Raw genomic sequence first — 115,343 nt, forward strand, 5'->3', positions numbered from 1 at the left:
TTGGTTTCGGTGAAACCGCAAACCAAATCAACCAGGCCAGCTTTGCTGCCCGGCTGCGTTGCGGCGACAAGGGATTACATTACGCCGAACCCCGGGTGAACGCAAACCAGAACAGAAACACGGGCGTGTTCCGAGACAGGCCCTCACGGAATCACTTATTCACCGGGTAGTGCAGCGAACTGACACGGCACTTCCCGCAGGGCGATGCCCCCACACATGTTGCTCCTAGAACGCAGGCGGGTGCCTGAACCATGCCAAACTCACAGTTCAGGCATCCGCGCCGTCGCATTAACGCTGCGTAGCCAGACTCCGGTCAAGATCAATCTCGACCTGCTCAACATCAGTTCCACCTCGTGCACGTCGTACGGCTTCAGCCACGACCAACACTATGAGGTTTGGGGCGAGCGCAATGAGACCAGAGTCCCAACTTCCGAGCGGCACCTTTGCAAACGTGAGCACCGCCACGGTGACGGACCCAGTCAAGATACTGAGTGCGATGGGAACCGCACCCACGCGCACTCGATCTGCGAGCGCAATCGCGATCGCTGGTGCGAATTGCGTGGTGCAGCCGTAGGTAAGCAGAAGCAGTGCCCCAATATCTGAGCGAACCAGGCCAAACGCGAGCGCAAGCCCGATCGCGAGGACAATGACGAGATAGTTGAGCGTCATCTGCTTGCCAACGCTCATCGCGCCAGCCACGTTTCTCGTTACCAGCGTTGAGATTCCCATCACCACACCAGAAGCAGGCACCATTGCTGCTGACGCACCCGCAATCGCGACCACTCCCACCAGCCACTCGGGGAGAATCTCGCCCGACATCGTGAGCAACACAGCATTGCCTGTTGTGTCCTCCGGCAGCACGAGCACGGCCGCAAGCCCCACGGTGATCGGCAGGAACAGCACGAGTTGGTAAATGGGCAGCCACTTCGCGTTGCTTCGCAGCACCTCGCCGCTCTTTGCCGCCAGTACTGGTGGCCACAGGTGAGGCAGCGTATTGAAGCTGGAGCCAATGACCGTGACGAGCGTTGCAGTAACGAAGAAGACCGGATCATAGCCGTCTACCTGCATCGTGAGGAGAACCGGCGCTTCACGCGCAATCTGCCCGAAGATCTCCGGGATACCGCCAAACGAGATGAGCAGGCCCGCCGCGATCACTGCCATCGCAACAACCATCATGATGTCTTTGAAGATCGCAACGCGAGCGATGCCCTTCAGACCAGACCAAGCGACGAAGATCGCCACCAAGATGCTGGCAATCACCATGCTCAGACCGCGCGCACGCTCACTCCCCGTCGCAAGCTCGACGATCATGCCCAGGCCCGTGATCTGCAGCTGCAAATACGGTATGAGCGCAAGCGCACCGATCACGGCGACCGTGCGTCCAAGTGCCTGACTGCGGAACCGATCGGCAAAGAAGTCGCCAAGCGTCAGATACCCACGGCGCTGACCAAACTCACGGATCCGCGGCGCCACAAAGTAGAGACCAAGCCACGAGATTGTGAGGTAAGCCACAGCGAAGCTCGCACTCACACCACCGCCGAACGCAATGCCTGCAAGCCCCAAGAAGCTGAAGGTTGTGAGCGATTCTCCGGCTTGCAGGAACCACGAGGTCCACTTGGGATTACTGCGCTCCCCCACAGTCCAATTGCTGATGTTTGACTGACGGCGGCGGCTCGCGAGCCCGAGTGCACCAATACAGATAATGCCAACCACGATCATGATTGAGAGAGTCATCGCGTGCCCTCCTCAGCCTCGACCTCAGCGGCGATCCGCGCACTTCGAATGAGCTCGATCTGCCGCGTCTCGAACCGCTCTGCCTCACGCTGGTCGGCTTCTCGCCCACCAGCTCGCAAGTAGAGCATGTCAACGATCTGCAGTGCGACCACAGAGAGAATCACCATTGCTGCGCTCCAGACCAGCACCGCGGGAAATCCAAACCACAGCGTCGGTTGTTGTGCGAATGGCAGAAACGGAATCGCGAAAAATCCCAGTGCCGGGATGCACACTATGGCGAATCTTCCCGGAGTGAATAGGCGGGGTTTCATGGTTGTTGCTCCTTTGCAATGCACCGAAGTGCGTCTTTAGATTTCAGGGACGCGATCGGCGAATCGCGTGGCCTGCTCATACGCACGGGCGACGTCGAGTAGGCGGTAATCGGTGCCATGTGCTGACACCATTTGCAAGCCAATTGGCAGGCCAGACGCGGTAAATCCAGCCGGAACTGACAGCGCGGGGACACCGAGCATCGTGATAGTCGTCGCGGCACGCATCCAGTCGAGGTAGTGCTGTTGCTGTTCGCCAGCAACCTCTCGCGGGTAATCCCACTCAATAGGGAATGGGGCAACCGAGACGGCTGGCGCAACCAGCACGTCGTATTCACTGAAGAACCGCGCACCCTCACGCAGCAGCGACGTCTGCTGTTCCTGTGCACGCAGGACGTCGTGTCCGCTCAAGGTTCGGCCAAGTTCGATGTTCCAGCGCATGCGCTCATTGAAGTCTTCTGGGAATACGTCAAGCTCGTGCCCCCACTCAGCTTCAAATTCCGCGGCACGCAAGCGGACGAACGTTTCAGCTGCCCCGGCAAGATTCGGGCTTGTCTCGATGATGTCAGCGCCAAGATCCGCGCACTGGCGCACTGCTTTCGCAAGCACTTCGGTGACTTCACGTTCGACGGGGGTCGCGCCGCCCAGATCGGGCGCCCAAGCCATGCGAATCCCTCGCAAGGGCTGGGACTCAGTGCCGCCTGCCCAACGGTGTCCCCGCGCATCAGGGGCAACTGGTGCCGGCGTGTGCGGATCAGGACGCCCAATCACGCTCAGCAGCAATGCAACGTCATCGACGTAGCGTCCCATCGGCCCCGCAGTTGTCAACGGCGTCAGAATGTTGCCTGATTCTGCAAGTGGCACGAGACCGGGCGACGGACGCAGGCCGACAATGTTGCAGAACGATGCTGGGTTGCGGAGGGATCCTCCCATGTCGCTGCCGTCAGCGAGCGCAATCTGACGTGCGGCGAGCGCTGCCGCTGCTCCCCCGCTACTGCCACCCGCAGACCGGTCAAGCGCATATGGGTTGGCCGTAGCACCAAACACCCGGTTCACTGAGTGTGAGCCGGCGGCATACTCTGGCACATTTGTCTTTCCGAGCACGACTGCGCCTGCGCCTCGCATCCGCTGCACATGCAATGCATCACGGGTGGGCACGTGCGCCGCGTGACGCACTGAGCCGTATGTGGTGCGCAGGTGGGCGGTGTCGTGAGTGTCCTTGATCCCAACTGGTAGCCCGAAGAGCGGCTGGTCTGGCTGTGGGCCTTGCGCATCAAGTGCGTCTGCTTGGCGTCGCGCGCCCTCCGCATCGATCGTCACCATCGCGTTGACGGCCTCGCCATGCGCGATCGAGTCGAGATGTGCTTCGACAACCTCGCGCACGCTGACTTCGCGTGAGCTCAGGTGGGCACGCAACGCTGTTGCGCTCAGCCGGGTCAACTGCTCCACGGCAGACCTCCATCATCATTGATTTACCGTAATGGTCATTAAGTAAATCATGATTTTAGGATTTTGCCAATTGAAGCAGCTTCTACTTTTGTTATACGCCTTTCGCGAGGGGTAATGTGCGCCCACTTCGCTTCGCCACAGCGGTGATCAACGAGGGATGCAGACTGCCAGCACGCCGCGTCCAATCGCCATCAAGCAGTTCACGCACGTGCGGCAGGTCGCGTGCCGCAAAATGCACAACCAACGCGTGCTCGCCGAGGAGCTGTGCAACATAACGACTCTCAGGCAATGCGGCAATCAAAGAACCGAGTTCGGTTACTTGGCCAGGAGCGCAGGTGATCCGCACGCACGTCTCAACAGCGAATCCGAGGCGGGCAGCATCAACCAACACGCGAGTGGTGAATGCGCCACGCTCTTGCAAGTCGCCAAGTCGTTTGCGTGCGGTGGGCTCAGTGACGCCAGCTAGCTGCGCAAGTTCAGCCACTCCAGTTCGCCCGTCGCGCTCAAGCGCTTCAATGATCATGCGGTCTGGCCCTTCAAGCGCGACCGGGGTGGCCGTTGACTCCTCACGCTTGTGAGGTTCACCCATGCGCTTTGCGGCCTCTGGTTCAAGCACCGGTGGCCGCCAATCTGCATTGGTTTTGAAATACCGAAGCACAGGCGTTGCAGAAACCTCAAGCACTCCCGCATACCCCGGAATCACTGACAACGTCATCGTTGCAAGGTCGAAGGTTTGCTCGTGCACTTCAATCAACAGGCTTGAAGGGTTCGCAAGCACCAACACGTACACGACGCCCGGATGCTGAGCCAGCTCCTCGGCCAACGAGACCAACCTTGCAGGTTTGCATGTGATCTCGATCACGCAGGTCGGGCCAAGGTTCTGCAGCCCAATCACTGAGATCAGTCCTGACTCAATGAGTTCTTTGCCTCGTCGAGACACCGTACGCAACGGCTCGTCAAGAGCCCGGGCGACCGTGCTCCACGAGGCACGCCCATCGGCCTGTAACGCACTGACAATACGGCGATCGAGGTCAGAAAGCAGTTCAGTCACACGCAGCCTCCTTCAGGTCATCTGTGTGAATCGTAACGAATACCCGCGCACGACTCACTCGCGAATTTGGCCGTTAGCCCTCGTCGATTGCGCGCTCGAGCCGCTCAAGCTTCCCGTCGAGCTCCCCCTCGTAGCCCGGGCGGATGTCTGCTTTGATCACGAGCGAAACTCGCGCACCAAACGGCATCACTGCCTCGGTCGCTCGCTTCACCACGTCAAAGCACTCGTCCCACGTGCCCTCAATCTCGGTAAACATTGACGAAGTCCGGTGAGGCAGGCCCGATTCACGCACGACCTTCACCGCCTGCGCGACTGCTGGTGATACTGAGCCGTCAGCGGCCCCTTCCGGTCCGCCACTTGGTGCTACGGAGAACGCGACGATCATTTCTTCACCCTTCGTGTCTGCAGGCGCGTGTGTGCCATCTGCTTCTGCCACCCTAGCGAGACGCACGCGGCCCTGCTCAGTGATTCACCGAGCGTACATATGTCGTAGTCATTTTGCGGTTTGAAGGTCTGGTTAGATGTGTTCGGTATCCATGTCACATGCTGTGCGCGGATCCGCTGCGCGCACAGCATCCCTGCGCGAACTGTCTCTCCATTTTTCGCAAAGGGTGTCCCATGCACTGGCTACTACTCAGCTTCGCCATCATGCTCGAAGTGTTCGCAACGTCGATGTTGAAGCTCTCTGAGGGGTTCACCAAACTGTGGCCAACCGTTGGGGTCATCGGTGGATACGCGCTGTCGTTCTACCTGCTCTCACACGTGCTGAAAACGATGCCGGTTGGAATGGCATACGCGATCTGGTCGGCAGCAGGAACGGTACTCGTCGTCGGCATCGGCTTCGTCGCGTACCACGAGCGTTTGACTCCGGTGCAGCTCATCGGCGTTGTGCTCACCATCGCCGATGTGGTGATGCTGAATCTTGGTGGATCCGCCCATGCCGCGCCAGAGCCTGCAGAACCCACGGTAGGTAGCGAGATCTACTGAGTAACGGTTGGTGCAGATTCGGGCTCAGGGTCTGGTGATTCAGCAGCGCTGAAGAACAGCCGGTCAACGATGAGGCCACCGCCCACTCCAGCAAGCAGTGGCAGCACAGTGACACCTTCGACCACGAGTATGAGCAGCAGGAACGCCGCGAGCGGCCTACGCCAGCCCACCGTCACCGTTGCGGCCATCGCGGCGAGCACCGCGGCGGCAGGATCCGCCTCAGGAAGCAGTACTGCACAGGCCGCACCAGCTGCTGCACCGATGAAGATCAACGGGAAGATCTCACCACCTCGCCAACCGGCACCAAGACAGATCAGTAGGGCAGTAAGTTTCGCGAGGGCAAGTACCCAGAGGAAGCTTCCTTCGCCCGCGGAATAGAGGTCGTTCACGACGGCAAGGTCGTGGTGCCCAGAGAAACGCACGAGGGGAAGCAGCGCAGCAAGCGCCGCGAAGAGCGCCGTTCCGATCACGGTGAGTAGCCACGGGCGCCGCACTGCTGCGGCAAACGATTCGAGCCGTCCATGCAGCACCCGGAAGGCCGCACCAAACACTGCGCCAACGATCACCGGCACCAGCAGAAGCCAGGCAACACCGTCTGTCGCTTCGGGCAACGGGACCCGCGTGACGCCCTCGCCGCCGAAGATGTTGCGCGCAACAAAGATGAACACGAAGAAGCCTGATACGCCCGCAATAAACGCAGCGAGTTTGCTCGGCGCAAGCAGGTCGCCTTCGAGCGCCGCCGCCGCAGGAGGCGAGCCGTAGAGGCCACCGAGCGACCCCGCAGCGCTGGCTTCTGAGATGGCGCGCGCCTGCGCCTCGTCGCGCGCAATCAATCGCGAGACGATCGCAGAGCACTGAGCCACCACCGCAAGTAGACCAGCCTCTGGGCCGATTGCGCCGCCGAACGCGACCGAAACGATCGCGACCAGCGCAGTCACGGTAATGGTTCGGCGCGATTGCAGCCACGGATGACGAGTATCGCGGATCAGTTCGTCAACGGTCTCTGCCGGAGAGAATCGTGCGAGCACCAACAGCAATGCGCCACCAGACAGGATCGTGAGCACGATCCGCAAGGGTCCAACGGGAGTGGTACCCCAGATGACGTGTTGTAGCCACATCATTCCCTGGAACGTGAGGATCGTGATGAGACCGGCAAACCCACCCATGCCGACTGCCGTCAGGACGGGGCGAACGCGAGCTCGAAGGCGCGTCCATGCCGTTGGCTTCGGTGCTGCGTCGGTCATGCGACAGTCCCATCAGTTTCGGGCTGGGGTGCGGGCTGTCCCGCCGGTGGCCTTGCCGCGGGGTCCACTTCGACGGCTGCTTCAGGGTGCGCAGCAGACATTTCTGTGGGTGCATCTTCGGGTGCTGCCAGCTCATCTTCCGTGTGAGAGACCGCAGAGTTGTGCGGATCCGCGCTCACTGGATCAGGTGCCTCAGAATCATCTTGCTTCCGCTGCGCAATGCGCGAGAGTTCAACACCGACGAGGCCCAGGAAGACCAGGTCGAAGAGGAAGATGAACGAAACGATGATCCGCGCCAGCTGACCGACCGCGTGAATGTCGCCGTAACCGGTCGTCGTCATCGTGGTGAGCGTAAAGTACAACGCGTCGATGCGCGTCTCAATCCCGGCAAACTGACCAGGAAGCTCAGTCGCGACCGTATAGATCCCGAGCGCACACACCACTGCCACGATGAGCAGCAGTGCCAGCAATCGGAAGAGGTTGCCGCTTCGCCGGAACATTCTCACGACGACACCGGTGAGGAGCAGCGAGGAGCCGATCGCCAGTGCGATCAGCCACCACGCAGCCCCAGCATCATCATCGTGGGTCGCAAGTGGCACGGTTGCGAAAAACGTCCCTAACGCGATAACCAATCCAACGGTGTTGAGGGTATCGCTCGCAAGGCCTGCCGGCTTTCGAGGTAACGTCTGCTGCTTACTCACTTCACCATGTTTACACGTCGCCGGGCGGCCAGCACCGGATTAGTCGGCGGATGTTGGAATCGGACCGGTCTTCACCGGACGCGGCTTGAATGCGAGCGTGACCACGGCGCCAACGAGGATGATGACCGCAGGAAGGATCATCGACTCCGCCATTGCCCGCGCAAAGCCTTCACGCGCCGCCTCAGGAAGGATCTCAACGTGTGCGCCGGATCCGCCAGCAGCAGCACCAGCACCGAGGTGCGCAGCGAGGCGTTCTGCCATGAGCACAGCCATCGCTGCCGAGCCAAGCACTGCGCCGATCTGACGGGTGGTGTTGTAGACGCCGGATCCGGCGCCAGCGAGCTCTGGCTTCAGGCTGAACGTGGTGATGGCCGCGAGCGGGCCCCACATAATCGCATTTGCGAGACCAAGGACGGCACTCGGTACGAGCAGCAGCCAAATCGATGCATCGGGCGTCAACCACAGCATGTAGAGACCAAGTCCCACCGCGACGAGGATCAGGGCAATCGGCGCGAGCCGGCGCGGATCGTGGTTATCGATGAAGCTACCAACAGGCTTTGCGAGCGCTGCCGAGAGCACGGCCATTGGAACGAGCATAAGCGCCGACTGCGTCGGGGTCAGACCGCGCACCAGCTGGTAGTAGAACATGAGCGGCAAGCTCATGCCGGTGACGGTGAAGCCAACGGTGGTGATTGCGAGTGAACCTATCGAGAAGTTGCGGTCGCGGAAGAGCTCGAGCGGGAGCAGCGGTTCACCCTTCTGCACCTTCTGCCACCAAACGAAAACAGCGAGCACAACGACACCGGCGATAATGACGCCCCAGACCGTAACCGGGCCCCAGATCTGACCCCAGTCAAAGGACTCGCCCTCCTGCACACCGAACACGACCAGGAAGAGTCCGACCGCGCTCAACACGACACCAAGCCAGTCGAAACGACGCTGATGCTTCTCGAGCACCGGCACATTGCGCATCGCGAGAATGAAGGCGAGCACACCGACCGGAACGTTGATGAAGAAGATCCACTCCCAGCCCGCAGCGTCAAGCAAGAAGCCACCGAGAATCGGACCGACGAGCGTCGCAACGCCAGCGGTGATACCCCAGACAGCCATTGCTGCGCCACGCTCGCGAGGCGCAAAGATGCGGGTGATTACAGCCATCGTCTGCGGTGTCATCAGCGCGGCACCGAGGCCTTGGAAGACGCGAGCAACAATCAGTAGCTCAATCGAAGGCGCAAGACCGCACGCGAGTGACGCGAGGGTGAAGACAGTCAGACCGATGAGGTACACACGGCGCGGACCGAAGCGGTCGCCAAGGCGGCCCGTGATGAGCAGCGGCACCGCGTATGCGAGCAGATACGCACTTGTCGCCCACAGCGTGAGCGTCATGGTGGTGTCAAGACCAGCCATGATCGTCGGATTCGCGACCGACACGATCGTGGTATCCACCAAGATCATGAAGAAGCCGAGAACGAGCGACCAGAGTGCTGGCCATGGGCGTATTGCGTTGCCGCGGGAATCCAAAGTCACCGAGCAAGCATACGCAGGATTGCTGGGAGGGGTCTAGAGCGGCCGCAATACGAGCGCGCCCCCCTGCACCCTCAGAGATATCACGCGCAGCATGCAAAAGGCCCCTCCGCCGCGAACGACGAAGGGGCCTTCACAAGGAAGTGAAATTACTTCACAGCAGCCTTGAGCTTCGAGCCAACCGAAACCTTGACGCGCTTGCCAGCGGGGATCTCGATGGTCTCGCCGGTGCGGGGGTTGCGTCCGGTGCGAGCAGCAGTGGTCGCAGTCTCGAACGAAATCCAACCGGGGATCGAAACCTTCTCGCCTGCAGCGACGGTCTCCGAAACAGCCGAGAAGAGGCCATCGAGGACGCTCGAAACTGCAGCCTGGCTCTGGCCAGTCTCAGCAGCGATCTTTGCGACGAGCTCGGTCTTGTTGAGTGCCATGTTGTGTCCTTCCAGGGCCCCTCGAGAGCTGGCCACTGTTTGAGGTTTAAGAGACCTCTTCGCCGAGAATCGCGAAGGGTCCGATCATGTGATCGCGTACGAATCTACCTCAGTTTGGCGTGATTTCGCGGGTTTCATGAAGAAATTTTCGTCTTTCCAGGTGTTTTTTCGCCGATTTTTCGCCGACAGCGTTCGAAAACGCTCAGATGCGAGTAAATAGCCCCTCGAATGCCAGTCGAGCCGAGCACCGGGAAAACCGCACAGGCTGGGGTCTGATCCGCGCCCTTGAGTGCCAAAACACCCTGAAACAGACACTTTCTCCCGAAAACACCCGCTTCTGCCGCATGTAAGGGGGCATCTCGAGAGAAAGGCCGGGTTTCGCGGGGGCGCGGGGCGGTGCGGGCGCAGCGAGGGGCGGGGGCGCCTTGAGGCGCGAGAGGAGCCGGGCGCAGCCGGGCGCACCCGCCCCGCAGACTTGCCCCCAACACAAAAGGTGGGTGCGGCCCCGAAGGACCACACCCACCTTTTCAGCGTGACGCTAGAGAATTACCAAGAAGACTTGGTGATGCCCGGGAGCTCACCGCGGTGAGCCATGTCACGGAAGCGAACACGGCTGATGCCGTACTTCGACAGAACGCCACGGGGGCGGCCGTCGATGACGTCGCGGTTACGAACGCGGACCGGCGAAGCGTTACGGGGAAGCTTCTGCAGGCCTACGCGAGCAGCCTCGCGGCTCTCATCGGTACCGTTGGGGTCGATGAGGGCAGCCTTGAGCTCGAGACGCTTTGCAGCGTAGCGCTCAACGATAGCCTGACGCTGCTTGTTCTTTGCAATCATGCTCTTCTTAGCCATGTTTAGCGCTCCTCTCGGAATTCAACGTGCTTACGGATAACCGGATCGTACTTCTTGAGCACGAGGCGGTCGGGGGTGTTACGACGGTTCTTCTTGGTCACGTAAGTGAAACCAGTACCTGCCGTCGAACGCAGCTTGATGATCGGACGTACGTCCTTGTCCTTAGCCATTAGAACTTCACCCCACGCTTCTTCAGATCAGCAACGACTGCCTCGATGCCACGAGCGTCGATCACCTTGATGCCCTTGACCGAGAGGGTCAGGGTCACCTTGCGGCCGAGCGAAGGCACGAAGTAGGTCTTCTTCTGGATGTTCGGATCGAACCGACGCTTGGTGCGACGGTGCGAGTGCGAAATGTTGTGACCAAAGCCGGGAACGGCGCCGGTCACCTGGCACACTGCTGCCATGGTGATTTCCTCTCTACCGTGAGACCGGACGGCCTCACCCAAGATTGCTTGTCTGCAGAACCCGAACTGCACTCGCGCACGTTGCCAGGTTCCACGGTCCATTCGCTGGAACTGCGAACGGCCAGTCGCCTACTTTACGGCAATCCCGGGCGATTCACAAATTGGTTTTGCTCGAATTTGTGGGGCGGATCCGCTCCCCCAACCACGGTTGTCAGCCGCGCGGATTACCATGGGTATCGTGAGCGAGCCCAAGATTCTGCTGTATTACGCATTTGCCCCCATCGCCGACCCAGAAGCTGTCCGCCTGTGGCAGACGGAGCTGTGTCGGTCGCTCGGCCTGCGCGGCCGCATCATCATCTCGAAGCACGGCATTAACGGCACCGTCGGTGGTGAGCTTGATGCGTGCAAGCAGTACATCCGCCGTACGCGTGAGTTTGGTCCGTTCAACGGCCTCGAGGTGAAGTGGAGCGAAGGTACCGGCTTCGCGCCGGAAGAGCCAGAGCTGTTGCATGGCAAAGACCGCCGTGCACCGTGGCGTCGCATCATTGATTTCCCGAAGCTCAGCGTGAAGGCACGTGACGAGCTCGTGGCATTCGGTATCCCTGAGGAGACCGTGGTTGACGCGGCTGGTGTTGTCGGTGGCGGCGAGCATCTCTCCCCCGCCGGCGTGAATGAACTCGTCGCTGAGCGCGGCGATGACGTCGTGTTCTTCGATGGTCGCAATGCGTGGGAGGCCGAGGTCGGCAAGTTCAAAGGCGCGATTGTGCCTGACGTACGCACGACCCACGACTTCATCAAGCAAATTGAAAGCGGCGACTTCGACCACATCAAGGACCGCCCAGTCGTGACCTACTGCACCGGCGGCATTCGGTGCGAGATTCTCTCGGTTGCGATGAAGAACCGCGGCTTCAATGAGGTGTACCAGATCGACGGTGGCATCGTGAAGTACGGCGAGGCATTCGGCAACGACGGTCTCTGGGAAGGCTCGCTTGCCGTCTTCGATGGCCGCGAGGTCATGGACTTCGCACCTGGCGCCGAGGTCATTGGCCGCTGCCGCGTGTGTGAGGCACCGTCCAACCGTGTCTCAGACTGCACGCTTCCCAGCTGCAAGACCCGCTTCGTCGTCTGCGAAACGCACGCAGGCATTTCGTGTGAGGCCCACGAGGGCGCACTCGCCTAACGCATCCCGCACACGCGCAAGGGGCGCGGATCACCAACACCTGGTGATCCGCGCCCCTTGCGCGTGTGCGCCCTACTTCTTGTGGGCAGCGCGTGCGCGCATGACGCCAAACGCGGTAAGGACCAAGCCTCCGAGGCCCCACAAGATGAGGAGGAAGGCCGCGAGCCCTGCTCCACCGGTATCTGCTGCGACGGCCTGGAACCCGCTAAACGCAGCGCCAATCGGGCTCGCGTCGCCGACGGCGGCGAGGCCCGCCGGGACGGTCGACACGACGCCGACGACGAAGCCGACGACGAGCAGGCCGAACGCAAGGAACCGGCCGAGTCCGCCGAGCAGCGCAGAGAGTCCCTGCACGATGAGCGCGAAGGCAACACCTGCGAGCACGGCGAGGCAGAAGAACGCGGTTCCCTGCTGGAAGTCATACTGCAGCGCAGCAGGAAGCACGATGCCGGCAATGGCGCCCTGTGCGGCGCCAATTGCCGCAGCTGGCCCCGCACTGCGAAGCGTGATCCAGCCGACGCTACGGGCGGCGTCACGGGTGCGGCTCCAGAGCGGTGCAAGAACGAGGAAGCTCGCGAGCGCACCAGCCCACAGCGCGATGCCGGCGAAGAACGGCAGGCCAGCGCCCGAGAAGATTTCGTCGCTTCCGCCCTCAGCCTTCACCGGCGTGACCGCGGTCTTTGCCAGGTTCTCAGCCTGCTCATCGGTGTAACTCGGGATGCCGTCTGCTGCTTCGCGCAGGCCACCAGCAAGCTCGCGGGTACCCTTGGCCGCAGCGTCACTGCCTTCTGCGAGCTTTGAGGTGCCGGCAGCAAGCTCATTCGTGCCAGCAGCGAGTTCGTTGGTGCCAGACGCCAACTCGTTCGTGCCGGACGCGAGAGCCGAAGCACCCGCAGAGAGCCCGCCGACACCAGATGAGAGCTGCTCAGCACCCTGTGTGAGCTGTTCTGAACCTGCAGCAAGTTGGTTGGCACCATCTGCAATGCCTGGGAGCGCGCCAGCGTACTGCTTCGCGCCTCCAGCAACTGCATAGCTGCCTGCCGTCAGATCGTCAAAGCCGTCGAGCGCTTCGTCGAGGCCACCGTTTTCGATGGCCTGAATCGCAGTGTTCAGTGCGGTCACCAGCTGATCTTTGTCGATCTCTGGCGGCAGCGGAAGTAGACCGCTCTCGATCGCGGCGAGGGTTGCCTTCAGCGCATCCACGTTTCCTTCAAGCCCAGCAAACAGTTGTGCCAGCGGATCGCGGACAGCGCTCAAGGTGTCTCCCACCCCGGTCGCGTATGCGTCTACACCTTGAAGATAGGTCACCATGCCGGGATTGTCTCCGCCGTTGCCGTGCACAAGCGTGCCAAGGCCTGCCGCATAGCCGTTCAAACCCGGATTCTCGGCGGTACCATCGCCCGAGGTGAAGGCACGCATGCCCTGCGCGAGGCCTGAGGCTCCTGTCGCGAGCTGGGCCGTGCCATCAGCGAGTTCGCCAGCGCCGCTGGCAAGCTCTGACGTGCCGGATGCAAGCTCTGACGTACCTGATGCGAGCTCAGTCGTGCCGTCAGCTACGCCCTTTACTCCGGTAGCGAGCTGCGTGTTGCCATCGGCGAGCTTCTTCGCCCCGTCGGCCGCCCCACCGATACCTTCGCTCAGCTCAGTCATTCCGCCAAAGAGCGCGCTGACGGACTGCGTACCAAGCTGCTCGTTGAGCACGCGCGTCGCAGTTTGCGTCACGATTCCCGAAAGCGCGGTATCGATCAAACGACCGCGATCGCTCTCGGTAATGTCGATGCGCGCCTGGCGCACCTCATCCGCGTCGCCTGACATAGAGGTCGCTGCGGCCGAGAACGTCTCGGGAATCGTCACGATTGTCGCGTACTTCCCGTCTTTCAGCCCGGCCTCGGCCTCCTCCTCGTCGGTCAGGATCCAGGTGAAGTTCGCCTGGTCGCTCGCCTGCTTCGGGCCGCCAATGAGTTCACCAGCGAGCACGCGACCGAGCGGTACCAGTTGGCCATCAAGCTCAACGGGCTCATCAAGGTTCACGACCGCCGCAGTGACGTCTTGCAGTCGCTCCGTCGGGTTCCAGAGACCCCAAATGAAGAGTCCAGCAATCACGAACGGCACGAGCACCAATCCGAGAATCGTGGTCGCGTTTACTGGCTTGCGCCCGCGCAGTCGTGGCAGCGTCGCACGTGTCGTGTTCTGCGTGCTGGTCATCGGGTGACTCCCTCAGTGAACTGGGTCAGAGAAACAATGTCGGTCCCCGTTGGAACCGTTTGTGCGGCGACTTCAGCCGAACCGATCACAATGAAGATGGGGGCGTTCCTGGTCTGAGCGTCGACGACGCCAGCACCGAGAGCGGATCGTAGATCGCGCTGTTCGTCGAGCGAAAGACCGACGAGCATCGCATCGCTGAGATCAAGCACGAGGACGGCAGGGCGGTCGCTCAGCGCGGCCCGTACCGTCCCCTGTGTTGCCCAGGCGGATCGGGTTCGCAGCGTTCCCGCGCGTTCTGGCATGAGTAAACCGTCAACCTTGAGCGTGCCGAAACGCACCGCACGACGGCCAGTGCACGCCTCAGCGAGCGCAACCGCACGCGGATCCGCTGGCGAGAGCACAAGCGCTTGGCCTGGAGCAACGCGCAGATGCTCGATCCGCGCCCCGCCTTCGAGGCTGAGGTCTTCAGCTGCGATGACTGCGTCTGGGAGGTCGACCGGCCAGGACTCGTGCTTGATCTCGCGTGCGAGTCCCTCGCCCTCAACATCGAACGAAGGGAGCGCCTTCGCGAGCCACTTCGGCATGCGCCAAGCGCGGTCGCCGAGCAGGGCGAGGACTGCTGGGACGAGGGTCATGCGAACAACAAAGGCATCAACGGCGACACCGACTGCGAGGCCGAGCGCGATGACCTTAATCGACGGGTCTCCCTCTGGAACGAAGGCGGCAAAGACCGCAAACATGATGAGCGCTGCTGCGGTGACGACCTTGGCACTGCCTGCGAAGCCGCGCCGAATAGCCGACTGAGCGTCTGCACCGTGCACGTATTCCTCGCGAATTCGGGCGACGAGGAACACCTCGTAGTCCATCGCGAGGCCAAACAGCACACCCATCAGGATGATCGGCATGAAGCTCAGCACGGGTCCCGCCGACGGCACATTCAGGAGATCTGCGAACCATCCCCATTGGAAGACTGCGACAACCGCACCGAAGCTCACGCCGACCGACAGCACGAAGCCAAGCGTCGCCTTGATCGGCACCCACACCGAGCGGAACACCATCGCAAGCAACACGAGCGAGAGACCAACCACGAGAATGCCGAACGGTACGAGCGCGAGCATGAGCTTCTCAGAAACGTCGATCGCGACTGCCGTGAAGCCCGTCACGGCGAAGCTCACGTCATACTTTTCGACCCAGTCATCGTGCTTGTCACGCAGATCATGCACGAGTTTCGTCGTGCTCTCGGCATGCGGGCCGTCTTCAGGCACGATCTGAATGATCGCGGTATCTGCGCCCTGATTCGGGGTGGCAAGCGGCACATCCGCGACACCTGGCATCGCGAGGAGCTCTGCCTTCATGTCATCCATGAGGCCGAGCGGATCAGTGCTCGAGATGATCGATCCGGTGAGCAGCAACGGACCGTTGCTGCCATCACCAAAGTGCTCACCGGTCAGTTCAAAAGTCACTCGTGCCGGGTCATCAGCCTCAAGCGATGTTGCGTTGGGGAGCGCGAGGCGAAGATCCGCGGCAGGGATTGCTGCAACGCCGAGCACCGCAAGCACCGCAACAATGGTGAGGATCGGGCGACGCGTGGCACCCCGAACCCAGCCAGCAAAGAAGCGATCGGCACGGGTGGGCTGTGGCTCGGGCGGGCCTGCGGGGCCAGCTTCGGCGAGCGCTTTACGCTGTTTCTTCGGCAGAATCTTCAACCCGGCCATTGCAAGGATCGCTGGTGTGAGGGTGATCGAGATTGCGACGGCAATCGCGACAGCAACTGCCGCAGCAACACCGAGCGCGGTGAGGAACGGAATCCTGGCGACTGACAGTCCGACGAGCGCGATGATCACCGTGAGACCGGCGAAGACAACAGCAGAGCCAGAAGTCGCAGTTGCGCGTGCAATAGATTCCTTCACTGGCAGTCCCGCGCGAAGCTGCTCCTGATGCCTACTCACGATGAACAAGGTGTAGTCGATGCCGACAGCAAGACCGAGCATCAGCGCGAGCATTGGGGTGGTCGATGTGAGCTCAACGAAGGCGGTCACGAAGAACACGCCAGCCACTGAAATGCCGACGCCAAGTATCGCGATGATGAGCGGCATTCCGGCAGCGATGAGCGAACCCAGCGTAAGAATCAGCACGATGAACGCGATAATCACACCGATCGCTTCTGAAGCGGTCACACCTGGAATCGCGGCTGAGAAGATCTCGCCACCGTATGAGACTTGAGCCCCCTGCGGCAGCGCGTCACGAATGTCTTCCGTCACCTGCTCAATGCCTGACACCGTTTCATCTGCGACCGTCGACATGTCTGACTCGATCTGCACCGTGAGCAACGCTGCCTGACCGTCATCGGACAGGCCACTACTCATCAGCTCCGAGAATGGCGTCTGCACACCACTGACATCGGGGAGCGATTCAAGCTCAGCCGTCGCGTCGATGATCACATCGCGGTACGGAGCATCTTCAACCGACTTGCCCTCTGGAGCGACCACGATGACTGTCGCGCTCGTACCACTCACCTCAGGGAAGGTGTGGCTGAGCGACGTGATCGCGTCTTGCGACTCGGTGCCGGGGATTGCAATCGGTCCATTCGCACCCTTGCCAAAGACCGCTGCGCCTGCACCCAAGAGCAGGAGCAACGCGATCCACAGTGCAAGTACGAGCGCTTTGTACCGGCTGGCCCAGCGGCCAAGCGCGTAGAGAGCTGTCGACATTCTGACCTTTCGGTGCGGCCGATACAGTTGCGTATCGACTATTCGATACACAAGTGTATCCGTTTCGATACACTGGTGTATCCGACAATTCTCAGGAACTTCCGAGGGCGGAAGAGATGGGAGAATGGTGCAAATGCTCTCCGAGATACCCGACACCACGCACCTCACCGATGCCGTGCCAAGCGCACGCCGGCAAGAGACTCGCTCACGCCTGCTCGATGCCGCCTTCGAGGTGTTTACCGAAACCGGGTTCCAAGCAGCATCAGTCGAACTCATCACGAGTCGCGCAGGCTTCACCCGTGGTGCGTTCTATTCGAACTTCTCCAGCAAAGAAGAACTGTTCGTCGAGCTGTTCAATCGCGCATACGCAAGACGAGCAGCTGATCTGCGCGCTCGTACGACTGCACTCATGCCCCACCTTGCCGAGCAAGCATGCCCCATCAGCACCGAGGAAGCAGCTGGATATGTCGCAGACTTCTTCTTCGAAACCGGCGATGAAGCAAAATGGTTCGCACTTGAGACCGAGTTCTTGCTGCTCGTCATGCGTGAGCCAAACGGCTCCCTGAACTACATCGACTTTGTGAGCAAGTTCCGCGCCGAGCTTGCCGATCTTGTCGACGAGATTCTGCACGTCGCTGGGCGCCGCTTCTCGCTCCCCAGCGAAAACGCAATGATCGTGCTCGGCTCTGTATACGAACGCTCATTCCGTATCTCCGCCGTGTCAGGCTATGACGCCCCAGAAGGGCTCAATGAGCTTGGCGAACGCATTGCTGAGCTGCTCTTTGCCATCACCGAAGAAATTCCAACGTAGGATAAAACCGTGCTGCTCTCAGATCGTGATATTAACGCCGAACTCGCTTCCGGACGCATTGGGCTCAGCCCAAGCGAACCAGAAATGGTGCAGCCGTCAAGCGTTGACGTGCGTCTTGACCGTTACTTCCGGCTCTTTGATAACCACAAGTACGCGGTCATCGACCCGTCGCAGGACCAACCAGAGCTCACCCGTCTGATCGAGGTGGACCCCGAAGAAGGCTTCATTCTTCACCCGGGTGAATTCGTACTCGGATCAACCTATGAGCAGGTCAGCCTGCCGGACAACATTGCGGCACGTCTAGAAGGCAAAAGCTCACTCGGCCGCCTCGGCCTGCTGACCCACTCGACTGCTGGCTTCATTGACCCCGGCTTCGAGGGCCACATCACCCTCGAGCTGTCAAATGTCGCAACCCTGCCGATCCGCCTCTGGCCAGGCATGAAGATCGGCCAGCTCTGCTTCTTCCAGCTGACCTCACCGGCAGAACGACCCTACGGTTCAGGTGCAACATTCTCGCGCTACCGCGGCCAGCGCGGTCCGACCGCATCTCGTTCACACATGAATTTCCACCGCGCCGATGTGACCGGCACGGTTGCTGGCGCGCCGGGCAACTAGACCTGCGTCAACGCCACGAGGGAGGCTCCCGAACCCACTTGGTTCAGGAGCCTCCCTCGTTATTTGCGCCGCCTGTTAGCGGCGAGCGCGGTTCGCAGCCCGCTCGTCACGTGCAGCCTGCTGTGCCAGCATCGCGTTGTATGCTTCGAGATCGACGTCGCCGAGGCGATCCGCCGCCCGGTCTCGACGCTTCTGCTCTTTGCGGTCGTTGCGCGACCACTGCACAGCAACGACAAGCGCGAGTGCAAGCGTTGGCAGCTCACCAATGCCCCAGGCGATACCGCCGCCAAGCGCCTGGTCCTCAAGCGGAGTGCCGCCCCACGGTCGAGCCATTGCGCCGAACCAATCAGCTCCGAGCAGGTTGTCACCAGTCATGAGCGTCACGCCGAAGAACGCGTGCGAGGCCATCGTTGCGAACAGCACAACGAGGCGCAGCGGGTACGGGAAGCGATACGGGATCGGGTCGGTACCAATCATCGTGAGGCTGAAGAGGTAACCGGAAATCAGGAAGTGGATAATCATCCACTGATGACCGAGGTGTGCCTCCATCGACCAACGCATGATGGGCGTGAAGTAGAAGATCCACAGTGAACCAACGAAAATTACCGCAGCAACAATCGGATTCGTAATGAACTTCGAGTAGGGAGTCTGCACCATCCACATGATCCACTCACGGCCACCCCATGAGCCATCGTCACGCTTGTGAACCGCTCGCAACGCAAGCGTCACCGGGGCGCCCAAGACCAACATCAACGGGATCAACATCGTCAGCAACATGTGCATGAGCATGTGGGTGCTGAAGAGGTACTGCTCGTACGCGTTCAGGGCGCCATTAGTTGAGTAGAAGAGCACCAGCAGGCCAAGCAGCCATACGACCAGACGAGGAATCGGCCACTTGTCACCACGCTTGCGCAGGCGGATCACGCCAGCAATGTAGAAGGCAGCAGCGAAGACGCACACCAGCGTCCAAGCAATGTCGAACCGCCATTGGGTGAAGTACTGCTCGAAACCGAGTTCAGGCGGTAGCGGATCGCCAGTCAGCCACTCAGCTGGTGTGATCTTGCCACCCTGGTCACGAGCCGGATCAAGATTCACGGGCGTTGCGGTACGACCAAGTGAACCCGCAAAACCGCTCACGATGCCCATAACCGCGATCTCGCTGACGACGAGCCAGCCAAAGATCTTGCCACCGTTTGGCGAGGTGGCGATCCGCGGAATCATCCACTGGCGCTGGACCGCGCCAAACGCACCAAGCACCAGCAGTGTCACGGTCTTGCCGATGATGAGCTGGCCGTAGCCCGTGTTGAACAGCGCATCAAACGAGCCGAGACGCTGCATCGCAGCGACAACGCCAGAAGCAGCAACTCCGATGAATGCCAGCAGCGCAATCGGTGAATACCGCGCAGTGAGTGTTGAAAGCCGTTCGCGGTCAACCGTGCGCGAGACGAAGACGAGTACAGCGAGCCCGCCGATCCACGCAGCAGCACCAATGACGTGCACAAGCAGCGCATTCACCGCCTGCATGTGACCCGATGCGCCAGCGGCATGGCCCTGCGACGCAATCGGCACAAAGGCCACAAGCGCAAGGAACAGCACGATGAGGGTGCTCCGGCGACCACGGAATGCAAAAGCAGCCACCGTCGTCACCGCAGAAAGAATGAGCGAGAACAGCCACAGCTGGCCAAGCTCAACCTCGGTGAGGAACTGCGCGAGACCGGCACTAAAAAGCGGGCCAGCCGACAGCTCGAGGCCACCAAAGTCCAGGTACGCAAAGAGAATGACCGCACCAGACGCTGCTGTCGACAACGCCGCCGAGGCAGCCGCAACGTCCATCGCGACCCGGTACTCATCGCGATCCGTTGCGAATGCCCAGACTGCCATGAGAGTTGAGCCCAGCAGCCCAGAGAGCGCAATGTTCAGGATCGTGCGTGAGATCGGCGTTCCGTAGCGAACGAAGGCTCCGGGGTCGACAAGTGCCCGTGGGTCCGCAGCACCGCCGATTGCAAGACCAATGAAGGTTGCGGCGATGGCCACTGCGAGCAGCACGGCCGGGGCAAGAACGCGAAATAGACGTGGCACGGTAACTAGCCTACGGTGTACCTCTGCATGCTTCCTCTGTGTCAGCAGCATCGCGCGTTACTCGTCGCCACGAACCGTCCACAGGCACGCTTGGCAGGGAGCGCGCGCCTCCCATCAGTGCCCAGCGTCGGCGGCGAGCAAGTGTTCCCGAATGTCTTGCCTGCGTGTGACGCCCAGTTTCTTCATGAGCCTGGTCACGTGCGATTCGACGGTGCGGATCGAGACCACCAAGGCCTCCGCAATGCGTGGGTTCGAGAGTCCAGCTGCGACGAGCTCAGCGACCTCGCGTTCGCGGGCACTCAGTCTGCCCGATCCGCTATTTGGTGTGATCAGTTCTTCGAACTCGCCAGCTCGCTTCTGTAGCACCCGGGTGAGTTCTTCGTCTGCGTCATGGCCCGCCGCGCGCAGTACTCCAAGCACACTTTGCACGAAGCGTTTCGTAGAAGCAGCGTCGCCCTCGCGCTCAAGACGCTCAAGCTCCTGGGTCACGGTGTGCACATCGGTTGCGATGAGCGCCTCAACGAAGCCAGCTGAGGACTGAATCGACGGACTCTTGACCTGTGCAATTCGCTCACGCGCATGCTCCCATGCCTCACGATCAGGAACAAAGCGCATGCCGTCAAGGTAGGTCCACGCCGCCATGAAGCGAGCCCCGCGCTCCCACATCTCATCCCCTGTTTCACGTGCAACACGTGCCGCTGCTGCGACGTCGTAGTCGGCAGTGAGCCGCACCGAAAGGAAGGCGTGGTGCAGGAGTGGGAGCGCCCCATCGGTCGGGCCGGCCTTCGCGAGATCAGCTTGAAGGTCACGAGCCAAAGCCGTGTGCCCCCTGCGGTTTGCGAAGTACGCGCTGAGCAGGGTGAGGCCCACCCGGCTCAGCGGGTTTTCTCCCGCAAGCAGACCAAAGCCCACCGCGTCAGCAACCGTCTGCTCGGCTTCTTCATATCGACGAAGGGTGAGCAACGTTGTGGCTTTGAGGAAGGAATACATCCGGATCCGCCGAGAGTCCAGCTCCCCCTGCGCGAGTTCAAGCCCACAGTTGGTGACGGCGAGCGCGCGATCTCGCTCACCAAGTGCGAGTGCGATATAGGTATCCAGCGCATCGCGACGCGGATCATTCCCCTCCGAAGTCGAGTACAGTTCGAGTTCAGTCGCAGCACGTTGCGCGTCTCCGCGCACGAGGAACCAGAGCGCACGTGCAAGCGTCACCATGTCATTGGTGTGAGCACTCAGAACCAACCGGTCGATCTCGGCAAAAGGCTCATCTTCTGGCACCTGACCAAAGCAGGTGGTGAGCAACACAGCCTGGACCTCAAGACGTACACGCTTGGGCTCGTTGCGGTCTGCTTCTTCTCGGAGCAACCGAGCCGCGGCCGCGAAGTCGCCCAGGTCGTAAGCAACATGAGCAGAGTGCGCGAGCGCCCACTCGGCCCGCTCCTCAGGCGATCCGCCAAGTGCCGCCGCCTCAGTGATGATCTGGGCCGCGTCATCGGGCGAACAGCCAGGATCTGTTTGCATGACTGACATGAGCCGTGCCGCATTCGTGAGCGTTGGGTGCAGATCCCACTGTTCGCGCGCTCGTAAGGTGCGCATCGCGGTACGTTCTTGCACGAGTCGCAGGTATGCCGCACGCTCTTGCGTGTGTCGGCTCCCTGTGAGCAACGGTCGTTCTGCACCGTCAAGCTGGTGACCACCAGCAGCACCCGATCTGCCGCCTGCGCGCGCTGGATCAGAACCGAGCTGGGCAAGAAGAATCTCTTGCTGCGCTGAGCTCGCTCCGTGCCTGAAGTAGTCCTCAACAATCGGTGGATTCAGCGTGACCAACTGGCGCTCATACACCTCAACGATTGAGATAAACGCTCGCTCTTCAAGCGCAGCCAGGTGTTCTCGTGGGACGACCCGGGCCACACTCGATACGTCTGTTGCACCAAGCATGGCGATCGCTTGCAAAGCTGCAAGGTCATCGTCGTCGAGGTCATGCAGGATCGACTGCACGACCGCTCGCAGCGATGGAGACCACAATGAACCAGTTGCGTGCGCAAGCCCATCGGTCACGCTGAGCTGACCAGAACGCATTCCTGCATCCACAACAGCAGATGCGAGCCCGACATTGCCACCAGACATCGCGAACACACGACTCATCGTTGGCTCATCGAATCGCAGGCCAAAGTTCAAACCGAGCGTCTCTTCAAGTTCGGCATACGACATCGGCGAAAGGTCGAGCGAATACACCGCAGCGAAGCCGTTTGTCACAAGCGGCCCATTGTGCCGCAGCGCATTACGTACCCGGGTCGCTACAAACGGGACACTGAGCTTTGCACTCACGGCGCTCAGTACACCCCAGGAAGCCTCGTCGAGAGCGTCGGCATCGTCCACAATGAAGATCGTCCGGTCTGGCGTTACTCGCGCACTCAGCGAGTCGAAGGCCAGGATCATAGGCGGCAGACGATTCTCCATGCCTTTCAGGTCAGCGGATCCGCCAAACCCAGCAATGTTCAACGCGCCAAGTGGCACTCGCGAGAAGGAGGCAATTCCACCGACTTCAATAGTCCGCCACCCCAATGTCGTGAAGTGATCTCGGATCCTTCTGAGCATCTGTGAGCGCCCGTTGCCGTGCTCACCAATAACCTCAACGCTGCGTCCACTCTGCAGAATGTCGATGGCGTTCAAGTACATTTCGCCACGCTTCATTGCTGTGCCTCCCCCGCCAACATGTTCATTGCGGCGCTTCGCTCTTCCACTGACGCCAATGCCAATAACACTGACATCATGTCCAGGAGCACGGAGTGTACGCAATGTTTGTACTGACTTTTGGTCTTTCCGTGTCTTCACAAGCACACCCCTGATTAATGTGGTTTACACCGAGATCGAGACGATGTCGGGCCAGGAGATGCCTTGAAATTCTCCTCAGTTGATTTGCTAGTCCGTACTTGTACGGAGCGGGAGCGCCCCCCCTTCATATACTCCCGCGGCTGGGTCCACCCCTCCCCCCTGTGGCCCCAGCCACTAGCCTTCCTCTGCTCTGAGTGGTTCGCGTCGTGTTGATCTTTTGTGATCTGGTGATTGCGTCCAGACGTTCAGGCGCCATGCATCAGAAGCCCAAAAGCTCTGTCTGACCCGTTACCCACACGGGCACGTATCCGTGCTGATCATCTGTCGCACCAGATTCCCACGTTGCGCCCATGAGTACGAGATTTCGCCGAAAACTGACCGGGAACCGACGAAGTTTGCACATTTCAGCAGAGTTATCCACAGGTTTTCCACCCCCTATCCCCAAGTTATCCACACAGTTATTCACACTGTTCACAACGTGTAATTACACGAGTGTAAGTATCGAACATATATTCGTAAGCGTGGAAACATGCGGGTTCTGTGCACAGAAATCACGGACTTCTACACACCCACCCACAGATTTGTGCACAGAGTTATCCACAGGCGTGATTTCGGTGGATAACTCTGTCGGTATAGGAGCTGAGCCAGGTGTTTATCGGGTGTGACACGGTTCCGCAGGTTTCGCAGTTCTATTCGACAGCCCAAAGTCACCGTGCTTATATATGCGCGCCTCTATATAAGAGGAATGATGAGCCGCACGGCAGCTCCCTCATCTTGCTCCTTACCCATCCAAATTCACTCAGGTCAGTTCCCCATTGCCAAGGTTGTCGAGATCCGCGTCCATACCTACTCTCCCGAGGCGTGAACCAAGCGAAACGGGGCGCTCCCGCCGAAATAGGGCGATTCATGCGCATGAAAGGGGGCGTTTCGGCGGGAAGGGCCTCTTTCGCCGGGTTGAAGCACTCGGGAAAGCGCCGAGTTGAAGCGACCGGGAAAACCAACGGAGCGCGAGCGCGAAGCTCGGGGAAACAAAAAGAAGGACCAGATCATTGATCTGGTCCTTCTTTACTCGTGCGCGAGGGGGGACTTGAACCCCCACGCCCTTGCGGGCACTGGCACCTGAAGCCAGCGCGTCTGCCATTCCGCCACTCGCGCGAGTGTGCTGTTCTGATGAACAAGCTGTGTGCCGATCTAGTGGCAAATCTGACCCGGGGAAAGATTCGCCGCCTGTTCAGGCAACTTGATTACTGTACCAGCTGAGTGCCCTTGACGCCAAAGCGGGTAAGCTTGTGACCCAACAAGATGTCAGTGCATCAGCATTGAGCAGCAAACGGAAAGGCAGAGCAATGGGCTTTCTCGACAATGTCGAACGCTCGCTCGAGCGCGCCGTAAATGGCGCTTTTGCGCGGACTTTTCGCTCTGGCGTCCAGCCAGTTGAGGTTGCATCAGCACTCAAACGAGAGCTCGACATCGGCGCCGTCATCATCGACCGCGACCGCACACTTGCCCCGAATCGCTTCGTTGTCCGCGTGTCGCAGCAGGACGCCCAGCGCCTCCTGAACCTGGGTGAAACCCTAGAGACCGAGCTGCGTGAGATCGTCGTCTCATACGCACAGCGACAGAACTACCAGCTACTCGGCGACCCCGACGTTGAGATCCGCGCAGATGACTCGATTACCTCAGGTGTGGTTGAGATCGACGCGAAGCGCGTCACGGGATCCATTGATTGGATCGCGGCAATGGACGTCAATGGCGTACGCCACAAGCTCCAGCGCGGCACCACGGTGGTTGGCCGCGGGAGCGATTGCGCGATCCGCATCACAGACAATGCTGCCTCGCGCCGTCACCTCGAGATCATCTGGGATGGCAAACAGGGGCTTGCGCGAGATCTTGGATCGACCAACGGCTCGAAGATTGATGGCCAACGATTCCGCGAGGCAAAACTGCAAGCAGGAACAACGATCACAATCGGCCAGACTGCGCTACGCTTCCAAATGGTGCCCGGTCGGGCTAACGCGCAACCTGGAAGCGCGGCCAGTGACTTCTGGAGGGATCAGTGAGCGAACTCACGCTGCTCGTCCTACGCATCGGGTTTCTCCTGCTGCTGTGGTTCTTTATTTTCTCAATCGTCTACGCGCTGCGCAGTGACCTGTTTGGTACGCCAGTTCGACGCATGAAACAGAATGATTCAGGCGGCTCCCCCGCTCCAGTCGTTCACCAGCCGGCGCCGACGCCCGCCCCGGCCCCCGCGCCGGTCGCTGCGGCAGCCCCCGTCTCACGCCCCACCCAGCCACAGCCACCTGTGTTTGATCCGATCACAGACGCATTCCCCTCTGCTGGCAATGCTCCTCAGACAGCTGCAGCGACGCAGCTAGTCATCACCTCCGGCGTCGCTGCCGGAACGTCGATTCCCCTCGACGTCGCAGTTTTCACCATCGGACGTAGCTCCGATTCAACGCTCGTCATCGTCGATGAGTACACCTCAACCCGTCATGCAAGCCTGGCCAAGACCGGCAGCGAGTGGCGCCTCACTGACCTTGATTCCACGAACGGCACCAAACTTGACGGTGTGCGGGTGCGTGGCACCGTCACAGTTCCGCCGTTCACACCGGTCACGATCGGTACGACGACGTTTGAGTTGAGGCCATAACGTGAGCTACGGCTACAACAGCGCCATCGGCTCTCACGTCGGCATGGTGCGCTCGAATAACCAAGATTCAGGTTTTGCGGGCGACTATCTCTACCTCGTTGCTGATGGCATGGGCGGTCACGCCGGTGGTGACGTTGCATCAGCACTCGTCGCCAAAGAAATTTCGAGTCAGGACGTTCGCCCTGAAAGTTCCCCCGAGATGGCGGGACTCACGCTTCGCAACGCGCTCCTCGAAGCGAACAAGAAGCTGCGCGGAACCGTCAAAGATCACCCAGAACTCGCTGGTCTTGGCACCACGTTCTGTGGCTTCCTGACCGTTGGCAAGCAGCTCGCACTCGCGCACATTGGCGATTCACGGCTGTACCGTTTGCGCGATGGCAAGCTCGAGCAGATCACGAAAGATCACACCTTCGTCCAGCGCCTGGTCGACAGTGGGCGGATCACCGAAGAAGAGGCCAAGTTCCACCCTCGTCGCTCGGTACTCATGCGCGTGCTTGGCGATGTGGAATCGGCACCAGAGATCGATGTTTCAGTTCTCGATACCCAGCCTGGCGATATCTGGCTGCTCTGTTCCGATGGCCTCTGCGGCTATGTCGAAGACCCTGACATCGAGAAGATTCTGCGCCGCAGCCATACGCTCCAGGGCGCAGTAGACGCCCTTATTGACAAGAGCCTCGCGCACGGTGCTCCCGACAACGTCACCGTTGTATTGGTTGAGACCGAAGCTGAAGAGATTCCGGTTGAGGAGCCCAACCCTCGATTTGTTGGATCCGCGGCCAACGCCCCCGTGCTTCGCGACGGTGAAATCACGACCGCACGCATGCGTCTGCTCAGCCGTCGCCGTGTTCGCCGCGTGCCAGTTGTTGAAGAATCACACTTCGAGCCACGCGTTGATGAGTATCTGACAGAGCTGCTCGCTGAAACAAAGCGTCGGAACGCACGTCGTCGCCTCATGTGGCTGCTCGGCGTTGTCGCCGTGTTGTGCGCAATCGGTGGCGCGCTGCTTTTCAGCTACCAGTGGACGCAGTCGCGTTACTTCGTCGGCACCGACGGTGACACCGTCATCATCTACCAAGGCGTGCAGCAGTCCATCGGCTCGCTGTCGCTGTACTCGGTGGCAGAAGACACCGGGATTCCGCTTGAAGCTCTCGACGGCATGGAACGTCGCCAGATTCAGCGGAGTCTCTCCGCTGGCTCCTTGTCAGAGGCTCGCGATATTGTGCTGAGACTGGGAGGTGACGAGCAATGAGTAAGCCTGAAGCAGCTCAGCCGCGCACGTTCGAGCAGAACCGCACGAGTGAGAACATTCTGCAACGCATCACTGCGATCCGCGCGCCCAGATTGCTGCGCAGCATGGAGCTTGCTCTCCTCGTCTTCGCGCTGCTCGTCGGTCTCGCTGCAGTCGTCATCATTGACCTCACGATCTCGGGCAAGGTGCAGACTGATCTGCTCGCCCCCGGCATCCTGTTCGTGGTCATGGTCACCGCGCTGCACCTCGTCGTACGCAAGGTTGCTCCAGACGCGGATCCGCTCATCATGCCGATTGCGGTCTTCTTGAACAGCGTCGGAATCGCCATGATCTACCGGCTTGATCTTGCGGAAGAGCTCACTGGCTGGAGCTCCGGCTCGGTGCGCCAGCTCGTCTGGTCCTCGATCGCCATCGCCGCCTGCATCGTGCTGCTGTTCGTCGTGAAGAACCACATGGTGCTGTTCCGTTTCACCTATCTCAGCGGTCTCGGCGCACTCGTGCTGCTCCTGCTGCCGATGCTGCCCGGCATCGGACGTGAAATGTACGGCGCACGCGTGTGGATCATGATCGGCGGGTTCTCTTTCCAACCTGGCGAGATTGCAAAGCTCCTGCTGGCGATCTTCTTCGCGGGGTACCTCGTGCGTAACCGCGACGCGCTCTCCATGGTGGGCAAGAAGTTCGCAGGCATTCGCTTCCCACGCGGCCGCGACCTTGGCCCGCTACTCGCCTTCTGGCTTGTTGCGATGTGCGTGCTCGTGTTCCAGCGTGACCTCGGCACCTCCCTCCTGTACTTCGGGTTGTTCCTTTCCATGTTGTACGTCGCGACCGGCCGTATCGGCTGGATCATTCTCGGCGTCGGCCTGTTCCTCATCGGTGGTATCACCGCGAGCCAGACGCTGGAGTATGTGAACCTTCGTTTCGCGAACTGGCTCGACCCGTTCGCGGACCCGTACAACGCAAGTTTCCAGATGCTGCAGGGTCTCTTTGGCATGGCCAACGGAGGTCTGACTGGCACGGGTCTTGGCCAGGGCTTCCCGCAAGATACCCCGCTTGCCGACAGCGACTACATCATCCCGTCGCTCGGTGAAGAGCTCGGCCTCGTTGGCCTGTTTGTCATCCTCGCCGCGTACCTCTTGTTGGTCGGTCGTGGCCTGCGCATTGGCTTCGCTGGTCAGGACGACTTCGGCAAGCTCCTCGCGACCGGTCTCGCGTTCTCGATTGCGTTCCAGGTCTTCATTGTTGTCGGCGGCGTGACGCGAGTTATCCCGCTGACAGGTCTCACCGCACCGTTCCTCGCGGCGGGCGGATCGTCCCTTGTCTCGAACTGGCTCATCGTAGCCATGCTGGTTCTTCTCTCGAACTCGATCAGAAACAAACCGAAGTTGGTGATTCGCTCATGAATAAACCGCTGAAGTTTCTCACCCGAACCATCTTTTTGATGTTCCTCACGCTGTTCTTCGCGGTCACGATGATCCAGTTCGTGAACGCTGATGAGTTGCGCGCCAACGAGCTCAATTCTCGTACCCTCAAGAACAGCTACAAGATCGAGCGCGGATCGATCCTGGTCGACGGCGAGCCGATTGCATATTCGGTTCCGACCGACGACTCGTATCACTTCGCTCGCCAGTACTCTGACGGTGAGCTCTACGCACCAATCACGGGCTACTACTCACATTTGCAGGGTATGTCTGGTCTCGAGTCTGCGATGAACAAGGAGCTCTCGGGCACAGGCGACGCACAGTTCTTCAGCCGGCTGCTGAACACCCTGAACGGCGTTGCTCCGCAGGGCAGCTCCATTGAGACGACGATCAACCCTGCAGCACAGCGTGCGGCATATGACGCACTCATGGAGTACGACTTCACCGGTGCCGTCGTCGCAATCGAGCCTGCCACCGGCAAGATTCTTGCGCTCGCTTCGACACCGACCTACGATCCGAATCTGCTGTCGTCAAACAGCGATGCACAGATCATCGAGAACTACCAGAAGCTCGAGGACGATCCCTCGAACCCGCTCGATAATCGCGCAGTCGCCGGTGACCTCTACCCGCCAGGATCGGTCTACAAGCTGGTCTCAGCCTCAGCGATCCTCGAAGCAGGCAAGGTCACGCCAACGACTCAGCTGCCGAACCCCTCGGCCTACACGCTGCCAGGCTCTTCGTTCCAGATGAAGAACACGACAAACGCGGCCTGCGGCCCCGGCGATAAGACAACGCTGACCGAAGCGATCCGCATCTCGTGCAACTTGCCGTTTGCACAGCTGGCAGCTGGCATGGATCTGAACGCCATTCCTGACATGGCAGCGGCCTATGGCTTTGGCGATGAGATCGAAATTCCCTTCGATACCACTGCAAGTCAGGCTCCGAAGCCGGAGGATGCCGCACAGGCGGCGCTCTCGTCGATCGGCCAGTTTGACGTTCGCGCGACGCCCCTGCAGATCGCGATGGTTTCGGCGGGTATCGCAAATGCCGGCACGGTCATGCAGCCGCAGTTGGTTGAATCAGTCATCTCGCCTGATCTCAAGGTCGAGCAGTCATTTAGTGAAAAAGAATATTCCACACCCATTTCATCCCAGACGGCGAATGAGATCGCTGCGATGATGGAACTTGGAGTTTCTTCTGCAGACGGCTACGCACACTCCTCGGGGATCGACGGGGTACGTGTAGCTGGCAAGACGGGCACTGCAGAAATGGGCAACGACGAGGACGGCACTGTCCGTCCATACACCCTCTGGTACACCGGTTTTGCACCGGTAGATGACCCGAAGGTGGCTGTAGCTGTAGTGGTCGCCGATGGTGGCGGAGCTGCATTTAACTACGACGCAATGTCATCAGAGACCACAACAATCATTGGAAAACGAGTAATGGAAGCGGTGTTGAGCGAATGAGGCCAGCAGAAGGGATCACGTTCGGCGGTCGCTATGAGCTGAGCTCACGGGTCGCCGTCGGCGGCATGGGCGAAGTTTGGCGGGCAACCGACAACATCATTGGCCGTACAGTCGCGATCAAGATCCTCAAAGACGAGTACATGGGGGACCCTGGGTTCCTTGAGCGTTTCCGCGCTGAGGCGCGTCACGCCGCACTCGTGAATCATGAGGGTATTGCGAACGTCTTTGACTACGGCGAAGAGCAGGGGTCTGCATACATCGTCATGGAGTTGGTTCCTGGTGAGCCGCTTTCGACGATCATTGAGCGCGAAGGTCGCCTGCCCGCGAACCGTGTGCTCGGCATCGTTGCACAGACCGCGACTTCGCTGCAGGCGGCACATGATGCGGGTCTCGTGCACCGTGATGTGAAGCCGGGCAACCTCCTCATTACGCCAGAGGGCCGCGTCAAGATCACCGACTTCGGCATCGCTCGCATTGCCGACCAGGTACCGCTCACCGCGACCGGTCAGGTCATGGGTACTGTGCAGTACCTTGCACCTGAGCAGGCAAGTGGTCACTCGGCGACTGCAGCGACTGACATCTACTCGCTTGGCATCGTCGCATACGAGTGCCTTGCAGGCAAGCGTCCGTTCACGGGTGAGTCACAGGTCGCTATCGCTATGGCTCAGATCAATGACGAGCCGCCCGCGTTGCCTGACGACATTCCCGAGGCCGTTCGTAACCTCGTGTACGCATGCCTCGACAAGGACGCAGCCGGCCGACCTGAAACCGCTGCAAAGCTTGCATCGGCAGCAGCTGCCCTGCACCGCGGCGACGTCCAGCTTGCAGCAAGCTACGTTCCGCAGGTACTCGGTGCACCTGACACGAGCGCAGCAACCACCGTGATGCCGCAGATGGACGAAGCTGCAACCACGATGATGCCGCAGACCGGCGTGCTTCCTGAGTCTGCTGAAGGCGATGTCGAAGGCATCACGACCGATCTTGAAGAGACGCCGAAGAAAAAGAAGAGCCGCTGGACCTGGCCGCTCATCTCGCTGCTCGCGTTGCTCCTCCTGATCGGTGGTGGCACCGTGTACGCGCTTGTCAACGCCAACGCTGATCAGAACACGACTACTGAGACGACCAAGCCGAAGCCCAAGCCGAAGCCCACGGTCGAGAAGCCAGAGCCGGAAGAGCCCACGACGGCAACGATCGATGGTGGCCAGGTCACTGGCAAGACCTATGACGAGGCTGTTGGATATTTGAATGGTCTTGGCTTCGACAACATCGTGAAGCAGGACGGCAGCCCCGTGCCTGATTCCGAGGTTGGACTCGTTTCAAGCATCAATCCGACCGGCACTGTCGCATTCGATCAGCAGATCACCTTGACCGTGAACATCGCATACGGCACGATCGGCACTCCGAGCACGCCCCGCAGCGATGTCACCGAGGTCACCGTCGGCGACACCTTCACGGTGTTTGGCTTTGATTCAGGCTGCCCATCAGGCCTGCAGAACCCGCAGTACGAAGTCATGACCGGAACCAACGGCGTCGTCTCCTTGCAGAACACGCCTTCTGGCAGCGGCGCAACGTTCAAGGCCATCGGTGCAGGCACGACGACGATCTCGTACAAGTACACCTGTTCTGGCCCGCAGTCACGCACCTCAGAGCAGTCGGGTGCCCTCACGATCACTGTGAAAGAAGCAGTTACCCCTCCTGAGGAGAATGGCGACGCGAACGGCACCAAGCCGCAGGGGTAACGCACCCCGTCACTCCCAATGATTGAGCAGCGAGGGCATCCGAATCGGGTGCCCTCGCTGCTGTGTTACAAGGCGACAGTAGTTCTCGAAAGTGTGCCCGGACCTGCAGGAACCCGACAACGAACGCCACACGTTTGGCCATTCACGCATCACTTTTTATGCACGTACTTCAATCGTTATGCATCACCGCCGTGGCGCTCAGTTCAGCCCCCTAGACTGGAAGCTACTTTGTCTCTACGGAAGGGGTGTGCATGTCTGAGGCCGCAGGCGTTGGTGAACAGCGTATCCTCGCAGGGCGTTATGCGCTGGGCGAGTTTATCGGCCAAGGCGGTATGGCTACGGTCTACCGCGGGACAGACACCAAGTTGGGGCGTCAAGTCGCGATCAAGGTGATGAAGGCAGAGCTGGCGCACGACGACCAGTTCCGTTCACGCTTCCGGCAAGAGGCACAGTCGGCAGCGCGCATGGCGCATCCGACCATCGTGCGAGTCTTTGACGCTGGCGATGACCTCATCCAGACAGCAGACGGCGCAAAGCGCCTCCCCTTCATCGTTATGGAGTACGTCGAAGGCACCAACTTGCGTCAGCTGACGCAAGAAAAGCCCCTTTCGATTCAAGAAGCTTCTCGCGTCACTGAATCAGTACTCACCGCACTTGAGTACTCGCATCGCGCAGGCATCGTCCACCGCGATATCAAGCCCGCGAACGTCATGATCACCAAGACCGGCCAGGTCAAGGTCATGGACTTCGGAATTAGCCGCGCGGTGTCAGACACATCGTCAACGCTGCAGCAGACCACCGCGATCCTCGGTACCGCCGCTTACTTCTCGCCTGAGCAGGCGAAGGGCGAGGCAATCGATCCGCGCACCGACCTCTATTCAACTGCGGTCTTGCTCTTCGAACTCCTCACTGGTTCCGTGCCATTCGTTGGCGAGTCAGCGGTGTCGGTTGCTTACCAGCACGTGAGCGAGCGCCCGAAGGCTCCGAGCACTCGTAACCCCGAGGTCACCGCAGAGCTCGATGCCGTTGTGCTCCACGGACTGGTGAAGGACCGCACGCGTCGCTTCCAGACAGCAGCCGAGTTCCGTACCGCGCTGCGTGAGGCCTCAATCGGCCAGATGCCTGACCTACCGCAGCCAGACACCGACAGCGCTGTCCTCTTCACGAGCAGTGACGACGTTTCTGAGTCTGATCTCGCATTGCGTCAGCTTTCAGAAAGCGGCGGATCCCGTTCGCAGAGCCGTCCGCCGGTGATGTGGACTTGGGCGGCGATCCTAACCGTTGCGGCAATCGTCGTCGCAGTGATCTTCTGGTTGGTGACGCTGCCGTCGCCGAACATCGAGTCCGCGCCTCGCGTCCCTGACCTCACGAACTACACGCGAGCAGAGGCCATCGATGCGCTCTCGAAGCAGAACCTCAACCCGCTGATCTCTGAGGAGAACAGCGAGGAGATTCCCGGCGGCTACGTGATCTCAACGAACCCTGAGGCTGGGACAACCCTGTCTTCGGGTGATGAGGTCAGCGTCGTGATCTCGCTCGGCCCAGAGTCGGCTGAGGTGCCAGATATCGGGAGTTCGACACTCGACGCGTACACCAAGAAGCTTCAGGAGCTCGGCCTGCGCGTCGGGCAGATCAACCAGAGCGATGATCCGTTGCCAGCAAACCGAGTGCTCGAGGTCTCCCCGGAGCCCAAGACGGAATTGCGTTCCGGCTCAACCGTTGACATTACGGTGTCGAGCGGCCTCGTCGAGATCCCTGATCTGACTGGACAGTCACTTGAGGTTGCGCGTGCCCTCACCTCGTCTTTGAACGTCAAGTTGCAGCTGCGCCCGCTCACGACCGCCGAGACCGGCTGTGAAGCTGCAGAGAGCTTGCCCATCATGGAGCAGTCGCTCATTGGCCGCCAGCCGCAGGGCTCGGCGCTTGAGCTCACTTACTGCACCGGCTAAGTTGTCGGCTGGCGGGTGGTGAATCACCCCGCCACCGCAGGCTAGCCCTGCGAGAAGGCCCCGTTCCTGCGAGATGATCCGTTTCATGCGCAAGAACGGGGCCTTCTCGCAGGAACGGGGTCTTTTCACCGGGTTGCCCAGATGGCGCGAGCAACAGCACTGACACCAGCAACAGCACTACACCAGGGCTGACACCAGCACCGACACCAGCACCGACAGCGACACCGCCACCGCCACCGAGTGGCTGAGCTTTCGTGGGGCAAGCACAGCAAACGGCCCCGGTCACGTATGAAATACGCAACCGGGGCCGTTCCGGGGTCTGGCTATCAGCCAGACCCCGTGAGACTATGCTCGCTGTCGGCGGCGGATCATGACCGCCACTCCAGCTGCGAGCAGCAGCGCACCAGCCACTCCAAGCGGAAGCAAGCCAGCCGCACCAGTGTTCGCCAGTCCTGCTTCAGCCTTGGCTGTGCCGTGAGTATTCGCGGTGTTCGCGGTTCCCTTGCCATCTGCGGATGCCGAGCTGTTCGCCGAGGATGCTCCGCTGCTGCCAGCTGCTCCATTTGCACCGCTGCCTGCACTCCCGCCGTTCGAGCCCGCGTCAGAGCCACCCTCAGCACCGCCGTTTGCACCAGCGTCCGACTCACCACCCGGATCAACGTCAGCAGCCGTGACCGTCAACGGAGTCGATACAGACTTGCCATTGGGCAGCACCACGACCATCTCGTGAGAGGTATCGGTCGCGGTATCCGCAGGAATGGTCACCGTCGTTGAGAATGCGCCGTCGGCATCAACGGTCACCGCACCAAGCTCAACCGGGTCCGAGTGCAACTCAACCTTCAGCTCACTCTCGGGGGTGAAGCCCGAACCTGAAACGGTGAGATCCGCGCCCTGCTTCACCTCGGTCGCACCGAGCTTCAGCTCAGGGCCAGCAGGCACCTCGACACCGGGCTCCGTGACCCACTTCGTGTCGGTCGCGTACTTGGTGACGGTGAACTCGTCGAAGAGCTCTCCGACCTGCGGAACGGCCTTCTCGGTGTAGACCGGGCGCTCGCCCGTTGCGTCAGCGAGCGTGAAGCTCTTCGCGCCGCTGGGACGCTCAGCAACGTACGAACGGTAGGTCAGCTGATCTTCGGTGACGTCGATCACCTGGTAGGTGGTGACGTCCTGGGCGCGGATCCGCTGAATCGCACCGTTGTTCGTCCACACGTTCTTCGCCTCAGTCTCGAGATCGTAGTGCTTTGCACCCGAGTTGGACACTGCGTACACGGGACCGGTCGTCAGGCCTGAGGTGTCGGTGAGGTCGTCGGTGTTGTATCCGCGGCCGTAGGTGTGATCGTGCCCCATGAGTACGAGGTCGATGTTGTTCTCCTCGAACACGGGCACCCAATGCTTGCGCAGTACTGCTTCGTCACGTCCTGACGAGGTCGAGTAGACCGGCTGGTGGAAGGTGACAACGTTCCACTTCGATACGCTGTTCTTCAAGACGTAGTCGAGCCAAGCTGCCTGGTACTCGGTCCAGAGTTCCTGCACCTTGCCGCTCGGGCAGTCAGCGCCGGTGCACGCTGGGAGGTTGTCTGGCTTCAGGAACGTGGTATCGCGGGTCGCATTTAGGGTGATGAATCGGACACCCTGGTAGTCGGTGAAGTACACGGTCTCTGCCGCGAACTCTGCCCACCGCTCGAAGTACGCTGCGTACTGCTTTGCCGCATCAGAATCGCCCTGTGCGAGCGCGGCGAGATCACCGATGGTCTCGGTGCCCGGCTGGTTCAGCGGGTATTCGAAGTGTGCCTTCCACGACTGGAGCAGCTTGTCGCCCGAGTACTCGTGGTTACCAGGCGCCGCCATAACGTTGGTGCTCGTTGCCGAGCGTTCCATGCCCTTGAACCAGTTCTGCCACTCGAGGTCGTTACTACCCGTGTTGATGAGGTCGCCTGCGTGCACCGAACCGATCGAGTCGGTTGCCTTTGCTTCAGCCTGCTGCACAACCGACGGCCACGTGGTGTCGAGGCCGATCTGTGCGTCGCCGTAGTACACGAACTGGAAGTCGGTGTCGTTCGGGTCGGCGGTCTTGAAGTCGAACCACTCGCTCCAAGCACCGGGCAGACCCACGCGGTAGCGGTAGTCGGTCGCCGGTTCGAGTTCGGCAACGGTCGCCGAGAAGTGTGGGTTGAGGTTGCCGTTGACCTTGCCCGCTTCGTACCCATCGATGACGCGTGTCTGTTCAGGCGCGGATCCCGCTGCCGCACCGCCCACCGCGCCAATTTCAACCTGGCCGACAGTGTGACTTGCATCGCCTGCGAGCCATGAGAAGGACTGCGAGGTCGCGGGAGTCTCGGTTGGCGTCAGGATCACACGTGTCGGAGCGGCAGCGACAGGATCGACGCCGCCTTCGTCATTCTTCGGCTGGATCGTCAGGCTCGTCATGTCGAAGTACGCATCCGACGAGGAGTCGCGATCCTGGTACAGCGCGACCGCAATCGTATTCGTGCCGTCCTGCAGCAGCGCAGGATCGATCGAGAAGGCGCTCTTCGCCGGATCGCCGGCGGAGGAACCTGCGTACTGCAGATTCGAGGGGTTGTTGTCATCAACTCGGTCATCGACGAAGTTCGCGACCTTCTCACCGTTCACGTACACGCGCAACGCGTCGTCGTAGATGACCTCTGATTTCACAGCACCGATCTGCTCGGTGATGCCGTCAGCAAGCTCAAAACTCGTGCGGAAGAAGTATGTCGGCACCGTCGGTTTTGCGGTGTCATCAATGTAGTGCTTCAGCTTTGTCTGGGGCATATAGGGCCCGACAGCAGCCAGCTTGTTGCCCTTGACGCCGAAGCCGCTCGGAGCGACGGCCCAATCAGCGTCGGCAAACTCTGGCTTGGTCCAGCTGTTGCGATCCGCGTCCCCAGCGGAGGGGTCGACGGCGGTATCGAGATAATGCCACTCGGTACCTGAGCTCACGAGCGGCTCGGTCGGCAGTTCAGTGGTTGTCGCGGCAGCCATTGGTGCGGCGAAAGCGGAGCTTGCTACGGGCAGCGCAAGGCCACCGCCAACAAGCGCAGCGAGGGTGACCAGCGTCACGCCTCGCGTCACCCGCGGAGCACGGGCAGAGATCATCATCATTCCTTTGGTCGGATGCACATCTTGCACCGGCTTCTGCCGGTCATGTCCATCCCACCTGAGGCGAGTAGCTCGTGGGTCTCCCGTTGCTGTCGTGCAGGTTACGACGCAGTGAACTCGGAACTTACGAGCGGATCAGCGGAGACAAAGCACGTGCAGTCTCCGCTGCATTCGCGAGGCCAGCGATGCGCAACCAGTTGCCGAGCTGCTGATAGCCGCCCTCGGTAAGCACCGATTCTGGGTGGTACTGCACACCGAAGATCGGGCGCTCGCGATGACGTACCGCCATGACCACCCCATCAGCGGTCTCAGCCGTAATGGTGAGCGTCTCTGGGACGGTACTGCGCACAATCGCAAGGGAGTGGTAGCGGGTCGCGGCGAACTCAGGGGCAACGTGCGCAAAGAACTCATCGCCAGAATGCTGAACTCGTGACACCTTGCCGTGCATGAGCTGTTCTGCGTGCGTGACAACCCCACCAAGCGCTTCCGCGATCGCCTGATGCCCGAGACAGACACCCAAGAGTGGAATGCCCTCGCGGACCGCAAGATTCACCATCGGGATCGAGATGCCGGCCTCTGCCGGGGTACCCGGGCCAGGCGAGACCAGCACTCCGTCGAACTCGCGCACGAGCTCCTCGAGCTCACCCACGGTGACGTCATCGTTGCGGATGACATGAGTCTCAGCACCAAGCTGTTGCAGGTAGCCGTTAATCGTGTAGACGAAGCTGTCGTAGTTATCGATGACAAGGATTCGGGTCATGAGGATTCCTTTTGGTTATTCGACAGTGACTTCGGGCTCGGGAAGCAGCGTCGCTACCCACGGGTAAATGTAAAAGATGAGTGCGTACACGAGCGCTGCTGCTGCAAGGAGCAAGATGATCACGCGCAGCCAGGCCGGACCTGGGAAGAAGCGCCAGAGAATGGAGAACATTTACGCGTCCTTAACTTTTCAGCTCGGGGTTCGCCTCAAGCAACTCAGCCGGTGGGCCTTCGTTACGAGGCTGGAAATCTTCAAGCACGGAATACGCAATGACACGTTCATATGCTCCCCAGTGCTTCGGGTGGCAACTCGTGAGCGTCAAGATCTGGTCATCACCTGCCGCGCCTTCAAGACGTGGGAACGGGTTCAGCACGTCGACCTCGCTCGGGTCGACATACTCTGCCGAGCGATACCGGTAGGTGTACCAACCGTCTTGAGTTTCAAGGAACAGCGGATCGCCGATCCGCAAATTCATGATCTCGCGGAACGGCTGCGTGTGGCTTCCTGAGCGATGCGCCGCGTATGCGGTGTTGCCCGGTTCGCCTGGCATCGTCGTTGAGTCGTAGCGGCCGATGCCCTTCTCATCGAGATCAAGGACGAGGTCACGGTTGGTGCCTTCGGCAACTCGGTTGGTATAGGTCTTTCCGAACGCAGGGACGTGCAGAATTCCGAAGACTTCGCCTTCAGCAGGCTTCGCCACAACCGGCATGCCCTCGGTGCTCGGCGCCTCAAAGTTTTGTTCCCACTGCGCTGAGTCAGAAGCCGTCAGAGAGCTCTGTTTTGCGCCAACCGTAAGGTTCACATACCAGGGCTGCCAGACGATAAATCCGAGCACACCGATGCCTGCGACGAGCAGCAGCTCGCCAATCACTGTCAGGGGGCTCAGACTGCGACGCTTGGCCCTACTGGGTGCGACCCTATTCATAGTCCCCCATCTTACGGGTGACGCATCGAATTTTACCGGACTCTCGCTGTAGACTCAGGGACATGGTTGCATCAGGAAAGCAAGTGCAGAAGAACGGCAAGGCAGAGGTCGCTAGCGCTGAGGCGCGCCGTGCTGCACGCAGTGAGGCTCCGAACCCCGTGTGGTTCAAGCCCGTCATGTTCGGTTTCATGTTGATCGGACTCCTGTGGATCGTCACGTTCTACATCACTAGCTCAACGATCGCTCTTCCCATTCCTTCGCTTGGGAACGGCAACATCTTCGTTGGTTTCGGTTTCATCCTGATCGGCTTCCTCATGACCCCGTGGTGGAAGTAATCACAAGAATTACACGCATGTAGTTTCTCCCCAGACTGGGGAGAAACCTGTGGATAACTACGAAGGCCCCCGGAGTCATTCCCGGGGGCCTTCGTAGTTATTTCTGCAGCTGCAGACGGCGGATCAACGTCGTCTACGGCACCAACACCGCTGGCGCGACGACGAAGTAGGCAAAGCTCAACGCAACGAGCGCGAGTCCCTCAATGATGAGGAAGGTGATCCGCGCACCGCGCTTGCGGGGGCCCTGCGTGCGAACAATGATGAACATCGTCAACGCACCGACAAGCAAGCCACCGAGATGCGCTTGCCACGAGATACGTGCGCCAGGCAAGAAGCCAATACCAACGTTGATCGCAAGCATCACCAAGAGCGACTTCGTATCAGCCTGTACTGCTTTCAACCCGACAAGCACGGCGCCCATGACACCGAAGATTGCACCGGAGGCACCAACTGTCGGTGTGAGCAGTGTCTCAGGCTGGACGTAGCCCCAGAGCATGACTCCGAGGGATCCGCCGAGGCCTGCAAAGAGGTACAGCACGGCAAATACAGTGCGACCGATACGCAGCTCGAGCTCGCGGCCGAAGAGCCACAGTGCATACATGTTGAACAAGATGTGCAACAAGAAGCCAGTCGAGTGAGTAAACATCACCGTTGCCATGCGCCACGGTTCAAATGCCTCAGGCATTGAATACAGCGGGGCATACCACAGCGCAAGCGTGACCTGGTCAGATGCAAAGTAGTGGGTGAGCAACTGCAGCACGAAGACGACCGCGCTGATCGCGATGATCGCCGTCGTCACTGGTGCCTGGAGCATGCCAATACGACGGCCAAGCACACGGGTTGCACGCCCAGCTCGCTTCGCACCGCTCGGCGTTGCCTCGCGAACGCACTCAGGGCACAGGAGGCCAACCGCAGAAGCTACCTGGCATTCGCCACACACCGTGCGGCCACATCGCTGGCACAGCGTGAAGCTCGGCCGCTGCTTGTGACGGTAGCAAACGTCATCGGCCCCGTACTCAGCACGTTCGCCGAATACGGGGCCGGAGCCATGAGATGACAACGGAATTAGACCGCAGCGATGTCAACGCCAGTGATGACGACGTCCTCAATGGGACGGTCCATCGCGCCGGTAGCGACAGCCTCAATCGCGTCAACAACAGCCTTCGATGCATCGTCAGCGAGCTCACCGAAGATGGTGTGCTTGCCGGTGAGCCATGCGGGCTCGGTGGTGGTGATGAAGAACTGCGAACCGTTGGTGCCCGAAAGGCGACCGGTCATGTCGGGGCGCTTGCCAGCGTTTGCCATAGCGAGCTGGTACTTGCGGTCGAAGACGAGCTCGGGGTGGATCTCATCGTCGAAGTTGTAGCCGGGGCCGCCGGTGCCGGTGCCGGTGGGGTCGCCACCCTGGATCATGAAGTCCTTGATGATGCGGTGGAAGATCACACCGTCGTAGAAGCCCTTGTTTGCAAGGTCTTCGAAGTTCTTCACGGTCTTCGGTGCGTGGTCGCCGAAGAGGTTGATCACGATATCACCGTGGTTGGTGTGGATGGTCGCAACAGAAGTATGAATGGTCATGTGTTCAGTCTACGGGGCGGTCTGGAGAGTTCAGAGGGAAAAACCAGGTTTCAGGTCGGGTTTAGATTTCGGCACGATCTCTCCCCCAAATATCGAGGTGAATACCAGGACGCGCGCGCCGATTCGGTGTAGCGTTGGAGCAACTGAAGTGTTCCGCATGGCGCTGACCACGCGAACTGGAGGAGGATTCGAATGAAGCTCTCACGTAAACGTCGCCGCGAACTCCGCCGTCTGCGCGCCGAAGCACAGGAGCTGCTCGATCAGCAGCGCGTCGTGCTCGGTCAGGCAGGCGAGGTTCTTAACCACGCTGGCCGCCAGGCCCGCCACCTCAGCGATGAGCACCTCGCTCCCCGCGTTGAGAAGACGTGGAACCGCGTGCGCCCCAGCGTTGAATGTGGTGTCGAGAGCGCCCGTCGCACTGCAGACCAGGTTCGCATCGCGACCGCGCCTATGGTGACGAACGCGCTCAACGGCACGATCCGCGCCCTCGATCGCTTCGAGAACGCGAATGCTGCCAAGCAGGTTCGCAACTTTGGTGAGCGCGCCGGTTACATTGCGCCCGCAAAGAAGCGTTCGGGTGCTGGCAAGTGGATCGCACTCACGCTTGGCGTTGCTGCCGCTGCGACGGTTGCCGCCTTCCTTACGCGTGCGTTCAGCACCGACGAAGACCTGTGGGTCAGCGCAGAGGGTTAATACTTTGCTGTAGCGCTGATGCGCTGCAGACATGAGCGGTCAGGGGTTCGCCTCTGGCCGCTCTGTTGTTTGTGTGGGTGTGGGTGTGCAAGGTCCCGATGAGAGTGTGGGCGTGGGTGTGGATGCTCAGCCCGGTCACACCCTCGAAACGAGCAGTTGCCTGCGAAACCGATAGTTATTGACGCCAGAAAGTGCCAGTTTCGACGGAAACAGGTGTTTTCACGGGGTTAGCCCGGGTGCCTCGCAGGGAGTAGCTCCCCCACGAGTCACATTGCGAAGTCGGTGTGTTTGCCAGCCGTCCATCCGGCTAGCCAGACAGCTAGTAGCCTCGCGTGATCTTAGCTCGATCGGCCAGAACCAGAACCAGCGCCAGATCCAGAATTACCGCCAGATCCAGATCCAGATCCAGAACCGCCGCCCGAACCAGAACCACCATTTGAGCCCTGGCCAGAACCTGATCCTTGGCCGCCGTTCTTCCCACCGCGCTTGCCCGACCGCTTCCGACGCGGGTTCCGTGCAGCCGTGGGACGATGCTGAATTCCGGCCATTCGCATACCGGTTCGCACAAGTGAGAGAGTCTTCAATGACTTAATCTCGCGGATGGGTACCCAGCGGGCCTCATCAGAGGAGCCATCGATCTCGTGCACGAGCGGACCGTCTTGCACTGACGCGCGATAGACAATTCGGATCGTATGCAGTTCGGGAGTCTCGCCCTCTTCGACGTCTTCGCGCACCATTACGCGTGAGTCGACCCCGAGCAGTCGACCAGCCTTGGCAGTCAGGCCAGTCTCTTCAAACACCTCGCGCACCACGGCGTCGCGCGGATCTTCTCCGTCTTCTAGCCCGCCACCGGGCAGCGTCCAACCGTGCAGGTGCCCTCGACGCCAGTGCGTCAGCAGGATCTTGCCGCGCCGCTCGATGACCGCGTATGCAGCAACTCGTAGATCCATACATAAGAGCTTAGCTTGCTCGCCACCCCGTGACCCAGGAGTTTAGGCGCGCGTACGCTTCTGCGCGCGCGTCTGCACGCGACAAGAACACATCGTGGAGTGCGTTCGGAATTCGCTCGATCGTGACGGTCCGTCCGAGTCGAGTCGCCGCTGAAGCAACCGCCTTCACCGAAAGTACGGTATCTGCCGTGGTCAGTGCATCACTCCACCTCAGAGGTGCCTCATCATGATCTGACATGAGCACACAGACCGGGATAGTGAGCTGCAACCCCTTCTCCACACGCTCGTGACCGGCAAGTACCGCTCGGAGCCAGCCGCTGTACACCGCATGGGATTTGTCAGGCCGCCACTCATGGTTCAGCCGGTCAAGTACTTCAGCGGGGCCGACCTCGCGTTGCGCACGACTGTAGTAGCCGAAATCGAACTGTGGGCTTGCCTCCCGTGGGGCGATCCAGGCACTCATGTTCATGATCGGCATCATGAGCTTCCGCGCGAGCGCCGAGAGCTGGAATTCTAGCCAGGGGCTATTCAGGATGAGTGCGCTTGCGACGCCCGGATGATCCGCCGCCCACAGGCTCAGCACCAAGCCGCCAGTTGAGTGACCAAGCAGAACGAGTTCGCGGTCTGACTCCCCCGCAGCTTCCGCGCGCATGATCTCTGTCGCGCGACTGATCTCGGCGTCGTATTCGCTGAGGGACTCAACGTACCCGGGTGTCTGGCCGGGTCGCAGGCTCCGCCCGTACTTGCGCAGATCGAGTGCGTAGAATCGCGCGCCGCGGGCCGTCCAATACCTGGCGAGCGGAGTCTGGAAGAAGTAGTCCGACCAGCCATGCACGTAGAGGATGTCTACGTGTGACAGATCTGGCTGTTTCGGGGGCGCGGATCGCAGCAGCCGCTGCCACCAGCTTCGTGGTTCAGGTAGCGCACGCACGAGTGTGGCCACAAGTGGACCTTCCGCATCTGCACCCAAATCAATATCGGTGCACTCAAACTCGTCACCGAGAATGTCGGGTCTCCACTGTACGGTCATGGCTTCAGACTAGTCCCGACGTGAAAGCTCGGCCAGGAAAACTCTCCTGGCCGAGCTTTGGCCGAAAGGACATCGACTGCTCGATGACACGCTCTCGAGACGCCGAATCACAGGGTGCTGCACCCGAGGTGGAACGTCACCAGGTGCAGCGTCACCCCGCGGCTAGCGCAACACGATCTCACCGACGCTCGCACGGGCTGTCACGAGGTGCGTCGAAGCTGGGTCGTGTACAAGAGCGCTTGAGATGTCGCCTAGATCCGCTCGAGTGTCGAGACGGTACGCCCCCTGGGGCAGAGTGACGTTGACGCTACCAATTTCTGTCGAGACTTCAACGCTCTGTGGCTGCTTGCCGGCAACCGCGATGGTTGCCTGACCGACGCTGACAGAGACATCGAGCGCGCGCACGTTCGAGACGTCGACCGTCGCGTCTCCAACACCGACCTCAAGATCGAGGGTCGCGGCGGTACCGGTGTAATTGATGAGACCGGCATCGACGTTCAAGTCGAGTTCTGCGAAATCTCCGTTGATCGAGAGATCGCCTGCACCGACAGTGACGTCGGAATTGAGTTTTCCGTTATACATCTCAGGCAATAGGAGCGTGACAGTCTCGGCTGTACGCGCCTGGAGCGGGTTGACATTGCCGCGACGCTCAATCTGGAGCTCGTCCTCGTCCACGTACATCATCCACCGGTTGCCATAGTCGCCCTCTACAGAGAGCGTCGCAACATCCACGTCGGCGAACTGCACCGTCATCACCGACGCGGCTGCATCCACGTCAACGGAACGTACCCCGGTCATATCTGTCGTCACAGACCAGCTTCCTGGCCCGTCTTCTTGGGCATACTGCGGACCGGTGTACTCACCGCCACCTTCCGCACTCGACTGCGACTGATTGAACGTAGATGCATCGATGGCGAGGCCTGCCATCCAGAATGCTGCCGTACCGAGAGCACCGAGCACGATCACGCCGCCAGCGATCGCGGTGCCAATCGCGATGCCACGCTTACGTTTCTTTGGCTGGGCTGCCTGATATTGCTGGCCAGGTGCCTGCGGCTGCGGCTGCGGCTGCGGCTGCGGCTGCGGCTGCGAGAGATTCTGCTGGTCGGTCATGCGCCCGTTCCATTCTGTGGTCGGTGTGTGAAGGCGGATCCGCCCACATTTTCAATGTGCGCAATCGCAGCGAGGACGCGGCGATTGCCGTCCTCGGCTTCGAGACCCAACTTCTGGAAAATCGAGGTGATGTTCTTCTCGACGCTCGCCTCGGAGATGAAGAGGAGTTCGGCGATCGCCTGGTTTGAGCGGCCCTCCGCGAGCGCTGACAACACCGTGCGCTCTCGTGGAGTGAGCTGTTGCATGCGCTCATCCTTGCCGCGGCGGGCAAGAAGCTGAGCGACGACTTCGGGGTCAAGCACCGTGGCGCCCTGCCGGATCCGCTCAATCGAACCGATGAACTCCCCCACGTCGGCGACACGATCTTTCAGCAAATAGCCGAATGCTCCGGTCGGTACGCCGCTCGGCCCAGCGCCGATGAGCTCGCTCGCGTAGCGTTCTTCAACATACTGCGAGAGGACAAGAAGCGGGAGCTCCGGACGAACTTGGCGCAGTTCAAGCGCCGCCCGAATTCCCTCATCAGTGAACGTCGGCGGAAGCCGAACATCCAGAATGCAGAGGTCAGGATCGGTTTCTTCGACGCGTTCCATGAGGTCAGCAGTGTCCGGCAGTGCCGCGATGACTTCATGTCCACCGTGCTCCAGCAAGCGCACGAGTCCTTCACGCAGCAGGACAGAATCTTCACACATTACGATGCGCATGGCACGCTCACCTCCAGAGCTGTGGGTCCGCCCTGCGGACTGGAAAGGGTACTCGTGCCGCCGGCAGCGAGAATTCTATTTTGCACACCGTCGAGGCCACCGCCTGGCACGATCTGCGCGCCACCGATACCGTCGTCCTCGATCCGCGCCCACAGCGTGCCATCCTCACGGAGTCGCACCAGCACTCGGCATTCACTCGCACGTGAGTGCTTCGCGGCGTTCGTGAGCGATTCAGCAATGACGAAGTAGACAGCGGCCTCTGCAGTGCGGCTACACCGACCAGTGAGTTGCACGTCGAGCGTCACCGGAATGTGTGAGCGGGCAGCAAGTGCCGAGAGCGCCGCGTCGAGGCCGCGATCGTCCAAGACAGATGCGTAGATTCCGCGGGCAAGCTGTCGCAACTCGGTAATTGCAGCCTTCGTCGAGGTGTGTGCTTCCGAGACGAGCTGCTTCGCTGCTTCAGGGTCGGTATCGATCATTTCCTTCGCGAGGCCCAGCGTCATCGCAGTCGAAACGAGCCGCGGCTGAACGCCGTCGTGCAGATCACGCTCGACTCGCGTGCGCTCCAGATCTGCTGCGCGAACCGCGCCTTCGCGCTGAACCTGCGAAACGGCCGCTTGTTCTTCAAGTGCCGCCTCACGATCGACGGCGCTGATGAGCGCGATCGACGTGATTCGGTGCAACATCGCTGCCCCGTAGACCGCTGCTACCCAGAAGATCACTCCGATGATCGCAACTGCGATCCGCCACCCAAACGAGGCGAGGGAGCTATTCCACAGGAGCGACTGCATTGCATCGAACACAGCGCTGAGGATCCACTGCAGCAGCACAATGAGCGCGAAGCCCATTGCGGTAGTGAGGAGGAAGTTCGCGAGCGCACGCCACATACGACCATCGATCGCCTGCCTCAGAACCGCTTTGAGCCACCCGCCGAACGTGCGCTGAGCCATCGGCACAAGACGGAGATCAGGGATGCTGAGGTCGTACAGTTCTGAGACGCGCCTGGTCTCGAACCAACCGACGCCGAACAGTGCGTAGATCACGCCGACGAGCATGACCGCACCAACGCCAGCGATCGGGATGAGGCCAATCGAGACAGCAGTAAACACCAGGAATCCGATCGAAATCCCGAATCCAATTGCACCATATGCAAGCAGATGCAGGACGGTCAGTCCGATGCTCAGTGGCGGCTTCCGCCGACTCGAAGTCTCTGTGTTCATACCTCTAACGTACGGTGCGCGCAGGCAGCGTTGTAGCCCACTACCCAGAAACCATAATTCGGGGTTTCCCTACCTTTTGTGGCCCCTTCCAATCTCTCGCAGCATTCCTTACGATGTTTCCCGTGAAACAATGGGGCGGATCCGCGCCCATGCGCATCGGCCCTACCGGTCGCGCATTGCCCTGACCGCCTGCGAGAATTGGGCAATGTCGACGAAGCCAAGATTCAGTTCAACCTTCATCTTTGAGGTCGGCAACCTCACCGATGAATTTCATCACATCGATAGCGAGATTGCTCAGCGTGCACGGGAGATTCCGGGTTTCCTCGGTCTCGATCATGCCCCGGTAGAGGAGGCATAATGTCGCTCTTCACCGGCCTGAGTGGTTTCCCGCTCACTCCCCTTCGCGCGGATCGAGTTGATGAGGTCGCATTCGCCAACATCATTCACCGGCTCGTTGCTTCTCGGATCGACTCGATCACTGCACTTGGCTCTACCGGGTCGTACGCATATTTCTCTGCCCAGGAACGCGAGCGAGTCACTCAGCTTGCCGTTGAGAACGCGGGCGATACACCGGTCTTCATCGGTGTCGGAGCGCTACGCACGAGCCACATGCTCGAGAACATACGAGTGGCTGAACGCGCCGGAGCATCGGCAGTACTCGTCGCCCCGGTGAGCTATCAACCGCTCACCGCGGACGAGGTTTTCGACCTGTTTCGAGCAGCAACTGAGTGTTCGCCACTTCCGGTCATCGTCTACGACAACCCTCGCACGACTCACTTCACCTTCGATCTTGACCTCTATGCGCGGATCGCAGCACTCCCAGGAATTGCCTCCATCAAGATTCCCGGTGCTCCCGCAGATGTGAAGCTTGCGCGTGATCACATTGCGCGGATTCGCGCGGTGATTCCGGCACACGTCACTATCGGTGTCTCTGGCGACCAAGTCGCTGCAACCGGGCTCAGCGCCGGATGCGATGCTTGGTACTCGGTGCTCGGCGGCACACTCCCCCAGCAGGCACTCTCCCTTACACATGCGGCACAGGCGGTCTTCGCAGGTGCCGCCGGGAGCGCGGATCTGCTGAGCTCAGCGTCTGAACGACTCACGCCGCTCTTTGAGCTGTTCACAGAGTTCGGTGGGAGTCTTCGTGTGATTGCCGCGGTTGCAGAGCAACTCGGGTACGCAGAACAGCGATGTCTACCACTCCCGGTGCAAGGGTTGAGTGAGGCGGATCGAGTTCGCGTCGCCCAGGCGCTTCGGGTGCTTGGCTACGAGCACTAGCTGAGGTCGAGTGGGTTTCTGGGCAAGTAGTCACGAACCACATAACGAAAGAACCCCACCTCGATGAGGTGGGGTTCAACTGTGGATCCTGCGAGAATCGAACTCGCGACCTCCTGCTTGCAAAGCAGGCGCTCTACCAATTGAGCTAAGGACCCGTTGTCTGCTCGGAATCTCTCCGTGCGAACCAGTTAACTATATCCCAGAAATTTGGAGAGTAAAAATCGTACTTCCGCGGGCGTTTCGCTGGCACTCGCCATCTCCTCAACACAACGAAAGAACCCCACCTCGATGAGGTGGGGTTCAACTGTGGATCCTGCGAGAATCGAACTCGCGACCTCCTGCTTGCAAAGCAGGCGCTCTACCAATTGAGCTAAGGACCCGTTATCTGAGCGAGTATGACCCGTTCCGACTCATGAAACTATAGCCGCTTTTGGTACGTGTATGCAAAACCGCGACACGCCGGGAGCCATTTCAGGCTCCCGGCTGTGCAGTTTTACTCAGTCGAAAGAACCGCGGTAACGTCCTCGACACGAAGCTCAGCAGGAAGCTCCGGTGAATCATGATCGAGTTTTGTGAAACGGCCAGTTGCCTCCTGTTCGTATGCCCCTGCGTACACGCCGGTAACGACATACTTTCCGGTCGAGTCCCCTGGTTGGACCTCATACTCACTCAGGAAAAGCAGATTCGTCGCACCAGGAACAAGTGCCCCCTCTGCTTTGGGAGTCCCGATTCCAGACACTACGACGCTCTGAACTTCGCTTCCTTTGAGCGTTGCGCTCGGATGCACGACTCGTTCAGTAAATGAGAACCCATTGAGCTCTGTAACCGTGAACTCTTCGCTCACATCAGCGACGACAATTAGATCGCTCGCGACAACGAGCTCCTCGACAGTTTCGTAGCTCTCGACTCGACTGACCTCATAGCTCTCGTTGACATCCTCGTCCTGAGAGCTAGAATCCGGTGTGCTGCAACTTGCAAGTCCGGTGAATACCAGTGCTGCCGCGCTCAGGACGGCGATTTTCTTTACGAACATTCGTCCCTCACTTAGTAGAGTTTGTTGATCCCAGCAATATCGTCCGCACGTGGTGTGGAGATCTTGCATTCCGCGAATCGCGCCTGGCTCGAGCCGTGCATCACAGACATGCTCGCACAAGGGCCCGTATTTCTGTGGGCGAGGCCGAGTGCATGCCCAATCTCGTGCGAGAACACCGATGTCTTCGCTGCGGTCACGTAGCTGTCGGTGTAGCTCGTATTGACCCAGGCATACGCTGTTGATGCCCAAGCTCCGCTCTTGCATCCTGGCGCACTCAACGACGTTGCCGATTTCATGATCCCGTCAAAGCCGGTCTTCCCAAAGTTTCCGCTCGCTAGTGTGAGATTCGCCCCTGAACTCACCTTCTTGAAGGTGACCTTCGTGCTGGCGTTCCACGCGGCTACCGCGCTCGTCGCGCTTGATCGATATGTGGCGTTCGACGTCGCGTCACTCCACAACACTGTGGTGTTTTTCATCTTGCAGCCTATGAGGTTGGCTGCTTCAGCCTCCGTCCCATTCACCAATGGAAACGAGAGCGCGAGTACGACCGCAAGAGCACCAATCAGAACTTTCTTCATGCTTTCCCCCCTTCGGTAAGCACACGACTTTGCGTACTTGAAAGCAACCTATGGGAGTTCACAAAGGTTCCGCAATGGACTTTATGTACAAGGCATTGTTTCACTATTGGTGCACCCGATGAACCGCGCCACCTATTGCAGGGTGTATCGGATGCAACGCGTCACGAGTGAACGTGCGAAATCGCTTTGTGGCCCGTAAAGGAACGGATCCCACTCTCAATGAGGGTCAGGCTAGAAACTCCGTCAGATGCGCCGCTCAGTCTCGGCATGCGTGTGGTTCGAGCCTAAGGTTCACTTCCCGCATTGCCAACTAGCCCCGTCGCGGGAGCAAGTACCGCACACTCCGCAAAGCTCGCAGACATGTAATGCCTGCAGAAACCACAAAAGGCAGTTGATTTCTCAACTGCCTTTTGTCTTTGGTGGGGCTACCAGGACTTGAACCTGGGACCTCTTCATTATCAGTGAAGCGCTCTAACCACCTGAGCTATAGCCCCGCAACCAAGAGTTAACTTTATACGGTCAATCCTTGGCCGGCAAAATCGACGACGCCGTTTCGGCGTGTCTTAGTTGCTAGTGAAACCGAGCTGGAAGCCGCCCACAACACGAACGATGAGGTTGTACAGCAGGGCCGCAATGGCGCCGAGAACCGTGCCAACAATGATGTTCAGCACACCAACGATGACCGAGAAGCCGAATACCTGCGCAAAGCCGAGGATGTTCAGCAGGCTGTACTCACCACCGGTGATGTCCATAAAGAGCTGGTTGATCTGCTCAAGAACGCCGGTCTGTACAAGCACGAAGTACACGAGAATCGTTGCGACGATGCTGACGACAGCAAGACATACCGAAACGAGGAACGAGAACTTCACTGCCGACCAGAAATCGACGTAAACGAGCTTCAGGCGAACCTGCTTGGTCGGGGCCTTCTTACGGCTCTTACTCGCGAGCTTGTCTGCGACTGTATTACTCATTCACGTTTTCCTTGTTCTCTGGGGTCTCAGATTCAGAATCTTCAGAGGTGCCCTCGTCGAGACCGCGCTCCGAATTCCGCGCGATCCCAATAATACGATCCTGTTCTGGGAACCGTGCAAACACGACGCCCATGGTGTTACGACCCTTAGCTGGTACTTCGTTCACATTTGAACGAACAACCTTACCGCTCGCGAGGACGACAAGTACTTCGTCGTCCTCCCCTACGATGAAGCCGCCAACGAGATCTCCACGGTCTTCATCAAGCTTTGCAACCTTAATGCCGTAGCCACCTCGCTGTTGCACTCGGTACTCATCTGATGCGGTCCGCTTCGCGTATCCACCTTCAGTGACGACAAAGACAAATCCCTGATCATCGGCCAAACGCGACGCAGCAAGCAACGAATCACCGTCACGGAAATTCATGCCCCGAACGCCACTCGTTGAACGGCCCATCGGGCGAAGCGCTTCATCTGTCGCAGTGAAGCGGATCGACATTCCATGCTTCGAGATCATCAGAATGTCATCTTCAGACTCTGCAATGAGAGCCGAAATGAGTTCGTCGCCCTCACGCAGCTTGATCGCAATGATGCCACCGGTACGGTTGGTGTCGTACTCAGCAAGGGCTGTCTTCTTTACCAGACCGTTACGGGTTGCAAGCAGCAGGTAGCCTGCGTCGCTGTAGTCCCGGATATCCAGAATCTGCGTGACCGTCTCATCGGGTGCAAGCGCAAGCAGGTTTGCAAGGTGCTGTCCCTTTGCGTCACGGCCGCCCTCTGCAAGCTCATAGGCCTTTGCACGATAGACACGGCCAGTGTTGGTGAAGAACAGCAGCCAATGATGCGTCGTCGTGACAAAGAAGTGCTCAACAATGTCGTCAGCGCGTAGCTGCGCGCCCTTCACACCCTTGCCGCCACGGTGCTGTGACCGATAGTTGTCGATGCGCGTACGCTTCACATAACCGCCACGGGTAACGGTAACGACCATCTCCTCTTCGGGGATAAGGTCTTCCATCGACATGTCACCGTCATAGCCGTGCAAGATTGTCGTACGGCGATCGTCGCCAAACTTCTGCACAACTTCGTCAAGCTCTGCAGCGATGATTGAGCGCTGCTCCTCGGGTGAAGCAAGGATGCCTTCGTAGTCCTTGATGAGTGCTTCAAGCTTCGCCGCAAGATCAAGAATCTTTTGACGTTCAAGAGCAGCCAGTCGTCGCAGCTGCAGTGCAAGAATTGCATCTGCCTGAATTTGATCAACATCGAGAAGGGCCATCAGGCCTTCTCGTGCTTCGTCTACCGTCGGTGAGCGACGAATCAGAGCAATGACCTCGTCCAAAGCGTCGAGGGCCTTGAGGTAGCCACGCTGAATGTGGGCTTCCGCTTCTGCCTTCTTCAGACGGTACTCGGTACGGCGAACAATGACCTCTACCTGGTGACGCACCCAGTAGGTAATAAATCCGTCAAGCGGCAGTGTGCGAGGCACACCGTCGACGATCGCCAGCATGTTTGCGCCGAAGTTCTCTTGCAGCTGCGTGTGCTTGTACAGGTTGTTGAGTACAACCTTCGCGATTGCATCGCGCTTGAGCACAATGACCAGACGCTGACCGGTGCGACCACTCGTCTCATCACGGATATCCGCAATGCCCTGGATCTTGCCTTCCTTCACAAGATCAGCGATTTTAATCGCGAGATTGTCGGGGTTTACCTGGTACGGAAGTTCAGTCACCACCAGGCACGTACGACCGTGAATTTCTTCGATTTCCACGACAGCGCGCATCGTGATGGATCCGCGTCCCGTCGTGTAGGCGTCACGAATGCCGCGAGTGCCGAGGATACGCGCGCCGGTCGGGAAATCGGGTCCCGACACACGTTCCATGAGCGCCTCGAGGAGCTCCTCCTTGGAAGCATCGGGGTTCTCGAGGTGCCATTTGGCCGCAGCAGCAACCTCACGCAGGTTATGCGGAGGAATGTTTGTTGCCATGCCGACCGCAATACCCACTGAGCCGTTAACCAGCAGATTTGGGAAGCGCGCGGTCAGAACTGTTGGTTCCTGGGTGCGACCATCGTAGTTGTCCTGGAAGTCGACGGTATCTTCGTCAATATCGCGCACCATTTCCATGGCGAGCGGAGACATTTTGGTCTCGGTGTAACGGTGAGCAGCTGCTCCATCGTTACCAGGCGAACCAAAGTTACCCTGACCGAGTGCGAGTGGGTACCGCATTGCCCACGGCTGTACGAGACGAACGAGCGAGTCGTATACGGCTGAGTCACCGTGTGGGTGGAACTGGCCCATGACGTCACCGATGACACGGGTACACTTCGAGAATGCCTTGTCTGGGCGGTAACCACCGTCATACATCGTGTAAATCACACGACGGTGAACAGGCTTCAAGCCATCCCGAACGTCGGGCAGTGCGCGGCCCACGATAACGCTCATCGCGTAATCGAGGTACGAGCGCTGCATCTCGACCTTTAGCTCGATCTGCTCGATGCGTCCCTTAGGCGAATTAGAGCCAACATTCTCGGTGCCCACGCTCTCGACCTCCGGGGTCTCGTTGTTAGATGTCAAGGAAACGCACATCCTTCGCGTTCTGCTGAATAAATCCACGACGTGCTTCAACGTCTTCGCCCATCAATGTGGCAAAGACTTCATCGGCAACTGCAGCGTCTTCCATGGTGACTTGGAGCAACGTACGAGTTTCTGGGTTCATGGTGGTTTCCCAGAGCTCTTCGTAGTTCATCTCGCCAAGACCCTTGTATCGCTGAACGCCACTCTCCTTCTGAAGACGCTTACCTGAGGCAGCACCAGCTTGCAGAGCTTCATCACGGGCTTCGTCACTGAAGACGTACTCGTGATCTGCGTTCGTCCACTTAATGCGGTACAGCGGCGGCTGCGCCAAGTACACGTAACCCATGTCAATGAGTGGCCGCATATAGCGGAAGAGCAACGTCAGCAGCAGGGTAGTGATGTGCTGACCATCGACATCAGCATCAGCCATCAGAACGATCTTGTGGTAGCGCGCCTTCTCTGCGTCGAAGTCCTCACCGATACCCGCTCCGAAAGCGGTGATCATCGCCTGGACTTCAGCGTTGTTGAGCGCACGGTCAAGACGTGCCTTCTCAACGTTCAGAATCTTGCCGCGGAGCGGAAGAATCGCCTGAGTTTCTGGGTTACGTCCGGTTTTCGCGGATCCACCTGCCGAGTCGCCCTCGACGATGAAAATTTCAGAAACGACAGGGTCTTTACTTGTGCAGTCGGACAGCTTACCCGGCATGCCGCCGGATTCAAGCAGTCCCTTGCGTCGCGCAGTCTCACGTGCCTTACGCGCAGCTATACGTGCTGTTGCTGCCTGGATTGCCTTGCGGATGATGTCCTTCGCAGGACCCGGATTTCGCTCAAACCAGTCACCAAGCTCAGTCGAAACAACCTTTTGTACGTAGGCCTTCGCTTCGGTATTACCAAGCTTTGTCTTCGTTTGTCCCTCAAACTGTGGCTCCCCCAGTTTGACTGAGATCACCGCGGTGAGTCCTTCTCGGACGTCATCGCCCGAGAGGTTGTCATCTTTCTCGCGGAGAATGTTCTTTTCGCGAGCATACTTATTGACGAGGGTGGTCAGTGCGGCGCGGAACCCCTCTTCGTGCGTGCCACCCTCATGCGTATTGATGGTGTTTGCGTAGGTGTAGACACTCTCCGAGTATGAGGTAGTCCACTGCATCGAAATCTCTGCGGCGATCTGTCGCTCAGCGTCTTCGGATTCGAAGGAAATGATGTCGTCATGTACCACCTCCGCACGCTTTGACGCGTTGAGGTGGCGCACGTAGTCTTCAATGCCGCGCTCATACATGAAACTGTCATGCTGGGGTGCTGGAGCAACAAGCTCACCAGCTTCGTTCTCAACAAGCTCTTGCGGTCGAAGGTCGGTCAGTTCGATACGCAGTCCCTTATTGAGGAACGCCATCTGCTGGAAACGGGTACGGAGCGTGTCATAGTCGAACTCGACCGTCTCAAAAATCTCTGAACTGGGCCAGAAACTGATTGTTGTACCGGTCTCTTCCGTCGCAACACCCTGTGCCAGCGGCGCATCGGGCACACTGTTGGTGAATGACATGTTCCACGTGAAACCCTGCCGTTTGACTGCGACGTCGAACCGAGTGGACAGCGCATTTACAACGGATGAACCCACGCCATGCAAGCCGCCGGAAACAGCGTAGCCACCTCCACCAAACTTGCCGCCGGCGTGCAACACGGTCAGAACGACTTCAACAGTAGAACGGCCCTCAGTGGGATGTTCGTCAACAGGAATGCCTCGACCATTGTCAATGACACGAACGCCACCGTCTTCAAGGATGGTGACAGAAATCGTGTCGCAGTATCCCGCAAGCGCTTCATCGACGGAATTATCTACGATCTCGTAGACCAGGTGATGCAAGCCGCGAGGACCGGTTGAGCCAATGTACATACCGGGCCGCTTACGAACTGCTTCAAGACCCTCGAGTACTTGGATGTTATCCGCGCCGTACTCTTGGGTTTGCTGTTCTGAACTCATGTTGCGTTACACACTCTCTGTGGATCGCCAGGCGACAGAATTGTCGCGGCACACTTCTGCACCCAAGTCTACCAATTTCCGGGCGAAACACGGCCATTTGCGTGCGTTCTGGAGGGTGTTTTACCGCATGGGTCCGCCACAATTCCAAGTTCCAAAGACCGGCACGCTCCGAAATGGTGCTGTACGCCGATTTGACGCTCAACAAATTCAGTGCGAATTCTCTTCTTGACGCACCACATCAGATGAAGACATGATCTGTTTCACGTGAAACAGATCATGGGAGCCTTCTGAACCGCTTCTCCGGAAACATGGAGGTCTTCCCCACTGAAAACAACAGAATCAATCTGGAAGAACTATCCGTAGGTGTCCCTAGGCCCACGACCGGGAACCACGCGACGTCCATGTCGCCAGGTAGGTGCGCCAGGCGCCATGAACTTAATGTCCCGAATTTCTGAATCAGGATAGTCAATCAAGATTCGAGTAACCAGTTCCGAACGAAGACGCCTCAACTCTGTAGCCCATGTAGTGGAATCGCATTGAACAAGAAGTACGCCATTCTCGATCCCCGTAACGGTGGTATGCGCAGCGGTTGACTCTCCTGCAAAATCAGGCCACTCGCTCACCAAACGCGCTTGATCCAGCTCGCCGCGCCAGCCCATGTCCTGAGAGATGTGTTCCAGTACATCACCTAGCGCTCGAGGATCACGCCCTTTGGAGAATGGGCGTGTGATTCCCTCCCCTTCTTGGGCCTTGAGCCGACGTCGGCGCATCGGGCGCCCTTTCCATACGGACTTCGCACGTAAGTATGCCTCGGCGGAGAAACCTGGGCTGCCTCCCCCGAGCACCATCAACGCTCCTCGATCAAGGAGCCGGAAACCACGCGAACCTCATTCCATTCAAGTCCTGAAGGAATGTCTTCACGAACAGCCGAAGTGACGATTACCTGCTCAAAATCACTCACTGCCAGCATGAGTCGCTCTCGTCGGCCTGCGTCTAGTTCCGCGAAGACATCGTCGAGAAGGATAACTGGATCCCCGGCGGAGGATTCCCTGCGAAGAACGTTTGCCAAACCTACTTTCAAGGCAAGAGCGAACGACCATGACTCACCATGGCTCGCGTATCCCTTCACTGGCAAGGAATTCAGCGACAGCAGAATGTCATCTCGATGCGGCCCAACCAAGGTCACTCCCCGATCAAGCTCACGTTGACGAACTATGGCAAGGGCTTCACGAAACTGTTGAGTGAGTGTTTCACGTGAAACAAGGCTGGCATCCGCACTCAGCAGATCGCTCGAGAGCGGCCGTTCTGTTTCACGTGAAACAGAACGGCTTTGTGCGAATTCCAGGACCTCGCCTACTGACTCGAACATGTGCATCGTTGGTGCATGATCATCGCCCACCAGCGAAGTATAAGCATCACGCATGGGTTCCAAGAGGTCAGTAACCAGATCGCGTCGTGCGAGCATGATACGCACCCCATGCTCGATCAACTGGTCATCCCAGACCGAGAGTGTGGATTCAACTGATGAAAGCGACTGGTGACGAGCAGATTTCAAGAGCGCCGTGCGCTGCTTCACGATCTTTTCATAGTCATTCAGGGCCCCACCAGCAATTGGTAAGCGAGCCGAGAGAGCATCATCTAAGAATCTGCGCCGTACGGATGGTTCTCCACGAACGATCGTAAGATCTTCAGGGGCGAATAGCACTGAGGAAAACCATCGAGTCAATTCTCGTGGACGTACGGAATTCCCGTTTAACTGTGCGCGATTTGCGCCCACTCGGTTGATCTGCGCTTCTAGAACGACGTCGCGATCCCCCGAGCTGACTTTCATGCGAGCAACTGCTGCTGGAAGGTCACCACGAACCATGGCAGCGTCGGAACTCACGCGATGGGAACGAAGCGTCGAGAAATAACCGACTGCTTCAACGAGATTCGTTTTGCCTTGACCGTTTTGGCCAAAGAGCAAGTTCGGTCCTGGCTTGAGCGGAAGCTCCGCAGAAGCATAGTTTCGAAAGTCCTTCAGCGACAGATGCGCAACGCGCAACGAAATCTCCTATCGAAGGAGCAGGTTCGGCTGCAACAGGTAACGGAAACTCTCGTCGTCAGCGTCATCCTTGCTTCGCTGACTGGTGATCAGAACGGGTCCGGGCTTGCCTGGATTATCTGTGCGAGTGAAGCCAATCCGCGCGAACTCGGCGTGCGTCGATCGCAGACCGTCAAGCAAGAATTGAGGCTTCAATGACACAATCATCTCGTCCCCGACCAAGTGTGCATCAACCGTTTCCTGAGCCTGTGCAGACTCGGTGCCGGCTGCTTCAAGTACGACAGTTCCTTCACTAAACGAAAAACGAAGAGCTGCTTCGCGTTCGAGAACAAGCCCAACGCGTCCGACAGCTTCGATCAGTTCGCTGGTGCTCATTACCGCGTAATTTGTGACCTGATCAGGGAAAAGACGCCCGACTGGTGGGTAGTTGCCCTTGATGAGTAGCGAAGTAACAGTCTTGTTTCCACCACTAAAGGCGATGAGCTCTCGTTCGCCGTCCTTGATGATGGAAAGACGGACCTGTCCTTCGCTTGAGAATGTCTTACCGACTTCGGTAACGATCTTCGCAGGGACGAGCGCCTGGTTCGGAACACTGTCGCTCTGCTGTTCCCAGTCAATTCCGCGAGTGGCCACACGATAGCGATCGGTCGCAGTCAGGGTGAGCACATTCTCGGTGATATCGAACAGCACACCAGTAATCACCGGAGTGACATCGTCCTTTGAGGCTGCGAGAGCTACTTGCGAGATAGCCTTGGCAAATTCATCTGCTGGAACTACGCCAGAAACAGTGTCCACAGAAGGAACCTGCGGGTATTCCTCGACCGGCATCGCAGGAAGACTAAACGAGGAAGATCCACACCGTACCTCAACGCGGCTCTCTACCAATGAGATTTCAACATCTGAATGTGGAAGTCGATTGGCAATCTCGCCGAGAAGACGTCCTGAGACCAGTGCTCGACCAGCCGAATTTACCTCAGCTGCGATTTCGGTTCGTGATGAGACTTCATAGTCAAAAGACGAGATCGTAAGGGACTGATTCTCAGCTTCCAAAAGAACACCGCTCAAGAGCGGTTGGGTTGGACGCTGTGGTAGTAGCTTCGCTGCAAACGAAACGGCATCGCTGAATACATCCCGATGGACCGTAAAACGCATGTTGCATCCCTTTCGAAGCTGAGGTGAAGGGCGTTCGCCCAGACTCACATATCTTTGCACATTCCTAGATTCTTGGCATTCGTGTCGAGCAGATCCGGACCGGTAAAGAGTGATGGAGTCTCGATGGAAGTTAACAAGATTCTGTAATCGTAATAGGCCTTGTGGAAACTGTGGATAACTTTCACGAAGCCAATCCACACAAGGGAACTACACGTTTGTGAGTTGTTCAATGATGTTGAATACCTGGACTTCCTTGTGATTCTGCGGAAGTCACAAAATTTCAGCAATCCACAAGATTGTCGCCAGAGTGCACAATTTTGTGAACTTGTCCACAGTTATCCACAGGCCCCGTGTTGAGAATTACAAGTTTTTTGTAAAAAGGCCGGGTGGCAGACGGATTATGAAGCGTTTTGCTTGATGCGTGTTGTGAGTTCTGTGACCTGGTTGTAGACCGACCGCCGCTCCGCGATGAGCTGTGTGATCTTCTTATGTGCGTACATCACAGTGGTGTGATCGCGGCCACCGAAAAGCTGGCCAATTTTTGGCAGGGAAAGTGGTGTCAGCTCCCGGCAGAGATACATGGCAATCTGTCGGGCGAGAGCGATCTGTTGAGCACGGGATGGCCCATACAAGTCGTCGACCGCGAGATCAAAGTAGTCTGCGGTTTGACTAATGATCGAAGAAGGTTGAACTTCGTTATCGGTATCGAGGGTGATCAAATCCTTGAGTACCGTGTGGACAAGGGCCATGTCGATGCGCTGTTGATTCAAACTTGCATAGGCAGTTACTCGGATGAGAGTGCCCTCGAGCTCACGAATGTTTGAGGAGAACTTGCTCGCGATGAATTCGAGGATGTTGTCGTCGACTTCAAGTCGTTCACGCTGAGCCTTCTTCCGCAAAATCGCGATTCGAGTCTCGAGATCCGGAACCTGAATGTCTGTGAGCAGTCCCCACTCGAATCGCGAAAGCATTCGCTCTTCAAATCCGCGAAGCTGTTTAGGCTGCACGTCACTGGTAATGACGACCTGCTTGTTGTGGTCATGCAGGGTATTGAACGTGTGGAAAAACGCTTCTTGAGTTTCAACTTTGTCTGCCAAGAACTGGATGTCATCAATCAGCAAGACATCAACGCTTCGGTAACGAGCGTGGAAAGCGGAGCCCTGGTTATTCGCGATGGAATTGATGAAGTCGTTCGTGAAGTCTTCGGAACTCACGTACTTCACCTGGATGTCAGGGAACAACTCGATTGCGTAATGACCGATCGCGTGGAGAAGGTGCGTCTTACCCAGCCCCGAATCGCCGTAGATGAACAGTGGGTTGTACGCGCGTGCGGGTGCTTCAGCGACGGCAACTGCTGCTGCATGTGCGAAGCGGTTCGACTGGCCGATAACGAAACTATCGAAACGATACTTCTCATTGAGACGAGGCGGCTCAGCCTGAGAACGGCTCTGTACGCGAACTGTGGGGGTTTCAACGGGCCTGTTGGATTCAGCAGGCCGCGCAGAATCGTTTCTGGAGGACGAAAACTCGGGAAAATCACTCGAAGAGGTGCCAGAAGTGGCGAAAGCGTTCTCCTGAATTGATTCTGGCTCAAGTACAGGCTGGGCATCTGCGTCAACGATGACGATGAAGCTCTGAATAGGTTCTGCGCCAGGAACCTCAGCGAGCGCCTCCATAATTGCGGGACGCAATCGGTTTTCAAGGAGCTTCAGGGTGAACTCGAGCTGTACTGCGAGATACAACGTTCCAGCCGCGAGTCCGCGGGGGAAGGCGAGAGCGAGCTGAGCTCCGACCGCGGGGCCAACCGCCGGGTTCGACATCACAATACGAGTGACTTCTTCCCAGATTTCGCTGAGTTCCGCGTCGTTCAATGCACACCTCTAGAAATCTGTGGACAAAAGTTATACCCAAGCATGCAGAGATATGTGAATAACTCAAAAAATCGCGCGGATATGCGGCAAAGTGCCGCTTTTTCCACGTTACCCACAGATTTGTCCACAGGCAAGTCCACAAAGGCGGGTTTACCTGAGAGACCGACTGAATGCACTCACATTGACGCAAGTTCAATTCCCGCGTAAAGTTAATACCTTGTATGGGCGCCCGCTCGCCTGATGTGCTGCGTAAGCGTGCGTCAGAACGACTGCTGAGCGCCTAGCATCCGACTTCCTCTTCGCCTGGAGCGCTAGGGGATCTGTTCCAAAAGTCACGGAGTTTGCATCATGACCAAGCGTACGTTCCAGCCCAACAACCGCCGCCGCGCAAAGAACCACGGTTTCCGTGCTCGCATGCGCACCCGCGCAGGCCGCGCAATCCTCGCGGCACGCCGCGGCAAGGGCCGCACGAAGCTCAGCGCGTAATTCTCGGAACCGGGGTGCGTCATGCCGTCACGGCAGCATCGCATTACTCGGGGAGATGAATATCGCCAGACCGTCAGGTCTGGACGCCGCGTGGGAGGTGCATTGTGCATCACCCACGCGGTTTGTCATTCTCAGGGGGCCGACCTGGAGCCCGAGAATTCAACTCCCGCGAGGTTTGGCTACATCGTTTCAAAGGCGGTGGGCAATTCTGTCATGCGTAATCGCATCCGGCGTCGCATGAAAACGATTTCTGAGCGTCTTATTCACGCAGGCCTCAGCGACGTTGACATCGTCTTCCGTGCGCTACCAGCAAGTGCTGAGGCCTCATTCGAAGAACTCGAAGAAGAGCTTCGTCGCGGCGTACAGAAGGCTATGCAACTCAAACCACGAAGCAGGCGATGATGATCCGCCGAATCGCGATGGAGTGCTGGTTACTCCCCCGGAATCTCGCGATCGCGATCATGAAGGTCTACCGAAAGGTGGTATCTCCACTCTATGGAGATGTCTGCAGGTATTACCCGTCCTGTTCCCGGTACTCTGTAGAGGCATACCAACAGCGTGGTTTCGTTTTTGGAATCATGCTGACGCTGTGGCGTCTGCTTAGGTGCAACCCCTGGAGCCCAGGCGGCATCGATGATGTTCGCCCACCCCGCCGCGTAACAACTGAACTTAATTCCAGCGGATTCGTCCGCCCGCTTGACCGAAAGGCCTGATCAGGTGCAATTCTTCGAGACAATTCTGTGGCCACTCCGGTGGCTCGTCGAGCTTGTGCTGGCGGTTTGGCACCGCGCATTCACCTTTATTGGTATGGATGCGGATTCGGGTCTGACCTGGGTGCTCTCGATCATTGGCCTGGTGATCGTTGTGCGATCCGCGCTGGTACCCGTGACGGTTCGCCAGATTAAGTCACAGCGACGCATGATGGATCTTGCTCCTGAGATGAAGAAGATCCAGGCAAAGTACAAGGGCAAGAAAGACCAGTACTCTCGCGAGGCAATGAGTCGCGAGACTATGGCTCTCTACAAGAAGCATGGCACCAACCCATTTGCTTCTTGCCTTCCGATCCTCATTCAGATGCCGATCTTCTTCTCGCTGTTCTACGTGCTTCGACAGGCGTCGGGCGCGATGGGATCTGGCGCAAGCAATGGCAAGGGCCAAGCCGGTATCGGCGCGATGACGCAAGAGCTGACCGATAGCTTCAACAGCGCGACGCTGTTCGGCGCTCCGCTGAAGATGACCTTCACCCAGGGTTGGGAAGCTCAGAACTGGGTTGTTGTCGTATTGCTTGGCCTGATCGTGATTCTGATGATCGCTTCGCAGTTCTTCACGCAGCTGCAGATCATGTCGAAGAACGTTTCAGACGAAACGAAGAACTCTCCGATGTACCGCCAGCAGAAGATGTTCCTCTACATCATTCCGTTCGCGTTCTTGTTCTCGGGTGTCACGTTCCCGCTCGCCCTCAACATCTACTGGTTCACGTCGAACATCTGGACGATGGGCCAGCAGGCAATCGTCATCAACAAGATGCCCACACCTGGCAGTGATGCTTGGCGTGCACGCCAGGCTCGCCTCAAGGCGAAGGGCAAGCTTACCGACGAAGAGCGCGGTGAACTTGATAAGGCCGAGAACCCGCAGGTAGCTCAAGGGCAGCGTCAGCAGCCGGTCAGCTCGAAGCGCGCCAAGAAGAAGAAGTAAGTAGGCGACATTGACGAACGAAACTTCCCAAGACCAGTTCGAGGAGCTCTCGCTTGAGGCCCTCGAAGCTGACGGCGATCTCGCGGCTGACTATCTTGAAGGGCTGCTGGATATCGCGGACCTTGATGGCGACCTTGACATCGAAGTCCGCAACCAGCGCGCCTATGTTTCAGTGAACGGCGGCGATACCGGCTTGGATGCGCTTGCGAACCCTGACGCAGTACAAGCACTGCAGGATCTCACCCGACTCGCGGTACAAGCGAAGACGGGGCGTTTCACCCGGTTGATCGTTGACATCGGTGGATCGCGTGATGCGCGTGCACAGCAGCTCACTTCGCTTGTTGACGCTGCGGTGGCACAGATCGCAGCAGGCAAAGATGAGGTCACCCTCGAAGCCATGTCGTCGTACGAGCGCAAGCTCGTCCACGACGAGGTCGCCGAACGCGGCTATGTCTCAGAATCGATTGGTGAGGGCCGCGGCCGTCGCCTCGTTATTCGACCCGCCTAACGAACGTAGAGAGTTTCACGTGAAACGCGAAGATAACGTACCTGATGTCCCCGATGTGCCTGCAAACGCTGCTGTAGCAGCTGCTGTAGAGCCCGAGCCGGCAGCTGCCGTCCAGATCGCGGGCGACCAGATCGACAAGCTTCGTGCTTTCACGGCGGACCTCGCAGAGCGCGGGGAGACACTCGGACTCATTGGTCCGCTCGAGCTCCCCCGCCTCTGGACTCGACACATTCTCAACTCGGCAGTTCTTGCGCCCCTCCTGAAATCAGGTGGTCGTGTTGGAGACATCGGCACCGGCGGAGGCATGCCCGGTTTGGTGCTTGCGATCGTTCGGCCAGATGTTGAGTTCTTCCTCATTGAGCCCATGGAGCGTCGTTGCGCCTGGCTGAATGAGCAGGTCGAACTGCTTGGTCTTGAGAACGTGCAGGTAAAGCGTGGCCGAGCTGAAGAGTTCCACGATGCCTTCGAGGTGGATCAGGTGACTGCTCGCGCAGTCACTGCACTTCGCAAGCTCGTACCGCTTACCGCACCACTGGTAAAGGCCGGTGGTGAGATGCTCTTCCTGAAGGGTGCGGCCATTTCTGAGGAGATGGACGCTGCAGCGAAGATCATGAAGAAGTTCAAGGTTCGTGACCCACAGGTGGAAATCCTCGGTGAAGGACAATTGGCTGAAACGACTCGCGTATTTCGGGCTAGGGTAGATTTCCATGGCTGAGAAATCGGTGGTCGGTGACCACATCGTAGACAAAGTTCGACGCCGTCGCCGTCTTGCAGAGATCAATTCTCCGCTGCCACAGAAGACACGCGTCATCACCGTTTCGAACCAGAAGGGCGGCGTCGGTAAGACGACGACGACTGTCAACCTAGCTTCGGCGCTTGCTCGCCGCGGTGCGAACGTCTTGGTGATTGATCTTGATCCACAGGGCAACGCGTCCACTGCGCTTGGTGTTATGCACCGTCCTGAAGTGACCAGCGTCTACGATGTGCTCCTCGGTGATGCCGAGATTGCTGACGCAGTCCAGCCGAGTACAGACCACGAGAACCTCATCTGTGTCCCGTCAACGATTAACCTCGCTGGCGCCGAGATTGAGCTTGTTTCTCTCGTGGCTCGCGAACAACGTCTGCGGACCGCGGTTGAAGACTTCCTCCGCACTACGGATCGTGAAATCCACTATGTCTTTATTGACTGCCCGCCCTCGCTTGGTCTGCTGACCGTCAATGCGTTCGTCGCTGCGAATGAGGTGCTGATTCCTATTCAGTGTGAGTACTACGCGCTTGAGGGCTTGAGCCAGTTGCTCGGTAACATTCAGCTCATTCAGAAACACTTGAATCCCACGCTGAAGGTGTCGACGATCCTGTTGACCATGTATGACTCGCGCACGAATCTTTCGCAGGAGGTCGCGAGTGAGGTGCGCACGCACTTCCCGAACGAAGTCTTGTCGGCAGTCGTCCCACGCTCTGTGCGTATCTCCGAGGCGCCGAGCTACGGGCAGACTGTCCATGCATATGATGGCGGATCGATTGGCGCCCTTGCCTACCTCGAGGCTGCTGTAGAAATTGCCGAGCAGAAGGCCTTCAACGGTCAGGGCTCGCAGAGTGAAGGAGCGTAACTGTGGCAGCTAAGAAGCGAACCGGTCTTGGCCGTGGCATTGGCGCGCTTATCCCTCAACCTACTTCGTCAGGTGAACGACCAGTAGATGTGTTCTTCCCAGCGAACACTGACAGCGGAGATTCAGACACGACTCCGGTCGTCGCAAAGAGTGAGCAGGACATGGCCGCAGAGACCCAGGAGCTTGACGCTCACCTCCGCGAGGTACCCGGCGCGCAGCTGCGTCGCCTGAATCTCACGGAGATTGTTCCAAACCGTGTACAGCCGCGTACGGAATTCGACGAAGAGGCACTTGAGGAACTCACGCACTCGATCCGTGAGTTCGGTGTCTTCCAGCCCGTCGTGGTGCGTGAGATCGAAGGCGTTGAGCCCGGTACCGAGCCACGCTACGAGCTCATCATGGGTGAGCGTCGCTTCCGCGCTTCGAAGCGCGCTGGCATGGAGACGATTCCTGCGATCGTGCGCTCCACCTCGGACGAGCACATGTTGCGTGACGCGCTCCTTGAGAACCTCCATCGCGCGCAGCTCAATCCGCTTGAAGAAGCTTCTGCCTACCAGCAGCTTCTCGCTGACTTCGGGATTACGCAGGAGCAGCTTGCCGAGCGCATTGGCCGTTCGCGCCCGCAGATCTCAAACACGATCCGCCTCCTGAAGCTCCCAGAGCAGGTGCAGTCACGCGTCGCAGCTGGTGTACTCACTGCGGGCCATGCGCGAGCAATTCTGTCACTTGATGGTGATGCTGACGCGATGCAGAAGCTCTCGGACAAGATCGTCAACGAAGGGCTCTCGGTACGTGCAGCCGAAGCTGTTGCGAGCGAAGCGCCGAAGAAGAAGATGCCAAAGCCGCGCGCCGGTGGCGTACAGGCGCAGTTGGGTGAGATCTCTGAGCGCCTGGGTGATCGGTTTGACACTCGCGTCGCCGTAAAGCTCGGGGCGAAGAAGGGTCAGATCATTATTGACTTCGCGACCGTTGCAGACCTGAAGCGGATCCTGCACGAGCTTGGCGATCCGGGCTTCGGGGCGTAACTGAGCTAGACACCTGAGCGTCTGAGTACGCAACAGCAGGTGCAGCGCGGAGCGATCCGCGCACATATAGCGAGAGGGTGGACACCAAACGGTGTCCACCCTCTCGCTATTGCTAGCTGGGACGTGTTAGATGACGCCCTCGAGGTTGTCGAGGATCGCCTTCTTTGGCATCGCGCCGATGATCTCACGGATCTCTTCGCCGTCCTTGAAGACCTTCATCGCCGGGATCGAAGTGATGCGGTACTGAGCCGCAAGGTTCGGGTTCTCATCGACGTTGAGCTTGACGATGCGAATCTTGTCACCCTGCTCGGCCGCGATCTCACTGAGAACGGGAGCAACCGCGCGGCAAGGGCCGCACCAGGCTGCCCAGAAATCCACGAGTACGGGGATGGGGCTCTGCAGAACGACGCGCTCGAAGCTCTGCTCGTCTACGTTGATCGGTTCAGTCATGATGCTCTCCTAAAAAATTACTTGTCTGCGAGTGCCGCGAGGTAGTGCTCTGCATCGAGTGCAGCGACGGTACCTGATGCTGCGGCGGTGATTGCCTGACGGTAGCTCGGATCGATGACGTCGCCTGCTGCGAAGACGCCCTCGACCGAGGTACGCGAGCTACGGCCATCCACTGCGATGGTGCCTTCAGGGGTGAGGTCGAGCTGGTTATGTACCAGGTGGGTACGCGGATCGTTGCCGATAGCCACAAAGACGCCAGTGACGTCGAGTTCGCTCTCGGTTCCGTCAACCGTGTTGCGGAGGGTCACCCCGGTGAGGCCAGATGAGCCGTGGAGCTCCTTGATCTCGGTGTTCCAAATGAACTCGATCTTCTCGTTATCGAAGGCACGCTGCTGCATGATCTTCGAAGCCTTGAGTTCGTCGCGACGGTGGATGAGGTACACCTTTGAAGCGAAACGGGTGAGGAACGTCGCCTCTTCCATCGCGGAATCGCCACCGCCAACAACAGCGATGGTCTGATCGCGGAAGAAGAAGCCGTCGCAAGTAGCGCACGAAGAGACGCCGTGGCCGGTGAGCGCTTCTTCGCCGGGGACGCCGAGCTTTCGGTATGCCGAGCCCGTTGCAAAGATCACCGTCTTTGCCTCGTGGACCTTGCCATCACTTGAGGTCACGCGCTTCACGTCACCCTCGAGTTCGACGGAGGTGACGTCGTCGTAGACGACCTCGGTACCGAACTTTTCTGCCTGGTCTTGCATGTGCTGCATGAGCTCTGGGCCCTGGATGCCCTCTGGGAAGCCAGGGAAGTTCTCAACCTCGGTCGTGTTCATGAGTTCGCCGCCGAGTGCGACTGAGCTCGCAAACAGCAGGGGCTTCAACCCAGCGCGCGCTGCGTAGATGCCCGCGGTGAAGCCGGCGGGACCGGAGCCGATGATGATGATCTCGTGCATGTTTCTCCTTGTGCGGGTGGTCGCTAGTGGCGCGATCACTGGGTACAACCCATCCTAGAGTCGTGGTATTCCGAACGTCAGCTGATTACGCTGTGGGTGATGCCGGGTTGACGTCTGTAGGTTCGTCGGGGGCAGTTTCTGCAGTGTCCTCAGCGCTCGCTTCGGTGGGGCCGTCGGCGCTGTCGTCGGTACCGCGCGATTCGGAGTCAGGATCCGCGCCCCGACGTTCGCGCCTGCCGCGGATACTTCGGTAGATGCCGAAGCCAACGAGCAAGACCGCGAGCGTGCCGAGCGTAATGAGTGCGATGCTCTCGATGGTTGCCGTGACGGAGACCTCAATCTCCCCGGTGTGGGCGGTGACCTCACCCGTGACGTCTTGGAGCGTGACGACGAGCGATGATTCGCCGGTCGAAACGCGGCTCTTCACCGGCACGAGAATGGTCTGTGTTGACTTGGCCTCGACGACGACACTGGAGAAGGTCTCCTCCTCGACCGCGAGCACCGCAGAAGACGGGCGTACTTCGAGGCGCACGAGCGCGTTGAACGGAAGCATGTTCTGCACCTGAATGGGCACGCGTGTGGAACTTCCGACGAGCTGGGTATGGCGTGTGTCGATGATCCGCACACCGTGTTCGATCTCGCTGTCCCGTTCGGCATAGGCATCGGCGATCTCGGTGAAATCTACGTCAGGGCTCGCAAGATGCGTCGCGAAGAGGTCGAGCATGCGTGCGCGTTGGTACCCGGTGACGTATTCAGGGTGCACGTAGAGAGCGCGGATCGCAGTGACTTCAGGTTCACGTTCCTGCGCAAGGGCGAGCGCGTCCAGTCGAGCCGGATCCGCATCCGCAGGATTCGGGGTGACCCGCGTCAAGGTTGCATTGCCAGCTGCCTGATCGGCGAGCGGGGTCGGGGTAAGCCAGGCGTCTTGGGTGAGCGCGGTGAGCTGCTCCCATGGGGAGACCCCCGCGGCGATGATTGCGCGATCGACGGTGAAGAGCACACCGGTTGGTTTGACATCTGCAAGTGCCGTGAGCTTCGCCTGGAACTGCGCGTTCCCGAGCGCGCGTTCAGCAGGGGTGAGACCTTGCACGGCGAGACGAGCACCCGCCGTGAGGTCGGCATCAGACACGAAAGCGTCAGACACGCCAGAGCCTGAGGCGCGCAGCGTCACTCGCGGCGAGGTCGCACTCTCGACGTTGGCGGAGTCGAGAACGGTGGTCGAAAGATCAGCGCTCCGCAACAGATTGAGTGTTGCGGAGTCGACGGCACCGGTGGCAGGCCACGCCGCTGGGAGACCCTGCGGCCAGGCCATGAGCGCCTCAAGCGAGGTTGGGTCAACGGGAGTCTCGCTGTTGGCATCGGTGGCAGTCTCCCCCGACGGTGGAGCTGCAGCCGCCAGATCTGCCGGGATGCCCTTGGAAGAGTCCTTTGTTGCGCCGGTGGGCTCGGTCGTGCCTGTTGCTGGCGCGTCAGGGTCCGCGGGTACTGCTGTCTCGAACGAGCCGAGACGAGTCAGGAAACCGAAGGACGTCGGTGCCAGGAGAGCATCGGCGCCGAGGGCAGCCTGTGCCGCCGGATCAGCATCGGCATATTGCAATAGGAAGCTCGGCAGCGGTGACGCTTCAAGGGTTGCGAGGAACGTGCGTGCGTTCTCGCCAGCTTCGAGCCCGTAGCCGCGAATGGCCACAATAATGCGCGGATCAATTGCGAGCGTTGCCTGCTGCTTGAGCGCGTAGGCGTATGCCGCCTCAAGCTCTGGAATTGCGCGTGAGAGCTGTCGCGGTGTCGGAATCGACTGGACGACGTCGGGAAGTACCAGTGGGACGATCGTGCTGAGCTTGACGCTTTCGCCTGTCGCAATGCCACGCCACACCACAGGTGACGTCGCGGTGGTGAGCACCGGCGGGAGGGCTTCGTCAGCCGCGGCGGAGGCGGTGAAACGCTCACCTGGCTCTGGCGTGAAGGCTGCTTGCAGCGCGAATACCCCTGGCTGTTCTGTCGCTGGCAGCGGCCAGTTCTCGCGGGGAATCTCGACGGTCAGTGACTGGTCGCTGCCAGCGGGAGTGTCGCGCAGTGCCTGCGATACGAGCACCTGGGCTGCGTCGTTGAACGCCGGTGCTGCGGTGCTGTGTGCGTCAGCGATCCGCGCCCCGAGAGCGAGATCGAGTGTGCCAGCAGGAAGCGTGTCTTCACCGGAGTTGCGGAGTGTGACATCCACCGAGATTGCTGCACTGCCCGGGCGCACCACTGCATCAGTCGGAGCGATGAAAAGCGAGACCGTATCAATGTCAGTGGCCTCATCTACCGTTGGGTGTGTGGTGCCGCTGATCGTCGGAGTTGCGTGTGCAGTGGGCGCCGGGGACGCCATGGCGCCCACGCCCAGAATGCTGAGCGCTGCAACTGTGAGCCCGCCGATCATGCGCGCACAGTATCGGCTCCCGCGAGAAACTCCCATGCAGACAGTTTAGAGATAGGAGCACCGAGTACCCTTAGTGGGTGACATCCTTCGCTGATTCAATGGCCGCAATGCGTGAGCGCGCGTCGCTTCCGCCCGTGTCGATCCTTGCAACCGCCTTCGAACAGGCCGGTCATGAGCTTGCGCTCGTGGGTGGTCCCGTTCGTGACGCACTGCTCGGCCGACCGGTACATGACCTCGACTTTACGACCTCTGCAAGTCCCGACGAGACGCGCAAGATTCTTGAGGGACTGACGAAGCAAATCTGGGATGTCGGCCGTGACTTCGGCACAATCGCAGCAAAGGTCGCTGGAGAAGACGTTGAGATCACGACGTATCGCGCCGATACGTACCGAGAAGACTCGCGCAAACCGGTCGTCGAGTTCGGCGACAACATTCAGGGCGATCTCGTGCGTCGTGACTTCACCATCAATGCGCTCGCGCTGATGGTGCCGTCGATGGAGCTTGTCGACGTATCCGGTGGGCTCGAAGACCTCGCGGCAGGTCGTATCAAGACCCCCGGTTCGCCAGAAGTATCGTTCACCGATGACCCCCTGCGCATGCTGCGCGCTGCCCGCTTTGCCTCGCAACTCGGTTTCGAGGTCGAGGCCGAAACTGAAGCTGCGATGGTGATTTTTGCGGATCGCCTCGACATCATTTCTGCCGAGCGTGTGCGCGACGAACTCGTCAAGCTGCTGCTTACCGATGACCCTGAGCCTGGTCTGCGCCTGCTCGTTGACACGGGTCTCGCGCAGCGGTTCTTGCCAGAGCTCACCGATCTGCTCACGACGCAAGACGATCATGGACGTCATAAGGACGTGTACGAGCACAGTCTCGTGGTGCTGCGCCAGGCAATCGAGCTTGAGAAGCGTCGATCGCACGAGCCTTCCCCCGATCTCGTGCTCAGGCTTGCTGCACTGTTGCACGACATCGGCAAGCCGGCGACGCGCAAATTCGAGCGCGGCGGCGTGACCTTCCACCACCACGACATTGTCGGTGCGAAGCTCACTCGCAAGCGCCTGCGTGCGCTCCGCTTCGACAACGACACCATCAAGCGGGTCTCCCGCCTGGTCGAGCTGCACCTGCGCTTCTTCGGCTACAGCGATCAGCAGTGGACCGATTCGGCTGTGCGTCGTTACGTGCGCGATGCCGGTGAAGAGTTGCAGCGCCTGCACATCCTCACTCGCTCGGACGTGACCACACGCAACCGTCGCAAAGCGGAGCGCCTCGAGCACGCGTACGACGACATCGAACGCCGCATCGATGAACTCGCAGCAGAAGAAGAGCTCGCCGCCGTGCGACCCGCGCTTGACGGCGAAGCGATCATGCGAATTCTTGAACTGCCCCCAGGGCCGGTGGTCGGCATGGCGTACAAGTACCTGCTTGACGTGCGCCTCGATGAAGGGCCGCTTGACGAAGAGGAAGCCATCGCACGCCTGCGCGCCTGGTGGGCAGAGCAGGACGTTGAATCACTCACGGCTAGGCGCGGCAAGAAACACAACACTGGAGGAAGCGATGACTGAGTCACAGCACCCGCAGAACACTGATGCCGTCGACGGAAATGCGTCGGCAAACATTGCCGATTGGTTCGCTGGGCGGTCACGTGTCATGTTCGTGCATGCGCATCCCGACGACGAGACCATCACGACGGGCGGCACGCTCGCGGCACTCGCTGAGGCCGGGCGCGAGCCCCTGCTCGTCACCTGCACCCGTGGAGAACAGGGTGAAGTCGTGGAAGGTCCGCTGCAAGCGCTGGTCCAACTGCATGGCCTGCCCATTGCGCGCCAGAACGAGCTGAAGACGGCACTCGGCATGCTCGGTATCGAGCGTCACGTATTCCTCGGCGTTGCGCCTGCCCGCGCTGAGGGACTCGCGCCGACGATCTACGAAGACTCCGGTATGGAATGGTCTGAGGCTGACCCCGAATCGGGCGAACGCCGCGCGATTCCGTCACCCACGACCGGTCCCGACGCGTTCACCACCGTGCCAGCTGTCGAAGCGCTCAACGACCTGCTCACTGCGGCTCACGCCGCCGGCGCACAGGCGATGGTGAGCTACGACAACGGCGGCGGATACGGTCACCCCGACCACGTGCTCGCACACCGTCTGTCACGTGCGGTCGCAGCGGCGCTCGGTCTCCCGTTCTGGGAGATTGTCGGAGACGACGTCACCGATGCAGAGGTCGAGGTTGCCTCTGTCGATCTCGCCTCGCAGGCTGAGTCTGAAAATGAGGGGGCGGATCCGCGCCCCATCGAAACCTATGACGTCAGCAACTGGCTTGATCGTAAGACCGCGGCGCTTCGCGCACATCAGACCCAGCTTGTGGTCGAAGGCGACGAGATCGTACACGTGGGTGGGCAGCGGGAGCCGATTCGTGCTCATGAGCGGTTCCGCCGCGTCGTCGGCAGGTAAACACCGGGCTGAGGGGCGCAAGTACTTCGGCCGGGTAGCAATGAATTTGAGTCGGCGTAGACTGACTCGTTGGAAAGTCCGGTCATAACCGGAGAGATGTACAGGGATGGTGCAATGAGTGTGAAGGTAGCCCTCGCGGGTGTGGGTAACTGCGTAAGTTCATTGGTACAGGGCGTCGAGTACTATCGCGGCGCGGCTGACGACAAGCAGGTCCCGGGCCTGATGCACGTTCGCCTTGGCGGGTACCACGTCTCAGATTTGGAGTTTGTTGCGGCGTTCGAGGTTGACGCTGCAAAGGTTGGCAAGGACCTGTCAGAGGCGATCTGGGCCGGCCACAACAACACCATTAAGTTCTCGGACGTACCGAACCTCGGCCTTGAGGTGCTGCGCGGACCGACGCTTGACGGCTTCGGAAAGTACTACCGAGCAGTGAGCGAAGAGTCCACCGCGACTCCGGTCGACGTCGCGCAGGTACTGCGTGACTCGGGTGCAGAGGTGCTTGCCTGCTACCTGCCCGTCGGTAGCGAAGAGGCAGTGAAGTTCTACGCGCAGGCAGCGCTCGAAGCAGGCGTCGCGTTCGTGAACGCAGTGCCAGTGTTCGTCGCGTCTGACCCCGTGTGGGCCCAGAAGTTCGTCGATGCTGGTCTTCCCATCGTCGGTGATGACATCAAGAGCCAGGTTGGCGCAACCATTACGCACCGCGTCATGGCCCGCCTCATGGAGAGCCGCGGCATCGCGCTCGACCACACCTACCAGCTCAACGTTGGCGGCAACATGGACTTCATGAACATGCTTGAGCGTGACCGCCTCGAGTCGAAGAAGATCTCGAAGACGCAGGCTGTGACGTCAAACATTGACGTTGATCTCCCTGCCGACGATGTGCACATCGGCCCGAGCGATCATGTGCCCTGGCTTGAGGATCGCAAGTTCGCATTCGTGCGCCTTGAGGGACGCGGCTTCGGCGATGTGCCCATGAGCCTGGAGTACAAGCTTGAGGTGTGGGACTCCCCCAACTCGGCAGGCACCATGATCGATGCGATTCGCTCGGCAAAGGTTGCGCTCGATCAGGGCGTCGCTGGCCCGGTTGAGTCGGCTTCGGCGTACTTCATGAAGTCGCCCGCTGTGCAGAAGCCCGATGACGAGGCTCGTGCAGAGCTCGAGGCCTTCCTCGGAGCGTAATGCTGAGCGGCTGGCGCTGGCCGGTATGAGTGCGCTGTAGTGAGCGGGGATTCGGGTACGCCGGGTCCCCGCTCGCTTTGTGTTTTGGGTTGATTTCCCGCCCTCTCAGCAGGGGGCAACCCCGGTCAGAAGGGCGTCAACCCGGTCAAAAGGGGTGGCCAACCCGGTCAGAAGGGGTGTTCCCGTCGAGATCGATGGTTTCTGCTCGCAGAAAGGGGCCTTTTCGAGAGAAAGGGGCCGTTTCGGTGGTGTGGTGGTGTGGTGGTGTGGCGGTGGCCCGGCGAGGTGATGCTACTGCGCGCGGTGCGGCGAGTGCCTCTGCGGTCGCGCCACACATCATTTGCGCTGTAGCGATTGGTAAATGCGCAGGAGCTTCGTCGCGTGGGCGTCCCAGTTATGAGCCTCGGCGTGAGCGCGGCCGCGACGCGCATACTGCTCACGCAACCCCGCATCGTTGAGTAGGGCGCGGATCGCCTCGGCCCAAGCCTGTGGATCTCGATCCGCAATATGCACGCCTGCGACTCCCGCTGGTGCCGCCTCGAGAAGGCCGGTATGGGCGCCGACGATGGTTGGTACCCCGCACGCAGCGGCTTCGAGCGCCACAAGTCCGAACGTTTCGGAACGGGACGGGACCAGCACAATGCTGCTTCGTGTGAGCAACGCAGCTGCCTCTGGGCGGGACTGTGCTGGGAGGAATCTCACCCGGTCTGAGATTCCAGCTGCCTCGGCAGAAGTCTTCAATGCACGCGCATAGTCTTCTGCACCTGGAGTGGGCTCTCCCGCTATGACCAGCTCGATTCGCCGAGCAAGTGCGGGATCGAGTCGGTCAAGGGCTGCCAGCGCCTCGACCGCAAGCAGTTGACCCTTGAGCGGCTGCACGCGACCAAGCACCGTGACGGTGAAGGGCGTGCAGTCTGTGACGGAAGCCACGACGCTCCTCGCTGCCGAGCCTCGGCCGATTGGGGCGTCAAAGCTCGTCTCTTGTGGGCCTGGCGTGAATAGATCAGTATCAACGCCGGGGTGAATGACCGTGCTGCCGACCGCCGGGGTGCCATATCCGGTGACGATGCCAGCGAGTTCGCTGTGGCTTCCTGCGATGACAAATTGTTCGGCTGTGAGCAACGCTTCTGCGTCGAGCCGGGCTCGGGGTTCCGGCCGGTCGCCCGGGGCAAGATGAGCATTCTTTTGGGCGGCCACGGTGTGGAGCGTGAGCGCGGGAATTACCGGAGCAGCGCCAGAAGCAGCCTGAGCATCTGCGAGTGCTTGGGAGGCAAGCCCACTCAACCAGTAGTGGCCATGGATCGCATCGAAGGGACCGAAATCGGCGATCCGCGCCCCAAACTCGTGAGCGAGGCTAGGGAGGTCCTCTTTGCGAAGGTGCGCTTGGCCAACTTCGAGGGCAATGAGACGGGGACCGTCGGGGCGAAGCGGATCGAGCGCGCGCTCCCCTGCCGACACGTCGGTCGAGGCACGGGTGAATACGTCTACGGTGTGCCCCAAACGCGAGAGCGCGTGTGCTGCCTCGGCAACCACAACGTTCATTCCGCCGGCATCGCCACTCCCGGGAACCGCGCCGGGCGAAGTGTGCAGAGAAATGAGAGCGATGCGCATGAGTCCCATCGTCCCACGACCCATGGGGCAAACGCATCGGGCTGGAAAGAGAGCTGTGGAAAAAGTGTCAGAACCAGCCTGACAGCACGTGAGTTAAGTGGTAGGCTTTTCGAGTTGTCTGTGCACCCGTATCCTTCGGAGTGCACGACACAATGCACAAACACCCTCCTGTCACAGAAATCCTGTGGCCGTGAAGTCCGAAGGAGGTGGGTCAGTAATGCATCCGTACGAACTCATGGTGATCCTCGATCCCGGTATCGACGAGCGCACTGTGGCCCCCAGCATGGACAAGTTCCTCGGCGTCATCCGCAATGCGGGTGGCTCGATCGAGAACGTTGACATCTGGGGCAAGCGCCGTTTCGCATACGAAATCCAGAAGCACACCGAAGGCATCTACGTAGTTGTGAACTTCACCGCTACGCCTGAGGCTACCGACGAGCTCGATCGTCAGCTTGGTCTCTCCGAGGCTGTCCTTCGCACCAAGGTGCTCCGCGCAGACGAGCTGATGGCTCAGCGTGCAGCACAGGCTAAGCGCGACGCAGCGAAGGCTGCACGCGCTGCTGCGAAGCAGGGCGCGTAGCTCATGGCCGGCGAGCCGCTGATCACAGTTGTCGGTAACCTTGTTGCCGATCCCGAGCCTCGCGTAAGCCAGGCCGGTAAGTCGTGGGTGACCTTCCGTATCGCCTCGACTCCGCGCGTGCGTGACCGCCAGTCGGGTGATTGGTCGGACGGCGAGCCGCTTTGGCTCGGCTGCCGCGCCTTCGGCGAATACGCCGATAACATCGCTGCATCGCTCACTAAGGGCATGCGAGTGATTGTTCAGGGCCGGCTGACGCAGCGCAGCTACACCGATAACCAGGGCCAGCAGCGCACCTCTCTCGACCTTGATGTCGAAGAAGTAGGTCCGTCGCTCCGCTTCGCAACCGCACAGGTGAGCCGGGGCCAGTCCCGCGGCCAGGTTGGCGGTTTCGGTGGCGGTCAGCCTGCAGGACAGAGCGGCTGGAACAAGCCTTCTGCTCCGCAGGACAACCCCTGGACCAACTCGGGCCAGCAGGGTGGCTCGTCTCCCGCCGACTTCGGTGGCGGGTTCGACGACGAGCAGCCCTTCTAAAACAGTTTTGTCCCAGACTTCGGTCTGAGGCGCAGTACGAAAAGAGACCATCATGGCAGGTAAGTCCAGCGGCGCAGGCCGCAAGCCGGGTCGCGGCAAGAACGCAAAGCCCGTCGCACCCGCGAAGAAGCAGACCGTCGGCGTCATTGACTACAAGGACGTCGCAACGCTTCGCAAGTTCGTTTCTGAGCGTGGCAAGATCCGCGCACGCCGTATCACCGGTGTTTCCGTCCAGGAGCAGCGTCTCATCGCAAAGGCAGTTAAGAACGCCCGCGAGATGGCACTCCTCCCCTACGCCGGCTCTGGCCGCTAAGGAGAACACATCATGGCGAAGGTAATTCTCACGAACGAGGTCCAGGGCCTCGGTTCAGCTGGCGATGTTGTAGAAGTTAAGAACGGCTACGCACGCAACTACCTCGTACCCCAGGGTTACGGCGTTCACTGGACTCGCGGTGGCGAGGCTCAGGTCGAGCAGCTCCGTGCAGCTCGCGAGGCACGCGCACTCGCATCGGTCGAGGACGCTCAGGCACTCAAGGCAAAGCTCGAAGCAGGCAAGATTCGCCTCTTCGCAAAGAGCGGCGCAGAAGGCCGTCTCTTCGGCGCAGTGAAGCCCGCTTCGGTGGCTGCAGCTGTTGCTGATCAGGGCCTTGGCGAGATCGACAAGCGTAAGATCACCGTTCCGGCGATCAAGACGACTGGCGAGTACAAGGCAATCGTTCACCTCCACGAGGGTGTCGATGCAAAGGTCACGATCCAGGTTATCGCTCAGCGCTAATCACGATTGTTGAACACCCCCGCTTACTTCGGTAGGCGGGGGTGTTCTGCGTTTCAGGGGTGACGTGATGCCCGGGTTCGTTCGGATGGCTCGCTGTCAGCGTGAGCTGGATACGTCAGGGCAGCGCGGTGGTGCCGGTGAAGGCTGCAGGATACGCGCATAAAATGCGGACAAGCCTATGAAATCCCTAGCATTTAACTGTTCACGGAACGTTTGTTTGCAGTTTCATCGGTGTGTGTGCTGTAGCTATCTGATCTAGACCGCTTTGTCCACAACTATTTTCAAGAGTGACGACCTTCAACCCGCGCCTGAATGTTGATGAAAATTCCTCTTGTGGAAACATAAAAGTCCAGGTCACAGCAACTATATTTACACTTATTCAAAATCTCTCCACAAGTTATCCCCAGGAATGTGGACAACTTGTGAGGAAACGCGGCGGATTATTCACACAGTTATCCACAGGTAGACTTGAGGGGTAGGTATTGTTGGGTAATTCCGCAATTGCAGGCGGCCGGTCGGTAAACACCGACCCAACTTCCGCGAGTATTAGGTTTGTCAAGGAGCACACGAGTGTCAATCGCACACCTGGGGATTTCGACCCCTTCTGAGGAGCCGCGTAGCGCCGGTGATTTTGAGCGCACGCCTCCGTATGATCTGCTTGCTGAGCAGAGTGCGTTGGGTGGCATGTTGTTGTCGAAGGACGCCGTCGCAGATGTCACGAGTGTCGTGCGCGGCAACGACTTCTACGTTCCAAAACACGAAGTGATCTATGAGGCGGTGCTGTCGCTCTATTCCAGGGGCGAACCCACCGACGTCATCACCGTCACCGACGCACTCACCAAATCAGGCGACCTGCAGCGCGCTGGTGGCGCGGAATATCTGCACCAGTTGACAGCAATCGTGCCAACGGCCGCAAACGCAAGCTTCTACGCGGAGATCGTTGGCGAAAAGGCACTGCTTCGTCGCCTCGTCGATGCTGGCACGAGAATCGTGCAGATGGGCTACGCAGGTGAGGGCGAGGCCATCGACCTCGTCAACGTCGCCCAGTCCGAGATTTATGGTGTCACCGGCGAAGCCCAGGGAGAGGACTACGTTCCGCTGTCGCTCGCGGTTGATGCTGCGCTGGAAGAGATCAACAAAGCGAACAGCATGCCCGACGGCATGCTTGGCGTTCCCACGGGCTTCGCTGAGCTCGACGGCATGACGAACGGCTTCGCCGGTGGACAGATGATCATCATCGCCGCACGTCCGGCAATGGGTAAGTCGACGCTCGCGCTCGATGTCGCTCGCAACGCCTCAGTTCACGCCAATGCGTGCACCGTCTTCTTCTCCCTCGAAATGGGCCGTGCTGAGATTGCAATGCGTCTGCTCGCAGCTGAGGCAACTATCCCAATGCAGACCCTGCGTAAGGGCTCGCTTGATAACCGAGACTTCCAGAAGCTTGCCGCCACACAGGCGCGCATCGCTGAGGCGCCACTCTTCATCGACGACAGCGCGAACATGACGCTCGTTGAGATCCGCGCAAAGTGCCGACGGCTCAAACAGCAGCACGGGCTCAAAATGGTCGTTATTGACTACCTACAGCTGCTTTCGAGCGGTAAGAAGAGTGAGAGTCGTCAGCAAGAGGTCAGTGAGTTCTCACGTGCCCTCAAGCTGCTCTCGAAGGAGCTTGACGTCCCGGTTATCGCCCTGTCACAGCTGAACCGTGCATCGGAACAGCGTGCCGACAAAATGCCAGCCATCAGCGACCTTCGCGAGTCGGGCTCGCTCGAGCAGGACGCCGATATGGTCATCCTGCTGCACCGCGAGGCTGTGGGCGACCGCGACCACCCGCGTGCAGGCGAAGCAGACTTCATCCTGGCGAAGCAGCGTAACGGTCCCACTGGCACGGTCACCGTGGCATTCCAGGGCCACTACTCGCGCTTTGCCGACATGCCCCAGGGAATGTAGCACCGATGTTGTGGGCGCGGATCTGGGAGGCGTAGACGTCGCTCACCGATCCGCGCCCAACACCGGGAGATTCAGCGCCACACCCAGCTGACTGTCAGTGTCCAGGCAGAGCGAGTACAATCGCTGGGGGCCAATGAAAGGGGTCGATATGAGCGTGTCTGCACAGAGCCAAGCCGTGGCTACAGGTTCGGCGCAGGAAGTCGTCTCTCGACTCGCTCCGCGAGGTGTGCGCATCGCGCGCGCGATCGTGTTGTTTGCGGTGGGCATGGTCGTGACCTTCTCGGCCACCATGCACTCGGACTTTAACTTTGACTTCCTGGTGACCGCAGGTGGCCTTGCAGCGATCGGCGTCATGCACCTCGTCGAATGGTTCGCTCGCAAGGATGACGCGCGATCGGTCGTTCCGCTGCTGCTCGGCCTTGCCGCTCTTATTGCAACTGTCGTACTTCCGATGACCGGTGAGGTTGTTGGCTACGCAGTTGTCGTTGCCGTGTGGGCGCTCATCAGTGGGCTCCTTGAGTTCGTCGCCATGGTAACGCAGCCAGGCACTCGCCAGGACCCCGCGATCATCGGCGCAGCTGGTCTGCTCCTCGCAATTCTCGTGCTCTTGGCACGCAACGACGCCGTGGCCGTACTCGGTTTCTTCGGCGCGTACACCATCATTGCCGGCGTATTCCTCGGCATCGCAGCTTTTGACTCGAAGCGAAACGGCTCGAACGTATCGCAGAAGTCTGAGTAACTGCACGCGCAGTACTCCCCCTCGGTATCAAGAAACGTAGAAAGCAGTCATGACGAAGTCGAATGATCCCAAGCAGCCTCAGTCGCACGAGCCCCTGCGTAAGGACCGCCTGCGCCCCGTAGAACTGCTCGTATTCTCGGGTGTTCTCGCCGTCTTTGCCGGCCTCGTTGTCGTTTTCGCGACGCGCGACGTGAAGCTCGCACTGATCTTCGCGCTTGTTGCATTCATCGTCTCGGTGATGGGCGTTGCCCTTCTTGGCCTGGGCGGTAAGCGCAGTGCAGAAGACGAAGAGGCACGTAAGGTGCTCGAGAAGCCGAACACGGACGACGCGCACTAAGCGCAAGTTGTGCAGGAAAGCCCCGGGTGCGCCCGGGGCTTTCCTTTTTCTGGGTGGCCCGCAGCCCGCGAAACAGGGGTTTGTCTGTTTCTGGGTGGCCCGCGAAACAGGGGCTTGTTGCCGAGAAGGCCCCTTGCATGCGCATGGAAGGGGCCTTCTCAGCGGAACGGGGTCGTTTCGCGGGGTTGAGGGCGCTGCGCCCAGGTTGGAGACTGGGAGTGGCGCTCAACGCTCCGCAATCAATGCGTCGCCAGGTGGAAAGAATGGACCGGCCTATGGCCGGGCGGCCAATTCACCTCAGCAGGGCACAGTACGGCTCATCACGGCGCAGTGCAGCACAGCTCAGCTCAGCTCAGCACAGCACTGCTCGGCACAGCAGAGCAGAGCGCAGCAGCGCTCAGCGGAGGGCACGTGGTTCGGGCAACGTGAACCTTGAACGGCCTCCGCTGCCCGGGTACTCCCTACTCCCCTGCTTCGGGCTCGTTCGGGTCGAGTGGCCCGTGGTGATCGAAGTTGGCTTCGCCGCGGCGCCAGTAGCCGCTCACGGTGTACTGCTCGCGGGGCAGACCCAGTTCAGTGCGGATCGCACGGCGCACGGGGATCAAGCTGTTGGCTTCGCCAGCTGCAAAGACGTAGGTACCCGCCCCGACCGCGCTGTCGAGCATCGCTTGCGTGAGCCCGCCAAGGGGTTCGCGTACGAGGACGTCGCGACCGGTTGAAATGCGTAGGTAGTCTTCGACCCACTCAATACTCGCTGGATCGACGTCTGCAATGACCTCGATGTCTGAGACGTCGGGCAGGCCAACGATCCAACGCACGACAGCCGGGAGCGCTGTGGGGTCTGCAAGGCAGACAAGGCCTTCAATGCCCTCGGGGATGTTTCGTGAGCCGCGAGGACCTGCCACGACGATGCTGTCACCAATGGTTGCTTGCTCTGCCCAGGCCGAAGCTGGCCCGGGGTTCTCGTGAAGCACGAAGTCGAGGTCGAAGCAGATGCCATCGGAGGTCTCGCGGATGTTCAGCGGCGTAAAGTCACGCGGGAACGTCTGGCCGTCGGGACGGTTGATGCCATCTTCGTTCGGACCAACCGCGGTGGGCGCAAGCAGTTCACCGGTGACGGGGTTGGGGAAGAACGCCTTGACATGGTCACCAGGGCCGGTCGCGGTGAAGTCGTGCATGTCATCGCCGGTAAATGTGATGCGAGCAATTGTTGGGACCGGGCGATAGACCGCTACCACCTGCACCTTTCGAGCAGTAAAGCGATGTCTGGTCGTAGATACAGCGAAGCGGGGTGATTCAGTCATGCATTCAGCATGGCCTGGATCACCCCGCTTCGGCAATCAGCTACGGGTCAGGTAGATCTGAGATGTGTCACAGTATGCCATTTTGTGGGCGGAGACTCCCATAACGAGAGCAGATTCTCATAGCGAGAGGTGATGCCCGTGGTGAGCAGTGAAGCCCATGGCGAGCGGTAACGCCCCGGCCTGTCTGTGACAGCTTGACGAAGTATCGCCTAGAGGTACTTCAGCAGCTCGGTTGCGCTGCCAATGTAGGTCGCAGGGGTGAGCTTCAGCAGACGCTGCTTCGCTTCGTCGCCGATCTCGAGCGCCTCGACGAACTCGACGAGCTCTGCCTGGCCGATGCGACGGCCGCGAGTGAGTTCCTTGAGGGCTGCGTAGGGATCCTTGATGGTCGAGCGACCCGCGGTAACCTCTGCGCGGATTACGGTCTGGATCGCCTCGCCGAGAACCTCCCAGTTGTGATCAAGATCGTACGCGAGTGCCTCAGGCGCCGCGTCGATCTGGCCGAGGCCCTTCAGGATGTTGTCGAGCGCGAGCACCGAGTGGCCGAATGCGACACCGATGTTGCGCTGTGCCGACGAATCGGTGAGGTCGCGCTGCCAGCGGCTGGTCACGAGCGTTGCTGCGAGCGAATCAAGCAGTGCGTTCGAGAGTTCGAGGTTTGCCTCTGCATTCTCGAAGCGGATCGGGTTGACCTTGTGCGGCATCGTCGACGAGCCGGTTGCGCCAGCAACGGGAGTCTGACGGAAGTAACCGATCGAGATGTAGCTCCAGATGTCGGTTGCAAGGTTGTGCAGGATGCGGTTTGCGTGAGCCATACGGGTGTAGAGCTCGGCCTGCCAGTCGTGCGACTCGATCTGGGTCGTGAGCGGGTTCCAGTCGAGACCGAGGCCCTCCACGAACTCGCGTGAGATCTTCTCCCAATCAGCGGTCGGATCTGCAGCGAGGTGCGCAGCGAAGGTGCCGGTTGCACCAGAGAACTTGCCGAGGTATTCGATGCGATCGATCTGCTCGAGCTGGCGACGCAGACGGTACACGAAGACCGCGATCTCCTTGCCGAGCGTGGTCGGCGTTGCAGGCTGACCGTGGGTGCGGCTCATCATGGGGAGCTCACGGTACTGCTCTGCCTGGCGGGCGAGCTCGTCGATGACCGCGACGAACTTCGGACGCCATGCGTCAGCAACAGCGTGCTTAACGGTGAGCGCGTACGAGAGGTTGTTGATGTCTTCGCTCGTGCAGCAGACGTGGGTGAGCTCAGCGAAGGCTGCGAGGCCCTGTGCCTCGAGGCGCTCACGGATGAGGTACTCAACCGCCTTGACGTCATGGTGGGTGACTGCCTCGATGCCAGCGAGCTTGTCGATCTCGGTCTGGCCGAAGTTTGCAGCCCACTCACGCAGTGATGCGAGCTGGTCGTCAGCGATCGGAGTGCCGCCAAGCAGCGAGTTCGAGGTCAGGTAAGCGAGCCACTCGACCTCGACGTGCACGCGTGCCTTGTTCAGGCCCGCCTCCGAGAGCGTGTTACCAAGCTCGGTGACTGCGGCGCGGTAGCGGCCGTCGAGGGGGCTAATGGGCTGCGGGGGAAGATTGGTCATTGCATCTCCGTGCGATCGTGACGTGTGACGCTCCAGAGTAGGAGCGCCGAAATCCTTTACCTTATTGTTTCACGTTCGGACGGAGACAAGCACACAAGCTACGGGTGGGAGCTTGGCCGAAGATTAACTCACTTCCCGTGAGAATTTGCGATCGGCCGAACCTTCTCAGCTCGTCGACGACGCAGCTCTTTGTCGAACTCAGAAAAACTCTTGCGATCCCTTCGATTGCGCTTGCGTTCCATGGAAGTGACGTGGCGTCCATGGTTATCGATGGTCCAGTTTCTCTCTCGTCTGAGCAAATACCAGGCTCTCAACTTGATGCGCCACGTAGGCATCATCCAACTCACCTGTGCCCATAACGCAATGGTGTGATCTAGAGACCGCCCTAGCCGCCGAATTTGTGGGGGGACGATTGCGCCAATTGGATCTGGCCCGGAGGACCACTCTTGACTAATTCTGCTCTCAGTTCGGGTGTGAACCCAGACCATGTCATAGACCAAACCAGAAGACACTGGGTCCAAGACCCTAAGCGCCTCATCATAGCTGAGGCTGCCGGCAGGAAGATAAGAATGTTGTGGCCAGTTTTTGAATGCGGAGGACCTGAACTCTTGGGCGTGGAATGCCCATTTTGTCCGCGCCTCTTGCAAAGCACGGAGGGACTCAGCTCTGCGACCAAGAATATGGTTGAGTCCGGCACCCACAACTGCCGCAACCAAAACGGAAACGACAGAAAAGATCAGAGAAGACATCCCTAGAACTTATCAGCGGAGCATCATGATTTGAGGTGCGGTTGTGAGCCCGTTACACGAAGAAGTCAGCAAGGCGGTTATGGGTGGGAGAGGAATCGAAGAATCGAAACTAATCCAGTTGTCAGTTGGCTCAAACCCCTGTGTGGGGAATCAAAACGTTGTGAGCCTACGGTGACTTGCTAGTCGTACCCATGAACATCAACACAAAAGCAGACGGCACTAAGTCAATGCTGTGAGCAACGCACGGCAGCTACGCTCCACCTGTTCGCGCACGTCGTCGAACGCGGCAGCGTCAGAGTAGTAGGGGTCAAAAACATCGGGATCCGCAGGCGATGCAGGGTCGTACGCCGTCAACAGCTCGACACGTTCGGCGCCGCGGCCCCGCATGATCTCCTCATGCCCCCGGTCGAGCGCGATGAGCAGATCGTGTGAAGCAATATCTGCATCTGACAATTGCGCAGCGCGGTGTGCGCTGCCGTTGTACCCGGCTTCGGCAAGCGAAGCGACGGTGCGCGGATCCGCCCCATTCCCGACGTGGTAATTGTGCGTGCCGCGTGACGTGATGACGAAGCGGTCGGCGACGCCGGCCTCCTTCGCGAGGGCGCGGAAGATCACCTCACCCATCGGCGAACGGCAGATGTTCCCGGTGCAGACAAAACTGATGTGAAACGGAGAGTCAGGCATAGCCCGAGTCTGCCCTACTTACGATCCTTGCGCTTCTTCGTCCCCAGAATCGAGTTCATGAGACCAGCGAGCAGCGACATCACGAAGGCACCAAGCACGCCCCACCAGAAGCCGCTCACTTCAAGGCCGAAGCCAGCAAGGTTGGAAAGCCACACGACAACCGACACCATGAGTCCGTTCACAATGAACGCAAACAGGCCAAAGGTGATGATGTACAGCGGAATCGACACAAACCGCACGATCTTGCCCAGCGTCGCGTTCACCAGACCGAACGCGAGCGCCACCAGTACGAGGGTGACAACATGCGCTTGCTCGGTCGGCTCGTACGCGAGGATCCAGAATCCATGCTCGCCGCTGCCACCCACGATGAGGGTGGTCAGCCACAGGGCAAAGGAGCTCACAGCGATACGAAGAATCATGCGCATGCCATCCATCTTTGCATCGCCCACTGACAACCGGCCAGGGAAATAGGCGCGGATCGGGCAACCCCCGAAACGGGACATGATCCGCGCCCCGCAAACTCTCAGTAAACGACTCGCCCATATAACGATCCGGGAACGACGGCTAAGTAGACTCGGTGGCTATGAGCCAAAACCTCACTCTTGGCTTCGACATGAGCGATCCGGAACCCATCCGATTCCTCGACGAAGCAGGCAACTATGCACCCTCAGACACCGCCGTCGAGTACGCAGACGAACTCGACGCGGCCACGCTCGACGACTTCACAGAGTGGTACAGCGACATGGTCGCGACCCGTGCGTTCGACACAGAGTGCACGCACCTGCAGCGTCAGGGCCAGCTCGCCCTCTGGGTACCGAGCGTCGGCCAAGAAGGCTGCCAGGTAGGTCTTGCGCACGCAGCAGCGCCCCAGGACCACATCTTCCCCGCATATCGTGAGCACGCGATCGCGCGCATCCGCGGCGTAGACCTCGCAGAACTCGCGCTCCTCTTCCGTGGCTTCTCGCACGGCGGCTGGGACGTCACCGATCCTGCGAACGGGAACTTCCACCTCTACACGCTCGTGCTCGGTGCCCAGGCACCGCACGCAACCGGTTACGCCCTCGGGCAGGTGCTCAACGCAAAGCGTGACGCGCTCGCCGCAGGCGGATCCGCGCCCATGACGCTCGACCCGGGTGAGGCCGCAGAGTCGACCGGTGAGGCAACCATGGTCTTCTACGGCGACGGTACGTCGAGCCAGGGCGACGCGAACGAGTCACTGATTTTTGCTGCGAGCTACCAGACCCCGCAGGTCTTCGTCGTGCAGAACAACCAGTGGGCGATCTCGGTTCCCGTCACGCGCCAGTCGCGCACTCCCCTGTACCGTCGCGCGCTCGGCTTCGGCATTCGCGCGGTACAGATCGATGGCAACGACCCGCTCGCTGCGTTCGCAGTTGGCCGTCGGTTCATGCGCCTCGCCCGCGAAGGCGGCGGGCCAAGCTACATCGAGGCACTCACCTACCGCATCGGTGCGCACACGACGAGTGATGACCCGACGCGCTACCGCGAGAACGAAGAGCTCGAGTCATGGCGCGATCGCGATCCGATCGAACGCATGGAGGTCTTCCTGCGCTCCAAGGGCGTCGAGGACGAATTCTTCACCCAGGTCGCAGAGATCGCGGATCGTGAAGCAAAGCGCATCCGTGACGAAATTCTCACGGCTCCGGCTCCAGCAGCCGACTCCATGTTTGCCAACGTGTACTCGGCCGAGCACCCGCGCATTGAAGAGCAGCGCGCGTGGCTTGAGCGTTACGAAGCATCGTTTGAGGAAGGCGCCTAATGAGCGAGGCAGAGATTACCGCGGGTCGTCAGACCCTGCCCATGGCCCGTGCGATCAATGAGGGTCTGCGCGCGGCAATGAAGAACGATGACCGCGTCCTCATGATGGGCGAGGACATCGGCGCGCTCGGTGGCGTGTTCCGCATCACCGACAAGTTGCTTGCTGAGTTTGGCTCGGCGCGTGTGCTCGATACGCCGCTTGCAGAGGCTGGTATCGTCGGCAGCGCGATCGGTCTTGCGATGCACGGCTTCCGACCGGTCATTGAGATTCAGTTCGACGGCTTCATCTTCCCGGCGTTCAACCAGATCGTTTCGCAGCTTGCAAAGTTCACCAACCGCCATGACGGCAAGGTGTCGATGCCGCTCGTGATCCGCGTCCCATACGGCGGACACATTGGCGCGGTTGAGCATCACTCAGAGAGCCCCGAGGCGTACTTTGCGCACACTCCGGGTCTGCGTGTCGTCGCGCCATCGACGCCGAATGACGCGTACTGGATGATCCAGCAGGCGATTGAGTCGCCGGATCCGGTGCTGTTCTTCGAGCCGAAGGCGAAGTACTGGATGAAGGGTGAAGTTGACTTCGATCAGCCCAGCGTTGATCTGCACACCTCGCGTATCGCCCGCACCGGCACTGATTGCACCGTCGTCGGCTACGGCGCAATGGTCACGACCCTGCTGCAGGCTGCAGAGATTGCCGCGACCGAGGGCGTGAGCCTTGAGGTCGTGGATCTGCGCAGCATCTCCCCCATCGATTACGAGCCGTTGCTCGAATCGGTGCGCAAGACGGGGCGTCTGGTCGTTGCCCAGGAGGCTTCAGGCAACGCGAGCGTCGGCAGTGAGATCGCGGCGTACGTCGCTGAGCACGCCTTCTATTCCTTGCAGGCACCCGTGCTTCGGGTAGCTGGCTTCGACGTTCCGTACCCTGCAGCTCGTCTTGAAGGAATGTTCCTTCCTGATGCGGATCGCGTGCTTGAGGCCGTCGACCGCACCATGCACTACTAAGCGTGACCCGCCGAGCGCGGATCGTGCGACATACTGAGACTGAACATCAGGCTTGAGGAGTCCTCATGAGTGAAATGACTTTCCCCCTTCCCGACGTTGGCGAGGGTTTGACCGAGGCAGACATCGTGAACTGGCTCGTAGCGCCAGGCGATACCGTCGAGCTGAACCAGGTCATCTGCGAGATCGAGACGGCGAAGTCGCTGGTCGAGCTGCCATCGCCGTTCAGCGGTGTGGTGACCGAGGTGCTTGCAGCCGTTGGCGAGACGGTGCCCGTCGGCGCGCCGATCCTGCGCGTGCGGGTTGCAGGCGGGGCAGAAGGTGCTGTGGCGTCGGCTGCCGAGGTTGCTGCTCCTGTTGAGAAGTGTGCCGACGGTGAGGGCACCGGGGCCGCGTGTGAGGTCGAAGGTGGTGCTGGTGTTGCCGGTGCGCCTGAGGCCGGTGCTGGTGCCGCCGAGGCGCCCGCTGAGGAAGAGGGCGGATCCGTCCTCGTCGGATACGGCAACGCTGGCACCGTACGTTCGCGCCGTCGGAGTGGTGGCGAACCGCTGCTCACTCCCCCGCCGCTGCCCGTCGCTGAGGCAATGCCCGTGATCGCGAAGCCGCCGATCCGCAAGCTCGCAAAGGACCTCGGCGTCGATCTGACCGCAGTCGATGGATCAGGTATCGCAGGCGAGATCCTGCGCGATGACGTTGTCCGTCATGCGTCGCAGGCAAGCGTCTTCCGGAATCTTTCGACCCCTGAGGTCTCGCCGCAGCGCGAGGAACGTATCCCGCTGAAGGGCATGCGTAAGCACATTGCCAACGCGATGACTCTCAGCTCGAACGAGGCGCCTCACGTGAGCGTGTTCACTGAGGTCGATGCAACCCGCACCATGGAATTCGTGAAGCGTCTCAAGACGTCGACCGACTTTGCCGGCGTGAAGGTTTCGCCCTTGCTGATCTTTGCGAAGGCGATGCTGTGGGCGATCCGCCGCAATCCTGAGATCAACTCGACCTTCACTGAGACCGAGATCATTCGCCGCTACTACGTGAACCTCGGCATTGCCGCTGCGACACCGCGCGGTCTCATTGTGCCCAACATCAAGGACGCGCAAGAGCTCAGCCTCCTCGAACTCGCACAGGCGATTGAGCAGCTGACGATCACCGCACGCGACGGCCGCACCAAGCCCGCAGAGATGCAGAACGGCACCATCACGATCACCAACATCGGTGTCTTCGGTATGGACTTCGGTACGCCGATCTTGAACCCAGGCGAGGTTGCGATCATGGCGATGGGCACGATCCGCGAGAAGCCATGGGTGGTTGACGGTGAGGTTCGTCCGCGCATGGTGACGATGGTGGGCGGATCCTTCGACCACCGCGTCGTCGATGGCGATGTCATCTCGCGCTTCGTCGCAGACGTGGCTTCGGTGCTCGAGGAGCCCGCGCTGCTGCTCGACTAGGCGTGCGGTGCGGCGCTTGCTGCTGCACCCGCCGCTGTTGTGCTCGCCGCTGCACTCGCTCAAACCCGCGAAAAGGGCCCTTTCCGACGAAACAGGTAGTTGTTGTCGTCAGAAAGGGCCCTTTTGGGGAGAAAGGGGCGGTTTCGCGGGGTTGCGCTCGCGCACACGCACACGCACGCGGATGCGCACGCAAACGCGCGCTCGCGCACGATCCGCGAACTCCTACTCGTGCAGGCCGATCCCCTTGACCGCATGCGACTCGGGTTCGAGCTGCAGCGTCGAGTGATCCAGGTCAAAGTGCGTGATGAGGCAGGCCTTCAGCTCGTCGAGGACCTCGTGGTAGTCACGTTCACTCCACACGCCATCCTCGATGGTGACGTGCGCTGAGAAGGCAGGGACACCAGAAGTGATGGTCCAGGCATGCACGTCATGCACGGCTGCGACGCCGGGAACGGCGAGCATGTGCGCACGAACTTCCTCAACGTCAAGACCCTTTGGGGTTGCCTCCAGGAGCACCGCGACGACATCCTTCAGCAGGCTGTATGCGCGAGGCAAGATAAGGAGCGCGATCGCAATCGAAGCGATCGGGTCAATGGGGGTCCATCCAGTGAAGAGGATGATGAGGCCCGCAATCACGACCGCTACCGAGCCGAGCAAGTCACCAAGCACCTCAAGATACGCGCCGCGCACGTTGAGGCTCTCCTTCTGGCCACGCTGCAGAATGAGCAGGCTCACCAGGTTTGCGAGGCCGCCGAGGATGGCCGCGATGAGCATTGGGCCAGCGTGCACCTCTGGAGCGTCACCAAAGCGGGCGATGGCCTGAACGAAGATGACGACAGCAATCACACCGAGCACAATGCCGTTGATCAGTGCCGCAAGGACCTCAACGCGAAGGAACCCGAAGGTTCGCTTCGAGGTTGCGGGAAGCGTTGCAATGAGGGACGCGATAAGCGCAATGAATACGCCGGTTGCATCCGTCAGCATGTGTCCCGCATCAGCGAGCAGCGCAAGGGAATTTGAGATAAGCGCGCCGACGACCTGCGCGACAAACACCACGAGTGTGATGACCAGCACAACGATGAGGCGCTTCCGGTGTTTGCCGGTCGCGGTCTGGGCACTGACGCCGTGATCGTGGCCGCCACCGCCCTCGTCTTCGTGCGCGGGCGCATCAGGGTGGCCCGCGCTAAATTCTGTCTCGCAGTACTGGTCATCACGTTCGGTCATTACTTGCTCATTTCCTTAAAACGGCGAAGGCGAAGCGAGTTGCCAACAACAAACACGCTCGAGAAGGCCATTGCCGCGCCAGCAATCATGGGGTTGAGGAGTCCGAGGGCCGCAAGCGGGATCGCTGCGACGTTATAGGCGAAGGCCCAGAAAAGGTTGCCCTTGATCGTTCGAAGTGTGCTTCTCGACAGTCGAATCGCGTCCGCAGCGCTCCGCAGATCGCCGCGCACGAGCGTGATGTCTGCTGCTTCGATCGCCGCATCGGTACCGGTTCCCATCGCGAGTCCGAGATCGGCTTGGGCAAGCGCGGGCGCATCGTTCACGCCGTCGCCGACCATGGCAACGACCTTGCCTGCAGCCTGCAACTGCTGAATGACTGCAACCTTGTCACCGGGCAGAACCTCCGCTTCAACACGATCGATTCCCACTTCGTGGGCGACCTGCGTCGCTACCGAACGGTTGTCTCCGGTCAGGAGTACCGGTTCCAGACCAAGTGCGCGGAAATTGCGGATCGCTTCAGCGCTCGTCGCCTTAACGGTGTCAGCAACGGCAGCAACACCGCGCGGGATGCCGTCCCACGAGATGATCGCGGCAGTTTTGCCCTCTGACTCAAGACGAGAGAGTTCTGCGAGCGCAGGATTCGCAAGCTCGGAAGACATTCCAGAAATGGAATGCTTGCCGATGAGTACGGAGACTCCCTCGACCGTGCCTGCAACTCCCTTGCCGGCGGTGTTCGTGAAGTCGGATACTGCTGGGAGATCAGCAGCCGTACTGCCGAGCTCATCGAGTGCGCCCTGAGCGATAGCGCGAGCGATTGGGTGTTCTGATGCGCCCTCTACCGCTGCGACATATCGGAGGAGTGTCGTGCGGTCGTGATCCGCCCCCGCTACGTCATCGAGTGACACCAAGTCAGTCAGCGACATTTCGCCTGTCGTAACGGTGCCAGTCTTATCGAGCACGATGGTGTCGACGCGACGGGTCTGCTCAAGAATCTCCGGGCCCTTGATGAGAATGCCAAGCTGGGCGCCACGACCGGTGCCGACGAGCAATGCCGTGGGAGTTGCGAGCCCGAGTGCGCACGGGCAGGCGATGATGAGGACAGCAACAGCTGCGGTGAACGCATCTGCAACGCTGAAGCCGAGCAGCAACCACGTGGCGAGTGTGCCAAGCGCGATGAGTATGACGATCGGCACGAAGATGCCCGAGATGCGGTCGGCGAGACGCTGCACGTCAGCCTTGCCGGACTGCGCTTCTTCAACCATCTTCGCCATCTGGGCGAGCTGTGTGTCAGAGCCGACGCGGGTTGCTTCGACAATGATCCGCCCACTCGTGGAGACGGTACCGCCCGCGACCACCGCACCAATAGATGCCTCAACGGGAATAGATTCGCCAGTGAGCATCGAAGCATCGATAGCGCTGTGGCCTTCGATAATTCGGCCATCAGTCGCGATCTTCTCGCCGGGCCTAACAACGAAGGCATCGCCAACAGTGAGGTCCTCGACAGGGATGCGTGATTCTGTGCCGTCTCGCAGCACCGAGACTTCCTTTGCACCGAGTTCGAGCAACGCTCGGAGGGCGGCACCCGCCTGGCGCTTCGACTTCTTCTCGAAGTAGCGGCCTGCCAGAAGGAACATGGTCACGCCCGCTGCAGCTTCAAGATAGATGTTGCCAGCGCCGTCGCTGTGCTGAAGCGAGAAGTCGAAGCCGTGCGTCATTCCTGGCATGCCAGCATGGCCGAAGAAGAGCGCGTACAGCGACCAGAGGAATGCCGCGCCGGTGCCCACGGAAACGAGGGTGTCCATGGTGACCGCACCATGACGTATGTTCGTCCATGCTGCCTTATGGAAAGGCCAGCCACCCCACACAACGACCGGTGCGGCGAGGGTGAGGGACAGCCACTGCCAGTACTCGAACTGGAGCGCAGGAATCATCGCCATTGCGATAACCGGCACAGTCAGCCAGATGGAGCCAATGAGACGTTGCCGGAGCGCAGTGAGCTCAGGATCAGCAGCGGGTTCCTCGTCGCTCGGTGTCTCGGGCACCTTCGGTAACCGTGCCGTATAGCCGGTTGCTTCAACGGCGTCTATGAGCACTTGGGGATCCATGCCTGCTGGGGCATGGATTGTCGCACGCTCGAGGGCGTAATTCACCGTGGCTTCGACATTGTCAAGCTTGTTGAGCTTCTTCTCAATGCGGTTCGCGCATGAGGAGCAGGTCATTCCACCGAGGTCGAGCTGGATGAAGTTTGGCTGGGCGGTTGCCACGATGCTTCCTTTCTAGCTGTCTGTTGTGCTCACACTGCCTGTGACGACATTGGGCGCGGATCGCGAGTGCGAGTCGGCACCCAATGCGTGTGGCCGGGCGAGCTGGTTACGCGCGAACTGCGGTGTAGCCAGCCTCATCAACTGCGGCGATGATTGCTGCATCATCGAGGGGCTGCTCTGAAGTGACTTCGAGAGTGCCGGTCTTTGCGCTGACCGCGAGCGAAATCACGCCTGGAACCTGTTCAACTTCTTCCCTGGTGTGGTTCTCGCAATTGCCGCAGGTCATGCCTGTCACGTTGTACGTTGTTGTGATCATGCGTCCAGAGTATACCCCCCTAGGGTATGAAGCAAGTGTGAATATTTAGCCCGCTGCGTGGCTGGGTCGAGCACTCGACTCGGGACTTTCGAGGGCTGGCTTGGTGAAGAGGATCGCAAAGAGTGTGGTCACCGGCATGGAAAGCACAAGGCCGGTTGCGCCGACGAGCGTGCGGATGATCTCCTGCCCGAGTTGCTCAGAAGTAACGAGTTCGATGAGATCTTTCGGAAAGGCATAGATCAGCAGGAGCACCACGAGCATGGAGCCGGCATACGCAAAGACCAAGGTGTAGATGCTCGAGGCAATGTGATCGCGTCCGACGCGCATCGCAGAGGCGTAGATGCGCCGTCGTGAGAGGTGCGGGTTCAGTGCGCGCATTTCCCACACGACTGACGCCTGGGAGACGGTGATGTCGTTGAGGACACCGAGTCCAGCGATAACGATGGTCGCCGTCAAGATGTCGTTCATTTGGATGCCCGGCACCGAAATGGAAAGACTTGACTCCTCGGTCGTTGAGATGCCGGTAAAACGCAACCAACGTGTCACCGTGAATCCAGCGACGGCGGTGAACACAATGCCGAAGATGGATCCAAAGAGTGCGGCAGTCGTACGGTGTGAGAATCCGTGGGCGAGGTACAGCACGATAATCATGATGTCGAGAGAGCCAACAATCGCGATAAGCACGGGGGAGTGGCCTGCCAAGATCGCCGGGAGGATGAAGGTTACGAGCAGCGCGACAGCGGCACCAACTCCGATGAGTGCCAGGCCGCCTCGTATGCGCCCGACGAGTATCACGACGATCACAAACAACAGCGCAACGGTGAGCATCTTGCCACCGCGCGGGTAGTCGTAGAACGAGTAGTTGGTGATGGTCTCTTCGCCGGCGACATAGTCGTGGGCAATGACACGCACATCGTCACCGACTGCGACCGGGCGGCTCTTTGCGCGCTCGGCATCCATGAAGAAGGCGATGGGTTTGCCAACGCGCAGGTGCGCACGCACGTTCAGGCAGCCGGTTGCGACCGCGGTCTCAGTACCCGGTGGCTGCTGTTCAGTACTGGGTGAGTCCTGGCCAGCGTCTTGGAGCTGTGGCTGAACGCATGAGACCTCCTCGACGTGCGTAATCTGCGCGTCGAGGACCTCGCCACTCGCCACGGACCCAGCTTCCTGCCGAGGTACGTCCTGCGCAGCTGGCCAGAGCGCGACGGTGGCGGAGATGACAGCGACAAAGATGACGAGCACGACGCCAGCCAGCATTGCGGATCGCCGGGTCGGCTTCTGGAGCGGGAAGAGGTTTCGTTTCTCCTCGCTGTGGTGATAGTGCATGCGGCGAATCGCCTTTCGGTTGGTTAGGAGTGCAGCAACTGTTCTGCGAGTTGCAGGAGGCGTGATTCTGAGCCCTCGCGGCCGATAATCTGCACGCCCATGCTGAGGCCGTCACGTGTTTGCAGGATCGGCACTGCGATTGCTGGCAACCCGGCGACGTTGACCATGGACGTGTAGGGCGCCCATTGGCATTGCAACTCATAGTCGGCATCGGGGGAGAGATCGGTGAATGCGCGAATCGCAGGTGGCGACATCGCCAAGCCCGGCGTGAGGACAAAGTCTGTCTGGCCCCACTGCTCGCGCATGTGTTGTGCGTGCGTATGAAGGTGTGCCGCTGCTGCTCGATTGCTTGTCTCGCCACGCGCGATTGCTCGTTCACGGAACAGGCGGGTGAGTGGCATAAGGAGCGTCTCCTCCTCGGGTGTGAAGTCGAGCAGGGAGAGACCAGATGTCCAGACCTTGCTGAATGTCTCTGCGTAGTCGCCATAGTGGAAGTCGGTGTCTTCCAGGAGATGCCCCAGGCCCTCCAGGTTGTGAACTGCAATGTCGAGTGCAAGCTTTGCGTCACTCGAAAGCGAGATTGCGTAGGTGTCTGCGAAGGGCGAGCGTGTGCTGACCCCGATACGTGCGCCAGTGAGGTCACCCGCGCGACGAACAGCAAGGCTCCAGGCGCCCTCTGCTGTTGCACGTGAAACGCCCCGCATGGCATCGCCGAGGAGCGCGGCGTCCGTTGGGGTGTGAGCCAAAGGCCCCGTCACGGTGAGTTGTGGTGCGCCAAACTCGTCACGCATGCCGTTTGCGAGGTCGCTGGGCATCGCGCCGCGTCCGGGCTTGAGTCCGACAAGGCCACAGGCAAGTGCCGGGATGCGGATCGATCCGCCGCCGTCGCTCCCTGGTGCAAATGGAAGAAGCCCACCCGCAACGGCCGCTGCGGATCCTCCGCTTGAACCGCCCGGAGTAAGAGACGGGTTGAGTGGATTTCGGGCTGCCGGAGCTATGCGGTTTTCGGAATATGCAGTAAGTCCGTACTCTGGGACTTGAGTTTTCCCCAGAGAAATGGCCCCGGCATTGCGCAGCACTGATACGCCGGGGGAATCAATCCGCGAGGGTGACAAGGGAGTCGTAGTCGCGCTGCCGCGACTCGTCGGAGAACCGATGACCGCGGAGAGATCCTTGTGTGCGATTGGCATGCCGTGCAGTATCGGCAGTGTTGTTCGCTGCTCGCGCGTGAGATGCGCTCGGCGCGCGTCGGCCTTCGCGGCAGCGTCGAGTGCGAGGTCTGCGGAAACGGAAACGAAGGCACCCAAATCGGCGTGCGCTTCGATCTGTCCAAGAAAGTGCTCTGCGGTTTCGTATGCGGTGATCTCGCCCGCGCGTAAGGCTGCGGCAAGGTCTGTTGCTGAGTCGGGAATCGCGGACATGACACCAGCATATGAGTTGCTTGTTGCGAATGACTATCAATAAGGGTTACAGTTGACGCATTGCTAGAGCGAGAATCGTTCTCAATTAGAAAGTCACCTTATGCGCCACTCTTCACTGACCAAGCGAGCACAGATGCTCGGGGCCACTGGAATCGCACTTGCCGCGACGCTATTGCTCACGTCATGCGGTACCAATACAGCAGACGCCGAGCACGGCAACCTCAAAGTCGTTGCAACGACGACGCAGCTCACTGACTTCGCGACCCAAATTGGGGGCGAAAACGTCGAAGTGACCGGACTGCTTCCCGCGGGAGGGTCAGCCCATCACTTTGATCCGACACCCGCTGACTTGCTTGCCCTTGGTCAGGCTGATGTGCTCGTCGTCAACGGCGCTGGTCTTGAGTCATTTCTCGATAGCGCGGTAGAAGCTTCGGGCTTCGACGGTGTCGTCATCACTGCGGCAGATGGCATTGATCTTGCGGAAGCAAAACAGATCACTGCGGCTGGCGAAGACGAGGCGAGTGGTGTGGCCGCTGCAACTGCTTCGGAGGCCAGTGGCCACAGCCATGAACATGCAGATGAAGAAGGCGCCCACGAGCATGCCGATCATGACCACGCGGATCACGAGCATGCGGATCACGAGCATGCCGATCATGAGCATGCCGAAGCGAGCCATGCTGCCGAAGGCAGTGATGAACATGGGCATGAGGGCCATGACCACGGTGATACCAACCCCCACCTGTGGACGGCTCCACGTTATGCGGAGGGGATGGTAACTGAGATCGCAGATGGTTTCGCACAGGCAGACCCCAAGCATGCTGCGGACTACGAGAAGCGCGGCTCAGATTACATTGCATCGCTCGCTGCGCTCGACAAGTGGGCTGCTGAACAGTTCGCTGCTGTGCCTGAGGCTGACCGAGTCCTCGTCAGCGGCCATGACTCGCTTCGTTACTTCTTGCACGATTATGAAATCGGATTCGCTGGTGCGATCTTGCCCTCGTTTGAAGACAACGCAGAACCGAGTGCGGCGCAAATTGATGCGTTGGTCGAGCAGATCCATGCGCGCGGAGTGAAAGCAGTGTTTGTGGAATCTTCGATGAGTCCGAAGCTTGCAAAGACTATTGCCCGCGAAGCGGGTGTCACTGTTGTCGACGAGACCGCGCTATATGCGGACTCGCTTGGCGTTGCAGGTACGGGAGCTGAGACCTACATTGGCGCCACCGTGCACAACACCCAGACAATTATCGAAGCCTGGGGCGGAACCGTTACTGATCCGCCCGCCACGATTGCTGCCGCGATGGAGGGATAATTCTCGTAATGAATACTGCATCTCCTGCCGCTGTCTCGCTTGACCGTGCTGCCTTCGGGTACGCGGGTCGAGCCCGTGTGCACGACCTGACGCTCGAGGTGCCTACGGGCGCTGCCGTTGCCCTCATTGGGCCGAATGGTTCAGGGAAGTCGACGCTGTTGCGTGGCCTCTTGGGGCTTTCTGACCTCACTGGTGGTTCGGTGCACGTGCTCGGCAGGCTTCCTGCTGCAGCACGACGTGACATCGGAGTGCTCCCGCAATCAGATGCGCGTGATACGAGTCTGCCGTTGACGCTTCGCCAGGTTGTTGCGATGGGGCTGTACCGACAAGCAGGAGCATTCGGTCGAATTGGGCGTGCTGGTCGCGAGGCGATTGAGGCTTCGATCGCCAACGTTGGGTTGGCGGATCACGCCGGACGTCTCTTTGGCGAACTTTCTGGCGGGCAGCAGCAGCGTGGCATCCTGGCACGTGCACTCGTCTCGCAGCCTCGTGTGCTGCTGCTTGACGAGCCCTTCAATGGCCTCGACCGTGAGAACCGAGATGTGCTGCTTGAGCTGGTGCGTGCGCAACGGAATGAGGGTCGTACGGTCATCGTGTCGACCCACGATCTTGAGATTGCGCGTGAGGCGTGTACGCATGTGCTGCTGCTTGCCTCGGGTCATGTTCCGGGGGAGCCCGGGCATCCCGCGGCATTTGGCCCGCTTGACGAGGCGCTCACGCTTGACGCCGTGAAGCATGCGTTCCATGAGGTCACCGTGGAGATCGACGAGCACACGGTCACGACAACCAGCGAAGTTGATACCCCCTGATGGTATCCCTGTTTGGTGCGGCCGGCCTTGAGTACTCGGTCTTTGATGCCTTTGCGCTGCCATTTATGAGCCGTGCACTCATCGCGGTCATCGCTGTCTCTGTGACCGCCGGCGTCGTGGGGCTCTTCGTGAGCTTCCGCGAGATGGAGTTTGTCACGGACGGCCTCGTGCACGCGGTGTTCCCCGGTCTTGTTGCGGGCTTTCTGCTTGGCGGGGCTGCTGGCATCCTTCCAGGTGCAGCCGTTGCGGCACTTGGTGCGGCGGTGTTGTTTACGCTCACTGACAGTCGTGGCGGATCGGATGCGGGTGTTGCTGTCGTGCTCACGGGACTGTTCAGTTTGGGTGTCGTGCTGATTTCTCGCGGGGGAAGCTATGTCTCACAGCTGCAGGAGCTGCTCTTTGGGCGCATTCTGACCGTCACGAGTGAGGTCTTATGGCAGATAGTGGTCGTCTCAGTTGTCGCCATGGCAATCGTGTTGATCTCACGTCGTGCGCAGCTCATGCGCGCGTTTGACCCTGTCGGGGCTGAGTCTGCAGGCTTCCGTCCGTTCGCCACCGATCTGGCACTGAATATCGCGGTCGCGCTGACGGTGGTTGCGGGCGTGCAGGCGCTTGGCGTGCTCATGGTGATCGCCGTGCTGGTGGTGCCGATCGCCGTTGCGCGACTGCTCACCAAACGGTTGACGTTGCTCGTTCCCATTGCGATGCTGATTTCGCTCATTGCAGGCATTGTTGGGCTGTGGCTTTCGTTCGACTGGTCTGTGCGAGCTGGGGCTTCGGCCTCGCCCGGCGCCATGATTGTCCTTATGCTCATCACGGCATATGTTATTGCGCTGGTAGTACGGGGCATCGCGCCGCGCAACGCACGAAATGGCAGGAGCATCGCATGAGCTATTTCACTCTCGCGGCTATTGAGCTCTCCCTGCTTGGTTTGCTTGCAGGAATCGCGGGCACGCTTATCGTGCTCCGACGACGTTCCTTCTTCGCTGTGGCATTGAGTCATGCCACCTTCCCCGGTGGCGTTGTGTTCGCGCTTGCCGGGTGGAACCTGCTCATCGGTCAGGCCCTCTTCGCTGCAGTGCTTGTTGCGATTATGGGGCTGCTCGCAAAGGTTCCCGGACAGGGATCTCAGGTGTCGAGCGGCGTTGTGTTGGCGTTTGGCTTCGCGCTCGGCACACTCCTCACTGGCCTCAACCCTGGTCTCGGTGTGCCAGTGGAAGCGCTCCTCGTCGGTTCACCGCTCGGAGTTGCCCCTTCCGACGTGATTGCGACGGGCACAGTATTGGTGCTTTCGCTCATGGTCGTGTGGCTGTTCCGCAGGCGCATTCTCTTCCAGACGTTTGACCCTGCCGGATACACGGCCGCCGGATTCTCGACCGCATCGGTTGAGCTCGTTGTGACGAGTGTTATCGCCGCCTCGGTTGTTGTGGCGATGCCAGCGGTTGGTGCAATTCTCGGAGTTGCCATTCTCATCGCACCTGCGGCTGCGGCGCGGATCATTGCGCCAACCATCACCTGGGTGGCGCCGATCGCAGCTGGACTCGGTGTCGCAACTGGTCTTGTTGGGCTATGGGTTTCGAGAGCGTTCGACCTCGCAGCTGGCGGCGCTGTCGGACTCGTCGCAACCGCAGTGTATGTGGCGGTGCTTGCTGGACAGTCTTGCGTACGCTTTGTACAAAGTGCGCGGCTTCGCTCACAGAACGCAGCGCGGTTGGGTACGGTGGAACCGCAGACAGAATGTGGAGGTGGTGACAGGCATGCCTGATCAGCAAGTCGCGCGGCCGAAGATGAAGCGGAATACGTGGCAGAAGGAAGCCGTTCGTGCCGCGCTCGTTGAGCACCGAGGTTTCGTGAGCGCCCGTGAATTGCACGAGCGGCTCTGTGCCAACGGCTCGACGATCGGTCTCGCAACCGTCTACCGAGCGGTATCTGATCTTGCTGAGTCTGGTGAAGCTGATGTGATCGTCTCGCCAGAGGGCGAAAACATTTTCCGCTTCTGCGGCACCCATCACCACCATCACCACCTCATTTGCCGCTCATGTGGTGCAACTCGTGAACTCAAGGCCTCTGTTGTCGAAGATTGGGCGAGCACCGTCGGAGCTGAGCACGGTTTCGTTGAGATTGACCACGTCGTCGACCTCTTTGGCCTGTGCGAGAAGTGTCAGGCTGCACGCGCTTAGAACTTCCTGCCCGTCAGACTTCTTAGGAAGCCCGACCCCGTGGCGTCATGGTCAAGAGGCCCTTCCCGAATATCGGAAGCCCAGACGTAGCGAAGGGCCAGTGTTCCGACATGAAAAAGGGGGCCTGTGGCCAGTCAAGAATCGTGAATTCTGACTGGCCACAGGCCCCGTTGTCGCGTAGCTGAACGAATAGCTACGACGCCTTCCGGCTACTCCTTCGTCGTAGACTCCGGTGCCGCCTCAACATCGGACTCTGATGCAACACCGGCTTCCGATGCAACATCGGTTGCGCGGAATGCCGCGACACGACGAGCCTCGATAATACCGCGTGCCCGCTTACGAGCGCGCTTCAGACGCTTGTTCTCATGACGACGCTCAACAAGCGTGTACAAGACCGGCACCAGAATCAGCGTGAGCAGTGTCGACGAGATGAGGCCACCGATCACGACGATTGCGAGTGGCTTCGAGATGAAGACGCCGCCGCCAGTGAGGCCGAGTGACATTGGGATCAGCGCGAAGATCGTCGCTGCTGCCGTCATGAGGATCGGGCGCAGACGCAGACGGGTACCGTGCTCGACAGCGTCTGCCAAGGACTCGCCACCTTCGCGCAGTCGGCCGATGAGGTCGAGCAGCACGATTGCGTTCGTGACCACGATACCGATGAGCATGAGGAGACCGATGAGCGCAGGAAGTCCCAGTGCAGTGCCGGTGATGAGCAGGCTCAAGATTGCACCGGTCGCAGCGAACGGAACCGAGACCAACAGGATCATCGGGCCACGGAAGCTTCTGAAGGTCGCAATCATGACCACGAGCACGAGTGCGATAGCCGCGAGCATTGCTCCACCAAGCTGGCCGAATGCCTCGTCCTGCTCAGCAGAAACGCCACCGAGCTCGAATGATACGCCTGAGGGCAGCTGAGTCTTTTCGATTGCTTCGGTCACTGCTGCATTTGCGGCGTCAAGCCCGCCATTCTTCGGAGTGACGCTGAGTGTGACCTGGCGCTCGCCGCCTGCGCGAGTAATCGAAGGTGCGGTGAGCACCTCTTCAACCGTCGCGATTGCGCTGAGCGGAATTGCGGTACCGCGAACCTTTGCGGCGGCTTCCTGCTCTTCCTGTGCAGCCTTCGCATCAGTCTCTGCGCGTGCAGCCTGTTCGCGTGCTTCGTACAGTCCTTCAATCTGTGCGTCGAGGCCTGCGATGCCGCCCTGCGCACCAGCGATCGCTTCCTGGAGTGCTGCGATCTGCTGCTGGCGTTCTTCCTGTGCAAGCTTTGCGGCCTGCTCATTTGGCGTCAGCGGCTTACCTGGGACAACTGGGGTCTTGGACAGCTCTGCGAGCTGAGCATTCAACTCAGAAAGCTGAGCGTTCAGCTGGCTGCGCTGATCCGCCGCGTCATTCAGCTGCTGCGAGAGCTCGTTTGCCGCGGTTGTGCGAGCATCTTCAGCCTCTGCTTCTGCCTTCTTCTGCAGAGCCTCAGCTGCGATCTTCTGTGCCTCAGCGGTTTGCTGTGGGGTGACGGGAAGCAAGATGTCACCGAGCTTGTCAGCCGGTCGCGCGGAGCCGGGGGTGCGCAGCAGAATCGAGCGATCCTGACCCTCGAACATGAGCTGGCCGACGGTCTCGCCCTCAAGCGCGTTCGAGATAGCTGCTGCAACCGATGCGCGGTCGAAGCCGAGGCGCGCTGCCTTCATCTCGTCGAGCGTGACCTTCATGACGGGCTGTTCGCCCTGCAGCTCGCTCTTGACGGCCTTCACGCCATCGCTCTTCTTGAGCTGCTCCTCAAGCAGGTCGCTCGCCTTGCGCAGCGCTTCAGGATCTTTGCCACTGATCTGCAGCGAAATGTCGCTGCCGCCAGCTCCGGCCATAAACGCGTCGTTGGTTTCCTGGCGGATCTCGCCAGCACCCTCGAGCTTCTGCATGCGAGCGTCGACCGCTTCTCCGGTCTTCTCTGCGTCAACGCCCTCCTTGAGCATGAGGGTGTACGAGATCGAGGTGGGCAAGCCAGGAGTGCTGCCGCCGAGCGAGACGCTTGTCACAACGTCCTGCACACCGGAGACCTTGAGCAGTGCCTGCTCAACAGGCTCCGCAGCCTTGATGAGCTGCTCGGCGTCGCCAGCCTCGGGCGGGGTCTGCGTGACCTGCAGGGTCTCCTGACCCGATGACCCGAGGAAGTCGGTCTGCACAAACGGAAGCATCGCAAACGTTGCAACCAAGATGAGCACCGAAGCGGTGAGCGTAATCGCGGGCCGGCGTCGGGTCGCGTTGAGCGCTGGCATGATGGCGCGCTGCAAACGGTCGGTCTCAGACGCAACCTCGTCAGCCTCAGAGAGCACGCCGTCGGTGCTGCCGTGATCCGCGCCCTTCTGCGTCTTCGCACCACGCATGAACCAGTACGCCAGAACCGGCACGATCGTCAGAGCGACGAGCAGTGAAGCGAGCAACGCAATGGTGACCGTGATCGCGAATGGGCGGAAGAGCTGACCCGCAATGCCAGACACAAGGGCGATCGGGAGGAACACAGCGACAGTCGTGAGCGTCGAAGCGGTGATCGCTCCAGCAACCTGACGCGTCGAAGCGACGACGCCTTCAACAGTGAGTGGACCGTTTCCGCGGCGACGGCTGATGTTCTCGATGACCACGATCGAGTCATCGACCACACGGCCAATCGCGATGGTCAGCGCCGCAAGCGTCAAGATGTTCAGCGTATTGTCGCTCACCCACAGGCCAATGAGGGTAATGAGGAGCGAAAGCGGAATCGAAACCGCAGCAATGAGCGTCGAACGCCAGGAACCGAGGAACGCAAGAATGACCAGAATCGCGAAGAGCAGACCGAGGCCGCCCTCGACGGAAAGATCGTGGATCGACTGCTCAATGTATGGAGCCTGATCGAAGAGCGCAACGAACTCAGCCTTCGCAGTCGGTGCGAGGCGCTCGAGCTCGGCGTTGACGCCCTTTGAAATCTCGACGACGTTTGCGCCCTGAGCCGGGTACACCTCAAGGTTGACTGAGGGCTTGCCATTCACGCGCGCAATCGAGGTGACAGGCTCGGCTTCAAGCTTCACGTCGGCGACCGCCGAGAGCTGGATAACGCCGTCTTCAGTGGTAAGCGGGAGTGCCTTGATCTGGTCGAGCGTCGTCAGCTTGTCGCCAACCGTGACCGAGATGGTGCCCGATTCCGACTGTGCCTCGCCTGCCGGTACTGACGCGCCGTTGGCCGCAAGCACTGCCTGGATCTGGGTCGTCTCGACCTTGTGCTTCGCAACGTCTGCAGGGCGCAGATCGATGACGATCCGCTCCTTCTGGCCGCCGCTGAGGTCCACGCGCTGCACGCCGGTGACGGCCGAGAGTGCTGGGACAACCTGGCTGTTCAGGCGGTCGAGGAACGCTGAGGAAGCGGCGGCCGCGTCAAGAGCTTCGCCTTCACCCTCGGTGGCCTCTGCATCGGCCTTGTCTGAGTTGCCTGCGGCAGTCGCGGCCTTGTCGCCCGCGCTGAGCATGAGCGCTGGCATCGAGTCTGAGCCGCCGGAGAAGACCTGAACGTTGGCATCCTTCGGAAGGCCGGGCTTTACCGCATCAATCGCGCCGCGGATCGCCCGCATCGTCTCATCATCGCCGTCCTTGAACGACCATTCAGCGTTGATGCTCGTTGAGCCACTCGACGTTGTCGAGGTGACCTTCGTGACCCCAGGAACTGCCGAAATGGCTTGTTCAAGCGGTTCGGTGACGGCCTGCGACATCTCCTCGGGAGCGAGTCCCTTGGAATCTGCCATGACGTAGGCGGCGGGCACCTGCATGGACGGCATGAGCTCTTGCTTCAGGGAAGTCATGGATACGAGACCCATAACTGCCACAGCAAGAGTGATCAAGCCGACAAGAAGGCGGTTTTTCAGACTGGCGCGAGTGAGGAATGACACCAGACCATACTTGCAGAATGCATAGCGGATGGCATTAGACCTAGGTGCCGTCTCGAGTGGTACCTAGGGATGACAGCACCCTGAGTTGGGGTTGGGGTTGGATGCCGCCCTGTCCGTTGACCTTCATCTGGAAAACGGCCGTCGTCCAGACGAATTCTGCGGAAAACGTCTGGACGACGGCCGAATTGCAGGTTTACGGCCGCAGCCGCCGCCGCTGTCTGTTGCCGCCGCTGCAGCCCTCAGCCGCAGCCCAGCCAGATCCCGGGGCTACACCCGCGGAAACACGCGCACCCAGCCGGGATACTTCGCTGTGCGGCCATCGCCGCTCGATTTCCCGGTGAGGCGTCGTTTGATCCAGGGGGCCACATGCTGCCGGGCGTATGCGAGTTCCTCGCGGAACGAGGGCTTTGGAATCGGATCCGCATCAATGACCCAGTCGGCTGGCGCGTCGTGGCCGAGCGTACGCAAGACATTCGTGGCGACGCGATGATGTCCGACAGGTGCGAGATGCAGGCGGTCATGAGACCAGTACTGACGCTGAGCGAGTGTGGGGTCAGACCAGTTGTCGGTGTATTTCAGGCCCAGGTCGGCGGCGGTGACACCAGCGGCGGCGACGAGTTCGGAACCCTTTGCGCTGATCCGCGACCCACTTGGCAGGCCGCCGGTGGGATTCGCGCCCGCGAGTAACAGCGGTTCCGCGCCGGATTCCTGAATGCGGCGCAACGCAGCATCAGTCTGTGCAATCACCGATGCAAGATCGGTGCCCGGACGCAACATGTCGTTGCCGCCACCGTTGAAACTCACGAGCGTTGGCTTGAGCGCGAGGGCTGGCGCCAGCTGTTCAGCGATGATGGGGCCGAGCAGCCGACCGCGGATCGCCAGGTTCGCGTACTCAATCGGCTCACCCGTTGCGTCGGCGAGACCCTGAGCGACGAGGTCGGCCCAACCTCGCACTGATCCATCTGGACGTTCGTCGCCGACGCCCTCAGTGAAACTATCGCCAATGGCGACGTAGCGGATCACGCCAACTCCCTACTTAGACGTTCTGTGCGTCGCGTGCCTGATCGATACGCTGCTGTGCCTCTGGGCTGCGTACGAGCGGGGGAACGATCTCGTTCTGCTCGTTCACAATGACGACGTCGTGATCGACATGCTCGACCATCGCGTGCACGGCGTCAATGAAGTCGCGGCGGCGGATCGCGTCCAATACACGTGCGTGGTCCTGTTCCATTTCGGCGCCCGTAGCAACGTTTGCGAGACGCCCGCGGTGCTCGGGGGTGCGAAGCTGGTCGTTGATGCCTGCGTAGAGCGAGGAGAGCAAACGGTTCTTCGCAGCATCAAAGATGAGCTGGTGGAACTTGCTGCTAAACGCGGTGGTGTCTGAACCGTCGATCATGCCGAGGACTGGGCAGCGGGTGCAACCCATTTCTTCCTTCGCAGCTTCTTCGAGCGCGACGATGTCTTCCTCGGTGCGCTGCAGGGCGGCCTGCTGCGCGGCCTCGATTTCTAGTGCGCGACGGTAGCTCAGGATCTCCTCAAGGGTGAAGTCATTGAGGAACTCGTTGAGCAACGAGCTCGTCGGGGTCGCCGAACGCACAAATGTGCCTCGCCCCGGAGCGGTCTCGAGCATGCCGACGCTCGCCAGTGAGCGCACAGCCTCTCGCACGGTTGAACGGCCGACGCCCATCTCTTCAGCGAGCTCAGGCTCGATGGGAATTCGGCTGCCGACTGGCCAAGTTCCGGTGGTGATTTGGCGTCGAAGGTACGCAAGTGCGCCGCGCGCACGTTCTGATCCCATTGTGGAAGCCATTGCTTCGCCTCCTTGTACTCACGACTGCTCGTGATTGACGCTGGTGTGACTGGCTTCGAATCGGTTCGCTCTCGCGAGGAAGCGCAGTATGAGTCAGTATAGTTGTGACCCCTTCCGGCGAGGTGGCCGGAGTCGGACGGAATTCGGAGAGTCAGATGTCTCAGGTTGCTAGTCGCGGTCCCGCGAACCCATATGCGCTCATGCGTCAGGTGCCAGAATTTACGTTGACGAGCGCGACGATCCAGGCTGGCGAGCCCATGCCCGCTGAGTTGTACGCAGAATATGCGGGCGGATCAAACCAGTCGCCGCAGCTCTCGTGGTCGGACGTGCCAGAGGGGACGCAGAGTTTCGCGATTACTGCTTATGACCCGGATGCGCCAACCGGTTCTGGCTTCTGGCACTGGGCCGTGGCGAATATCCCGGCTGATGTGCGTGAACTTCAGGTGAACGCGGGTGCGCTCGGGGGAGCCGGTCTCCCTACAGGTGCTTATATGCTGCGGAATGAGAAGGGTGAACCAGCGTTCACGGGTGCCGCACCGCCCGAGCACACTGGCGTGCATCACTACTGGTTTGTGGTGCACGCACTGAACGTTGCTCACATCGACGTACCGGCAGACGTTACTCCGGCTGTTCAAGGCTTCATGATGCGTGATGCAGTCATTGGCCGCGCGATTCTTGTCGCCACGGGGGAGTACGGACAGGCTGTGTAAAACTCGGTCACGCGACTTCGCGAGGGGAACAGGGGAGTAGCCTGGCTGCAACGCCAAACTCTTCCGTTCAGTGCTTCGGCACTGACGTTCTCCTGCGAAAGCGAGCGACCATGTCACTGCCCTCACGCCCCGGTCTCGAACACGTTGCTGCGTACCGTCCCGGTAAGCCTGCACCCGTCGGGCCCGATGGGCTGAGCGCAAAGCTGTCGTCAAACGAGAACCCATACGACCCGCTGCCTTCGGTGGCCGCGCGCGTGCAGGCGTGCCTGCCCGCTGCAATCAACCGCTACCCAGATCATGGTGCCGTTGCAATCGGTGAGGCTGTCGCAGCTCGCTTTGGCGTGAAGTACGAGAACGTGGTGTTCGGGTCGGGTTCTGTCGAGGTCGCCGGTCAGATTATCCACGCGGTGACGGGGCCTGGCGACGAGGTGATGTTTGCGTGGCGGTCCTTTGAGGCGTATCCGATTCTTGTGCGGGTGGCTGGTGCGGTGCCCGTTGAGGTGCCGCTTGATGCGCATGCTCGTCACGACCTTGCGGCCATGGCTGACGCCATCACCGATCGCACCCGCTTGATCTTTGTCTGCAACCCCAATAACCCGACTGGCACTGTGGTGGATCGCGCAGACTTTGAGCGACTCCTTGCGCGCGTTCCCGAGAATGTGGTCGTCGTGGTCGATGAGGCGTACACGCACTTCGACCGCGGTGCGGAGTCGCCTCGTGGCATTGAGTATTTCGGAAAGTTCCCGAATGTCGTTGTGCTGCACACGTTCTCAAAGGCATACGGACTTGCGGGCCTTCGTGTTGGGTATGCGATTGCTCCAGTTGCGCTCGCAGACGACCTGCGCAAGGTTTCGATTCCATTCGCGGTCTCTGCACTCGCCCAAGAGGGGGCCCTTGCATCGCTGGAAGCGGAAGGTGAACTGCAAGAGCGCGTCGATCAACTGGTTGCTGAGCGTGAACGAATGGAGGCGAAGCTCGCAGACCTCGGGGTCGCCTGTGTTCCGTCGCAGGCCAACTTTGTCTGGCTGCCCGCGAACGAACGGAGCGACGAACTCGCCGAACTGTTCGCAGCGCGTGGGATCTCAGTTCGGTATTTCCCTGGCGACGGTATGCGCATTTCGATCGGCCTTCCCGCAGAGAATGATGCCGTGCTCGAAGTTGCTGCGAAGTTTGCTGCCTAGCGTTTGCGCGCAAGCCTCGTGACACAAGCGCGTGCCAACATTGCTTAACGCTCGCAAAAGTGGGCAATATCATTGCTTGCAGGGCTGCGCTCGTCGCAATGTGATTTTGTGACCGTTCTCGCATCACAAAACGACAACCGTTTCACAAACGGTCGATCAGGCATTTGAAACCGCAGTGAGTTCGCACATACGATGCTTCTAGCGGTGGCGACAGTCCTGCGGTCCGAGACGTGCGCAATGGCGGCATGTGCTGGTCCCGTTGGGAGCAGAGTTGTGACCGCCCAGCCACGAGATTTCCCGTGGTGTTGACTAACCCCGTAAGGATCCACACCTATGCGACAGACCTCATTCTCCCGTCGCGCGCTCGCAGTAGTCGGCCTGACTGCTGCTGCCGCCCTCACCCTCAGCGGCTGCTCGAGCACCGACAAGGGCTCAGAAGCTAACGCAGACGTTGTCACGGTTGGCATTAGCCAGTTTGTGCAGCACCCTGCGCTTGACTCGGCGACTGCTGGTTTTAAGGAGGCCTTCAAGGAGGCTGGCTACGTCGAGGGTGAGACCGTCATCTTTGACGAGCAGAACGCGCAGGCTGAGGTTCCCACCGCGGGCACCATCGCTGAAAGCTTCGCTGGCAACAAAGACATTGATCTCGTGCTTGCAGTGGCGACCCCTTCAGCTCAGGCAGCAGCAAACTCGATCACCGAGGTTCCCGTGCTCTTCACCGCGGTCACTGACGGCGTCGAGGCACAGCTCGTTGCGTCGAACGACGCTCCTGGTGCAAACGTCACCGGTACCAGCGATGCTGTTCCCGAAGAAGCGCTTGAGCAGCAGTTCCAGCTCCTCAAGGAGATCAGCCCCGACGCAAAGACCGTCGGCATTGTCTACGCATCGGGCGAGGTCAACTCTGAGGTCCAGGTGAAGAACGCGACCGAGGTTGCGAAGAAGCACGGCCTCGAGATCAAGACGTCGACCGTCACCTCTATTGCAGACGTTCCCTCAGCAGCAGAGGCGCTTGGCAAGGTTGACGCGTTCTACGTCCCCACCGACAACGTTGTGGTTGCTGGCATCGCATCGCTCGTGAAGGTTGCAGAAACCAACAAGGTTCCCGTGATTGCTGCTGAGGCAGGCACCGTCGAGGGTGGCGCACTCGCAACCATCGGCATCGACTACTTCGCACTCGGCAAGCAGACCGGCGAGATGGCAGTGAAGATCCTCAAGGGCGAAGCGGATCCCGCAACCATGCCAGTTGAGTTTGCTGACACCCTTGCAAGCACCTACAACTCGGCGGCTGCAAAGGCTATGGGCGTTGAGCTCCCCGCGTCGATCACCGCTGACGGAACAGACGTCGCAAAGTAATACTGCTGACATCAGCGGTAAGTGGTGAGCGCAAGCTCATCTCTGGGTACCGGCCATCGTTTCACGCGATTGGCCGGTACCCTTATTTACTAAACATGCTTGGCGCCGCACAGCTTGCTGTGGCCGTCGAACGAAGAAGCCCGTTTCCGCACGGGACAACACAATGAATAGGACAACCGCATGATCGGTGCGCTCGAACTCGGCCTGCTCTACGGAGTGATGGCACTCGGGGTCTACTTGACCTTCCGTGTGCTGAATTTCCCTGACCTCACCGTTGACGGTAGCTTTACCACCGGTGGTGCGACGGCGGCCTCGATGATCGTGCTCGGTTTTAACCCCGTGCTCGCGACCGCAGCTGGTTTCGGTGTTGGCCTCATCGCGGGTGCAATTACCGGCCTGCTCCACACCAAGGGCAAGATTGATGGTCTGCTCGCCGGTATCCTTACCATGATTGGCCTGTGGTCGATCAATCTGCGGATCATGGGCACGACGAAGGAAGGCGTTGCCGGAACCTCAAACGTTCCGCTGCTGCGCGCCGACACCGTCTTCACCCCCATCGATAACGCTGGCCTCGGCAAGAGCTGGTGGAGTGTCCTCATCATCTTCGCTGGTGTCTTCATCGTGAAGCTCATTGTTGATTGGTTCCTGTCGACGAACCTCGGACTCGCGGTTCAGGCGACCGGCGACAACGGCCCCATGATCTCAAGCTTTGGTGTCAGCACTGACGGCACGAAGATCCTCACGCTTTCTCTCTCGAACGGCCTCGTCGGACTCTGCGGCGCACTCGTCGCCCAGTACCAGGGCTTTGCTGACATCAGCATGGGCGTTGGCCTCATTCTGATCGGCCTTGCGTCGGTGATTCTCGGTCAGGCGATCTTCGGACAGCGCTTCATTTGGGTCGCGACGTTCGCCGTCATCTTTGGTGCGGTGCTCTACCGCATGATCATCTTCTTGGCGCTCAAGGCTGGCCTTGACCCCAACGACATGAAGCTCGTCACGGCACTGCTCGTTATTGCCGCACTGCTGCTGCCGCGCTGGGGCTTCCTCAAGAAGGTGCCGTCGCTGTGGAGTCGAGGCGGCAAGGTCGTCTCAGCTGAGGATCGCGACACCGCTCTCTTCGATGACTCGACGCCATCGACAACAGAGAACATCAAAATCGACGCTGCAAACGCGAATGCGAAGGGCTAATCGACATGCTGCAGATTGAACGCATCTCAAAGACCTTCTTCCCCGGCACCGTCAACGAGCGCCGTGCGCTCAACGAGATCAGCCTGACGCTTGCTGAGGGCGATTTCGTCACGATCATTGGCTCGAACGGTGCGGGTAAGTCCACGCTGCTCAACGCCATTTCAGGTCGCTACTCGGTTGATTCTGGCACCATCGACATCGCTGGAAACCGCGTCAACAAGCTCAAAGAGCACCAGCGTGCGAAGTACGTTGGTCGCGTATTCCAGGACCCGATGGCTGGCACTGCCCCTGACCTGACGATCGAACAGAATCTTGCCCTGGCTGTGCGCCGAGGCAAGAGCCGTGGTCTTGGCCCGGCATTGACGCGTGGCCAGCGCGAGCGCTTCCGCGAAGAACTCACGTCACTCGAGCTTGGCCTTGAGCATCGTCTCACTGCCAAGGTTGGCCTGCTTTCGGGCGGCCAACGACAGGCACTCTCGCTCCTGATGGCGGGCTTCACCAGCCCAGAGATTCTGTTGCTTGATGAGCACACCGCTGCACTCGATCCGCAGCGTGCAGCGCTCGTCACCGATCTCACGGGACGCATCGTCGGCCAGGGTGGTCTCACGACCCTCATGGTGACGCACAACATGGAGCAGGCGCTCACCCTTGGTAACCGTCTCATCATGATGCACGAGGGCCAGATCGTCTTCGAAGCAGACGCTGAACGGAAGAAGACACTGACCGTCGCAGGCCTGCTTGAGGAGTTCTCGAAGATTAAGGGCGCGCAGCTCGACGATCGCGCACTGCTTTCGTAGAACCCGCGCGCTGGGTCCGCACGCTGGAACCATCCGCTGGATCGGCCGCCTGAGGGACCGCCGCATCGCGAAACGGGCTTGTTCATTCGAACAGGCCCGTTTCTTGCGTCTAGCGGGGGCCGTCTGGAGTTGTGTGCGACGCAGCATCTCGGACGTGTACACGTCCGAGCGCGGTCTGCAGCTGGGCTTCGAGTACGGGCACACGAGGGTCAAGCAAGAACCTGTCATCTCGTGGAATGTCTCGTGAGACGGCGACTTCCGCAACGATCCGCGCCCCGATTGCCTCACGCGATTCTGGCATCGTCGTTCCGCCTGATCCGCCTGATCCGCCTGATCCGCCTGATCCGCCTGATCCGCCGCCGAGCACGAGTGCACGGTCAGCAAGCCGCACGGCTTCTCGAATGTCGTGCGTGATGAGCAAGATGCTCCAGCCGTGCTGCTCCCAGATCGTGAGTAGCCAACGCTGCAGGTCGTCGCGCGTGATCGCATCGAGCGCGCCAAAGGGCTCGTCGAGCAAAAGTACGGGCTTTTCTTGGACGACCGTGCGCAAGAAAGACACCCGCTGTCGCATGCCTCCCGAGAGCTGGCGGGGAAAACGGTGTTCACTTCCGGTGAGTCCGAACGGTGGGAAGAGCGCCGCGGCGCGTTGCCGAGCCTCACGCTTGGGGATCCCCGCGACTTCGAGCCCAATGCACGCGTTATCGACCATATTGCGCCACGGAAGAAGCACGTCTCTCTGCGGCATGGAAGCGAATGGGCGAAGCGCCCCCATTGCGGCTGGGTCAATCACAGTGCCGCCATATCGGATCTCACCCGAACCTGCACGCACTGCACCAGTGAGGAGCGATAGCAGCGTCGACTTTCCACTTCCGCTCGCACCGACGAGCGCCACAATTTCGCCAGGGGCGACGCTCAGGTGCAGATCTTCAAGCACCCGGTGCGAGCCAAACCCAGCCGAAATACCATCAAGCTCAAGTAGCTGTGCGCTCACGCGACTTTCCCCCGTTCGACTCTGAGCCACGGCACGGTGATCCGCTCGATCAGCATGACCGCCCCGTAAAGCGTCAGCGTCAGCACCGAACTCATCGTCACGGCTGCAAGTACCAGGTCAGTGCGGAACACATGCTTCGCCGACTGCATGTACACACCGAGCCCAGCGATTGCGCCAGCGTACTCAGCGAAGATCGTTCCGACGACGGCGTACGTAATCGAGATGCGCAATGCGGAGAAGAACGATGGAATGCTCGCGGGCAGACGGATCAAACGAAACACCTGCCACTTTCCTGCCCCCATCGAGCGCAGTAGTGCTTCGGCCTCAGGGTCCGCTTCCGCGAAGCCTCGCAACAGTCCAACCACCATGGGAAAGAATGTCACGAACGCGACGAGGAGCACCTTTGGCAAGAGTCCGAACCCGAACCAGAGCACGACGAGTGGCGCGAGTGCGATCAGGGGGAGCGTCTGGCTGACGACAAGAATCGGGAGGATCGCCCGTCGCAGGAGAAGCGAAAAATCGAGCAGGGCTGCCGCAAGAAACGCGACAACCACCGAAAGGCTAAAGCCAACGACCGTTGCAGTCAGCGTCGGAATGAGGTGTCGTACGAGGGCATCGCGCTCGGTGAAGCCTGCTTCAGCGATGCGCGTGGGGGATGGCAGCATTTCTTGCGGTACGAGTCCGCCTTGTGAAGATGCCTGCCACACCCCGAGCAGTACACCGCACGCGAGCGCGGGCGGCAGCACAAGGGCTGCCACCCGCGCACCTCGTGACTGGCTCACTTCAGCAGTTCGTCGGTGTAGTAGGTGCTCCAGTCGGGTTCAACGGTGACTGGCTTTCCCTGAGCATCAGCCAAGAAGCCGCCCTCGAAGAGGAAGCTGCCAAAGTTGTTCCACGCCTCGGGGTTTGCCGCGCCAATCGCATGCCCCTCCTGCACGAGGTAGCCGTCTTCAGCCATGAGCTTGGCGCTGCGCTGCACGAGTTCGCGAGCTGTGCCCAAGGTGTCGGGGTTTGCGTCGATAAGAATCTCAGCGGCCTGCTCGGGGTGATCAGCAGCGAACTGGTAGCCCTTCGCGACCGCGTTCACAAACGCTCGGGCCTCATCGGGGTGCGCTGCGAGGTACGCGTCGCTCGAAATGATTCCGGTTGACTGCTGCTCAGGCACGCCGAAGTCTTGGTAACGCCATGCCTGGTAGGGGTGACCGTCAATGTCATTTTGCAGGTTCTCCCAGGTCGCAACCGACAGCGTGAAGTCGATGCGGCCCTGCGACAGGGCTTCGTATGCGCCCGTGTCGAGCACGACCTCTTCAAAGGTTCCGGTACCCCCGTCGCCCTGGATCGTTGATTTGGCGAGCGCAGGGAAGAGTGGCGCACCAAAGCCACCGAAGATCTTGCCATCGAGGTCCTTCGGGCGAGTGATGTCTTCACGACTGTTCAGCGCGACCAGGCGCCCCGTATCAGTCTGGGTGACTCGATAGACCGAGATGACATCAAGCCCGGAGGTGCGAGCCATCTGCACGCCTGACTGCCCGCCAATCCCAAAGTCTGCCTCGCCTGCCGACACCAGCTGGGTGGATGATGTCGAGCCATACGGCAGAATCTCGACGTCGAGCCCGGCGTCTGCGAAGTACCCCTCAGCCTCAGCGACATAGACGCCGATGTGGTTGGTGTTCGGCGCCCAGTCGAGTGCGAAGGTGACAGATTTCTCTGCTTCGCCAGCAGCATCCGGGGTGCTAGTACTGCAGCCAGCGAGTGCCAAGGCTGCCGCGGCGAGTGCAGCCGTTGCTGCGATCGCGCGGCCAAAGGTATGTGGGTGATGACGCATGTGCGTGCCCTTTCAGTGTTCACTGGGCACGGGTATGTAGAAGAGTGTCTCCCTGCGCTGGCATGATCCAGATCAGGTTCGACGGTCGAAGGTTGATGACCTTCCTCTCAGCCCGGCCTACCGGACTCCCGTGTGAGCTTCACCGTAACAGAATCCGCATACCCGCGTTGGTTCGTGCCAGAGAGGGCTGCACGGTAGCGCGGAATTTGCGATCCCCTATGGTTGATCGTGTGACCGCACCAGACGTTGCCCCCGTTGCCCCTGTTGTTCCTGTTCAGTCGCCTGCGCAGCCGCTCGCGCATGCGGCTGCGCCAGCCCTCGCCCCAGAACAGTACGGCGTCGGTGCGCGATTTACCCTCTCGGTCTATGACTCTGATTACGTGCGCATCATTCTGGGTGCGCTCGCAGACGCAAATCGTGACGGGCTCACCATCGAGACGAACGACATCTCCACCTTCATCGGCGGATCTGAACAGCGTGTGCTTGAGTTCCTGAGTGAGGTCATCGCAAGCGCTGCGAGCACTGGCGTGCACCTATCTGCAACGATTCTGCTGTCGCGCGGATGCCCTGGTGAGCTGACGTGTGCTCTGCCTGCTGGCGTCTCGGCTGTGGGCGCAGCCTCGGTGGTGCTTGCACCCACTGGAGTGCGAGCTCGCGCGCACTGGTCGCTGTACCCGTTGCTTGATGGTGACTCGACTGGCGACCACATGACGCCCATTTATGCGGCGATTGAAGCTGCCAAGCACGCAGGGGTGTATTCGGGCTCGGATCACTTCGCAACACGACTCGATGGTGATCTCGCTGATGTGCTCGCAACCGCAGCAAACGGGTGGATCGGCGTCGGTGCTGTGGTGCAGCACGTCACGACTCACCTCACGGTCTCGCTGAACAGTCCGACCGCGATCGCGGACTGACGAGTTCGACGTCAAACGTAAGGGGAACCAGTGACACAGTCTCAGACCGGTGACGACACCGCCCGTCAGATGCACCTGGTTGCCATGGTGAACCCGCCGACCAGCCAGTACGCAGAGAACTGGCGCAACCCGCTCTCGCGAAATGACTGGCTGAGCGGCAGGTTCTTTGCTGATCTTGCGCGAACGCTTGAGCGCGGCTGCTTCGACATGATGTTCTTCGCTGATGCGCTCGCGGTTCCTGAAGATCGCGCTGGTGAGTTCGCCACGACGCTGCGTACTGCTGGCAAGGGGAGTATCTACTTCGATCCGCTCACCCTCATTTCGCACGTTGCCGCGGCAACGACGCATCTTGGGCTCGGGGCAACGGTGTCGACGAGTTTTGTGCCTCCGTATGCGATTGCGCGGCAGTTGCTTTCGGTAGATCACCTCTCTGGTGGTCGTGTTGCTTGGAACATTGTCACGTCGACGACCAACGCTGAAGCCCGGAACATGGGCCACGAGGCAATTGCCTCGCCCACCGACCGCTACGACCATGCGGATACGGTCGTCGAAACCGTGCGTGAACTGTGGCGGTCATGGGACGCTGATGCGCTCGTGTGTGACCAGACAAGCGGGGAATTTGTGGACGCGGATCGTGTGCACCGCATCCCGGAGGGGTTGCTGTCACGGGGCCCGCTCACCCTCCCGCGGAGCACGCAGCGCGAGCCGGTGCTCATGCAGGCGGGTTCGTCTCCACGCGGCCGAGCGTTCGCAGCGCGCTGGGCAGAGATTGTGTTCGCAATCGGCGACTCTGCTGACCACATGCGTGAGCTGCGGACCGAGCTCCGGGAGCGGGCGCGACTTGACTACGGGCGCGACCCGAATTCCATTCGGGTGTTGCAGGGTGCGCAACCGATCGTTGGCGCGACCGATGCTGCCGCCACCGCGAAGCTCGCCGAGTTGCGGGCGGCCATCGACCTGCCGTCAGCGGTGACGAAGCTTGAGCGGTTGTTACACGCAGATCCGCTGGACGTGACCGCGTCTGCGGTCGAGGTGCTTGATGCACACCGTGGTGCAACCGGAAGCACAGGTTTTGAAGACATGCTGCGTTCGGTGAGTGAACGCCGGTCATTCACCGTCGCTGATCTCGCACTTGAGCAGGCGATGAATCAGTTGCATCCGCAGCTCGTTGGCTCGCCAGCGTCGATCGCTGATGAGCTAGAGCAGCTCTTCCAGACCGAAGCTGCTGACGGCTTCATCATCTTCCCGGCGCTCTATCACGCGTCGTTCGAGGACTTCGTAAACGGTGTCGTCCCCGAACTGCAGCGTCGTGGAGTGTTCAGGAACTCGTATGGTTCCTCAACGCTCCGCGGGACACTTGGGCTGAGTCGCTGAGAACACACAGCGAACATCCGCGTGTTTCACGCCACCCTGTGTCGATTCGAGCTTTAGGGTAAAGACATGGCAGAGCAGGTGTTCCCTTGGGCAGCAAGCGTCCCCACGATAGTGGATCGTGCGGCACAGTGGCGGGATGCAGCGCAGGCGCATGGATCCGCCGACTCAGCTGACTTCAGCTTGCTCGCTGGAATCTCAGGCGACCCGTCACAACGGGAATTCGTCAACCGTCTTGTTGAAGTGCTGTTCGGCACCGAAGACGCGTTTACCGCTGCAACGGGGTTGCGCGATGCGTCACAAAACATGCCTGACTCGATGCCGATGAAGGATCGACTGTTGCTTCGAGCGAGCGGTACCGTGTCGTTCGGTCTGCCGTGGCTCGTGAAGCCGCTCGCCCGTAGACACCTGTTGGGTCGGGCATCGGAGCTCATCGCGCCGGTCCGCATCGCGGTAAACACGAAAGACGGCACAACGAAGTTCACCGGCGTCACCGAGGCGCTGCGCGCGATCTCCGATGAGGGGTGCGCGCCGGTTGTCACGCTGCTCGGCGATGCGATCTCTGGCGACGAAAGCGCTGCGGTGGAGGTCACCCGTCTCACGGCACTCATCGAACATCCTGCAGTGCACCAGGTTGCGATTGATCCCGGCCGCCTCGTTGCGCGATCACGCGGAGGGGAGTGGGCGATCGATGCCGATGCTACCCGCGTCGTTGCAGCACTTGCCCCGCTCGTGCTTGCTGCCGTTGAACACGATGTCACGGTCACGCTTGAGCCGTCTGATCTGGCCTGGGTCCGGTTGCTTCCCACGATTGTGCGCGGCACCCTGAGCGACCCGAATGCCAAACGCCTGCGCTTTGGCGTGCGCCTGCCGAGCGATCTTCCTGAGTCGCGCGAGCTCTACGCAGAGCTGCACTGCTTCGCTCAGACGCACGTCGCGCAGGGCGGAGCCCCGCTCGAGGTGGTCATTGGTCAGTCGCGTTTTGCTCCGCGTGAGCGGATCCGCTCAATTCTCTCCGGCCTCGCCGTGCCAGTGATCGAAGAGCAGCTGGAAGCTGACGCGCAGTTCATGCGCCTCATCGAGCTGGTGCTGCACCCTGGGCGTGCGGCGGTGATTCGCCCCGTGATCG

At 60.0% G+C, this 115,343-nt stretch carries 104 protein-coding genes, 4 tRNA genes and 1 riboswitch (1 of these 109 running past the window's edge); of the genes, 49 read left to right on the plus strand and 59 right to left on the minus strand.

The window, feature by feature from the left end:
* Positions 1-288 precede the first annotated feature (288 nt).
* From FW756_RS05760 to FW756_RS05780, 5 genes are all read right to left on the minus strand, one after another.
* Entirely contained in the window at positions 289-1,734 is a 1,446-nt protein-coding gene (locus tag FW756_RS05760; RefSeq protein ID WP_446429223.1) for a sodium:solute symporter family protein, read from the minus strand.
* Positions 1,731-2,045, minus strand: coding sequence for a hypothetical protein (locus FW756_RS05765; RefSeq protein ID WP_446429224.1), 315 nt, complete (start codon positions 2,043-2,045; stop codon positions 1,731-1,733). The genes FW756_RS05760 and FW756_RS05765 overlap by 4 nt, the downstream gene beginning before the upstream one ends.
* A 36-nt stretch (positions 2,046-2,081) precedes the next feature.
* Positions 2,082-3,491, minus strand: a complete 1,410-nt coding sequence (locus FW756_RS05770) for an amidase (protein ID WP_446429225.1) — start codon at positions 3,489-3,491, stop codon at positions 2,082-2,084.
* Between the two features lie 91 nt (positions 3,492-3,582).
* The gene (locus tag FW756_RS05775; RefSeq protein WP_446429226.1) at positions 3,583-4,542 is read right to left on the minus strand and encodes an Lrp/AsnC family transcriptional regulator; all 960 of its coding nucleotides are present in this window, start codon (positions 4,540-4,542) and stop codon (positions 3,583-3,585) included.
* 73 nt (positions 4,543-4,615) lie between these two features.
* Positions 4,616-4,927: a thiamine-binding protein gene (locus FW756_RS05780; RefSeq protein ID WP_446429654.1), complete on the minus strand. Its 312-nt coding sequence runs from the start codon at positions 4,925-4,927 to the stop codon at positions 4,616-4,618.
* 233 nt (positions 4,928-5,160) lie between these two features.
* Between FW756_RS05780 and FW756_RS05785 the strand changes: the two genes are divergently transcribed.
* Positions 5,161-5,529 (plus strand): DMT family transporter, encoded by a 369-nt coding sequence (locus tag FW756_RS05785; RefSeq protein WP_446429227.1) that lies wholly within the window; start codon positions 5,161-5,163, stop codon positions 5,527-5,529.
* Here FW756_RS05785 and FW756_RS05790 read toward each other — a convergent pair.
* From FW756_RS05790 to rpmB, 7 genes are all read right to left on the minus strand, one after another.
* Positions 5,523-6,773, minus strand: a complete 1,251-nt coding sequence (locus FW756_RS05790) for a chloride channel protein (RefSeq protein ID WP_446429228.1) — start codon at positions 6,771-6,773, stop codon at positions 5,523-5,525. The genes FW756_RS05785 and FW756_RS05790 overlap by 7 nt on opposite strands.
* Positions 6,770-7,474: an ion channel gene (locus tag FW756_RS05795; protein WP_446429229.1), complete on the minus strand. Its 705-nt coding sequence runs from the start codon at positions 7,472-7,474 to the stop codon at positions 6,770-6,772. The genes FW756_RS05790 and FW756_RS05795 overlap by 4 nt, the downstream gene beginning before the upstream one ends.
* 39 nt (positions 7,475-7,513) lie before the next feature.
* Entirely contained in the window at positions 7,514-9,001 is a 1,488-nt protein-coding gene (locus FW756_RS05800) for a DHA2 family efflux MFS transporter permease subunit (RefSeq protein ID WP_446429230.1), read from the minus strand.
* A gap of 146 nt (positions 9,002-9,147) precedes the next feature.
* Positions 9,148-9,426, minus strand: coding sequence for an HU family DNA-binding protein (locus FW756_RS05805; RefSeq protein ID WP_188024839.1), 279 nt, complete (start codon positions 9,424-9,426; stop codon positions 9,148-9,150).
* Positions 9,427-9,972: 546 nt separating this feature from the next.
* A complete protein-coding gene (rpsN, locus tag FW756_RS05810) occupies positions 9,973-10,278 on the minus strand; it encodes a 30S ribosomal protein S14 (RefSeq protein WP_188024838.1) in 306 nt (101 codons plus the stop codon).
* A 2-nt stretch (positions 10,279-10,280) separates the two neighbouring features.
* A complete protein-coding gene (gene rpmG, locus FW756_RS05815) occupies positions 10,281-10,448 on the minus strand; it encodes a 50S ribosomal protein L33 (protein ID WP_017884003.1) in 168 nt (55 codons plus the stop codon).
* On the minus strand, positions 10,448-10,684 hold the full coding sequence (gene rpmB, locus FW756_RS05820; RefSeq protein WP_188024837.1) for a 50S ribosomal protein L28: 237 nt from the start codon (positions 10,682-10,684) through the stop codon (positions 10,448-10,450). The genes rpmG and rpmB overlap by 1 nt, the downstream gene beginning before the upstream one ends.
* Before the next feature lie 238 nt (positions 10,685-10,922).
* Between rpmB and FW756_RS05825 the strand changes: the two genes are divergently transcribed.
* The gene (locus FW756_RS05825) at positions 10,923-11,864 is read left to right on the plus strand and encodes a tRNA uridine(34) hydroxylase (protein ID WP_446429231.1); all 942 of its coding nucleotides are present in this window, start codon (positions 10,923-10,925) and stop codon (positions 11,862-11,864) included.
* A 72-nt stretch (positions 11,865-11,936) separates the two neighbouring features.
* On the opposite strand, the gene FW756_RS05830 is transcribed toward FW756_RS05825, so the two are convergent.
* On the minus strand, positions 11,937-14,069 hold the full coding sequence (locus tag FW756_RS05830) for a YhgE/Pip family protein (protein ID WP_446429232.1): 2,133 nt from the start codon (positions 14,067-14,069) through the stop codon (positions 11,937-11,939).
* Positions 14,066-16,780, minus strand: coding sequence for an MMPL family transporter (locus FW756_RS05835; RefSeq protein ID WP_446429233.1), 2,715 nt, complete (start codon positions 16,778-16,780; stop codon positions 14,066-14,068). Before FW756_RS05835 ends, FW756_RS05830 begins: the two co-directional genes overlap by 4 nt.
* A 133-nt stretch (positions 16,781-16,913) precedes the next feature.
* Between FW756_RS05835 and FW756_RS05840 the strand changes: the two genes are divergently transcribed.
* Together FW756_RS05840 and dcd are read left to right on the plus strand one after the other, a co-directional pair.
* The gene (locus FW756_RS05840) at positions 16,914-17,591 is read left to right on the plus strand and encodes a TetR/AcrR family transcriptional regulator (protein ID WP_446429234.1); all 678 of its coding nucleotides are present in this window, start codon (positions 16,914-16,916) and stop codon (positions 17,589-17,591) included.
* 9 nt (positions 17,592-17,600) lie between these two features.
* On the plus strand, positions 17,601-18,206 hold the full coding sequence (gene dcd / locus FW756_RS05845; protein ID WP_446429235.1) for a dCTP deaminase: 606 nt from the start codon (positions 17,601-17,603) through the stop codon (positions 18,204-18,206).
* 75 nt (positions 18,207-18,281) lie between these two features.
* Here dcd and FW756_RS05850 read toward each other — a convergent pair whose 3' ends face one another.
* From FW756_RS05850 to FW756_RS05860, 3 genes are all read right to left on the minus strand, one after another.
* Positions 18,282-20,285: a cytochrome c oxidase assembly protein gene (locus FW756_RS05850; RefSeq protein WP_446429236.1), complete on the minus strand. Its 2,004-nt coding sequence runs from the start codon at positions 20,283-20,285 to the stop codon at positions 18,282-18,284.
* A 114-nt stretch (positions 20,286-20,399) separates the two neighbouring features.
* The gene (locus tag FW756_RS05855) at positions 20,400-22,976 is read right to left on the minus strand and encodes a helix-turn-helix transcriptional regulator (RefSeq protein ID WP_446429237.1); all 2,577 of its coding nucleotides are present in this window, start codon (positions 22,974-22,976) and stop codon (positions 20,400-20,402) included.
* A gap of 1,213 nt (positions 22,977-24,189) precedes the next feature.
* Positions 24,190-24,272, minus strand: a tRNA-Leu gene (locus tag FW756_RS05860).
* A 191-nt stretch (positions 24,273-24,463) separates the two neighbouring features.
* Between FW756_RS05860 and FW756_RS05865 the strand changes: the two genes are divergently transcribed.
* The 7 genes from FW756_RS05865 (at position 24,464) to pknB (ending at position 33,588) form a co-directional block, all read left to right on the plus strand.
* Complete coding sequence (locus FW756_RS05865) at positions 24,464-25,177, plus strand: FhaA domain-containing protein (protein ID WP_446429238.1); 714 nt, start codon at positions 24,464-24,466, stop codon at positions 25,175-25,177.
* Positions 25,174-25,767: an FHA domain-containing protein FhaB/FipA gene (locus FW756_RS05870; RefSeq protein WP_446429239.1), complete on the plus strand. Its 594-nt coding sequence runs from the start codon at positions 25,174-25,176 to the stop codon at positions 25,765-25,767. The genes FW756_RS05865 and FW756_RS05870 overlap by 4 nt, the downstream gene beginning before the upstream one ends.
* Before the next feature lies 1 nt (position 25,768).
* Positions 25,769-27,016 carry a PP2C family protein-serine/threonine phosphatase gene (locus FW756_RS05875; RefSeq protein ID WP_446429240.1) on the plus strand — a complete coding sequence of 416 codons (1,248 nt, stop codon included), beginning with the start codon at positions 25,769-25,771 and terminating at the stop codon, positions 27,014-27,016.
* Positions 27,013-28,416: an FtsW/RodA/SpoVE family cell cycle protein gene (locus tag FW756_RS05880; protein WP_446429241.1), complete on the plus strand. Its 1,404-nt coding sequence runs from the start codon at positions 27,013-27,015 to the stop codon at positions 28,414-28,416. The genes FW756_RS05875 and FW756_RS05880 overlap by 4 nt, the downstream gene beginning before the upstream one ends.
* On the plus strand, positions 28,413-29,900 hold the full coding sequence (locus FW756_RS05885) for a peptidoglycan D,D-transpeptidase FtsI family protein (RefSeq protein ID WP_446429242.1): 1,488 nt from the start codon (positions 28,413-28,415) through the stop codon (positions 29,898-29,900). The genes FW756_RS05880 and FW756_RS05885 overlap by 4 nt, the downstream gene beginning before the upstream one ends.
* A complete protein-coding gene (locus FW756_RS05890) occupies positions 29,897-31,639 on the plus strand; it encodes a serine/threonine-protein kinase (protein WP_446429243.1) in 1,743 nt (580 codons plus the stop codon). The genes FW756_RS05885 and FW756_RS05890 overlap by 4 nt, the downstream gene beginning before the upstream one ends.
* A 251-nt stretch (positions 31,640-31,890) precedes the next feature.
* Positions 31,891-33,588, plus strand: coding sequence for a Stk1 family PASTA domain-containing Ser/Thr kinase (gene pknB / locus FW756_RS05895; RefSeq protein ID WP_446429244.1), 1,698 nt, complete (start codon positions 31,891-31,893; stop codon positions 33,586-33,588).
* Between the two features lie 345 nt (positions 33,589-33,933).
* On the opposite strand, the gene FW756_RS05900 is transcribed toward pknB, so the two are convergent.
* The 4 genes from FW756_RS05900 to FW756_RS05915 all read right to left on the minus strand — a co-directional run bounded on the left by FW756_RS05900 (position 33,934) and on the right by FW756_RS05915 (position 38,390).
* Positions 33,934-36,702: a fibronectin type III domain-containing protein gene (locus tag FW756_RS05900; protein WP_446429245.1), complete on the minus strand. Its 2,769-nt coding sequence runs from the start codon at positions 36,700-36,702 to the stop codon at positions 33,934-33,936.
* 127 nt (positions 36,703-36,829) lie between these two features.
* Positions 36,830-37,465 (minus strand): anthranilate synthase component II, encoded by a 636-nt coding sequence (locus tag FW756_RS05905; RefSeq protein WP_446429246.1) that lies wholly within the window; start codon positions 37,463-37,465, stop codon positions 36,830-36,832.
* A 15-nt stretch (positions 37,466-37,480) separates the two neighbouring features.
* On the minus strand, positions 37,481-37,636 hold the full coding sequence (locus FW756_RS05910; RefSeq protein ID WP_446429247.1) for a hypothetical protein: 156 nt from the start codon (positions 37,634-37,636) through the stop codon (positions 37,481-37,483).
* A 10-nt stretch (positions 37,637-37,646) separates the two neighbouring features.
* Complete coding sequence (locus FW756_RS05915; protein ID WP_446429248.1) at positions 37,647-38,390, minus strand: class E sortase; 744 nt, start codon at positions 38,388-38,390, stop codon at positions 37,647-37,649.
* A 62-nt stretch (positions 38,391-38,452) separates the two neighbouring features.
* Between FW756_RS05915 and FW756_RS05920 the strand changes: the two genes are divergently transcribed.
* Positions 38,453-38,725 (plus strand): cell division protein CrgA, encoded by a 273-nt coding sequence (locus FW756_RS05920; protein WP_446429249.1) that lies wholly within the window; start codon positions 38,453-38,455, stop codon positions 38,723-38,725.
* A 133-nt stretch (positions 38,726-38,858) separates the two neighbouring features.
* Here FW756_RS05920 and FW756_RS05925 read toward each other — a convergent pair whose 3' ends face one another.
* Together FW756_RS05925 and FW756_RS05930 are read right to left on the minus strand one after the other, a co-directional pair.
* On the minus strand, positions 38,859-39,785 hold the full coding sequence (locus FW756_RS05925) for a rhomboid family intramembrane serine protease (RefSeq protein WP_446429250.1): 927 nt from the start codon (positions 39,783-39,785) through the stop codon (positions 38,859-38,861).
* A 5-nt stretch (positions 39,786-39,790) separates the two neighbouring features.
* A complete protein-coding gene (locus FW756_RS05930) occupies positions 39,791-40,300 on the minus strand; it encodes a peptidylprolyl isomerase (protein ID WP_446429251.1) in 510 nt (169 codons plus the stop codon).
* 192 nt (positions 40,301-40,492) lie between these two features.
* Here FW756_RS05930 and FW756_RS05935 point away from each other — a divergent pair, with 192 nt between their 5' ends.
* Positions 40,493-40,993: a DNA/RNA helicase gene (locus tag FW756_RS05935; RefSeq protein ID WP_446429252.1), complete on the plus strand. Its 501-nt coding sequence runs from the start codon at positions 40,493-40,495 to the stop codon at positions 40,991-40,993.
* A 338-nt stretch (positions 40,994-41,331) separates the two neighbouring features.
* On the opposite strand, the gene FW756_RS05940 is transcribed toward FW756_RS05935, so the two are convergent.
* From FW756_RS05940 to FW756_RS05960, 5 genes are all read right to left on the minus strand, one after another.
* A complete protein-coding gene (locus FW756_RS05940) occupies positions 41,332-41,943 on the minus strand; it encodes an NUDIX hydrolase (protein ID WP_446429253.1) in 612 nt (203 codons plus the stop codon).
* A 10-nt stretch (positions 41,944-41,953) separates the two neighbouring features.
* On the minus strand, positions 41,954-42,973 hold the full coding sequence (locus FW756_RS05945; RefSeq protein WP_446429254.1) for an alpha/beta hydrolase: 1,020 nt from the start codon (positions 42,971-42,973) through the stop codon (positions 41,954-41,956).
* Positions 42,974-43,135: 162 nt separating this feature from the next.
* Positions 43,136-44,083, minus strand: coding sequence for a hypothetical protein (locus tag FW756_RS05950; protein ID WP_446429255.1), 948 nt, complete (start codon positions 44,081-44,083; stop codon positions 43,136-43,138).
* Positions 44,080-44,784, minus strand: a complete 705-nt coding sequence (locus FW756_RS05955) for a response regulator (RefSeq protein WP_446429256.1) — start codon at positions 44,782-44,784, stop codon at positions 44,080-44,082. The genes FW756_RS05950 and FW756_RS05955 overlap by 4 nt, the downstream gene beginning before the upstream one ends.
* Positions 44,772-46,004 (minus strand): histidine kinase, encoded by a 1,233-nt coding sequence (locus FW756_RS05960; RefSeq protein ID WP_446429257.1) that lies wholly within the window; start codon positions 46,002-46,004, stop codon positions 44,772-44,774. The genes FW756_RS05955 and FW756_RS05960 overlap by 13 nt, the downstream gene beginning before the upstream one ends.
* Before the next feature lie 205 nt (positions 46,005-46,209).
* On the opposite strand from FW756_RS05960, the gene FW756_RS05965 reads away from it, so the two are divergent.
* Entirely contained in the window at positions 46,210-46,362 is a 153-nt protein-coding gene (locus FW756_RS05965; RefSeq protein ID WP_446429258.1) for a hypothetical protein, read from the plus strand.
* Complete coding sequence (locus FW756_RS05970; protein ID WP_446429259.1) at positions 46,362-47,282, plus strand: dihydrodipicolinate synthase family protein; 921 nt, start codon at positions 46,362-46,364, stop codon at positions 47,280-47,282. Before FW756_RS05965 ends, FW756_RS05970 begins: the two co-directional genes overlap by 1 nt.
* 82 nt (positions 47,283-47,364) lie before the next feature.
* On the opposite strand, the gene FW756_RS05975 is transcribed toward FW756_RS05970, so the two are convergent.
* The 12 genes from FW756_RS05975 to dnaA form a co-directional block, all read right to left on the minus strand.
* Positions 47,365-47,437 (minus strand) — tRNA-Ala (locus tag FW756_RS05975).
* 152 nt (positions 47,438-47,589) lie between these two features.
* Positions 47,590-47,662: transfer RNA gene (locus FW756_RS05980), tRNA-Ala, on the minus strand.
* 113 nt (positions 47,663-47,775) lie between these two features.
* Positions 47,776-48,315: a hypothetical protein gene (locus FW756_RS05985; RefSeq protein ID WP_446429260.1), complete on the minus strand. Its 540-nt coding sequence runs from the start codon at positions 48,313-48,315 to the stop codon at positions 47,776-47,778.
* 11 nt (positions 48,316-48,326) lie between these two features.
* A complete protein-coding gene (locus FW756_RS05990) occupies positions 48,327-48,893 on the minus strand; it encodes a matrixin family metalloprotease (protein ID WP_446429261.1) in 567 nt (188 codons plus the stop codon).
* A 417-nt stretch (positions 48,894-49,310) separates the two neighbouring features.
* Positions 49,311-49,387, minus strand: a tRNA-Ile gene (locus tag FW756_RS05995).
* 69 nt (positions 49,388-49,456) lie between these two features.
* Positions 49,457-49,864 carry a DUF3566 domain-containing protein gene (locus FW756_RS06000; protein ID WP_446429262.1) on the minus strand — a complete coding sequence of 136 codons (408 nt, stop codon included), beginning with the start codon at positions 49,862-49,864 and terminating at the stop codon, positions 49,457-49,459.
* A complete protein-coding gene (gene gyrA, locus FW756_RS06005) occupies positions 49,857-52,394 on the minus strand; it encodes a DNA gyrase subunit A (RefSeq protein ID WP_446429655.1) in 2,538 nt (845 codons plus the stop codon). The genes FW756_RS06000 and gyrA overlap by 8 nt, the downstream gene beginning before the upstream one ends.
* 25 nt (positions 52,395-52,419) lie before the next feature.
* A complete protein-coding gene (gene gyrB / locus FW756_RS06010; RefSeq protein WP_446429263.1) occupies positions 52,420-54,408 on the minus strand; it encodes a DNA topoisomerase (ATP-hydrolyzing) subunit B in 1,989 nt (662 codons plus the stop codon).
* Between the two features lie 353 nt (positions 54,409-54,761).
* Positions 54,762-55,256, minus strand: a complete 495-nt coding sequence (locus FW756_RS06015) for a DUF721 domain-containing protein (protein WP_446429264.1) — start codon at positions 55,254-55,256, stop codon at positions 54,762-54,764.
* Positions 55,256-56,452, minus strand: a complete 1,197-nt coding sequence (recF, locus tag FW756_RS06020) for a DNA replication/repair protein RecF (protein WP_446429265.1) — start codon at positions 56,450-56,452, stop codon at positions 55,256-55,258. The genes FW756_RS06015 and recF overlap by 1 nt, the downstream gene beginning before the upstream one ends.
* 9 nt (positions 56,453-56,461) lie before the next feature.
* Positions 56,462-57,604, minus strand: coding sequence for a DNA polymerase III subunit beta (gene dnaN / locus FW756_RS06025; protein ID WP_446429266.1), 1,143 nt, complete (start codon positions 57,602-57,604; stop codon positions 56,462-56,464).
* Positions 57,605-58,002: 398 nt separating this feature from the next.
* Positions 58,003-59,424, minus strand: coding sequence for a chromosomal replication initiator protein DnaA (gene dnaA, locus FW756_RS06030; protein ID WP_446429656.1), 1,422 nt, complete (start codon positions 59,422-59,424; stop codon positions 58,003-58,005).
* Positions 59,425-59,823: 399 nt separating this feature from the next.
* Between dnaA and rpmH the strand changes: the two genes are divergently transcribed.
* Genes rpmH through FW756_RS06070 form a run of 8 tightly spaced genes read left to right on the plus strand, consistent with a single transcriptional unit; the run spans position 59,824 to position 64,799 of the window.
* Positions 59,824-59,961 (plus strand): 50S ribosomal protein L34, encoded by a 138-nt coding sequence (gene rpmH, locus FW756_RS06035; RefSeq protein WP_188024794.1) that lies wholly within the window; start codon positions 59,824-59,826, stop codon positions 59,959-59,961.
* Positions 59,962-59,982: 21 nt separating this feature from the next.
* The gene (rnpA, locus tag FW756_RS06040; protein ID WP_446429267.1) at positions 59,983-60,363 is read left to right on the plus strand and encodes a ribonuclease P protein component; all 381 of its coding nucleotides are present in this window, start codon (positions 59,983-59,985) and stop codon (positions 60,361-60,363) included.
* Between the two features lie 17 nt (positions 60,364-60,380).
* A complete protein-coding gene (gene yidD / locus FW756_RS06045; RefSeq protein WP_446429657.1) occupies positions 60,381-60,674 on the plus strand; it encodes a membrane protein insertion efficiency factor YidD in 294 nt (97 codons plus the stop codon).
* Positions 60,675-60,678: 4 nt separating this feature from the next.
* Entirely contained in the window at positions 60,679-61,656 is a 978-nt protein-coding gene (gene yidC / locus FW756_RS06050) for a membrane protein insertase YidC (protein ID WP_446429658.1), read from the plus strand.
* Positions 61,657-61,666: 10 nt separating this feature from the next.
* Positions 61,667-62,164, plus strand: coding sequence for a Jag family protein (locus FW756_RS06055; RefSeq protein ID WP_446429268.1), 498 nt, complete (start codon positions 61,667-61,669; stop codon positions 62,162-62,164).
* 55 nt (positions 62,165-62,219) lie between these two features.
* Positions 62,220-62,879, plus strand: coding sequence for a 16S rRNA (guanine(527)-N(7))-methyltransferase RsmG (rsmG, locus tag FW756_RS06060; protein WP_446429659.1), 660 nt, complete (start codon positions 62,220-62,222; stop codon positions 62,877-62,879).
* The gene (locus tag FW756_RS06065) at positions 62,872-63,774 is read left to right on the plus strand and encodes a ParA family protein (RefSeq protein WP_446429269.1); all 903 of its coding nucleotides are present in this window, start codon (positions 62,872-62,874) and stop codon (positions 63,772-63,774) included. Before rsmG ends, FW756_RS06065 begins: the two co-directional genes overlap by 8 nt.
* 2 nt (positions 63,775-63,776) lie before the next feature.
* Complete coding sequence (locus FW756_RS06070; protein ID WP_446429270.1) at positions 63,777-64,799, plus strand: ParB/RepB/Spo0J family partition protein; 1,023 nt, start codon at positions 63,777-63,779, stop codon at positions 64,797-64,799.
* A gap of 126 nt (positions 64,800-64,925) precedes the next feature.
* Here FW756_RS06070 and trxA read toward each other — a convergent pair whose 3' ends face one another.
* The 3 genes from trxA to FW756_RS06085 all read right to left on the minus strand — a co-directional run bounded on the left by trxA (position 64,926) and on the right by FW756_RS06085 (position 68,615).
* Positions 64,926-65,249, minus strand: a complete 324-nt coding sequence (trxA, locus tag FW756_RS06075; RefSeq protein WP_446429271.1) for a thioredoxin — start codon at positions 65,247-65,249, stop codon at positions 64,926-64,928.
* Between the two features lie 17 nt (positions 65,250-65,266).
* Complete coding sequence (trxB, locus tag FW756_RS06080; protein ID WP_446429272.1) at positions 65,267-66,196, minus strand: thioredoxin-disulfide reductase; 930 nt, start codon at positions 66,194-66,196, stop codon at positions 65,267-65,269.
* Between the two features lie 85 nt (positions 66,197-66,281).
* Positions 66,282-68,615, minus strand: coding sequence for a DUF6049 family protein (locus FW756_RS06085; protein WP_446429273.1), 2,334 nt, complete (start codon positions 68,613-68,615; stop codon positions 66,282-66,284).
* 77 nt (positions 68,616-68,692) lie between these two features.
* Between FW756_RS06085 and FW756_RS06090 the strand changes: the two genes are divergently transcribed.
* The 3 genes from FW756_RS06090 to FW756_RS06100 all read left to right on the plus strand — a co-directional run bounded on the left by FW756_RS06090 (position 68,693) and on the right by FW756_RS06100 (position 72,242).
* A complete protein-coding gene (locus FW756_RS06090; protein WP_446429274.1) occupies positions 68,693-70,174 on the plus strand; it encodes a CCA tRNA nucleotidyltransferase in 1,482 nt (493 codons plus the stop codon).
* Entirely contained in the window at positions 70,167-71,063 is an 897-nt protein-coding gene (locus FW756_RS06095) for a PIG-L family deacetylase (protein WP_446429275.1), read from the plus strand. The genes FW756_RS06090 and FW756_RS06095 overlap by 8 nt, the downstream gene beginning before the upstream one ends.
* 114 nt (positions 71,064-71,177) lie before the next feature.
* The gene (locus FW756_RS06100) at positions 71,178-72,242 is read left to right on the plus strand and encodes an inositol-3-phosphate synthase (RefSeq protein ID WP_446429276.1); all 1,065 of its coding nucleotides are present in this window, start codon (positions 71,178-71,180) and stop codon (positions 72,240-72,242) included.
* 336 nt (positions 72,243-72,578) lie between these two features.
* On the opposite strand, the gene FW756_RS06105 is transcribed toward FW756_RS06100, so the two are convergent.
* Positions 72,579-73,853, minus strand: a complete 1,275-nt coding sequence (locus FW756_RS06105; protein WP_446429277.1) for a glycosyltransferase — start codon at positions 73,851-73,853, stop codon at positions 72,579-72,581.
* A gap of 217 nt (positions 73,854-74,070) precedes the next feature.
* On the opposite strand from FW756_RS06105, the gene rpsF reads away from it, so the two are divergent.
* The 7 genes from rpsF (at position 74,071) to FW756_RS06140 (ending at position 78,765) form a co-directional block, all read left to right on the plus strand.
* Positions 74,071-74,433 (plus strand): 30S ribosomal protein S6, encoded by a 363-nt coding sequence (gene rpsF / locus FW756_RS06110; protein WP_446429278.1) that lies wholly within the window; start codon positions 74,071-74,073, stop codon positions 74,431-74,433.
* 3 nt (positions 74,434-74,436) lie between these two features.
* Positions 74,437-74,964: a single-stranded DNA-binding protein gene (gene ssb / locus FW756_RS06115; RefSeq protein ID WP_446429279.1), complete on the plus strand. Its 528-nt coding sequence runs from the start codon at positions 74,437-74,439 to the stop codon at positions 74,962-74,964.
* A gap of 52 nt (positions 74,965-75,016) precedes the next feature.
* The gene (gene rpsR, locus FW756_RS06120; protein WP_188024779.1) at positions 75,017-75,277 is read left to right on the plus strand and encodes a 30S ribosomal protein S18; all 261 of its coding nucleotides are present in this window, start codon (positions 75,017-75,019) and stop codon (positions 75,275-75,277) included.
* Between the two features lie 12 nt (positions 75,278-75,289).
* Entirely contained in the window at positions 75,290-75,739 is a 450-nt protein-coding gene (gene rplI / locus FW756_RS06125; protein ID WP_446429280.1) for a 50S ribosomal protein L9, read from the plus strand.
* 570 nt (positions 75,740-76,309) lie between these two features.
* Complete coding sequence (gene dnaB, locus FW756_RS06130; RefSeq protein ID WP_446429281.1) at positions 76,310-77,689, plus strand: replicative DNA helicase; 1,380 nt, start codon at positions 76,310-76,312, stop codon at positions 77,687-77,689.
* A gap of 148 nt (positions 77,690-77,837) precedes the next feature.
* Positions 77,838-78,428 carry a DUF308 domain-containing protein gene (locus FW756_RS06135; RefSeq protein ID WP_446429282.1) on the plus strand — a complete coding sequence of 197 codons (591 nt, stop codon included), beginning with the start codon at positions 77,838-77,840 and terminating at the stop codon, positions 78,426-78,428.
* A gap of 49 nt (positions 78,429-78,477) precedes the next feature.
* The gene (locus FW756_RS06140; protein ID WP_446429283.1) at positions 78,478-78,765 is read left to right on the plus strand and encodes an ABC transporter ATP-binding protein; all 288 of its coding nucleotides are present in this window, start codon (positions 78,478-78,480) and stop codon (positions 78,763-78,765) included.
* Positions 78,766-79,226: 461 nt separating this feature from the next.
* Here the strand turns inward: FW756_RS06140 and FW756_RS06145 are convergent, their stop codons facing one another.
* The 4 genes from FW756_RS06145 to FW756_RS06160 all read right to left on the minus strand — a co-directional run bounded on the left by FW756_RS06145 (position 79,227) and on the right by FW756_RS06160 (position 83,594).
* Positions 79,227-80,069, minus strand: a complete 843-nt coding sequence (locus tag FW756_RS06145; RefSeq protein ID WP_446429284.1) for a siderophore-interacting protein — start codon at positions 80,067-80,069, stop codon at positions 79,227-79,229.
* Between the two features lie 209 nt (positions 80,070-80,278).
* Complete coding sequence (purB, locus tag FW756_RS06150) at positions 80,279-81,658, minus strand: adenylosuccinate lyase (protein ID WP_446429285.1); 1,380 nt, start codon at positions 81,656-81,658, stop codon at positions 80,279-80,281.
* A 968-nt stretch (positions 81,659-82,626) separates the two neighbouring features.
* A complete protein-coding gene (locus FW756_RS06155) occupies positions 82,627-83,091 on the minus strand; it encodes a low molecular weight protein-tyrosine-phosphatase (protein ID WP_446429286.1) in 465 nt (154 codons plus the stop codon).
* Positions 83,092-83,105: 14 nt separating this feature from the next.
* Complete coding sequence (locus FW756_RS06160; RefSeq protein ID WP_446429287.1) at positions 83,106-83,594, minus strand: phage holin family protein; 489 nt, start codon at positions 83,592-83,594, stop codon at positions 83,106-83,108.
* An 80-nt stretch (positions 83,595-83,674) separates the two neighbouring features.
* Between FW756_RS06160 and FW756_RS06165 the strand changes: the two genes are divergently transcribed.
* From FW756_RS06165 to FW756_RS06175, 3 genes are all read left to right on the plus strand, one after another.
* Positions 83,675-84,868, plus strand: a complete 1,194-nt coding sequence (locus FW756_RS06165) for a thiamine pyrophosphate-dependent enzyme (RefSeq protein ID WP_446429288.1) — start codon at positions 83,675-83,677, stop codon at positions 84,866-84,868.
* Positions 84,868-85,869: an alpha-ketoacid dehydrogenase subunit beta gene (locus FW756_RS06170; protein WP_446429289.1), complete on the plus strand. Its 1,002-nt coding sequence runs from the start codon at positions 84,868-84,870 to the stop codon at positions 85,867-85,869. The genes FW756_RS06165 and FW756_RS06170 overlap by 1 nt, the downstream gene beginning before the upstream one ends.
* A gap of 65 nt (positions 85,870-85,934) precedes the next feature.
* Positions 85,935-87,311 (plus strand): dihydrolipoamide acetyltransferase family protein, encoded by a 1,377-nt coding sequence (locus FW756_RS06175; protein ID WP_446429290.1) that lies wholly within the window; start codon positions 85,935-85,937, stop codon positions 87,309-87,311.
* A gap of 222 nt (positions 87,312-87,533) precedes the next feature.
* Here FW756_RS06175 and FW756_RS06180 read toward each other — a convergent pair whose 3' ends face one another.
* The 5 genes from FW756_RS06180 to FW756_RS06200 all read right to left on the minus strand — a co-directional run bounded on the left by FW756_RS06180 (position 87,534) and on the right by FW756_RS06200 (position 93,862).
* The gene (locus FW756_RS06180) at positions 87,534-88,535 is read right to left on the minus strand and encodes a cation diffusion facilitator family transporter (RefSeq protein WP_446429291.1); all 1,002 of its coding nucleotides are present in this window, start codon (positions 88,533-88,535) and stop codon (positions 87,534-87,536) included.
* Positions 88,535-90,754, minus strand: coding sequence for a heavy metal translocating P-type ATPase (locus FW756_RS06185; protein ID WP_446429660.1), 2,220 nt, complete (start codon positions 90,752-90,754; stop codon positions 88,535-88,537). Before FW756_RS06185 ends, FW756_RS06180 begins: the two co-directional genes overlap by 1 nt.
* Before the next feature lie 151 nt (positions 90,755-90,905).
* Positions 90,906-91,115 carry a heavy-metal-associated domain-containing protein gene (locus FW756_RS06190; RefSeq protein WP_446429292.1) on the minus strand — a complete coding sequence of 70 codons (210 nt, stop codon included), beginning with the start codon at positions 91,113-91,115 and terminating at the stop codon, positions 90,906-90,908.
* A 45-nt stretch (positions 91,116-91,160) separates the two neighbouring features.
* Entirely contained in the window at positions 91,161-92,441 is a 1,281-nt protein-coding gene (locus FW756_RS06195; RefSeq protein ID WP_446429293.1) for a YibE/F family protein, read from the minus strand.
* Positions 92,442-92,464: 23 nt separating this feature from the next.
* A complete protein-coding gene (locus FW756_RS06200; protein WP_446429294.1) occupies positions 92,465-93,862 on the minus strand; it encodes an amidase in 1,398 nt (465 codons plus the stop codon).
* Positions 93,863-93,962: 100 nt separating this feature from the next.
* On the opposite strand from FW756_RS06200, the gene FW756_RS06205 reads away from it, so the two are divergent.
* The 5 genes from FW756_RS06205 to FW756_RS06225 are packed head-to-tail and all read left to right on the plus strand — an operon-like array spanning position 93,963 to position 98,160.
* The gene (locus FW756_RS06205; protein ID WP_446429295.1) at positions 93,963-95,171 is read left to right on the plus strand and encodes a metal ABC transporter substrate-binding protein; all 1,209 of its coding nucleotides are present in this window, start codon (positions 93,963-93,965) and stop codon (positions 95,169-95,171) included.
* Between the two features lie 8 nt (positions 95,172-95,179).
* Positions 95,180-95,980: a metal ABC transporter ATP-binding protein gene (locus FW756_RS06210; RefSeq protein ID WP_446429296.1), complete on the plus strand. Its 801-nt coding sequence runs from the start codon at positions 95,180-95,182 to the stop codon at positions 95,978-95,980.
* Positions 95,980-96,870, plus strand: a complete 891-nt coding sequence (locus FW756_RS06215; protein WP_446429297.1) for a metal ABC transporter permease — start codon at positions 95,980-95,982, stop codon at positions 96,868-96,870. The genes FW756_RS06210 and FW756_RS06215 overlap by 1 nt, the downstream gene beginning before the upstream one ends.
* The gene (locus tag FW756_RS06220) at positions 96,867-97,745 is read left to right on the plus strand and encodes a metal ABC transporter permease (protein WP_446429298.1); all 879 of its coding nucleotides are present in this window, start codon (positions 96,867-96,869) and stop codon (positions 97,743-97,745) included. Before FW756_RS06215 ends, FW756_RS06220 begins: the two co-directional genes overlap by 4 nt.
* A complete protein-coding gene (locus FW756_RS06225; RefSeq protein ID WP_446429299.1) occupies positions 97,738-98,160 on the plus strand; it encodes a Fur family transcriptional regulator in 423 nt (140 codons plus the stop codon). The genes FW756_RS06220 and FW756_RS06225 overlap by 8 nt, the downstream gene beginning before the upstream one ends.
* A 209-nt stretch (positions 98,161-98,369) precedes the next feature.
* Here the strand turns inward: FW756_RS06225 and FW756_RS06230 are convergent, their stop codons facing one another.
* The 3 genes from FW756_RS06230 to FW756_RS06240 all read right to left on the minus strand — a co-directional run bounded on the left by FW756_RS06230 (position 98,370) and on the right by FW756_RS06240 (position 103,884).
* Positions 98,370-102,074 carry an efflux RND transporter permease subunit gene (locus tag FW756_RS06230; RefSeq protein WP_446429300.1) on the minus strand — a complete coding sequence of 1,235 codons (3,705 nt, stop codon included), beginning with the start codon at positions 102,072-102,074 and terminating at the stop codon, positions 98,370-98,372.
* 267 nt (positions 102,075-102,341) lie between these two features.
* The gene (locus FW756_RS06235; protein ID WP_446429661.1) at positions 102,342-103,094 is read right to left on the minus strand and encodes an SGNH/GDSL hydrolase family protein; all 753 of its coding nucleotides are present in this window, start codon (positions 103,092-103,094) and stop codon (positions 102,342-102,344) included.
* A gap of 16 nt (positions 103,095-103,110) precedes the next feature.
* On the minus strand, positions 103,111-103,884 hold the full coding sequence (locus FW756_RS06240; protein WP_446429301.1) for a FadR/GntR family transcriptional regulator: 774 nt from the start codon (positions 103,882-103,884) through the stop codon (positions 103,111-103,113).
* Positions 103,885-104,039: 155 nt separating this feature from the next.
* Between FW756_RS06240 and FW756_RS06245 the strand changes: the two genes are divergently transcribed.
* The 5 genes from FW756_RS06245 (at position 104,040) to FW756_RS06265 (ending at position 109,113) form a co-directional block, all read left to right on the plus strand.
* The gene (locus FW756_RS06245; RefSeq protein ID WP_446429302.1) at positions 104,040-104,594 is read left to right on the plus strand and encodes a YbhB/YbcL family Raf kinase inhibitor-like protein; all 555 of its coding nucleotides are present in this window, start codon (positions 104,040-104,042) and stop codon (positions 104,592-104,594) included.
* 110 nt (positions 104,595-104,704) lie between these two features.
* Complete coding sequence (gene hisC, locus FW756_RS06250) at positions 104,705-105,775, plus strand: histidinol-phosphate transaminase (RefSeq protein ID WP_446429303.1); 1,071 nt, start codon at positions 104,705-104,707, stop codon at positions 105,773-105,775.
* 333 nt (positions 105,776-106,108) lie between these two features.
* Positions 106,109-107,128, plus strand: coding sequence for an ABC transporter substrate-binding protein (locus FW756_RS06255; RefSeq protein ID WP_446429304.1), 1,020 nt, complete (start codon positions 106,109-106,111; stop codon positions 107,126-107,128).
* Positions 107,129-107,308: 180 nt separating this feature from the next.
* Positions 107,309-108,316, plus strand: coding sequence for an ABC transporter permease (locus FW756_RS06260; RefSeq protein ID WP_446429305.1), 1,008 nt, complete (start codon positions 107,309-107,311; stop codon positions 108,314-108,316).
* 5 nt (positions 108,317-108,321) lie between these two features.
* Complete coding sequence (locus FW756_RS06265; RefSeq protein ID WP_446429306.1) at positions 108,322-109,113, plus strand: ABC transporter ATP-binding protein; 792 nt, start codon at positions 108,322-108,324, stop codon at positions 109,111-109,113.
* Between the two features lie 109 nt (positions 109,114-109,222).
* Here the strand turns inward: FW756_RS06265 and FW756_RS06270 are convergent, their stop codons facing one another.
* The 3 genes from FW756_RS06270 to FW756_RS06280 are packed head-to-tail and all read right to left on the minus strand — an operon-like array spanning position 109,223 to position 111,929.
* Positions 109,223-110,104 (minus strand): ABC transporter ATP-binding protein, encoded by an 882-nt coding sequence (locus tag FW756_RS06270; protein ID WP_446429307.1) that lies wholly within the window; start codon positions 110,102-110,104, stop codon positions 109,223-109,225.
* Complete coding sequence (locus FW756_RS06275) at positions 110,101-110,862, minus strand: ABC transporter permease (protein ID WP_446429308.1); 762 nt, start codon at positions 110,860-110,862, stop codon at positions 110,101-110,103. Before FW756_RS06275 ends, FW756_RS06270 begins: the two co-directional genes overlap by 4 nt.
* Positions 110,863-110,882: 20 nt before the next feature.
* Positions 110,883-111,929: an ABC transporter substrate-binding protein gene (locus FW756_RS06280; protein WP_446429309.1), complete on the minus strand. Its 1,047-nt coding sequence runs from the start codon at positions 111,927-111,929 to the stop codon at positions 110,883-110,885.
* A gap of 32 nt (positions 111,930-111,961) precedes the next feature.
* Positions 111,962-112,071: riboswitch (TPP riboswitch) on the minus strand.
* Positions 112,072-112,159: 88 nt separating this feature from the next.
* Here FW756_RS06280 and FW756_RS06285 point away from each other — a divergent pair.
* The 3 genes from FW756_RS06285 to FW756_RS06295 form a co-directional block, all read left to right on the plus strand.
* Positions 112,160-112,843 (plus strand): YkoF family thiamine/hydroxymethylpyrimidine-binding protein, encoded by a 684-nt coding sequence (locus tag FW756_RS06285; RefSeq protein WP_446429310.1) that lies wholly within the window; start codon positions 112,160-112,162, stop codon positions 112,841-112,843.
* Between the two features lie 30 nt (positions 112,844-112,873).
* Complete coding sequence (locus tag FW756_RS06290; RefSeq protein ID WP_446429311.1) at positions 112,874-114,217, plus strand: NtaA/DmoA family FMN-dependent monooxygenase; 1,344 nt, start codon at positions 112,874-112,876, stop codon at positions 114,215-114,217.
* A gap of 66 nt (positions 114,218-114,283) precedes the next feature.
* Positions 114,284-115,343 carry the beginning of a proline dehydrogenase family protein gene (locus FW756_RS06295; protein WP_446429312.1) on the plus strand. The gene runs 2,582 nt beyond the window's last position, so the window shows 1,060 of its 3,642 coding nt (coding positions 1-1,060); it begins with the start codon at positions 114,284-114,286; its stop codon lies beyond the right edge, outside the window.

This window comes from Leucobacter sp. 1207-22, assembly GCF_052850455.1.

What these genes read in the sequence shown, in the direction of transcription:
- FW756_RS06015 (WP_446429264.1), bottom strand. Translation starts at nt 55,256, where the DNA reads ATGGTGCTCGGGGGAGGCAGCCCAGGTTTCTCCGCCGAGGCATACTTA.
- FW756_RS05985 (WP_446429260.1), bottom strand. Translation starts at nt 48,315, where the DNA reads ATGTTCGTAAAGAAAATCGCCGTCCTGAGCGCGGCAGCACTGGTATTC.
- FW756_RS05855 (WP_446429237.1), bottom strand. Translation starts at nt 22,976, where the DNA reads ATGAAGCGTGGCGAAATGTACTTGAACGCCATCGACATTCTGCAGAGT.
- rpsR (WP_188024779.1), top strand. Translation starts at nt 75,017, where the DNA reads ATGGCAGGTAAGTCCAGCGGCGCAGGCCGCAAGCCGGGTCGCGGCAAG.
- rpsF (WP_446429278.1), top strand. Translation starts at nt 74,071, where the DNA reads ATGCATCCGTACGAACTCATGGTGATCCTCGATCCCGGTATCGACGAG.
- FW756_RS05805 (WP_188024839.1), bottom strand. Translation starts at nt 9,426, where the DNA reads ATGGCACTCAACAAGACCGAGCTCGTCGCAAAGATCGCTGCTGAGACT.
- FW756_RS05905 (WP_446429246.1), bottom strand. Translation starts at nt 37,465, where the DNA reads ATGACCCGAATCCTTGTCATCGATAACTACGACAGCTTCGTCTACACG.
- FW756_RS06145 (WP_446429284.1), bottom strand. Translation starts at nt 80,069, where the DNA reads ATGACTGAATCACCCCGCTTCGCTGTATCTACGACCAGACATCGCTTT.
- FW756_RS05930 (WP_446429251.1), bottom strand. Translation starts at nt 40,300, where the DNA reads ATGACCATTCATACTTCTGTTGCGACCATCCACACCAACCACGGTGAT.
- FW756_RS05830 (WP_446429232.1), bottom strand. Translation starts at nt 14,069, where the DNA reads ATGACCAGCACGCAGAACACGACACGTGCGACGCTGCCACGACTGCGC.
- gyrB (WP_446429263.1), bottom strand. Translation starts at nt 54,408, where the DNA reads ATGAGTTCAGAACAGCAAACCCAAGAGTACGGCGCGGATAACATCCAA.
- FW756_RS05865 (WP_446429238.1), top strand. Translation starts at nt 24,464, where the DNA reads ATGGGCTTTCTCGACAATGTCGAACGCTCGCTCGAGCGCGCCGTAAAT.
- FW756_RS06265 (WP_446429306.1), top strand. Translation starts at nt 108,322, where the DNA reads ATGCTGCAGATTGAACGCATCTCAAAGACCTTCTTCCCCGGCACCGTC.
- FW756_RS06245 (WP_446429302.1), top strand. Translation starts at nt 104,040, where the DNA reads ATGTCTCAGGTTGCTAGTCGCGGTCCCGCGAACCCATATGCGCTCATG.
- dnaA (WP_446429656.1), bottom strand. Translation starts at nt 59,424, where the DNA reads ATGTCGAACCCGGCGGTTGGCCCCGCGGTCGGAGCTCAGCTCGCTCTC.
- FW756_RS05765 (WP_446429224.1), bottom strand. Translation starts at nt 2,045, where the DNA reads ATGAAACCCCGCCTATTCACTCCGGGAAGATTCGCCATAGTGTGCATC.
- FW756_RS05900 (WP_446429245.1), bottom strand. Translation starts at nt 36,702, where the DNA reads ATGATCTCTGCCCGTGCTCCGCGGGTGACGCGAGGCGTGACGCTGGTC.
- FW756_RS05790 (WP_446429228.1), bottom strand. Translation starts at nt 6,773, where the DNA reads ATGACCGACGCAGCACCGAAGCCAACGGCATGGACGCGCCTTCGAGCT.
- FW756_RS06215 (WP_446429297.1), top strand. Translation starts at nt 95,980, where the DNA reads ATGGTATCCCTGTTTGGTGCGGCCGGCCTTGAGTACTCGGTCTTTGAT.
- FW756_RS05780 (WP_446429654.1), bottom strand. Translation starts at nt 4,927, where the DNA reads ATGATCGTCGCGTTCTCCGTAGCACCAAGTGGCGGACCGGAAGGGGCC.
- rpmG (WP_017884003.1), bottom strand. Translation starts at nt 10,448, where the DNA reads ATGGCTAAGGACAAGGACGTACGTCCGATCATCAAGCTGCGTTCGACG.
- FW756_RS05990 (WP_446429261.1), bottom strand. Translation starts at nt 48,893, where the DNA reads ATGAAGAAAGTTCTGATTGGTGCTCTTGCGGTCGTACTCGCGCTCTCG.
- FW756_RS05885 (WP_446429242.1), top strand. Translation starts at nt 28,413, where the DNA reads ATGAATAAACCGCTGAAGTTTCTCACCCGAACCATCTTTTTGATGTTC.
- FW756_RS06260 (WP_446429305.1), top strand. Translation starts at nt 107,309, where the DNA reads ATGATCGGTGCGCTCGAACTCGGCCTGCTCTACGGAGTGATGGCACTC.
- rpsN (WP_188024838.1), bottom strand. Translation starts at nt 10,278, where the DNA reads ATGGCTAAGAAGAGCATGATTGCAAAGAACAAGCAGCGTCAGGCTATC.
- FW756_RS05950 (WP_446429255.1), bottom strand. Translation starts at nt 44,083, where the DNA reads ATGACCGACCAGCAGAATCTCTCGCAGCCGCAGCCGCAGCCGCAGCCG.
- FW756_RS05935 (WP_446429252.1), top strand. Translation starts at nt 40,493, where the DNA reads ATGAAGCTCTCACGTAAACGTCGCCGCGAACTCCGCCGTCTGCGCGCC.
- FW756_RS06155 (WP_446429286.1), bottom strand. Translation starts at nt 83,091, where the DNA reads ATGCCTGACTCTCCGTTTCACATCAGTTTTGTCTGCACCGGGAACATC.
- FW756_RS06085 (WP_446429273.1), bottom strand. Translation starts at nt 68,615, where the DNA reads ATGATCGGCGGGCTCACAGTTGCAGCGCTCAGCATTCTGGGCGTGGGC.
- FW756_RS06190 (WP_446429292.1), bottom strand. Translation starts at nt 91,115, where the DNA reads ATGATCACAACAACGTACAACGTGACAGGCATGACCTGCGGCAATTGC.
- FW756_RS06105 (WP_446429277.1), bottom strand. Translation starts at nt 73,853, where the DNA reads ATGCGCATCGCTCTCATTTCTCTGCACACTTCGCCCGGCGCGGTTCCC.
- trxB (WP_446429272.1), bottom strand. Translation starts at nt 66,196, where the DNA reads ATGCACGAGATCATCATCATCGGCTCCGGTCCCGCCGGCTTCACCGCG.
- FW756_RS06170 (WP_446429289.1), top strand. Translation starts at nt 84,868, where the DNA reads ATGAGCGAGGCAGAGATTACCGCGGGTCGTCAGACCCTGCCCATGGCC.
- FW756_RS06165 (WP_446429288.1), top strand. Translation starts at nt 83,675, where the DNA reads ATGAGCCAAAACCTCACTCTTGGCTTCGACATGAGCGATCCGGAACCC.
- FW756_RS06185 (WP_446429660.1), bottom strand. Translation starts at nt 90,754, where the DNA reads ATGACCTGCTCCTCATGCGCGAACCGCATTGAGAAGAAGCTCAACAAG.
- FW756_RS06220 (WP_446429298.1), top strand. Translation starts at nt 96,867, where the DNA reads ATGAGCTATTTCACTCTCGCGGCTATTGAGCTCTCCCTGCTTGGTTTG.
- FW756_RS05940 (WP_446429253.1), bottom strand. Translation starts at nt 41,943, where the DNA reads ATGGATCTACGAGTTGCTGCATACGCGGTCATCGAGCGGCGCGGCAAG.
- FW756_RS05920 (WP_446429249.1), top strand. Translation starts at nt 38,453, where the DNA reads ATGGTTGCATCAGGAAAGCAAGTGCAGAAGAACGGCAAGGCAGAGGTC.
- FW756_RS05880 (WP_446429241.1), top strand. Translation starts at nt 27,013, where the DNA reads ATGAGTAAGCCTGAAGCAGCTCAGCCGCGCACGTTCGAGCAGAACCGC.
- FW756_RS05910 (WP_446429247.1), bottom strand. Translation starts at nt 37,636, where the DNA reads ATGTTCTCCATTCTCTGGCGCTTCTTCCCAGGTCCGGCCTGGCTGCGC.
- FW756_RS06175 (WP_446429290.1), top strand. Translation starts at nt 85,935, where the DNA reads ATGAGTGAAATGACTTTCCCCCTTCCCGACGTTGGCGAGGGTTTGACC.
- FW756_RS05945 (WP_446429254.1), bottom strand. Translation starts at nt 42,973, where the DNA reads ATGACCGTACAGTGGAGACCCGACATTCTCGGTGACGAGTTTGAGTGC.
- FW756_RS05955 (WP_446429256.1), bottom strand. Translation starts at nt 44,784, where the DNA reads ATGCGCATCGTAATGTGTGAAGATTCTGTCCTGCTGCGTGAAGGACTC.
- FW756_RS06135 (WP_446429282.1), top strand. Translation starts at nt 77,838, where the DNA reads ATGAGCGTGTCTGCACAGAGCCAAGCCGTGGCTACAGGTTCGGCGCAG.
- purB (WP_446429285.1), bottom strand. Translation starts at nt 81,658, where the DNA reads ATGACCAATCTTCCCCCGCAGCCCATTAGCCCCCTCGACGGCCGCTAC.
- FW756_RS05785 (WP_446429227.1), top strand. Translation starts at nt 5,161, where the DNA reads ATGCACTGGCTACTACTCAGCTTCGCCATCATGCTCGAAGTGTTCGCA.
- FW756_RS05970 (WP_446429259.1), top strand. Translation starts at nt 46,362, where the DNA reads ATGTCGCTCTTCACCGGCCTGAGTGGTTTCCCGCTCACTCCCCTTCGC.
- ssb (WP_446429279.1), top strand. Translation starts at nt 74,437, where the DNA reads ATGGCCGGCGAGCCGCTGATCACAGTTGTCGGTAACCTTGTTGCCGAT.
- FW756_RS06280 (WP_446429309.1), bottom strand. Translation starts at nt 111,929, where the DNA reads ATGCGTCATCACCCACATACCTTTGGCCGCGCGATCGCAGCAACGGCT.
- FW756_RS06100 (WP_446429276.1), top strand. Translation starts at nt 71,178, where the DNA reads ATGAGTGTGAAGGTAGCCCTCGCGGGTGTGGGTAACTGCGTAAGTTCA.
- FW756_RS06205 (WP_446429295.1), top strand. Translation starts at nt 93,963, where the DNA reads ATGCGCCACTCTTCACTGACCAAGCGAGCACAGATGCTCGGGGCCACT.
- FW756_RS05965 (WP_446429258.1), top strand. Translation starts at nt 46,210, where the DNA reads ATGTCGACGAAGCCAAGATTCAGTTCAACCTTCATCTTTGAGGTCGGC.
- FW756_RS06200 (WP_446429294.1), bottom strand. Translation starts at nt 93,862, where the DNA reads ATGTCCGCGATTCCCGACTCAGCAACAGACCTTGCCGCAGCCTTACGC.
- rplI (WP_446429280.1), top strand. Translation starts at nt 75,290, where the DNA reads ATGGCGAAGGTAATTCTCACGAACGAGGTCCAGGGCCTCGGTTCAGCT.
- FW756_RS05890 (WP_446429243.1), top strand. Translation starts at nt 29,897, where the DNA reads ATGAGGCCAGCAGAAGGGATCACGTTCGGCGGTCGCTATGAGCTGAGC.
- FW756_RS06095 (WP_446429275.1), top strand. Translation starts at nt 70,167, where the DNA reads ATGACTGAGTCACAGCACCCGCAGAACACTGATGCCGTCGACGGAAAT.
- rpmB (WP_188024837.1), bottom strand. Translation starts at nt 10,684, where the DNA reads ATGGCAGCAGTGTGCCAGGTGACCGGCGCCGTTCCCGGCTTTGGTCAC.
- FW756_RS06210 (WP_446429296.1), top strand. Translation starts at nt 95,180, where the DNA reads ATGAATACTGCATCTCCTGCCGCTGTCTCGCTTGACCGTGCTGCCTTC.
- hisC (WP_446429303.1), top strand. Translation starts at nt 104,705, where the DNA reads ATGTCACTGCCCTCACGCCCCGGTCTCGAACACGTTGCTGCGTACCGT.
- FW756_RS05840 (WP_446429234.1), top strand. Translation starts at nt 16,914, where the DNA reads ATGCTCTCCGAGATACCCGACACCACGCACCTCACCGATGCCGTGCCA.
- FW756_RS06000 (WP_446429262.1), bottom strand. Translation starts at nt 49,864, where the DNA reads ATGAGTAATACAGTCGCAGACAAGCTCGCGAGTAAGAGCCGTAAGAAG.
- pknB (WP_446429244.1), top strand. Translation starts at nt 31,891, where the DNA reads ATGTCTGAGGCCGCAGGCGTTGGTGAACAGCGTATCCTCGCAGGGCGT.
- dnaN (WP_446429266.1), bottom strand. Translation starts at nt 57,604, where the DNA reads ATGCGTTTTACGGTCCATCGGGATGTATTCAGCGATGCCGTTTCGTTT.
- FW756_RS06225 (WP_446429299.1), top strand. Translation starts at nt 97,738, where the DNA reads ATGCCTGATCAGCAAGTCGCGCGGCCGAAGATGAAGCGGAATACGTGG.
- FW756_RS06255 (WP_446429304.1), top strand. Translation starts at nt 106,109, where the DNA reads ATGCGACAGACCTCATTCTCCCGTCGCGCGCTCGCAGTAGTCGGCCTG.
- FW756_RS05915 (WP_446429248.1), bottom strand. Translation starts at nt 38,390, where the DNA reads ATGAATAGGGTCGCACCCAGTAGGGCCAAGCGTCGCAGTCTGAGCCCC.
- FW756_RS06140 (WP_446429283.1), top strand. Translation starts at nt 78,478, where the DNA reads ATGACGAAGTCGAATGATCCCAAGCAGCCTCAGTCGCACGAGCCCCTG.
- trxA (WP_446429271.1), bottom strand. Translation starts at nt 65,249, where the DNA reads ATGACTGAACCGATCAACGTAGACGAGCAGAGCTTCGAGCGCGTCGTT.
- FW756_RS05960 (WP_446429257.1), bottom strand. Translation starts at nt 46,004, where the DNA reads ATGAACACAGAGACTTCGAGTCGGCGGAAGCCGCCACTGAGCATCGGA.
- FW756_RS06180 (WP_446429291.1), bottom strand. Translation starts at nt 88,535, where the DNA reads ATGACCGAACGTGATGACCAGTACTGCGAGACAGAATTTAGCGCGGGC.
- yidD (WP_446429657.1), top strand. Translation starts at nt 60,381, where the DNA reads ATGGAGTGCTGGTTACTCCCCCGGAATCTCGCGATCGCGATCATGAAG.
- rpmH (WP_188024794.1), top strand. Translation starts at nt 59,824, where the DNA reads ATGACCAAGCGTACGTTCCAGCCCAACAACCGCCGCCGCGCAAAGAAC.
- rnpA (WP_446429267.1), top strand. Translation starts at nt 59,983, where the DNA reads ATGCCGTCACGGCAGCATCGCATTACTCGGGGAGATGAATATCGCCAG.
- FW756_RS06160 (WP_446429287.1), bottom strand. Translation starts at nt 83,594, where the DNA reads ATGTCCCGTTTCGGGGGTTGCCCGATCCGCGCCTATTTCCCTGGCCGG.
- FW756_RS06240 (WP_446429301.1), bottom strand. Translation starts at nt 103,884, where the DNA reads ATGGCTTCCACAATGGGATCAGAACGTGCGCGCGGCGCACTTGCGTAC.
- FW756_RS06195 (WP_446429293.1), bottom strand. Translation starts at nt 92,441, where the DNA reads ATGCACTATCACCACAGCGAGGAGAAACGAAACCTCTTCCCGCTCCAG.
- FW756_RS05760 (WP_446429223.1), bottom strand. Translation starts at nt 1,734, where the DNA reads ATGACTCTCTCAATCATGATCGTGGTTGGCATTATCTGTATTGGTGCA.
- FW756_RS05835 (WP_446429233.1), bottom strand. Translation starts at nt 16,780, where the DNA reads ATGTCGACAGCTCTCTACGCGCTTGGCCGCTGGGCCAGCCGGTACAAA.
- FW756_RS06065 (WP_446429269.1), top strand. Translation starts at nt 62,872, where the DNA reads ATGGCTGAGAAATCGGTGGTCGGTGACCACATCGTAGACAAAGTTCGA.